The organism is Haloferax marinum, from assembly GCF_009674625.1.
Classification (GTDB): Archaea; Halobacteriota; Halobacteria; order Halobacteriales; family Haloferacaceae; genus Haloferax; species Haloferax marinum.
Map to the genome: position 1 here is coordinate 1,566,965 of NZ_WKJQ01000001.1, position 108,617 is coordinate 1,675,581.

The 108,617-nt window shown below is 63.0% G+C and carries 122 protein-coding genes (2 of these 122 running past the window's edge); 53 read left to right on the forward strand and 69 right to left on the reverse strand.

Annotated features, from left to right (window positions below):
• From GJR99_RS08010 to GJR99_RS08030, 5 genes are all read right to left on the reverse strand, one after another.
• Window positions 1-1,175 carry the start of a molybdopterin-dependent oxidoreductase gene (locus GJR99_RS08010; protein WP_151110971.1) on the reverse strand. It extends 1,315 nt beyond the left edge of the window, so only the first 1,175 of its 2,490 coding nucleotides appear in the window; its start codon is at window positions 1,173-1,175; its stop codon lies beyond the left edge, outside the window.
• Window position 1,176: 1 nt separating this feature from the next.
• Complete coding sequence (locus GJR99_RS08015; RefSeq protein WP_151110973.1) at window positions 1,177-1,410, reverse strand: 4Fe-4S ferredoxin N-terminal domain-containing protein; 234 nt, start codon at window positions 1,408-1,410, stop codon at window positions 1,177-1,179.
• 189 nt (window positions 1,411-1,599) lie between these two features.
• Complete coding sequence (locus tag GJR99_RS08020; protein WP_151110975.1) at window positions 1,600-2,235, reverse strand: helix-turn-helix domain-containing protein; 636 nt, start codon at window positions 2,233-2,235, stop codon at window positions 1,600-1,602.
• A gap of 246 nt (window positions 2,236-2,481) precedes the next feature.
• Window positions 2,482-4,074: a spermidine synthase gene (locus GJR99_RS08025; RefSeq protein WP_151110977.1), complete on the reverse strand. Its 1,593-nt coding sequence runs from the start codon at window positions 4,072-4,074 to the stop codon at window positions 2,482-2,484.
• Window positions 4,075-4,179: 105 nt separating this feature from the next.
• Window positions 4,180-5,364 carry an inorganic phosphate transporter gene (locus GJR99_RS08030; RefSeq protein ID WP_151110979.1) on the reverse strand — a complete coding sequence of 395 codons (1,185 nt, stop codon included), beginning with the start codon at window positions 5,362-5,364 and terminating at the stop codon, window positions 4,180-4,182.
• A gap of 272 nt (window positions 5,365-5,636) precedes the next feature.
• Between GJR99_RS08030 and GJR99_RS08035 the strand changes: the two genes are divergently transcribed.
• Entirely contained in the window at window positions 5,637-6,299 is a 663-nt protein-coding gene (locus GJR99_RS08035; protein WP_151110981.1) for a CRISPR-associated protein Cas4, read from the forward strand.
• Window positions 6,300-6,328: 29 nt separating this feature from the next.
• On the opposite strand, the gene GJR99_RS08040 is transcribed toward GJR99_RS08035, so the two are convergent.
• The 3 genes from GJR99_RS08040 to GJR99_RS08050 form a co-directional block, all read right to left on the reverse strand.
• Window positions 6,329-6,922 (reverse strand): L-threonylcarbamoyladenylate synthase, encoded by a 594-nt coding sequence (locus tag GJR99_RS08040; protein WP_151110983.1) that lies wholly within the window; start codon window positions 6,920-6,922, stop codon window positions 6,329-6,331.
• A 189-nt stretch (window positions 6,923-7,111) separates the two neighbouring features.
• On the reverse strand, window positions 7,112-7,618 hold the full coding sequence (locus GJR99_RS08045) for a redoxin domain-containing protein (RefSeq protein ID WP_151110985.1): 507 nt from the start codon (window positions 7,616-7,618) through the stop codon (window positions 7,112-7,114).
• Window positions 7,618-7,887, reverse strand: coding sequence for a glutathione S-transferase N-terminal domain-containing protein (locus GJR99_RS08050; RefSeq protein ID WP_151110987.1), 270 nt, complete (start codon window positions 7,885-7,887; stop codon window positions 7,618-7,620). The genes GJR99_RS08045 and GJR99_RS08050 overlap by 1 nt, the downstream gene beginning before the upstream one ends.
• Window positions 7,888-8,047: 160 nt before the next feature.
• Here GJR99_RS08050 and GJR99_RS08055 point away from each other — a divergent pair, with 160 nt between their 5' ends.
• The gene (locus GJR99_RS08055; RefSeq protein WP_151110989.1) at window positions 8,048-9,442 is read left to right on the forward strand and encodes a hemolysin family protein; all 1,395 of its coding nucleotides are present in this window, start codon (window positions 8,048-8,050) and stop codon (window positions 9,440-9,442) included.
• A 40-nt stretch (window positions 9,443-9,482) separates the two neighbouring features.
• On the opposite strand, the gene GJR99_RS08060 is transcribed toward GJR99_RS08055, so the two are convergent.
• The 3 genes from GJR99_RS08060 to GJR99_RS17425 are packed head-to-tail and all read right to left on the reverse strand — an operon-like array spanning window position 9,483 to window position 11,161.
• On the reverse strand, window positions 9,483-9,758 hold the full coding sequence (locus GJR99_RS08060; protein WP_151110991.1) for a hypothetical protein: 276 nt from the start codon (window positions 9,756-9,758) through the stop codon (window positions 9,483-9,485).
• Complete coding sequence (locus GJR99_RS08065) at window positions 9,755-10,951, reverse strand: inorganic phosphate transporter (RefSeq protein ID WP_151110993.1); 1,197 nt, start codon at window positions 10,949-10,951, stop codon at window positions 9,755-9,757. The genes GJR99_RS08060 and GJR99_RS08065 overlap by 4 nt, the downstream gene beginning before the upstream one ends.
• 42 nt (window positions 10,952-10,993) lie before the next feature.
• Window positions 10,994-11,161, reverse strand: coding sequence for a DUF7859 family protein (locus GJR99_RS17425; protein ID WP_191967091.1), 168 nt, complete (start codon window positions 11,159-11,161; stop codon window positions 10,994-10,996).
• 97 nt (window positions 11,162-11,258) lie between these two features.
• Between GJR99_RS17425 and GJR99_RS08070 the strand changes: the two genes are divergently transcribed.
• Complete coding sequence (locus GJR99_RS08070) at window positions 11,259-12,305, forward strand: helix-turn-helix domain-containing protein (protein WP_151110995.1); 1,047 nt, start codon at window positions 11,259-11,261, stop codon at window positions 12,303-12,305.
• Window positions 12,306-12,511: 206 nt separating this feature from the next.
• Here GJR99_RS08070 and GJR99_RS08075 read toward each other — a convergent pair whose 3' ends face one another.
• The gene (locus tag GJR99_RS08075; RefSeq protein WP_151110997.1) at window positions 12,512-13,033 is read right to left on the reverse strand and encodes a metallophosphoesterase; all 522 of its coding nucleotides are present in this window, start codon (window positions 13,031-13,033) and stop codon (window positions 12,512-12,514) included.
• 135 nt (window positions 13,034-13,168) lie between these two features.
• Between GJR99_RS08075 and GJR99_RS08080 the strand changes: the two genes are divergently transcribed.
• Entirely contained in the window at window positions 13,169-14,113 is a 945-nt protein-coding gene (locus tag GJR99_RS08080) for a cation diffusion facilitator family transporter (protein ID WP_151110999.1), read from the forward strand.
• 1 nt (window position 14,114) lies between these two features.
• Window positions 14,115-14,333 carry a hypothetical protein gene (locus tag GJR99_RS08085; RefSeq protein WP_151111001.1) on the forward strand — a complete coding sequence of 73 codons (219 nt, stop codon included), beginning with the start codon at window positions 14,115-14,117 and terminating at the stop codon, window positions 14,331-14,333.
• A gap of 13 nt (window positions 14,334-14,346) precedes the next feature.
• Here GJR99_RS08085 and GJR99_RS08090 read toward each other — a convergent pair whose 3' ends face one another.
• Window positions 14,347-15,372, reverse strand: coding sequence for a threonine aldolase family protein (locus tag GJR99_RS08090; RefSeq protein WP_151111003.1), 1,026 nt, complete (start codon window positions 15,370-15,372; stop codon window positions 14,347-14,349).
• 117 nt (window positions 15,373-15,489) lie between these two features.
• Between GJR99_RS08090 and GJR99_RS08095 the strand changes: the two genes are divergently transcribed.
• The 4 genes from GJR99_RS08095 to GJR99_RS08110 all read left to right on the forward strand — a co-directional run bounded on the left by GJR99_RS08095 (window position 15,490) and on the right by GJR99_RS08110 (window position 18,984).
• Window positions 15,490-16,575, forward strand: a complete 1,086-nt coding sequence (locus GJR99_RS08095; RefSeq protein WP_151111005.1) for an aminopeptidase — start codon at window positions 15,490-15,492, stop codon at window positions 16,573-16,575.
• A gap of 664 nt (window positions 16,576-17,239) precedes the next feature.
• Window positions 17,240-17,509: a type II toxin-antitoxin system HicB family antitoxin gene (locus tag GJR99_RS08100; protein WP_151111007.1), complete on the forward strand. Its 270-nt coding sequence runs from the start codon at window positions 17,240-17,242 to the stop codon at window positions 17,507-17,509.
• Window positions 17,510-17,512: 3 nt separating this feature from the next.
• Window positions 17,513-17,764, forward strand: a complete 252-nt coding sequence (locus tag GJR99_RS08105; protein WP_151111009.1) for a type II toxin-antitoxin system HicA family toxin — start codon at window positions 17,513-17,515, stop codon at window positions 17,762-17,764.
• Window positions 17,765-18,594: 830 nt separating this feature from the next.
• Entirely contained in the window at window positions 18,595-18,984 is a 390-nt protein-coding gene (locus GJR99_RS08110; RefSeq protein WP_151111011.1) for a VOC family protein, read from the forward strand.
• 556 nt (window positions 18,985-19,540) lie between these two features.
• Here GJR99_RS08110 and lrp read toward each other — a convergent pair.
• Window positions 19,541-19,999, reverse strand: coding sequence for an HTH-type transcriptional regulator Lrp (gene lrp, locus GJR99_RS08115; protein WP_151111013.1), 459 nt, complete (start codon window positions 19,997-19,999; stop codon window positions 19,541-19,543).
• Window positions 20,000-20,125: 126 nt separating this feature from the next.
• Between lrp and glnA the strand changes: the two genes are divergently transcribed.
• Window positions 20,126-21,496: a type I glutamate--ammonia ligase gene (glnA, locus tag GJR99_RS08120; RefSeq protein ID WP_151111015.1), complete on the forward strand. Its 1,371-nt coding sequence runs from the start codon at window positions 20,126-20,128 to the stop codon at window positions 21,494-21,496.
• Between the two features lie 118 nt (window positions 21,497-21,614).
• Entirely contained in the window at window positions 21,615-21,809 is a 195-nt protein-coding gene (locus GJR99_RS08125) for a hypothetical protein (protein ID WP_151111017.1), read from the forward strand.
• Between the two features lie 133 nt (window positions 21,810-21,942).
• Here GJR99_RS08125 and GJR99_RS08130 read toward each other — a convergent pair whose 3' ends face one another.
• From GJR99_RS08130 to GJR99_RS08140, 3 genes are all read right to left on the reverse strand, one after another.
• Entirely contained in the window at window positions 21,943-22,887 is a 945-nt protein-coding gene (locus GJR99_RS08130) for a phosphatase PAP2 family protein (RefSeq protein WP_151111019.1), read from the reverse strand.
• Between the two features lies 1 nt (window position 22,888).
• Window positions 22,889-24,232, reverse strand: a complete 1,344-nt coding sequence (locus GJR99_RS08135) for a YihY/virulence factor BrkB family protein (RefSeq protein WP_151111021.1) — start codon at window positions 24,230-24,232, stop codon at window positions 22,889-22,891.
• Between the two features lie 70 nt (window positions 24,233-24,302).
• Entirely contained in the window at window positions 24,303-25,433 is a 1,131-nt protein-coding gene (locus GJR99_RS08140) for a tRNA (guanine(26)-N(2))-dimethyltransferase (protein ID WP_151111023.1), read from the reverse strand.
• Window positions 25,434-25,597: 164 nt separating this feature from the next.
• On the opposite strand from GJR99_RS08140, the gene GJR99_RS08145 reads away from it, so the two are divergent.
• The 6 genes from GJR99_RS08145 (at window position 25,598) to GJR99_RS08170 (ending at window position 30,077) form a co-directional block, all read left to right on the forward strand.
• Window positions 25,598-25,942 carry a metal-binding protein gene (locus GJR99_RS08145; protein ID WP_151111025.1) on the forward strand — a complete coding sequence of 115 codons (345 nt, stop codon included), beginning with the start codon at window positions 25,598-25,600 and terminating at the stop codon, window positions 25,940-25,942.
• A gap of 126 nt (window positions 25,943-26,068) precedes the next feature.
• The gene (locus tag GJR99_RS08150) at window positions 26,069-27,256 is read left to right on the forward strand and encodes an MBL fold metallo-hydrolase (protein WP_151111026.1); all 1,188 of its coding nucleotides are present in this window, start codon (window positions 26,069-26,071) and stop codon (window positions 27,254-27,256) included.
• Window positions 27,257-27,382: 126 nt separating this feature from the next.
• On the forward strand, window positions 27,383-28,204 hold the full coding sequence (locus GJR99_RS08155; RefSeq protein WP_151111028.1) for an HVO_0234 family beta-propeller protein: 822 nt from the start codon (window positions 27,383-27,385) through the stop codon (window positions 28,202-28,204).
• 112 nt (window positions 28,205-28,316) lie between these two features.
• On the forward strand, window positions 28,317-29,168 hold the full coding sequence (locus GJR99_RS08160) for a ribose-phosphate diphosphokinase (protein WP_151111031.1): 852 nt from the start codon (window positions 28,317-28,319) through the stop codon (window positions 29,166-29,168).
• 54 nt (window positions 29,169-29,222) lie between these two features.
• A complete protein-coding gene (locus tag GJR99_RS08165) occupies window positions 29,223-29,453 on the forward strand; it encodes a DUF7860 family protein (RefSeq protein WP_151111033.1) in 231 nt (76 codons plus the stop codon).
• Window positions 29,454-30,077, forward strand: coding sequence for a uracil-DNA glycosylase (locus tag GJR99_RS08170; protein WP_151111034.1), 624 nt, complete (start codon window positions 29,454-29,456; stop codon window positions 30,075-30,077). It abuts the gene before it with no gap.
• Window positions 30,078-30,123: 46 nt separating this feature from the next.
• On the opposite strand, the gene GJR99_RS08175 is transcribed toward GJR99_RS08170, so the two are convergent.
• Complete coding sequence (locus GJR99_RS08175) at window positions 30,124-31,086, reverse strand: hypothetical protein (protein ID WP_151111036.1); 963 nt, start codon at window positions 31,084-31,086, stop codon at window positions 30,124-30,126.
• A gap of 147 nt (window positions 31,087-31,233) precedes the next feature.
• Here GJR99_RS08175 and GJR99_RS08180 point away from each other — a divergent pair, with 147 nt between their 5' ends.
• The gene (locus tag GJR99_RS08180) at window positions 31,234-31,950 is read left to right on the forward strand and encodes a hypothetical protein (protein WP_151111038.1); all 717 of its coding nucleotides are present in this window, start codon (window positions 31,234-31,236) and stop codon (window positions 31,948-31,950) included.
• 100 nt (window positions 31,951-32,050) lie between these two features.
• Here GJR99_RS08180 and GJR99_RS08185 read toward each other — a convergent pair whose 3' ends face one another.
• Window positions 32,051-32,404, reverse strand: coding sequence for a DUF6713 family protein (locus tag GJR99_RS08185; protein WP_151111040.1), 354 nt, complete (start codon window positions 32,402-32,404; stop codon window positions 32,051-32,053).
• Window positions 32,405-32,605: 201 nt separating this feature from the next.
• On the opposite strand from GJR99_RS08185, the gene GJR99_RS08190 reads away from it, so the two are divergent.
• Together GJR99_RS08190 and GJR99_RS08195 are read left to right on the forward strand one after the other, a co-directional pair.
• Window positions 32,606-33,025 (forward strand): HIT family protein, encoded by a 420-nt coding sequence (locus GJR99_RS08190; protein ID WP_151111042.1) that lies wholly within the window; start codon window positions 32,606-32,608, stop codon window positions 33,023-33,025.
• A 103-nt stretch (window positions 33,026-33,128) separates the two neighbouring features.
• Window positions 33,129-33,854 carry a P-loop NTPase family protein gene (locus tag GJR99_RS08195; RefSeq protein WP_151111044.1) on the forward strand — a complete coding sequence of 242 codons (726 nt, stop codon included), beginning with the start codon at window positions 33,129-33,131 and terminating at the stop codon, window positions 33,852-33,854.
• A gap of 100 nt (window positions 33,855-33,954) precedes the next feature.
• On the opposite strand, the gene GJR99_RS08200 is transcribed toward GJR99_RS08195, so the two are convergent.
• Window positions 33,955-34,476, reverse strand: a complete 522-nt coding sequence (locus tag GJR99_RS08200) for a DUF7858 family protein (RefSeq protein ID WP_151111046.1) — start codon at window positions 34,474-34,476, stop codon at window positions 33,955-33,957.
• 162 nt (window positions 34,477-34,638) lie between these two features.
• Here GJR99_RS08200 and GJR99_RS08205 point away from each other — a divergent pair, with 162 nt between their 5' ends.
• Window positions 34,639-35,505: a transcription initiation factor IIB gene (locus GJR99_RS08205; RefSeq protein ID WP_151111048.1), complete on the forward strand. Its 867-nt coding sequence runs from the start codon at window positions 34,639-34,641 to the stop codon at window positions 35,503-35,505.
• Between the two features lie 192 nt (window positions 35,506-35,697).
• Here the strand turns inward: GJR99_RS08205 and GJR99_RS08210 are convergent, their stop codons facing one another.
• From GJR99_RS08210 to GJR99_RS08245, 8 genes are all read right to left on the reverse strand, one after another.
• Window positions 35,698-36,360 (reverse strand): nucleotide-binding protein, encoded by a 663-nt coding sequence (locus GJR99_RS08210; RefSeq protein ID WP_151111050.1) that lies wholly within the window; start codon window positions 36,358-36,360, stop codon window positions 35,698-35,700.
• Window positions 36,357-37,304: a DUF7857 domain-containing protein gene (locus GJR99_RS08215; RefSeq protein ID WP_151111052.1), complete on the reverse strand. Its 948-nt coding sequence runs from the start codon at window positions 37,302-37,304 to the stop codon at window positions 36,357-36,359. The genes GJR99_RS08210 and GJR99_RS08215 overlap by 4 nt, the downstream gene beginning before the upstream one ends.
• 87 nt (window positions 37,305-37,391) lie before the next feature.
• Entirely contained in the window at window positions 37,392-38,228 is an 837-nt protein-coding gene (locus GJR99_RS08220; protein ID WP_151111054.1) for a DUF7856 family protein, read from the reverse strand.
• The gene (locus tag GJR99_RS08225; RefSeq protein WP_151111056.1) at window positions 38,225-38,563 is read right to left on the reverse strand and encodes a DUF7855 family protein; all 339 of its coding nucleotides are present in this window, start codon (window positions 38,561-38,563) and stop codon (window positions 38,225-38,227) included. The genes GJR99_RS08220 and GJR99_RS08225 overlap by 4 nt, the downstream gene beginning before the upstream one ends.
• A 54-nt stretch (window positions 38,564-38,617) precedes the next feature.
• Window positions 38,618-38,920: a DUF7854 family protein gene (locus tag GJR99_RS08230; RefSeq protein ID WP_151111058.1), complete on the reverse strand. Its 303-nt coding sequence runs from the start codon at window positions 38,918-38,920 to the stop codon at window positions 38,618-38,620.
• A gap of 95 nt (window positions 38,921-39,015) precedes the next feature.
• Window positions 39,016-40,137, reverse strand: a complete 1,122-nt coding sequence (locus tag GJR99_RS08235) for a hypothetical protein (protein ID WP_151111060.1) — start codon at window positions 40,135-40,137, stop codon at window positions 39,016-39,018.
• 91 nt (window positions 40,138-40,228) lie between these two features.
• Complete coding sequence (locus GJR99_RS08240; protein ID WP_151111062.1) at window positions 40,229-42,337, reverse strand: minichromosome maintenance protein MCM; 2,109 nt, start codon at window positions 42,335-42,337, stop codon at window positions 40,229-40,231.
• An 87-nt stretch (window positions 42,338-42,424) separates the two neighbouring features.
• Window positions 42,425-43,030, reverse strand: a complete 606-nt coding sequence (locus GJR99_RS08245) for a conditioned medium-induced protein 4 (protein ID WP_151111064.1) — start codon at window positions 43,028-43,030, stop codon at window positions 42,425-42,427.
• Between the two features lie 99 nt (window positions 43,031-43,129).
• Here GJR99_RS08245 and GJR99_RS08250 point away from each other — a divergent pair, with 99 nt between their 5' ends.
• The 4 genes from GJR99_RS08250 to GJR99_RS08265 all read left to right on the forward strand — a co-directional run bounded on the left by GJR99_RS08250 (window position 43,130) and on the right by GJR99_RS08265 (window position 47,369).
• Window positions 43,130-43,708: a biotin transporter BioY gene (locus GJR99_RS08250; RefSeq protein WP_151111066.1), complete on the forward strand. Its 579-nt coding sequence runs from the start codon at window positions 43,130-43,132 to the stop codon at window positions 43,706-43,708.
• Window positions 43,709-43,726: 18 nt separating this feature from the next.
• A complete protein-coding gene (locus GJR99_RS08255; protein ID WP_151111068.1) occupies window positions 43,727-44,434 on the forward strand; it encodes an energy-coupling factor ABC transporter ATP-binding protein in 708 nt (235 codons plus the stop codon).
• The gene (locus GJR99_RS08260) at window positions 44,428-45,132 is read left to right on the forward strand and encodes an energy-coupling factor transporter transmembrane component T family protein (RefSeq protein ID WP_151111070.1); all 705 of its coding nucleotides are present in this window, start codon (window positions 44,428-44,430) and stop codon (window positions 45,130-45,132) included. The genes GJR99_RS08255 and GJR99_RS08260 overlap by 7 nt, the downstream gene beginning before the upstream one ends.
• A gap of 125 nt (window positions 45,133-45,257) precedes the next feature.
• Window positions 45,258-47,369, forward strand: a complete 2,112-nt coding sequence (locus GJR99_RS08265; protein WP_151111072.1) for a (Fe-S)-binding protein — start codon at window positions 45,258-45,260, stop codon at window positions 47,367-47,369.
• Between the two features lie 139 nt (window positions 47,370-47,508).
• Here the strand turns inward: GJR99_RS08265 and GJR99_RS08270 are convergent, their stop codons facing one another.
• From GJR99_RS08270 to alaS, 9 genes are all read right to left on the reverse strand, one after another.
• The gene (locus GJR99_RS08270; RefSeq protein ID WP_151111074.1) at window positions 47,509-47,961 is read right to left on the reverse strand and encodes a ferritin-like domain-containing protein; all 453 of its coding nucleotides are present in this window, start codon (window positions 47,959-47,961) and stop codon (window positions 47,509-47,511) included.
• Between the two features lie 102 nt (window positions 47,962-48,063).
• Window positions 48,064-48,438, reverse strand: coding sequence for a VOC family protein (locus GJR99_RS08275; RefSeq protein ID WP_151111076.1), 375 nt, complete (start codon window positions 48,436-48,438; stop codon window positions 48,064-48,066).
• A 93-nt stretch (window positions 48,439-48,531) separates the two neighbouring features.
• Window positions 48,532-48,900, reverse strand: a complete 369-nt coding sequence (locus tag GJR99_RS08280) for a 4Fe-4S dicluster domain-containing protein (protein ID WP_151111078.1) — start codon at window positions 48,898-48,900, stop codon at window positions 48,532-48,534.
• A 180-nt stretch (window positions 48,901-49,080) separates the two neighbouring features.
• Window positions 49,081-49,371, reverse strand: a complete 291-nt coding sequence (locus tag GJR99_RS08285) for a DUF7853 family protein (RefSeq protein ID WP_151111080.1) — start codon at window positions 49,369-49,371, stop codon at window positions 49,081-49,083.
• Between the two features lie 107 nt (window positions 49,372-49,478).
• The gene (locus tag GJR99_RS08290) at window positions 49,479-50,642 is read right to left on the reverse strand and encodes an acyl-CoA dehydrogenase family protein (RefSeq protein ID WP_151111082.1); all 1,164 of its coding nucleotides are present in this window, start codon (window positions 50,640-50,642) and stop codon (window positions 49,479-49,481) included.
• 134 nt (window positions 50,643-50,776) lie between these two features.
• Entirely contained in the window at window positions 50,777-51,490 is a 714-nt protein-coding gene (locus GJR99_RS08295; RefSeq protein WP_151111084.1) for a type 1 glutamine amidotransferase, read from the reverse strand.
• 171 nt (window positions 51,491-51,661) lie between these two features.
• Entirely contained in the window at window positions 51,662-52,435 is a 774-nt protein-coding gene (locus tag GJR99_RS08300; RefSeq protein WP_151111086.1) for an alpha/beta fold hydrolase, read from the reverse strand.
• Window positions 52,436-52,504: 69 nt separating this feature from the next.
• Window positions 52,505-53,086: a DUF835 domain-containing protein gene (locus tag GJR99_RS08305; RefSeq protein WP_225317605.1), complete on the reverse strand. Its 582-nt coding sequence runs from the start codon at window positions 53,084-53,086 to the stop codon at window positions 52,505-52,507.
• Window positions 53,087-53,254: 168 nt separating this feature from the next.
• Window positions 53,255-56,023 carry an alanine--tRNA ligase gene (gene alaS, locus GJR99_RS08310; RefSeq protein WP_151111088.1) on the reverse strand — a complete coding sequence of 923 codons (2,769 nt, stop codon included), beginning with the start codon at window positions 56,021-56,023 and terminating at the stop codon, window positions 53,255-53,257.
• Window positions 56,024-56,145: 122 nt separating this feature from the next.
• Between alaS and GJR99_RS08315 the strand changes: the two genes are divergently transcribed.
• Complete coding sequence (locus GJR99_RS08315; protein ID WP_151111090.1) at window positions 56,146-56,631, forward strand: TspO/MBR family protein; 486 nt, start codon at window positions 56,146-56,148, stop codon at window positions 56,629-56,631.
• Between the two features lie 185 nt (window positions 56,632-56,816).
• Window positions 56,817-59,135: a GAF domain-containing protein gene (locus tag GJR99_RS08320; protein ID WP_151111092.1), complete on the forward strand. Its 2,319-nt coding sequence runs from the start codon at window positions 56,817-56,819 to the stop codon at window positions 59,133-59,135.
• Between the two features lie 30 nt (window positions 59,136-59,165).
• Here the strand turns inward: GJR99_RS08320 and GJR99_RS08325 are convergent, their stop codons facing one another.
• A complete protein-coding gene (locus tag GJR99_RS08325) occupies window positions 59,166-60,149 on the reverse strand; it encodes a replication factor C small subunit (protein ID WP_191967092.1) in 984 nt (327 codons plus the stop codon).
• Between the two features lie 109 nt (window positions 60,150-60,258).
• Between GJR99_RS08325 and samp2 the strand changes: the two genes are divergently transcribed.
• The 4 genes from samp2 to GJR99_RS08345 all read left to right on the forward strand — a co-directional run bounded on the left by samp2 (window position 60,259) and on the right by GJR99_RS08345 (window position 62,104).
• Window positions 60,259-60,465 carry a ubiquitin-like small modifier protein SAMP2 gene (gene samp2, locus GJR99_RS08330; protein ID WP_151111094.1) on the forward strand — a complete coding sequence of 69 codons (207 nt, stop codon included), beginning with the start codon at window positions 60,259-60,261 and terminating at the stop codon, window positions 60,463-60,465.
• Window positions 60,466-60,567: 102 nt separating this feature from the next.
• The gene (locus tag GJR99_RS08335) at window positions 60,568-61,059 is read left to right on the forward strand and encodes a peroxiredoxin family protein (RefSeq protein ID WP_151111096.1); all 492 of its coding nucleotides are present in this window, start codon (window positions 60,568-60,570) and stop codon (window positions 61,057-61,059) included.
• Window positions 61,060-61,267: 208 nt separating this feature from the next.
• The gene (locus GJR99_RS08340; RefSeq protein ID WP_151111098.1) at window positions 61,268-61,669 is read left to right on the forward strand and encodes a GNAT family N-acetyltransferase; all 402 of its coding nucleotides are present in this window, start codon (window positions 61,268-61,270) and stop codon (window positions 61,667-61,669) included.
• Window positions 61,670-61,720: 51 nt separating this feature from the next.
• Complete coding sequence (locus GJR99_RS08345) at window positions 61,721-62,104, forward strand: DUF7344 domain-containing protein (RefSeq protein WP_151111100.1); 384 nt, start codon at window positions 61,721-61,723, stop codon at window positions 62,102-62,104.
• Here the strand turns inward: GJR99_RS08345 and GJR99_RS08350 are convergent.
• The 4 genes from GJR99_RS08350 to larB all read right to left on the reverse strand — a co-directional run bounded on the left by GJR99_RS08350 (window position 62,101) and on the right by larB (window position 64,982).
• On the reverse strand, window positions 62,101-63,474 hold the full coding sequence (locus GJR99_RS08350; RefSeq protein WP_151111102.1) for a phosphoglucomutase/phosphomannomutase family protein: 1,374 nt from the start codon (window positions 63,472-63,474) through the stop codon (window positions 62,101-62,103). The two genes, GJR99_RS08345 and GJR99_RS08350, sit on opposite strands and share 4 nt — an antisense overlap.
• A gap of 77 nt (window positions 63,475-63,551) precedes the next feature.
• A complete protein-coding gene (locus tag GJR99_RS08355; RefSeq protein WP_151111104.1) occupies window positions 63,552-63,791 on the reverse strand; it encodes a GIY-YIG nuclease family protein in 240 nt (79 codons plus the stop codon).
• 94 nt (window positions 63,792-63,885) lie between these two features.
• Complete coding sequence (locus GJR99_RS17960) at window positions 63,886-64,035, reverse strand: DUF7563 family protein (RefSeq protein ID WP_449405216.1); 150 nt, start codon at window positions 64,033-64,035, stop codon at window positions 63,886-63,888.
• A gap of 188 nt (window positions 64,036-64,223) precedes the next feature.
• Window positions 64,224-64,982, reverse strand: coding sequence for a nickel pincer cofactor biosynthesis protein LarB (larB, locus tag GJR99_RS08360; RefSeq protein WP_151111106.1), 759 nt, complete (start codon window positions 64,980-64,982; stop codon window positions 64,224-64,226).
• Window positions 64,983-65,168: 186 nt separating this feature from the next.
• On the opposite strand from larB, the gene GJR99_RS08365 reads away from it, so the two are divergent.
• Window positions 65,169-65,336 (forward strand): DUF1931 family protein, encoded by a 168-nt coding sequence (locus GJR99_RS08365; protein WP_151111108.1) that lies wholly within the window; start codon window positions 65,169-65,171, stop codon window positions 65,334-65,336.
• A 117-nt stretch (window positions 65,337-65,453) separates the two neighbouring features.
• Here the strand turns inward: GJR99_RS08365 and rpiA are convergent, their stop codons facing one another.
• Entirely contained in the window at window positions 65,454-66,140 is a 687-nt protein-coding gene (gene rpiA, locus GJR99_RS08370) for a ribose-5-phosphate isomerase RpiA (RefSeq protein ID WP_151111110.1), read from the reverse strand.
• A 70-nt stretch (window positions 66,141-66,210) separates the two neighbouring features.
• Window positions 66,211-67,335 (reverse strand): ORC1-type DNA replication protein, encoded by a 1,125-nt coding sequence (locus GJR99_RS08375; RefSeq protein WP_151111112.1) that lies wholly within the window; start codon window positions 67,333-67,335, stop codon window positions 66,211-66,213.
• 120 nt (window positions 67,336-67,455) lie between these two features.
• On the opposite strand from GJR99_RS08375, the gene GJR99_RS08380 reads away from it, so the two are divergent.
• On the forward strand, window positions 67,456-67,863 hold the full coding sequence (locus GJR99_RS08380) for a hypothetical protein (protein ID WP_151111114.1): 408 nt from the start codon (window positions 67,456-67,458) through the stop codon (window positions 67,861-67,863).
• On the opposite strand, the gene GJR99_RS08385 is transcribed toward GJR99_RS08380, so the two are convergent.
• Entirely contained in the window at window positions 67,853-68,116 is a 264-nt protein-coding gene (locus tag GJR99_RS08385; RefSeq protein ID WP_151111116.1) for a hypothetical protein, read from the reverse strand. The two genes, GJR99_RS08380 and GJR99_RS08385, sit on opposite strands and share 11 nt — an antisense overlap.
• 407 nt (window positions 68,117-68,523) lie before the next feature.
• Between GJR99_RS08385 and GJR99_RS08390 the strand changes: the two genes are divergently transcribed.
• On the forward strand, window positions 68,524-69,747 hold the full coding sequence (locus tag GJR99_RS08390; RefSeq protein WP_151111117.1) for a hypothetical protein: 1,224 nt from the start codon (window positions 68,524-68,526) through the stop codon (window positions 69,745-69,747).
• 119 nt (window positions 69,748-69,866) lie between these two features.
• Here the strand turns inward: GJR99_RS08390 and GJR99_RS08395 are convergent, their stop codons facing one another.
• Entirely contained in the window at window positions 69,867-71,858 is a 1,992-nt protein-coding gene (locus tag GJR99_RS08395) for a MutS-related protein (RefSeq protein ID WP_151111119.1), read from the reverse strand.
• A gap of 133 nt (window positions 71,859-71,991) precedes the next feature.
• Here GJR99_RS08395 and larE point away from each other — a divergent pair, with 133 nt between their 5' ends.
• Window positions 71,992-72,873 carry an ATP-dependent sacrificial sulfur transferase LarE gene (gene larE / locus GJR99_RS08400; RefSeq protein WP_151111121.1) on the forward strand — a complete coding sequence of 294 codons (882 nt, stop codon included), beginning with the start codon at window positions 71,992-71,994 and terminating at the stop codon, window positions 72,871-72,873.
• 102 nt (window positions 72,874-72,975) lie between these two features.
• Here the strand turns inward: larE and GJR99_RS08405 are convergent, their stop codons facing one another.
• A complete protein-coding gene (locus GJR99_RS08405) occupies window positions 72,976-73,614 on the reverse strand; it encodes a histidine phosphatase family protein (RefSeq protein ID WP_151111123.1) in 639 nt (212 codons plus the stop codon).
• Between the two features lie 88 nt (window positions 73,615-73,702).
• Here GJR99_RS08405 and GJR99_RS08410 point away from each other — a divergent pair, with 88 nt between their 5' ends.
• Window positions 73,703-74,173, forward strand: coding sequence for an SRPBCC domain-containing protein (locus GJR99_RS08410; protein WP_151111125.1), 471 nt, complete (start codon window positions 73,703-73,705; stop codon window positions 74,171-74,173).
• A gap of 98 nt (window positions 74,174-74,271) precedes the next feature.
• Here GJR99_RS08410 and GJR99_RS08415 read toward each other — a convergent pair whose 3' ends face one another.
• Complete coding sequence (locus tag GJR99_RS08415) at window positions 74,272-75,699, reverse strand: twin-arginine translocase subunit TatC (protein WP_151111127.1); 1,428 nt, start codon at window positions 75,697-75,699, stop codon at window positions 74,272-74,274.
• A 130-nt stretch (window positions 75,700-75,829) separates the two neighbouring features.
• Between GJR99_RS08415 and GJR99_RS08420 the strand changes: the two genes are divergently transcribed.
• From GJR99_RS08420 to GJR99_RS17430, 4 genes are all read left to right on the forward strand, one after another.
• Window positions 75,830-77,980, forward strand: a complete 2,151-nt coding sequence (locus tag GJR99_RS08420) for a twin-arginine translocase subunit TatC (protein WP_151111129.1) — start codon at window positions 75,830-75,832, stop codon at window positions 77,978-77,980.
• A 114-nt stretch (window positions 77,981-78,094) separates the two neighbouring features.
• Window positions 78,095-78,271: a ribbon-helix-helix domain-containing protein gene (locus tag GJR99_RS08425; protein WP_151111131.1), complete on the forward strand. Its 177-nt coding sequence runs from the start codon at window positions 78,095-78,097 to the stop codon at window positions 78,269-78,271.
• A complete protein-coding gene (locus GJR99_RS08430; RefSeq protein ID WP_151111133.1) occupies window positions 78,264-78,983 on the forward strand; it encodes a queuosine precursor transporter in 720 nt (239 codons plus the stop codon). Before GJR99_RS08425 ends, GJR99_RS08430 begins: the two co-directional genes overlap by 8 nt.
• A 52-nt stretch (window positions 78,984-79,035) precedes the next feature.
• Window positions 79,036-79,212: a hypothetical protein gene (locus GJR99_RS17430; protein WP_191967093.1), complete on the forward strand. Its 177-nt coding sequence runs from the start codon at window positions 79,036-79,038 to the stop codon at window positions 79,210-79,212.
• Window positions 79,213-79,320: 108 nt separating this feature from the next.
• On the opposite strand, the gene GJR99_RS08435 is transcribed toward GJR99_RS17430, so the two are convergent.
• A complete protein-coding gene (locus GJR99_RS08435; RefSeq protein ID WP_151111135.1) occupies window positions 79,321-80,094 on the reverse strand; it encodes a 23S rRNA (uridine(2552)-2'-O)-methyltransferase in 774 nt (257 codons plus the stop codon).
• 95 nt (window positions 80,095-80,189) lie between these two features.
• Entirely contained in the window at window positions 80,190-80,621 is a 432-nt protein-coding gene (locus tag GJR99_RS08440; RefSeq protein WP_151111136.1) for an arsenate-mycothiol transferase ArsC, read from the reverse strand.
• Window positions 80,622-80,880: 259 nt separating this feature from the next.
• Here GJR99_RS08440 and GJR99_RS08445 point away from each other — a divergent pair, with 259 nt between their 5' ends.
• Window positions 80,881-81,624 (forward strand): DNA polymerase sliding clamp, encoded by a 744-nt coding sequence (locus GJR99_RS08445; protein ID WP_151111138.1) that lies wholly within the window; start codon window positions 80,881-80,883, stop codon window positions 81,622-81,624.
• Between the two features lie 132 nt (window positions 81,625-81,756).
• Here the strand turns inward: GJR99_RS08445 and GJR99_RS08450 are convergent, their stop codons facing one another.
• From GJR99_RS08450 to GJR99_RS08460, 3 genes are all read right to left on the reverse strand, one after another.
• On the reverse strand, window positions 81,757-83,445 hold the full coding sequence (locus GJR99_RS08450; protein ID WP_225317606.1) for a sensor histidine kinase: 1,689 nt from the start codon (window positions 83,443-83,445) through the stop codon (window positions 81,757-81,759).
• Between the two features lie 55 nt (window positions 83,446-83,500).
• The gene (locus GJR99_RS08455) at window positions 83,501-84,865 is read right to left on the reverse strand and encodes an MFS transporter (RefSeq protein ID WP_151111142.1); all 1,365 of its coding nucleotides are present in this window, start codon (window positions 84,863-84,865) and stop codon (window positions 83,501-83,503) included.
• Window positions 84,866-85,011: 146 nt separating this feature from the next.
• Window positions 85,012-85,605 (reverse strand): DUF7474 family protein, encoded by a 594-nt coding sequence (locus tag GJR99_RS08460; RefSeq protein ID WP_151111144.1) that lies wholly within the window; start codon window positions 85,603-85,605, stop codon window positions 85,012-85,014.
• Window positions 85,606-85,736: 131 nt separating this feature from the next.
• Here GJR99_RS08460 and GJR99_RS08465 point away from each other — a divergent pair, with 131 nt between their 5' ends.
• Window positions 85,737-86,834, forward strand: coding sequence for a DNA primase large subunit PriL (locus GJR99_RS08465; protein WP_151113914.1), 1,098 nt, complete (start codon window positions 85,737-85,739; stop codon window positions 86,832-86,834).
• Between the two features lie 85 nt (window positions 86,835-86,919).
• Here the strand turns inward: GJR99_RS08465 and GJR99_RS08470 are convergent, their stop codons facing one another.
• Entirely contained in the window at window positions 86,920-87,123 is a 204-nt protein-coding gene (locus GJR99_RS08470; protein WP_151111146.1) for a DUF7472 family protein, read from the reverse strand.
• A gap of 217 nt (window positions 87,124-87,340) precedes the next feature.
• On the opposite strand from GJR99_RS08470, the gene GJR99_RS08475 reads away from it, so the two are divergent.
• Window positions 87,341-87,988: an SWIM zinc finger family protein gene (locus GJR99_RS08475; RefSeq protein ID WP_151113915.1), complete on the forward strand. Its 648-nt coding sequence runs from the start codon at window positions 87,341-87,343 to the stop codon at window positions 87,986-87,988.
• Between the two features lie 29 nt (window positions 87,989-88,017).
• On the opposite strand, the gene hjc is transcribed toward GJR99_RS08475, so the two are convergent.
• The gene (hjc, locus tag GJR99_RS08480; protein ID WP_151111148.1) at window positions 88,018-88,446 is read right to left on the reverse strand and encodes a Holliday junction resolvase Hjc; all 429 of its coding nucleotides are present in this window, start codon (window positions 88,444-88,446) and stop codon (window positions 88,018-88,020) included.
• A 122-nt stretch (window positions 88,447-88,568) separates the two neighbouring features.
• On the opposite strand from hjc, the gene GJR99_RS08485 reads away from it, so the two are divergent.
• Window positions 88,569-90,104 carry an ATP-binding protein gene (locus tag GJR99_RS08485; protein ID WP_151111150.1) on the forward strand — a complete coding sequence of 512 codons (1,536 nt, stop codon included), beginning with the start codon at window positions 88,569-88,571 and terminating at the stop codon, window positions 90,102-90,104.
• Window positions 90,105-90,152: 48 nt separating this feature from the next.
• Window positions 90,153-90,872 (forward strand): hypothetical protein, encoded by a 720-nt coding sequence (locus GJR99_RS08490; protein WP_151111152.1) that lies wholly within the window; start codon window positions 90,153-90,155, stop codon window positions 90,870-90,872.
• 39 nt (window positions 90,873-90,911) lie between these two features.
• Here the strand turns inward: GJR99_RS08490 and GJR99_RS08495 are convergent, their stop codons facing one another.
• The gene (locus tag GJR99_RS08495) at window positions 90,912-92,198 is read right to left on the reverse strand and encodes an adenosylhomocysteinase (protein ID WP_151111155.1); all 1,287 of its coding nucleotides are present in this window, start codon (window positions 92,196-92,198) and stop codon (window positions 90,912-90,914) included.
• Window positions 92,199-92,302: 104 nt separating this feature from the next.
• Here GJR99_RS08495 and GJR99_RS08500 point away from each other — a divergent pair, with 104 nt between their 5' ends.
• A complete protein-coding gene (locus GJR99_RS08500; RefSeq protein WP_151111157.1) occupies window positions 92,303-92,644 on the forward strand; it encodes a helix-turn-helix domain-containing protein in 342 nt (113 codons plus the stop codon).
• On the opposite strand, the gene GJR99_RS08505 is transcribed toward GJR99_RS08500, so the two are convergent.
• Window positions 92,641-93,933 carry an amidohydrolase gene (locus GJR99_RS08505; protein WP_151111159.1) on the reverse strand — a complete coding sequence of 431 codons (1,293 nt, stop codon included), beginning with the start codon at window positions 93,931-93,933 and terminating at the stop codon, window positions 92,641-92,643. The two genes, GJR99_RS08500 and GJR99_RS08505, sit on opposite strands and share 4 nt — an antisense overlap.
• Before the next feature lie 127 nt (window positions 93,934-94,060).
• Here GJR99_RS08505 and GJR99_RS08510 point away from each other — a divergent pair, with 127 nt between their 5' ends.
• The 3 genes from GJR99_RS08510 (at window position 94,061) to hisG (ending at window position 95,835) form a co-directional block, all read left to right on the forward strand.
• Window positions 94,061-94,411, forward strand: a complete 351-nt coding sequence (locus GJR99_RS08510; protein WP_151111161.1) for a DUF7471 family protein — start codon at window positions 94,061-94,063, stop codon at window positions 94,409-94,411.
• Window positions 94,408-94,920, forward strand: a complete 513-nt coding sequence (locus tag GJR99_RS08515) for a winged helix-turn-helix transcriptional regulator (RefSeq protein ID WP_151111163.1) — start codon at window positions 94,408-94,410, stop codon at window positions 94,918-94,920. The genes GJR99_RS08510 and GJR99_RS08515 overlap by 4 nt, the downstream gene beginning before the upstream one ends.
• 69 nt (window positions 94,921-94,989) lie before the next feature.
• A complete protein-coding gene (gene hisG, locus GJR99_RS08520; RefSeq protein ID WP_151111165.1) occupies window positions 94,990-95,835 on the forward strand; it encodes an ATP phosphoribosyltransferase in 846 nt (281 codons plus the stop codon).
• Between the two features lie 73 nt (window positions 95,836-95,908).
• Here the strand turns inward: hisG and GJR99_RS08525 are convergent, their stop codons facing one another.
• From GJR99_RS08525 to GJR99_RS08540, 4 genes are read right to left on the reverse strand one after another with little or no spacing between them, the layout of a single operon-like run.
• The gene (locus GJR99_RS08525; protein WP_151111167.1) at window positions 95,909-96,850 is read right to left on the reverse strand and encodes a CPBP family intramembrane glutamic endopeptidase; all 942 of its coding nucleotides are present in this window, start codon (window positions 96,848-96,850) and stop codon (window positions 95,909-95,911) included.
• 57 nt (window positions 96,851-96,907) lie between these two features.
• A complete protein-coding gene (locus tag GJR99_RS08530) occupies window positions 96,908-97,288 on the reverse strand; it encodes a DUF7473 family protein (RefSeq protein WP_151111169.1) in 381 nt (126 codons plus the stop codon).
• A gap of 49 nt (window positions 97,289-97,337) precedes the next feature.
• The gene (locus GJR99_RS08535; RefSeq protein WP_151111171.1) at window positions 97,338-97,907 is read right to left on the reverse strand and encodes a TATA-box-binding protein; all 570 of its coding nucleotides are present in this window, start codon (window positions 97,905-97,907) and stop codon (window positions 97,338-97,340) included.
• Between the two features lie 58 nt (window positions 97,908-97,965).
• Complete coding sequence (locus GJR99_RS08540) at window positions 97,966-98,277, reverse strand: DUF5658 family protein (RefSeq protein ID WP_151111173.1); 312 nt, start codon at window positions 98,275-98,277, stop codon at window positions 97,966-97,968.
• Between the two features lie 165 nt (window positions 98,278-98,442).
• On the opposite strand from GJR99_RS08540, the gene GJR99_RS08545 reads away from it, so the two are divergent.
• Complete coding sequence (locus tag GJR99_RS08545) at window positions 98,443-99,399, forward strand: TIGR01177 family methyltransferase (RefSeq protein WP_151113916.1); 957 nt, start codon at window positions 98,443-98,445, stop codon at window positions 99,397-99,399.
• 20 nt (window positions 99,400-99,419) lie between these two features.
• Here the strand turns inward: GJR99_RS08545 and GJR99_RS08550 are convergent, their stop codons facing one another.
• The 5 genes from GJR99_RS08550 to GJR99_RS08570 all read right to left on the reverse strand — a co-directional run bounded on the left by GJR99_RS08550 (window position 99,420) and on the right by GJR99_RS08570 (window position 102,920).
• Window positions 99,420-99,818, reverse strand: coding sequence for a hypothetical protein (locus GJR99_RS08550; protein WP_151111175.1), 399 nt, complete (start codon window positions 99,816-99,818; stop codon window positions 99,420-99,422).
• A 463-nt stretch (window positions 99,819-100,281) separates the two neighbouring features.
• Entirely contained in the window at window positions 100,282-100,551 is a 270-nt protein-coding gene (locus tag GJR99_RS08555; RefSeq protein WP_151111177.1) for a DUF7571 family protein, read from the reverse strand.
• A 177-nt stretch (window positions 100,552-100,728) separates the two neighbouring features.
• Window positions 100,729-101,217 (reverse strand): GNAT family N-acetyltransferase, encoded by a 489-nt coding sequence (locus GJR99_RS08560; RefSeq protein WP_151111179.1) that lies wholly within the window; start codon window positions 101,215-101,217, stop codon window positions 100,729-100,731.
• Between the two features lie 74 nt (window positions 101,218-101,291).
• The gene (locus GJR99_RS08565) at window positions 101,292-101,894 is read right to left on the reverse strand and encodes a protein sorting system archaetidylserine decarboxylase (RefSeq protein WP_151111181.1); all 603 of its coding nucleotides are present in this window, start codon (window positions 101,892-101,894) and stop codon (window positions 101,292-101,294) included.
• The gene (locus GJR99_RS08570) at window positions 101,895-102,920 is read right to left on the reverse strand and encodes an AAA family ATPase (RefSeq protein ID WP_151111183.1); all 1,026 of its coding nucleotides are present in this window, start codon (window positions 102,918-102,920) and stop codon (window positions 101,895-101,897) included. It lies immediately after the preceding gene.
• Between the two features lie 107 nt (window positions 102,921-103,027).
• Here GJR99_RS08570 and rnz point away from each other — a divergent pair, with 107 nt between their 5' ends.
• Complete coding sequence (rnz, locus tag GJR99_RS08575; protein ID WP_151111185.1) at window positions 103,028-103,960, forward strand: ribonuclease Z; 933 nt, start codon at window positions 103,028-103,030, stop codon at window positions 103,958-103,960.
• An 87-nt stretch (window positions 103,961-104,047) separates the two neighbouring features.
• Complete coding sequence (locus GJR99_RS08580) at window positions 104,048-104,953, forward strand: PhzF family phenazine biosynthesis protein (RefSeq protein ID WP_151111187.1); 906 nt, start codon at window positions 104,048-104,050, stop codon at window positions 104,951-104,953.
• Window positions 104,954-104,993: 40 nt separating this feature from the next.
• Here GJR99_RS08580 and GJR99_RS08585 read toward each other — a convergent pair whose 3' ends face one another.
• Complete coding sequence (locus GJR99_RS08585) at window positions 104,994-105,338, reverse strand: hypothetical protein (RefSeq protein WP_151111189.1); 345 nt, start codon at window positions 105,336-105,338, stop codon at window positions 104,994-104,996.
• Window positions 105,338-106,297, reverse strand: coding sequence for a prohibitin family protein (locus GJR99_RS08590; RefSeq protein ID WP_151111191.1), 960 nt, complete (start codon window positions 106,295-106,297; stop codon window positions 105,338-105,340). Before GJR99_RS08590 ends, GJR99_RS08585 begins: the two co-directional genes overlap by 1 nt.
• 140 nt (window positions 106,298-106,437) lie before the next feature.
• Between GJR99_RS08590 and GJR99_RS08595 the strand changes: the two genes are divergently transcribed.
• The gene (locus GJR99_RS08595; protein WP_151111193.1) at window positions 106,438-108,438 is read left to right on the forward strand and encodes a DUF460 domain-containing protein; all 2,001 of its coding nucleotides are present in this window, start codon (window positions 106,438-106,440) and stop codon (window positions 108,436-108,438) included.
• Between the two features lie 9 nt (window positions 108,439-108,447).
• Here GJR99_RS08595 and GJR99_RS08600 read toward each other — a convergent pair whose 3' ends face one another.
• Window positions 108,448-108,617, reverse strand: the 3' portion of a protein-coding gene (locus GJR99_RS08600) for an ATPase (RefSeq protein ID WP_151111195.1). The gene runs 142 nt beyond the window's last position; 170 of the gene's 312 nt are visible here — the last part of the coding sequence; its start codon lies off the right edge, out of view; the stop codon is at window positions 108,448-108,450.

Here is a 108,617-nt window from a genome sequence, read left to right on the forward strand (position 1 = left end):
TTCTCGGGTGCGTACTTCGCTGCGTGCTCTCTGAGCGTCGTCAGCGCGGTCACGTACTCGACACCGTCGATGGTGTACTCGCCGAAGAGGGCGTACGCACCGCCCGTCTCGGGTTCGAGTGCGACCGGTTCTTCGGTCCCCTGCTCGATGGCGACGACCTGGTCTTCGCTGCCGTCTTCGAAGACCTGGTTCGCGCGGAGCACCTCGCCGGTGTCTTTGTTAATCAGTGCGGGCGCAGTCGTCCGGCTCCGGACGAAGTCGGTGTCGTAGGTCCCTTCTTCGAAGACCGTGTGCATCATCGCGAGCGCGAGATACACGTCTTTGCCAGGCTTGACGGGAAGCCACAGGTCGGCTTTCGCCGCCGTCGTCGTGTACACCGGGTCGACGACGACGAGTTTCGCCCCGTTTTCGACCGCGTCGAGAATCTTCGAGGCGTCCATCTGGAACTGGCTGGAGAAGATGTCGGACCCCCAGACGATGATGGTGTTCGCGTTCTCCCAGTCTTCGGCCTCGTTGGTCGGCGGGAGGAAGAAGCCGACGCCAGTGACCCGGTTGAACCCACGGCCGACGTTCGCGTCGATACCCCATCCCGACTGGGTCGCACCGAACAGCGAGGCCAGTCGGTTGAACGACTTGCCCGTCTGTCCGTAGTTACCCGACCCCTCGTGGAAGAGGACGCTCTCTGCGCCGTGTTCCGATTTCAGCGACTGCATCTTGCCGGCGACGAGGTCCAGTGCCTCGTCCCACTCGATGCGTTCGAACTCGGCGTCCGGACCCCGTCCGGCCCCGTTGGGGTCGTCCGGCGACCAGTCCGTCCGTTTCATCGGATACTTCAGCCGCGTCGGGTCGTAGACGCGCTGGGTGTGCGACAGTCCGAGGACACACGCACGTTTGTACCGTTCGTCTTCTGGCGGGTGTGGTTCGATTTTCTTTACTTGACCGTCACGAACGTGGACGTCGATGGGACATTTCCCACGACAGTTGGGCGAACAGACGGTCTGAATCACTTCGTTCTGGCCGACGAAACTGTCGACGCCTGGGTTCTGCTTCGACGCCGGGTCGTCACCAGTCTCGACGAGTGTCTTGCCGAAGCCGCTGCCACCAAGCCCGAGCGCAGCAGCAGCACCGCCGGCTTTCAACACGTCACGTCGATGCACGCCGTCTCCGTTACTCATCTTAGAATCCCTCTGGTTCAGTTGGTCGCTTGTCTTCGCCAAACTCCGCGACTACCTCGTCGTGGTATTTCTCGTGAAATTCGGCGTCAGTCATCTCGCCGTTCGAGACGCGAATCGCGTCGCGAGCCATCCGCATTCCCAAATCAGCGTCGTAGTCGACGCCATCGAGAATCTCGGCTGCCTCTTCTTCCCACTCTGGAAGTGGCGTCAATCTCGGCTCTTGTGGGTCGCTCATGGCTACAACTAGTCTCTAGAAGCCGAACTCGGTAGGCCGTCCGCCGGATAATCCGGTCTTTTATAATGGGGTCGCAAAATGCCGAGACAACCACTCACAGTCGGAAATTCGACATATGAGTGTCATCGACACGCGGTTGGAAGACGTCGGAGCGGACCAGATTAGGGGTCGAACGCTTCCAGAACCAGATTAGGGGTCGAACGCTGCGGTCGCAAGCTTCGATTCGACGATGCTCAGCCGCTCTGAAAACGCCGACTTCGAAATACCGAGTGTGTTCGAAAGCTCGTCGAGCGTCGTCTGTCGGGGTGTCTCGTAGTAGCCCTCGCTCACGGCGAGCGTCGCGGCTTCTCGCTGTTTCGCTGTGAGTCGCGAGAGGTCTATCGTCGTCGGGTCGGATTTTACGGAATCGGACGGTTTTCGACTGGTGAGTCGTCGCAAGCTCACGCTCTCGGCGACGGCGTTGATTCGGTCCACCAACTCACTGATCACAGACCGGTCCGAAAGATACGTCTCGACGAGGAGAACGTCGTCGGAGACACCCTTGATTCGTGGCACACACCCGACGTCGTTGAACGCGAGGCAGAGACACGCTTCTCCGACACGGTTCGTCGCGTGGACCACCTGGCCGTTGCCGTCGCCTTGGATGGTCACCTCGGCGTGACAGACTCCATCGCAGATTTGGCTGTGGACGTTCTCGATTCTCTCGTCCGAGTTCGAAAGGGGACAGGAACAGTTCGCGAGTTCCACCTCGAATACTACCTCGAGGGTTCGCGCTCCCGAAGACGTGTCCAACGGCTCCACGTTGTCACCCCTGGAGCTTTCCATACGAGGGAGGTTTCCCGTTCACTCGAATATAGGTTTTGTCGATTCTCAGACATCATTTGTCGGTAGTCGTCATATTTCCTGGATTTTTTCGTCAGCACGGTGGAACAATGGTAACAAATATCCCACATACACTACTGGATGTCAACATATCTCACCGGGGTGCCCAGTCGGTGTCTCGGACGGATTATGTGTCGACCGGACGGCCAAAACTTCACGAAAACACGTGGTGTGCTCGTGTTCCGGTCGCTACGACACCGCCGCAATCGACGCTGTCTCGGTGGTCGTCTCGTTTTCTTCGCTCTCGTTCGCTTTCTGAACGACGTAGCGTTGGCCCACCATCGGGTCCAGCAGACTGTCGACTGGCGCGCGGTCGTCTCGCAAGAGCGGGACGTCGTCGGTGGGTTCGGTGTTCCGGTAGGACGATATCTCCGCTGCGAGGTCGATGCCGACGTCACGCTGTTGGTTTCGCGCCTGTAAGTCGTCGCGTGTCACGAGCGTCGCGTCTTTCGTCGCCACCACCTCGATATTCTGGACGACCACGCTCCCGGCGGTGGGGAAACTGTACACCTGCGGATACACCGCCTGCATCGTCTTGTACTCTGCGCGGTAGAACTGCGAGGCGGGACCCGACGGCGCGGAGATGACGTTCGCAAAGAGGATGCCGTCTTCGTCGAGGCGGTCCGAGGTGAGTCGCATGAACTCGACCGTCGTCAACTGGAACGGGACCTTGTCTTTCCGATAGGCGTCGAGGACGATGAGGTCGTACGTCTGATTCGTCTCTCGGAGGTACTGCCGGCCGTCCATCGTGTAGATGTTGAGGCGGTCGGACTCTTCGACCCGGAAGTACTCCTTTGCGACCGAGACCACTTCGGGGTCGATTTCGACGACGTCGACGGTCACGTCGGGGTATTTCTCCAGAAACACCCGTGGGCCGGTGAAGCCGCCACCACCGACGAACAACACCCGGTCGATGTCGTCCGAGAGGAGAAACGGGACGTGAAAGTACGACGTGTAGTCGAAGACGTGCCGCGTCGGGTCGTCCAAATCCATCGCGCTGTGGGGTTGGCGGTCGAGATAGAGCGTCCGGGTGTCGCCGGCGTCGACGACGCGGAGTTCTTGATACGCGGTCTGTGTGTGGTAGACGGTCCTTCCAGCGCTATCCAGGCCGATGCCACCGCTCACGGTGGCGGCGACGAGCAGGATGCTGACGCCGACGCTCCAGTACACTTCCCGTCGAGTGATGTTCGGACGAGCGAGGACGACAGCGGTTCCGACCGAGATGACACCCATGACGAGTCCGATTTGCGGCACGCTCAGCGACGGGATGAGGACGAACGTGGTCGCGAACGCGCCGACGATGCTTCCAATGGTCCCCACCGCGTAGACGTGTCCCGACGCCGCCCCGATTTCAGAGCGTCCCGAGAGCTCTGCCGCGTACGGACTGATGTAGCCGAGGAGGTAGGTCGGTGGGCCGAAAAGCAGCGTAATCGCGGGGAGTGACGCGAACCGACTCGGGATGGGAAGTCCCGCCGTCGACTGTAAGAGGATGTCGCCGAAGAGGATGACACCGGCGATGTACGTGGCCGTGGCGATGAAGACACGGACGAGACTGTCGTTCGACGCCGACGCTGCTCGCTGGCCGCCACGGTGATAGCCGAGACTCAGTGCCGCGAGGAAGACGCCGATGATGCTCCCCCACGTGTAGATGCTGCTTCCGAACTCGGGGGCAATCATCCGACCCGCGAGAATCTCTAACCCCATGCTCGTCACGCCGGAGACGAACACTGCCAGTTCTGGGCGCGTCATCCGGAGCGGAGAGAGGGAGGGGGTCGAAGCCATAGGGAACACGTAGGAGGAGGCGCGTATTAAACCACTCAGCTGACACCAGAACCGACTCGTCGGAGGAGTCGACTCGTCGAAGCGGCGTCGCAGTCGAAGCACCTGCTACGAGGCCATCGAGACGACGGTGAAGAGGAGATAGCCGGTGGAGAACGAGAGGACGAACGACCCGACCCACGCACCGAGCGTCTTGAGAATCTTCGCGCGACTGATTCCCGCCCCACCGGTGATAGCCGCACCACTCCCGATGATAGCCGAGACGACGATTTCGTTGAACGAGACAGGGACACCGAGGAAGACGGCGACCTGCGCGATGAGGAACGACGGAATCAACGCGGAGATTGCCCGGCGTGGCCCGAGCGACGAGTAATCCTGCGAGAGCGACTTTATCATCCGCGGTGCGCCCATCCACGCGCCGACCAGAATCCCGACTCCACCGCCGAAGAGGACCGCAAAGAGCGGAATCGCCATGGTATCGAAGAGCGGAAGCAACGGGCCGACGGCGAGGCCGACTTGCGACCCACCGGCGGAGAAGGCGACGAGCGACCCCAGTGCGAGCAGGAATCGGTTCATCGCCCGGTGCTCGTCTCGGTGGATATCGAGACGCACGAGCGTAGCGGCGACCACCGCAAACGAGAGTGTCACGACGAGTGACCCGTGAGCAGTGGCCGGCGCGAGTGACGCCCCGAGCGCACGAGCGAGTGACTGGCCGCCGGTCTCCCCACCGAGCATGGCGAACTCGATGTTGGCGACGACTGCGCTGACACTCGCGGCCAACGCCGGGATACAGATAGACTCGGGTGCCCACTCGCGAGAGAGCAACCGCGCGAGTCCGTAGGCGAGTCCACCGCCGACGAACGGGGTGAGTACCCACACCGACGCGATTTCCTGATATTTCGCCCACGCAGGTGTGCCGCCGAGGGCGACGCCGATACCGATGACCGCACCGGTGACGGTGAACGCTGTTGCGATGGGTATCCCGGTGACGATGCCGGCGGCCATGAGTCCACCCGCGAGGAGCAACACGACGACTGCCGCCACCGGCGACAACGAGACGCCGTCGATGAGACCGGTTCCGATAGCCGACGAGACGCTCTCACCCTGAACGAGCGCACCCAAAAACGCGATGACGCCGACGACGAGACCCGCCCGCATTATCGAGATGGCGTTCGCGCCAACCGCTGGTGCGAAGGGCGTCGCACCCGCCGACCCGGCCCCGATTATCCACGCCATGAACAGACTGACGGAACTGGCGACGACGACGAGGACGAGCGAGAGCAGTTCAACCATCGGAAGAGCGGAGAGAGACCATCGTTCGAGTTCGTGTGTGGCGAAACGACCAGGCTGTTGTCGACAGTTCTCAGGTGTGTCCAATTAAGTCTTAAGATAGTATTCCCATCAGCGCGCAATACTAACGTCGCCCAAAAACCACTATTTCGTCTGACAACGCCAATTACCATCTCTCACAGCTTCATTCGTGAACCACCTAGTTACGAAAGACCCAATCCTCTACAACAGTCCGTCGGCGAAGGTTCATATACGAAACCGAGGCCAGACCCGTCGTGCCGAATCGAATCGCCGTGTCTGACCTCGCTCGCGCCGCGTACTGTCCGCGCCAACTCCACTACGCCCGCCGCGACGAGGACCGCGAACCACCGCCCGCAGTCCGTGAAATCCGCGCCCTCGCGTTCGAGTATCCGACGCTCCTCACGGCCAGCGACGACGAACTTTCGACCCGTCCGCTGGCGGCGACGCCCACGACGTATCGCCAGAATCTCCGACGCCTCAGTGAGCGTGACGAGTGGGACGTACTGACGGAGCCACTCGACCGGGAGGTTCTACTCACGGGGAAAGACTGTCGGGGCGTCGCACACAAACTCGTCGGCGACCCGGTGGTACCGTCTGTCGTCTCACCGGGCATGCCACCCGAGCGAGGCGTCTGGGAACCGCAACGAGTCCGGGCCGTCGCGCTAGCGAAGGCGCTCGCGTGGGAACGCGAGCGCGAGGTCCCGACCGCCTACGTCGAATACCCTGCCCACGGCGTCGTCCGAACCGTCCGCCTCACGACGAGAAACAAAGCAGCGTATCGGCGGGCACTTCGAATCGCTCGGGAACTCGACTTCGTCCCGCCGCGACTCCGCGACTCCGCGAAGTGCGACGAGTGCGCCTATCGAGAACAGTGTGGGGTGAAAACGCGGACGTTACGGTCACTGTTTCGCCGGTGACCACACTCGGTCGCTTTCGCTGCGCTCGGTCAGTCGTTGGCTTCGAGCCACGCCTCGATTTCGTCTGCCATCGCACCGCGTCGGTGGACGACGCCGCGTCCGGGGTCTACGACGGTGCTCTCGGTTCCCGGTGTGGTCCCACCGTCGAGGACGACAGCGACGGCGTCGCGAATCTCGTCGGAGAGTTGCGACGGATGGGTGATACTGCCGGTCCCCGACCGGTTGGCACTGGTCGCCGTCACGGGGGTCTCGGCCGCGCGGAACAGGTCGCGGGCGAGTTCGTGGTCGGGGACGCGCACACCGACTCGTCTCCGCCCATCGACGAGCACGTCCGAGAGCGTGTCGCGGCGTTCGACGACGACGGTGACGGGTCCGGGGAGGAACCGGCGCATGAACGCTTCTTCCGTCTCGTCCGCGACGACGTATTCGAGTGCGGCGTCGACGTCTGGGAATCCCGCCGAGAGCGGTTTGTCCCTGGAACGGCCCTTGATTTCGAAGACGTGTTCGATGGCGTCGGGGTTGGTCGCGTCCGCGCCCATCCCGTAGACAGTCTCGGTCGGATAGACCACGGCCTCACCACGGCGGATGGCCGCGGCCGCCTCCGTCAGGTCGTCGTCGCTCATAGCCGAGGGGATGCGAGACGAGCGAAAAAGCGTGACGAAACGGGGTGACGGCGGTCGGTGAGACGGGATTGAACGAAGTAGAGGCGGTCGATGAAACGGAATGGAACGAAGTAGAGGCGGTCGATGAAACGGAATGGAACGAAGTAGAGGCGGTCGATGAAACGAGACGAGGTGGCCGACGAAACGGGATTAGGCGTCGGAGACGGCGGCGACGATTTCGTCGTAGTCCGGGAAGTCCGGCCACTGCGCTGCGACCCATCGGTACTGAACTTCGCGGTCCTCGTCGAGGAGGAAGACGGCGGGGCGGTGTTCGGTGATACCCGTCATGTCGTCGAGGTCGTTTTCGATACCGTAGTCGGTCGCGACGTCGGCCGCGGGGTCCGAGAAGAGTCGTGCGTCCACACCGCGCTCTGCGAGGAACGTCTTGTGCTCGTACGGCGAGGAGATAGAGACCCCGACGGTCTGGACTTCTTCGGGGACACCGCGGTCACGCAGATTGTTCCAGATGTACGTCGAGGGGAACGCGCCGTCCATCGTGTGGAACACGAGCAAGACGGGACCTTCGTCGGTCAGGTCCGAGAGCGACGCGTCCTCCCAGTACTCCTCGTCGACGAGTGGGCGGGTGAAATCGGGGGCGGTGTCGCCGACGTCCGGTGCGTCGTGTGGCGGGAGTTCGACCACGTCGAAGTCGACCATTATGCCACCTCCCCGTTGCCGTAGGTGCGTTCGAGGTAGTCGACGATGTTGGCGGACTCGGACATCGTGACACCCGTGTTCTCGTCGACGAGGGCAGGGACAGTTCGCTTCCCGGAGACGCGCTTGACGACGTTTCGGTCGGAGTGCATCGGTTCGACGAAGCGCGAGCGGTAGTCGAGTCCGTGTTCGTCGAGGACGCGAACGACGCGCTCGCAGTACGGACACGCCTGCAACCGATACAGCGTAATCGCCGGCTGGTCGTCTGACATGGGGGCACATTGGGAAGACCCCCGCCTAAGCCCTTCGCTCGCGGGCATCCCCGCCGCAATGGCGCACAGTGTCCGAGCGTTCTCCTGGACCTCGCTACGGTCTGGCGGTGACGCCGAGGGCAACTCTTAATTCCGGTCCCACGCAAGACTGTATAGTTACATGGGTTTGCCGCCGCTACTACCACTTCCAGCCACGTTCCTCACGGCCGCACAGGTCTCGAACGTCCCGCTGGACGACACGACAATCACGGTCCTCGGTGGGGCTGCGATTCTCGTCCTCATCGCACTCTCGGCGTTCTTCTCTTCCTCCGAGATCGCGATGTTCTCGCTCGCGAAACACCGCGTCGACTCGCTCGTCGAAGACGGGGTCCCCGGAGCGACGCGCGTCAAAGCGCTCAAAGACGACCCACACCGACTCTTGGTCACGATTCTCGTCGGCAACAACATCGTCAACATCGCCATGTCGGCGCTGGCGACGGGACTCCTCGCCGTTCTCAACTTCGGACCCGGTGAGTCGGTGCTCATCTCCACGTTGGGTATCACCACGCTCGTCTTGCTGTTCGGCGAGAGCGCACCGAAGTCCTACGCGGTCGAGAACACGGAGTCGTGGGCACTCAGAATCGCCCGTCCGCTGAAGTACGCCGAACTGCTGTTGCTCCCGTTGGTCGTCTTCTTCGACTACCTGACGCGGATCATCAACAGCATCACCGGCGGCCAGACCGCCATCGAGACGACGTACGTCACGCGTGACGAGATTCAGAACCTCATCGAGACGGGCGAACGCGAGGGCGTCATCGAAGAAGAAGAACGCGAGATGCTCGACCGCATCTTCCGGTTCAACTCGACCATCGCGAAAGAGGTCATGACGCCGCGTCTCGACATGACCGCCGTTCCGAAGGACGCCACCATCGACGAAGCCATCGAGACCTGTGTGCAGGCAGACCACGAACGCGTCCCCGTCTACGACGGGAACCTCGACAACGTCATCGGCATCGTCAACATCCGGAACCTCGTCCGCGAGAAGTACTACGGTGAACGCGGCGTCGGCCTCGCAGACATCGTCTCGCCGACCCTCCACGTCCCCGAGTCGAAGAACGTGGACGAACTGATGGCCGAGATGCAAGACACCCGGATGCAGATGGTCATCGTCATCGACGAGTTCGGGACCACCGAGGGACTCATCACGCTCGAAGACATGGTCGAAGAAATCGTCGGAGACATCCTCGAAGGCGACGAGGAAGAACCGTTCGAGGAAGTCGACGAGGACACCTTCCTCGTCCGCGGCGAGGTCAACATCGACGAAGTCAACGAGATGCTCGACATCGAACTCCCGGAGGGTGAGGAGTTCGAGACGCTCGCCGGTTTCATCTTCAACCGCGCTGGCCGCCTCGTCGAAGAAGGTGAGGAGATAACGTACGGCGACATCGTCATCCGCATCGAACAGGTGGACAACACGCGCATCATGAAAGCGCGCATCCGAACCAACGTCGGCGTCGACGACGACGAAGACGAAGACGAAGACGACGAAGAAGCAGAAGTCGAACCGGACGCCTGATAACTGCAGTCCAGTCCGACACCGATTCGACCGGCCTGTTTTAGCCGAGAAGCGTAAACGAAAGCAAGACGAGCACGAGCGAGACGAGCGTGAGCACGACCAATCCACGCGAGGTTGCGGTGCCGTCGCTGAGGTGGGCCGAACGCGTACGGAAGCGAATCGCCAGGAAGAACCCGCCGAGACCGACCGCACCGAACGTGAATCCACGGAGAGAGAGTCCGGTGACGATAGCCATCGCGACGTGATAGACACCGAATCCCGCCCAGAGGGCGGCGACGAGATTGGCGAGGGCTACCCGGAGAGCGCGAACGTTCACACAGATAGTACGCTTGACACGAGCGTAAAGACGCCGTAGCTGAGGCCGAACGCGAGAACCAACGACCCGACCCACGCGAGGACGGTGTAGACCATCTTCTGTTTCGAGACACCGGACCCACCAGCGGCGAATCCAGACCCGATGATGGCGCTGACGATGATCTCGTTGAACGAGACGGGAACGCCGAGGGCGACGGCCGTCTGTGCGATAGCGAACGATGGAATCATCGCCGCAATCGAGCGCCGTGGACCGAGCGAGGAGTAGTCCTGTGCGAGTGCTTTAATCATCCGTGGGGCACCCGTCCACGACCCGGCGAGGAGGCCGACCCCACCACCGACGAGCAGCGCCACCAACGGGACGGTGACGGCGTCGAGCAAGGGAACTAACGGACCGATTGCGAGTCCGACCTGACTCCCGCCAGCAGAGAAGGCGACCAACCCGCCGAGGACGAGCAAGAATCGGCGCTGACCACGAGTCGGGTCGGTGCGCATCCAGCGACCGACGATGGCCGCTGCGACGACGCCAGCGAACAGGACGCTCGCGACGAACCACACCGACTCTCCGAATCCAGTGCCAGCGAGTCCGACGGCCGACGCGCGGGCCAGCGACGCAGACGACCCGTCCGTGCCCAGGCCAGCGAACTCCATGTTGGCGACGAGGACACCGACGATTCCGGCGAGAACCGGAACCGTCGCCGTCTCGGAGAACCGCTCTGAGCGAAGCGCTCGAGCAGTGGCGTACGACGCACCACCCCCGACGAACGGGACGAGCACCCACAGCGTCACGATTTGCTGGTATTTCGCCCACGCGGGGTCGCCACCCATCGCGAGTCCGACGCCGACGACCGCACCGGTGACGGTGAAGGCAGTCGCGATTGGGTAGCCGGCGAAGACGCCGAGTGCGACGAGTATCGCCGCGGTGAGCAGTGCTACGACTGCGGCCGTAACCGTGAGTGTGACGCCGCCGATGAGTTCGGTGCCGACCGCGTTGGTGACGTTGGCACCCTGAAGAATCGCGCCGGCAAAGCCGAGCAAGCCAACGACGAACCCAGCGCGCATCACCGAGATAGCGTTCGCACCGACCGCAGGCGCGAAGGGCGTCGAACCGGACGACCCGGCCCCGATTGCCCACGCCATAAAGAGACTCGCGAGTGCGGCGACGACGAGCGTCGCGAGCGTTCCGACTGCTACCACAGACTCGCACCTCGCGTTCTGTTCCGGGCAGTCGACGACATCCTACCGGCGTCTTGCGTCATCGTAGCCTTCGCGCAGTCCGAGCAGCGTTCGCCGCACGAGAAGATATGCGAAGAAGACGAAGAGCAACATCACGATGAGCAACCCAGTGAACACTGGGTCTCCAACGAGGAAGTCGACGACGCCGTCTACGACCAGAGGGTCGGGCATGTGCGAGGATTCCGAGTGCCCTGGGTATAGCAATTTCGGCGTCGGGACGTAACAAGATACTAATATTTTTTAGGTGGACCGGGAGTAACGCGGATAGATGGCCGACCTGATACCCTCCAACTCCAGTGACCTCGACGACGAGCGGGAAGGCCGAGACCCGCGAGTCATCGGTCTCGACAGCGACGAGGCCGACGAACTCCTCGCTGCCATCTCGTCTTCGACCGCTCGGTCGGTTCTCGCATCACTCCACGAGGCCCCCGCAACCTCCTCGGAACTTGCGGCAGACGTGGACACCTCACTCCAGAACGTCCAGTACCACCTCGGAAATCTCTCTGACGCGGGTCTCATCGAAGTCGTCGACACCCGCTACTCCGAGAAAGGCCGCGAGATGAAGGTGTACACGCCCTCCGACCGCGCACTCGTCGTCGTCGCCGGCCGCGAAGACGAGACGCGTGGCCTCAAAGGCGCACTCTCCCGCCTCATCGGCGGTATCGGCGTCCTCGGTGTCGGCGGTGTCGTGGTGAACCGACTCGCTCGGACGGGGAGCGTCTTCCCGTTCGCTGCGACGGGCGGGGCCGACGGTGGGAGTGCAGAGAGTACCGAAGCGAGTGACAGTGGTGGTGCTGGCGGGAGTGGAGGCGCGGCGAACGAATCGACGAGTTCGGACGTCGCGGTTAGCTACGAAGGGGAAGATATCGGAGTGAACTCGAGAGGCGGGGGCGAGACGACTGCTGCAGACGCGACGACGACCGCCGAAGGCGACGGCGGGTACAGTATCGCGGAGTCGACGACGACCGAATCAGCAGACCAAGCCCAGACTGTCACCGAAGAAGCGACTCGGACTGTCGCCGAGGAGACGACTCAGACCGTCGCCGAGGAGGCGACTCGAACCGTCACGGAGACGGCGGCCTCGACGCCGACACCAGCCCCGACTGACGAACCAGCGACGGCAGCAGAATCCGTGACGACAACAGAATCCGTGACGACAGCAGTCCAGACGGCCACGGAAACGGCCGCGCAGTTCACGAGCGGGTCTCCCGGCGTCACCGACACGATTGGCGTCCCCTCGCCGGGAGCGATGTTCTTCCTCGGCGGACTGACCGTCCTGCTCGTGTGGGTCGCAGTCGGCGTACTTCGTGACTAAAACGGCCGTTTTAGCTTACGGTGCGTATTTGACCTGCTCTCCCGTAGGACTGTGTACGAGGCCGCGTTCGGGGTGACGGCGACGGACCCACTGCCCCCCAACCGGTGCCCCTGCCCACCGTCGTCGTCTTCCGACGTGCCTCGGAACGCCGAGCCCGTGCCCTCCACCCTGTTCCCGCTGGTTCTTCGGCCCCACCAACACCTTCGTCAGTTCCCGCCGGGCACGACACGGAACGTGTCGAACACCTCACCATCGACAGTGACGAGTCTTCCCCGCAACCCACCGCCGGGGAGCGGTTCGAGTTCCGCGTGTGCCTTTCGGTGCCCTCGCGGTTGGGCGTGACTCCCCGGATTGAGGAGTGGAATCGCCCCCGTGCCGTCGAACGTCGGTCGGTGGCTATGGCCGAAGATGACTGCGTCAGCACCGCGCTCCCGGCCGAAGAGTGAGAGCGCCGTCCCACCGCCGCGGCGAGTGTGTGTCATCGCGAACTCCACGCCGCCGTAGGTGAAGTTTCGTGCCTCGGGAATTCGGTCGCGAATCTCGGAGGCGTCGTTGTTGCCGTAGACCGCCAGAAACTGCTCGGACTCGTCGATAAACGCGTCGAGGACCGATTCGCGCATGAAGTCACCCGCGTGGACGACGAGGTCTGCTTCTCTGACCGCGTCGAGCGTTCGACTCGCGAGACGGTGGCCGTCTGTGCTGTGTGTGTCGGAGACGACGACGAGCATACCGACACTATGGGTCGAAGGTAGTGAACCCTATCGTCTTCGAGTCGGGCGAACAGGGGGCGTGTTTGGTGGGGACGCCGACGGACATGTGTCCGTGGCGAAACGTCTATCCGGGCGGGGGGAGTGCCCCACGACATGGCAGGCAGTACGTCCGTCGTCGTCGCCGCCCTCTTCGCGAACGGGGCCATCGCCATCCTCAAATTTCTCGGGTTTCTCGCGACTGGGAGTCCCTCCATGCTCTCGGAGACGTACCACTCCATCTCCGACACCGGGAATCAGGTGTTTCTCCTCATCGGCATTCGGTACAGCAAACGTGAGGAGACGCAGATGCACCCCTTCGGGTTCGGGAAAGCACAGTTCTTCTACTCGTTTCTCGTCTCCGTGATGCTGTTCGGCATCGCGGGGTGGGAGTCGGCGAAACACGGTTACGACGCCCTGATGCACCCCGGACACGGTGGCGGCGCAGAGAGTATCTTACTCTTCGGGATGGAGATTCGACCCATCTGGGTCAACGTCGCCATCCTCCTCGGTGCCATCGCCTTCGAGAGTTACGCCTTCGTGAAAGCCAACGCCGAACTCCGCCGCCAAATCAACGAGTACGAGTGGGATGGCCTCGTGCAAGCGTTCCGGGAGACGAGCGACGTGACGACGCTGACGGCCTTTACCGAAGACACCGTCGCGCTCGTCGGTGCGATGCTCGCACTCGTCGGTATCGGTCTCACCGAACTCACGGGGAATCAGGTGTACGACGCGGCGACGGCGCTCCTCATCGGTATCCTCCTCATGGGGTTCGCCATCGCACTCGCGTGGGAGAACAAGCGACTGCTCATCGGTGAGAGCGTCCCGACACGCGACGAACAGGAGCTCAAGAAAATCGTCCGAAACGACCCCCACGTCACCCACGTGGACAAGTTCCGCGCATCCTACGTCGGCCCCGAGAAACTCCTGCTCGCGCTCGACGTGAGTTTCGACCCCGAACTCGACACCGAAGAGATAGACGACCACATCACCGCCATCGAAGAGACACTCAAGGCGGCGGACGACCGAGTCCACTTCGTCTACATCGAACCCGAACTGTGAGATGAATCTCGTCGAACTCGCCCCCTCGGTCGTGTTCGTCGCGGCGGGCGGCTACATGTACAGTCGGCCGATGTCGGTCCGGAGTTTCGTTTCTCCGCGGAAGTGGAAGGAGTCGCCGGAGGAAGCAGCGCAACTCCAGCGCGTGTTGGCGAAGGCGGTTGGTTTTGCGCTCGTCGGCGGCGGCGTACTGTGGTTCGTCATCGCGCTTGCATTCGGCTGAGTCTGCCGAGTGTCTACTGCGACTGGACCGCTTCGGCGACGCGTTCGACTGCTTCCTCCACGTCTGCGCGGGAGACGTCGAGGTTCGTCGTAAACCGGGTGTGATACTCCCCGAACGGTCCACCGAGAACGTCGACACCCTCACACAGGTCGACGAACTCTTCTGCCGTGAGTCCGGCGTCTTCGGAATCGACGACGACGATGTTGGTGTCGGGCGTCGGAACCGAGAGTCCGTCGACGGCGTCGAGGCCCTCCGCGAGGACGCGGGCGTTCTCGTGGTCGTCGGCGAGTCGGTCGACGTTGTCGAGGGCGACGAGACCGGGCGCGGCGATGATACCGGCCTGTCGCATCCCGCCCCCGAACTGCTTGCGGACGCGAGTCGCTTCTTCGATGAACTCCTCGGGGCCGGCGAGCATCGACCCGACGGGTGCACCGAGTCCCTTCGAGAGACAGAACATCACGGTATCGACGTTCTCGACCATCGCGTTCGGGTCTTCGTCGAGTGCGACGCAGGCGTTGAACACGCGTGCGCCGTCGAGGTGGACCGGGATGCCGAGTTCGTGTGCCGCCTCGGCCGCCGCGTCGATATCGGCTTTCGGGATGGCGACGCCGCCGCGGGCGTTGTGCGTGTTTTCGAGACAGACGACACCGGTTCCGGCGACGTGGAGTGACTCTTCGCGTGCGTGCTCGCGAATCTGGTCGGGCGTCGGGACGGCGCTCTCACCGGCGTCGAAGGCCCGAACCTGCAGGCCGGACAACTGGGCGAATCCGCCGACTTCCCACTTGTAGACGTGCGCCTGGACGTCGACGAGCGCCTCTTGACCGGGTTCGGTGTGGACACGGGCCGCGATTTGGTTCCCCATCGTCCCCGACGGGACGTACAGGGCGGCCTCCATTCCGACCAGTTCGGCGGCGCGTGCTTCGAGTTCGTTCACTGTCGGGTCGTCGCCGTACACGTCGTCACCGACCGCGGCGTCGCGGGCGGCCTCACGCATCTCGTCGGATGGGAGGGTGACCGTGTCGCTTCGGAGGTCTATCATCGGCCAAAGAGACCGCACCGACCGAGAAATAGCCCGGTGGTCCGTTCGGGTTCCGTCCCGCGATGGCAACATTTGCGCTTCGAAACATGTTTGCCCAGGGGAGACACACGCCACGGTATGGACCCACGTATCCGCGAACACGCCCAGACCATCGTGGACCACTCGACACGCGTAGAGGAAGGCGACAACGTCGTCGTCTCCGCGCCTGCAGTGGCCGACGACCTCGTGACCGCCGTCTGCGAACTCATCGGTGAGCGCGGCGGGTACGTCGTCACCACCAGTTCCGACCCACGATTCATGCGTGCGTACCTTCGAGCGGCCGACCGCGAAGAGTTCGAGACGCCGTCGCACCAACTCGCACTGTTCGAAGAAGCGGACGTGCTCATCAACATCCGCGCCGAGGTGAACGCCAGCGAGCAGAGCGACGTCGACCCGGCGACCAACGCCGCGTGGAGACGCGCCTACAAGCCAGTTCAGGTGGAAGCGCTCTCGAAGCGCTGGTGTCTCACGCAGTATCCCGCGAAGGGGAGCGCCCAACTCGCCGGCATGAGCACCGAAGCGTACGAGAACTTCGTCTACGACGCCGTCAGTCTCGACTGGGAGAAGCAGGCCGAACACCAGCAACAGATGGTCGAACTCCTCGACGACGCCGACGAAGTCCGCATCAAGTCGGGCGACGAGACGGACGTGACGATGAGCGTCGCCGGCAACACCACCATCAACGACAAGGGTGAACACAACCTCCCCGGCGGCGAGGTGTTCACCGCACCCGTCAAAGACTCCGTGGAGGGTGAGGTGTACTTCGACCTGCCCCTCTACCGGCAGGGTCGCGAAGTCTCCGGCGTCCGCGTCCGATTCGAAGACGGCAAAGTCGTCGACTACTCCGCAGAACGCAACGAGGAGGTCCTCGACGGCGTGTTCGACACCGACGACGGTGCTCGCTACCTCGGTGAACTCGGTATCGGAATGAACCGCAACATCGACCAGTTCACCTACAACATGCTCTTCGACGAGAAGATGGGCGACACCGTCCACATGGCCGTCGGCACCGCCTACCCCGAGACGGTCGGTGAAGAAAACGAGGTCAACGAGAGCGCCGAACACGTGGATATGATCGTGGACATGTCCGAAGATTCGGTCATCGAACTCGACGGGGAAGTCGTCCAGCGCAACGGCACGTTCGTGTTCGAAGACGAGTTCTGAGGAACTCTGCGGTCTTTTTCCCTCCACCGTGAGACGCGTCGCGTCTCACGAGCCTTCGTTCGCGTTGCTCACGAAGACAGGGTTTGCGGACGTGAGCGCAGCGAACGCCCGGAAAAAGGTGGAACTGGCACGTTCGTGTTCGAAGACGGGTTCTGAGGAACTCTGCGGTCTTTTTCCCTCCAGGTTTTTGCGGACGTGAGCGCAGCGAACGCCCGGAAAAAGGTGGAACTGGCACGTTCGTGTTCGAAGACGAGTTCTGAGGAACTCTGCGGTCTTTTTCCCTCCAGGTTTTTGCGGACGTGAGCGCAGCGAACGCCCGGAAAAAGGTGGAACTGGCACGTTCGTGTTCGAAGACGAGTTCTGAGGAACTCTGCGGTCTTTTTCCCTCCACCGTGAGACGCGTCGCGTCTCACGAGCCTTCGTTCGCGTTGCTCAGCGAAGACAGGGTTTTGCCCGAGCGAGCGGAGCGAGGGGAAACAGTGGATTGGCTCTGTTGAACCCCTCAGTCGCTGATAGTTTGTTGCGGCCGTGCTGAATAGAGGGCGCAAGTCGGTCATCAAGTTCGTTCGAGATGAGCATCTGCTTGGAGAAACCACATGCTCGTCATCGTGACGAGGGCAGTTTGCCGAATACTTATAGAGTTAATCCGGCAACTAGGAGTAAGATGGCCAGTTCGACTCGGAACGGCGACGCCAACGATGGCGAGATTCGTCTCTGGCAAGAGGACGGCTGGTGGATCGCGAAAGACGTCGATACGGGCGTGACCACGCAGGGAGAGTCCAGAGAAGAAGCGCTGGATAACCTCGACGATGCTGTCGCAGTCCACACCGGGAAGCGTGGACGTGAACCGACGGACGAAGAACTTCGTGCGCTGGGAATCGACCCCGCGAACAACACCACTGGTGACCAAGAACCGCCGGACGCCCTCGATTAATCGATGGGTCGGCGAACGTTCTCCGGAATGGAGGACGTGAAGGTTCTCGTCAACGTCGGTGGGTTCGAGTGGCGACGAACGACTGGGGACCACGCTCAACTGTACTACGAACACCCGACGAACGAAACTGACCGTCGACAGGTGACCGTCCCGCTGCATAGTGAGTTACGTACTGGGACGCTCCGAAACATCGCAGAAAGTGCCGGAGCACACGATTTCGATGCCTTCTGTGAGTGGATAGACGAAAACGCCTAATCCCGCACCGAAGAGACGGGTCTACTCGCTATTGTCGAATCGTGAGCCCGATTTCTTGTTCGTGCTGACTACAGCGCGCGAATCGGTCACTGACTATTTGGATTCTGACGAGTGATTTAACGGACGGTGCTAACAGATAGAATAGGTTGATTGGAGTGTCCCATCCGACTCGTAGAAGAAGTAAATATCACCGAGACAATCGGAAATGGAAACCTCAGAGTGAGTTTGTCCCTCTGAGATAGTGGCGGATACAGTTACTGACCGAGAGTCTTCTGGCAACGATTCTTCAGTGATACCTGCAACAACTTCGGTCGTCTGTGCATCGACAGTGAACGTATCTTGATATACATTCGTTCCACCACGCTCAACACCGATAGTCAGCGTCACACCACGGTTTAGCGAATTTTCAATACGGATTTTATGTGGATACTCCCCATCGCCAGACTCAATGAATGATGCATTATCGATTGGGGTTGGTGTTGGTGTCGTAGATGAAGGCTGATTCTGACTAAGACAGCCACTCAACGCAAAACCCCCACTAATCGTCGTTACGAGGAATGTTCTCCTCTTCATGATGTCAACGAATCCACGGCTCTCCAAAGGCCTTCTGTTGATTTGAAATCTGGCGAGCAATATTCATACCCACCCACCCGTTGGCTCGGAAACTGTCTCTGCTGAACTCACCCTCTGTGTCACGTCACACCTATCAAAATCTGAGGATTTCAACAGAGCCAATGGGTCGAAATCTCCCGACTAGTCTGTCGTTCACCAACCCCGACAGAGAATAGCTACTTCTCTCCTGTTCGCGTCTAGAGACGTGGTGGAACACAGTGGCGAGAGTGGTACATTTCGACATCGACGCGGACGACCCTGAACGAGCAATCGCATTTTACAGTGAGGTGTTTGGATGGGAGTTCGAGAAGTGGGACGGTCCGATGGACTACTGGTTGGTAACGACAGGCGACCCGGACACGCCCGGTATCGATGGCGGACTCGCAGTCCGTTCGGGACCAGCACCTGACGACGACACACCTGCGTCAGCGTACACCTGTACAATCGACGTCGACGACGTGGACAGCGTCGTCCAGTCCGTGGCGGAACACGGCGGGCGCGTCGTAGACGACGTGCAGACGATTCCGGGAGTGGGCCGACTCGCCTCCTGCGTCGATACGGAAGGCAATCGGTTTGGCGTAATGGAGAGCGACGAAACGACCGCCTGAGACACGCCGTTCTCCGACGGTCGATTACACTGGGACTGGGAGTGAGGTGAGTGGATTCACCGAGTTCGAGTGGAACTCGGCCGTGGTCGAACACGACTGCAAACGCGACAGATACGACGGGGAAAGCTGGATGAAACGCACGGATTCGACCGTAAGAGCAACCTTTCACCTCTAGGTTTCACATCGTCGAAGGCGGTTGTGTCGTCGGGTCTCCAGTCGAAACACTACCCTTTGGATTTCCGGCAGTGCGTCCAGTCCCGAATCCGTCAGACACACGTCGCACAAGTCGTGAAAAACTGGAATCTCCAATCGAAACGATGCCCTTCGGTTCCTCGACAGGATTGTGACAAATCTTCACATGGGCCACCAGCTTTAACCGAAGAACAGCGAGAGGTTTCACCAATGCCAGCGGTTCAGTGTAGAGCATGTGGTCGCGACGTGGCCGTCCACGAGATCGAGACGAGGACGCGAACGAGTACGCAGGGGTTCGACACGAGATATCGGTGTCCCTACTGCAGCGAGGAGATGCGTGACGTAAAAACGCGAATCGTCTGACTTACTCGTCGATATCGAGTTCGAACTGTTCGTTTTCGGTGACGGCGTTGAGGACGACGGAGGTGTTGGATTCGCGGATATCCACGTCGGTGAGCAACTTCTTGATCTGTGTGTTCATGCCGTCTGTGTCGCGGAACTTGCCGATGGCGATGATGTCGTAGTCACCGGTGACCTCGTACACCGAAATCATCTGTTTCTCCTGTTGGAGTCGCTCGGTCACGTCGACGAGTGCCGTCCCTTCGACTTTCAGTTGGATGACGGCGGTCACGTCGTAGCCGAGTGCGTCGTAGTTCACGCGCGGGGTGTACCCCTCGATGACGCCTTCGTCTTCGAGATCGCGCAGGTGATTCGAGACAGTCGTCACCGACACGTCGAGTTCTTCGGCGAGGCTACGCAGGCTCGCTCGACCATCGCCAAGTAGTGCGTTGATGAGCTTCGCGTCGAGGTTTTCGTACGTCATTACATTGAAACACCCTCCGGGGGCATTAGAATTTTACGAATATCCAATTCTATAGCAAAGAGGGGGGAATTGCATTAAGCGGAAAGGTCTTTATAGTTCGGGTGTTCGGAACGTGTGTCCAGGAAAATGACGGAAGAAAACGTACGCACCGACGGCGGCCTGAGCGCGGAAGCACAGGCAGTCGTCGACGAAATCGAAGAGAAGAATGTCGACTTCCTCCGCCTGCAGTTCACCGACATTCTCGGCACCGTGAAGAACGTCTCTATCCCGGCCTCGCAGGCCGAAAAGGCGTTCGAAGAGGGAATCTACTTCGACGGTTCCTCCATCGACGGCTTCGTCCGCATCCAGGAGTCGGACATGCGCCTCGAACCCGACCCGTCTACCTTCGCTATCCTCCCGTGGAGACAGAAAGAAAACAGCGCGGCCGCCCGACTCATCTGTGACGTGTTCAACACGTCCACTGGTGAGCCGTTCGAGGGCGACCCGCGTGGTGTCCTCAAGCGTGCCATCGCTCGTGCCGAGGAGATGGGCTACGACATCAACGCCGCACCCGAACCGGAGTTCTTCCTGTTCGAGGAAGACGAGAACGGCCGTGCGACCACCGTCACGAACGACGCCGGTGGCTACTTCGACCTCGCCCCGAAGGACCTCGCGTCCGACGTGCGTCGTGACATCATCTATGGCCTCGAAAGCATGGGCTTCGACATCGAAGCCTCTCACCACGAAGTCGCCGAAGGTCAGCACGAGATCAACTTCACGTACGACGACGCCCTCTCGACGGCCGACAACGTCGCAACCTTCCGGTCTGTCGTCCGCGCCATCGCGGCCGAACACGACCTGCACGCGACGTTCATGCCCAAGCCAATCGCCCGCATCAACGGGTCCGGCATGCACACGCACATCTCGCTGTTCCAGGACGGCGAGAACGCGTTCCACGACGGCGACGACGAGTTCGACCTGAGCGAGACGGCGAAGCAGTTCACCGCCGGGATCCTCGAACACGCACCCGCCGTGACGGCCGTGTGTGACCCGACGGTCAACTCTTACAAGCGTCTCGTCCCCGGATACGAAGCACCGGTCTACATCGCGTGGTCCGACCGCAACCGCTCGGCGCTCATCCGTAAGCCGGCCGCCCGCACGCCGGCCGCCTCGCGTATCGAGGCCCGCTTCCCCGACCCGTCCTGTAACCCGTACCTCGCCTTCGCGGCACTCATCCACGCTGGCCTCGACGGCATCGAGCGTGGCCTCGAATGCCCCGACCCGGTCCGCGAGAACATCTACGAGTTCGACGAGGCAAAGCGCGAAGAGTACGGCATCGAGACGCTCCCGAAGGACCTCGGCGCAGCAGTCGACGCCCTCGAAGAAGACGAAGTCATCCAGGACGCCCTCGGTGACCACGTCTACGATAAGTTCGTCGAAGCCAAGCGCGCGGAGTTCAAGGACTACCTCGTCTCCGTCTCCGAGTGGGAACTCGACCGCTACCTCGAGACGTTCTAAGCGCGACACACACCGACTATTCTTTTGGAACCTACCCTGCTGAGCCACGAGGCTGTCTGACGCTCGAATCGAGTATCCAGGGGCGCGTTTATCACTCGTCGGTGAGACGTCACACCCGATGACGGTCCCCACCGACGTCGGCTTCGTCGTCTTTGGGGTGGTGCTGTTTTACTTCGCAGAGGACATGCTGTTCGCCCGACGGTTCGGACCGATTACCGACGGCGCTCGGTCGTCCGAAACCGGTGGCTACGCCTTTCGGTTTCTCGGACTCGTCTTCGTCGCCGTCGGTATCGCAAAACTACTCGGGATGTGAGGTGTGGCCCGGTTCCTGTCGCCCGGTTCTTGTCGCCCAATTCCTGTCACCCAGTTCCTGTCACCCAGTTCCTGTCACCCAATTCCTGTCACCCGGTTCCTGTCACCCGATTCCTGTCGCCCAGTTCTTGTCGTCAGTCGGCGCTCTGTGCGGGAGCGTCGCCAGTGAGTCGCAGGTGCAACTGCGGTGCGACGAGGATGAACAGAACGACGGCCCCGGTCGCGAGGACCGTCAGTGGAATCGGCGCGTCGAGCGCGTCGGTGACGGCCCAGAGGCCGCCCGCGCCGAGGAACGAGACGAGTGCGACCGGTGGCGAGAGCGTCGGGAGCGACTCGTGGGCGCTGAGTCGAGACCACCCGACGTAGCCGCCGAGGGAGCCACCGAGCGCAGCAGCAGCGTTTTCGGCGTGGTGCGGTGCACCCGTGGCGAGCACCATCGCGAGCGCTACCGCGGCGATGATGGCACCGAGTCCGAACAGACGACTCGGGTCGAGGTGGCCGGGAGCGTCGTCAGCCGCGGCGACCGTGAAGACGCCCTTCAGAAGGACGACGCCGAGGACGACACCGACGACGACGTCCACACCGTAGTGGACGCCGATGACGACGCGGGAGAGCGCGACCGAGCCGATGAGTACCGCCGCAGCGACGACGCGACGGCGGCGGTCCCACACGTCGAGGACGACCGCGGCCGCACCGTAGACCATCGTCGTTCCGAGTGCGTGACCGCTCGGGAAGCCGTAGCCATCGTCGGTCGTGAACGCGACGTACAGGTCGGAAAGCGGGGTGGGCCAATCGGGGGCCGAAGCGATAGCGGCGGTCGGTGGCCGCGGGAGGGCGAACCCAGCTTTCAGCGCGGTGATGAGCCCGAGCGAGAGCATCGCGAGCGCGACGAACGAAGCAGCAGTCCGGCGTGGGCGGTCAGAGACGTGCGGCCAGCACAGCCAGTAGAGCGAGGTGAACGCGACGAAGAAGAACCACTGACCGCCGAGTTGGGTGACGAGACCGAACAGGAAGACGACGACGTCCGGCAGCTCTGTGAGGACAGTTTCACCGACGCCGCGTGTCTGTAACGTGAGCATCTTAGTTTCGACGTTCGCGAACTGCGTCCACGGCGCGTCCGGGAACTCCCAGCACGTTCAGTCCGATGCCGAACATGACGAACAGGACGTAGAGCCCCAGCGTCGACAGGAAGATGATGAGCATCGCGACGACCGCGATGAGGTCTGACTGGAGGTAGTAAAACGCGCCGAGCGTGAGGACGACGCCGTAGAGGAGGACGAGATACGGCCCCCAGCCACGCGCTTTTCCGCGACGCATCTGGCGACGGACGTACCGCTTCAACTCGGACTCGAGTTCGGGTTTCTCGACCGTCCGGTCGGTTACGTCGGCCTCGAAGGCGTCGAGGTCCGCACGGAGTTCTTCGACCTGCGATTCCAACTCCGCGATGTCGGGAGCGCCGCGCGGGGAGACGGACGAGTCTGCGCGTGCGTCGTCACTGGCGTCAGCGCCCGTCTGCGAGCCATCTGTGTCACCTCGGTCGTCGCTCATATCCGTATGACCGTCATGTCGGCCTCCCGTATGTTGTACCTGCCGGTCCATTCCGCCGAGGCCCCTCACTCGGTCACCCGGTTCTGTCGGCCCGCCACCGTCGATTATCCCGGCGTAGACGGCGTTGATGACGGCACCAGAGAGGAGGGTGACCCCCGAGAAGTAGAACCACGTCACGAGGAGCAAGATAGACCCCAGTGCTCCCGCCACCGACGACCCGGCGATTTGCGCGTAGATACCGAATCCGATGCCGAGAATCGTCCACGCGACAGCGGCAAAAATCGTCCCCGGAAGGACCTGTCGTGGCGTGAGACCGGCGTCTGGAAAGACGTAGTAGAGTGGGAAGAACGCCACACAGAGCGTGAGGAGGAGGAGAAGTGGGGAGAAAAGTTCGATGTAGGGGACGTTGAGGATGCCCAACACGAGGGTCAAGACGGCGACGCCGATGGTCCCCAGACCGATGCTGACGAGTGAGACGATCCCATCGCGGAGTTGGTCGACGATGCCGCCCGCCTCAGACCCGTAGATACGAGAGAAGGCGATGTCGAGACCACGGAAGAGTTTCAGCGCACCCCAGATAGTGAGACCGAGGCTCAGGACTCCGACGCTCCCCTGACCGGTCTGGTCCGAGAGCGCTTCGTTGACCAAGTCCTGTCCCGTCGGGACGAGATACTGTTCGACGAGTGCCTGCAGTTGCATCTCCAGTTCCTCACCACCGACGGCGGTGGCGACGATGACGCCGAGGACGAGAAGCGGGATGAGCGAGACGAGCGTGTAGTACGAGATACTCGCTGCGAGAAAGGTAATCTCCTTTTCGCGTATCGTCTCGACGACCGTTCGTGCGACGGAAACGAGATTCCGAATCTGTGCGCTCACGTATCAACCACACGACACGGGTGCAGAAGAAACTACCTCGAAAATCGACCGCCTGAACGCGGGTCGTGAGTTACGCCTCGGGGTCGAGTTCGGCAGTCGCGTCGCGAATCTCGTCGACTGTCGCGTTCGTCTTGAACGCAGTACCGTGGTAGTGCGCAGGCGTCGCGTCGAATCCAGCGTCGCGGAGGGTGTCGAGGAACTCCTCCATCTTCGACGCGGACCGACCCCACAGTTTGCACAGTCGGTGCTGGTCGAAGTGCGTCGGCGTGTCGAGTTCGACAGCGAGCGTGTCGAGCATCCCACGGGCGCGTTTCGCAGACCCGAAGTCGTCGGTCACTTCGTCGCGGACGGAGTCGACGAAATCGGCGTCTGAGATTGGCCCGAGCCAAATCGGTCCCGCTTCGAGGATGCGCGTCGACCCACAGTTCGAACACGCTTCGGGCGGGTGCGCGACGAGCGAGTGTTCGGCCTCGCGGTGGAGGCAGTCTTCACAGTGGTAGACGAACCCCGTCGATTCGAGGAGTTCGTCGGCTTTCGTCGCGCGTTCGTCGAGTTCGAGATACGTCCGCGCGTAGTGGCGCGTCGCGTGCGAGAGGATTGGAACGGCCGCTTTGTCGTACTTGGCGGCGGTTCTGACCATCGCGCCGACGAGGACGCGAAGTCCCATCTCGGGGTGGTAGTCGGTGTTCTGCGGGACACACCCGTACTTGCGGATGCCGCTCTTCTGGTGGGCACCACAGAGGGGTGCGGTGTCGGTTGCGGTGACGCAGACGAGGTCACGCGTGTTGGCGAACGCCGGGTCCGCAAAGGGCATCGGCGTGCCGAACGGGTCGAGGTCCACGACGTCGAAGACAGAGTCATAAAGGAGTGCGTTCGCGTTGCGGTGGACTGCCGACCCTCCGTTGCCGGCGGCGTCGAGGTTCGACTGGGCGAGTTCGACGGCGTCGGCGTCGAGGTCGGCGCAGGTCACGTCGTAGCCTTCGGCGGCGGCGCGGACGCCCCGAATCCCGGAGGCGGCCATCGCGTCGAGATACGATTCGGCACGGGGTTCTCGCTGCTTGAAGGCACGCAGGACGGCCACCGTGACGTCTCGGTTCAACTCCTGCGTAGGGTTGTAGAAGACGTCGTCTCCGGTCCCCTGGGACGCCCCGTCGCGGGCATCGGGCACCTCGATTTCGACGCCTCCCTCGCTCACGTGCATATCCGTGTTCGCCCACGTGGGGGGAAACCGATTGCGATGCGGCGTCAGCGATTGTGATTCGGCGTCGGAGGTGCGGTTGCGACGCAGTGCGGGGGTGTTCGATGTCCGCGACTGTCCACTCGCGCACCGAATGCGTTTTGTCCGACACCTGCGAACTCGACGACGTGGACACGGTCGACGACTGGCGGGAGGCCCTCTCCGAGGCAGGGAAACTCTCGCCACCAATCGTGCAGGCCATCGTCGATGCCCACGGCGACAGGGGCGTCAAGGCCATCGAGGCCGTCTCAGAGCGACGCGTGAAGCGCTACCGCGACTTCGACGTTGTCGTCGGCTACGACGACGAGTACGTGGTCGAAGGTCGCGGGTGTACGTGTAAAGACTCCATCTACAATCTCGACCCCGAAGAGGGCGAACGCTGCTGGCACGTCATCGCCGTCGACGTGGCCGACGCGCTCGACGAAGTCGATTATCACGACATGTGGTACTCCGAGGTTCGAGAGTTTTTGTGACCGTATCTCGCTGGCGAGTGAGTTCTGTCGAACCCCTCGTCTGGTGAGTTCTGTCGAATCTCGCTCAGTCAGGAAGACACTGCGCGGACTGGCGAGTATTTGCTCGTCGGAGTCCTTCTAGAGGTGATGGACATCGAGAGTCTGACCGGGCCTGACGACGTTGCTTCGATTGGTCCCGAGGCGCTGCAGGACCGGATTGCCCGTGGAGACAGGGTTCCTGTCCTCGACGTGCGTACGGAGAGAGAGTACGACAAGTGGCGCATCGAGAGTGAGCGCCTCGACGACCGAAACGTGCCGTACTACGAGTTCTTCGAGGGTGTCGACGACGAGTTGCTCGCCCGACTCCCACCCGGTGACGACGAACTGGTCGTCGTCTGTGTGAAAGGCGGTGCAAGCGCGTACGTGGTGGGACTCCTCGAAGCAGAAGGAATCGCGGCGGTGAACCTCGACGGCGGACTGAACAAGTGGGCTCAGGTGTACGACGCCGTCGAAGTCTCGGGCTACGAGGGCGCCGGCACACTCGTCCAGTACCAACGCCCGTCCAGTGGCTGTCTTTCATACATGCTCGTGACCGAGCGCGAGGCGGCAGTCGTCGACCCATTACGAGCGTTCACCGACCGATATCTCGAAGACGCCCAGGCCTGGGGCGTAGAGGTGGTCTATGCCATCGACACGCACGTCCACGCCGACCACGTGAGTGGCGTGCGCGCCCTCGCCGCCCAAGGTGTCGAGGCAGTCATCCCCGAACCGTCGGTTGCTCGCGGTGTCGACTACGACATCGACTACACCACGGTTGCAGACGGCGACGTGCTATCGGTCGGTGGAGTCTCGATTCGAGCGATACACACACCGGGACACACCTCGGGGATGACCTCGTATCTCGTGGACGACCGGGTCGTCCTGACGGGAGACAGCCTGTTCATCGAGAGCGTTGGCACCCCCGACCCCGAGGGCGACGAAGGTGGTGCCGCCGCAGTGGGGTTGCTGTACGATGCGCTCCAACAGCAGCTTCTGTGCTTACCAGACGACGTGCTCGTCGCACCCGGACACTTCAGTGACGCCGCAGAACCCACCACCGACGGAACCTACACCGCGACGCTCGGTGAACTCCGCGACCGGATGCCAGCCCTCGGTATGACTCGCGAGGCGTTCGTCGATTCGTTCCTCTCGGACGCACCCCCCCGGCCGAGTAACTTCGAAGAGATTATCGCCATCAACCTCGGCCGAGCGTCGGCCGACGACGACGAGGCGTTCGAACTCGAACTCGGGCCGAACAACTGCGCGGTCAGCGAACACCCACTGACGGGTGACTGACCGTCTGTTTTGGTCCGAAAGCGAGCAGAAGCAGCGTACGGGAGATGTACTCGGCGGACGCACCCACCCGACCGGTGAGAACGACCACAACGCTTTCTGAACCCCATCTCCAACCCCGACCAACGGATGGCTGATTTCGACCTCTCGATAGACGAAAAGCGCGTGTACGCGGACAAATCTGGCAAGCAGACGGTGTACGTCGCCGCCGAGATGGGCGTCGTGAGCGTGGACGTCTCCGACGACCTCGTGGGCGGGTTCCGTATCGACCACCGCTGTACCCCGAGAGACATCGCCGGGTCGCCAGGCGAAGTCGCCGTCGCCACCGACGAAGACGTGCTGTTGGTTCAAAACGAGGCGTACCACGAACTCGACTTCGGCCCCGCGACAGCAGTTGGGTTCCACCGCAACCGCGTCGTCGCCGGCGACGAGTCGGGGCGTATCGCCCGATTCGACGAAGACGGATGGGAAGAAGTCGGGACCGTCGAGGAGGTTCGCGCCCTCGACGGCAACCTCGTCGCGGCGGCAGATGGCGTCTATCGGCTCTCCGACGACGGCCTGACCAACGTCGGTCTCGACGACGTACACGACGTCTCCGACCCAGCGGGTCGCCTCGGCGGTGCCGAAGGGACGCCCCTCGCTGCGGCCGAATCCGGGCTCTACGCGCTCGGAAACGGCTGGATGGACGCACTCGACGGGAACACCTCGGTCGTCGAATCGATGCCCGACGGCCGCGCCCACGCCGTCGGACCAGACGGACTCGTCTCGCTCGAAGACGGCGAGTGGGTGGCCGACCCGATTCCGATGGACGAGACAGTCGTCGGTGTCGCCCACGACGCCAGAGCCGCCTACGCTGTGACCGACGCGGGGACGTTCTGTGTGCGGACGACCGAGTCCGACTGGCGGACGCAGGTGCTCGGGTTGGACGCGGTGGGTGTGGCGGTTCGCTAAGGCGCAGCGAGCGTACGTGCGTCGAGGTGATTCGTCCCGAGACGTACGCTGACACGCCCCCCGGCCGAACGCAACGAAAAGCGGTTTTACCCCGGACGAGAGACGGATGTGTATGCTCGTACCCGGCGCATCTTCACAGGCACTCGCGGCCGCCCTCGCCTCTGAGCTCGGTGAGTCACTCGCGGCCGTCGAGTACGACACCTTCCCGGACGGGGAGACACTCGCAGCGGTACCCGGTTTCGACGCGGACACCGCCACTATCGTCGCCAGCACCGCCAGCAACGACGCCTACATCGAACTGCTCCAACTCCAGGACGCCGTCCGTGAGGCAGGCGCACGAGAGGTGACGACGGTCATCCCGTACATGGGCTACGCGCGTCAGGACAAGGCGTTCGAAGTGGGCCACCCCATCTCGGCCCGCGCCGTCGCCCGCGCCGTGAGTACCACCACCGACCGCGTCGTGCTCGTCAACCCCCACGAAGACGCCATCGCGGACTTTTTCGACGTCCCCGTGGAGATCGTCGATGCCGCCGGACGACTCGCAGAACCGCTTCCCGAACTCCACGACCCGCTGTTCCTCTCGCCCGACTCGGGAGCCATCGACATCGCGAACACCGTCCGCGACGCCTACGGCGACGGCGAGACGGACTACTTCGAGAAGGTGCGGAAGTCGGGAACCGAAGTCGAGATTACGCCGAGCGAGACCGATTTCGATGGTCGTGACGTGGTCATCACCGACGACATCATCGCCACTGGGTCGACGATGAGCGAAGCAGTTGCCGTCCTCACCGAGGGCGGTGCGAACCGCGTCTTCTGTGCGACGGTCCACCCGCTTCTCGCCCGCAACGCCCGAACGAAACTCTGTCGTGCCGGTATCGAGCGCGTCGTCGGCACCGACACCATCGAACGGGAAGTGAGCGCCGTCTCCGTCGCCCCCGCCGTCGCCGACGTTCTCGAACGATAGCGTACCACACACTCTCTCGCAACGATTTTCTACTCTCCCCTATCTCGGAGTGATATGGGACGTTACGGAAATCTCGATTACCCACGGCTCGCAAAAGGCGGACTTGGCCTCGGCCTCGCACTCTTCTTGTTCGGCGCTATCGGCGCGAAAGTCGCACTCGCGATGAGCGGCGGCCAACTGCCGGGATGGGAGCGAACGCTCTTTTTCGACGCAGAGTGGATCGGCATCGCGCTCATCCTCTTTTCGCCCATCGTCTTCGGCATCGTCCTGCCGCTGACGGAGTAGATGGCCGACCCACAGTTTCCTGACGCCGCCGACGTACTCGTCACAGAGCGTGACTGCACCCGGTGTCCCGCGCTCGTCGAGTGCCGAAACCGTATCTCGTGGGGTGTCGGCCCCGCCGACGCGACGGTGATGGTCGTCGGCGAAGCACCCGGAGCAGGCAATCCCGACGCCGAGCGCTGGCAGGGTGGCAACTGGACCGGGATGTCGTATACGGCCCAGCACTCCGGGCGACGAATCCGCGAGACGATGGCTCTCGTCGGCTACCCGGACGACGTGTTCTACACGAACGCCGTCAAGTGCTTCCCCTCCGACGGCGAGGGGTCGAACCGGGCCCCGACGGCCGACGAGAAAGCGAACTGTCTCGACCACCTCGTCACCGAACTCGAGACGATTCAGCCAGACGTAGTGATTCCGACCGGTCGCCACGCCACCGAGAGCGTCCTCTCGCTCGACGACATCTCGCTCGATGGATTTCTGGATACGGTCCTCGACCCCGTCGAGAGCGAGCGATTCGGCTATACGGTCGTTCCGTTGTTGCATCCGGCGTATCGCGACGTGTGGCTCTCGCGGCTGGGGTACGAGTTGGACGCCTACTACGAGGACTTGGCAGCGTTGTTACCGTAAGCGAGTTGTGGCTATTGCCGTAAACGCGGGTCGCAATCGCACCCGGTTACTCCGGCGTGTCTCGACCCACCGATTGTGTATCTCGACCCGCCGATTGCGAGTTCACAGGCGCGTACGCACTTCCGGCGAGCGCAGCGAGAGTGACGACGACGAACACAGCGGCGAGGTCGACGACGAGACGCCACACTATCGACGGGAGGAGTGCAGAGACGAGTCGTTCCTCGGACACGAGTGCGTACGTGTAGGTGAACACGGAGCCGAGAGCCGTCCCCATGGCCGTCGAGGAAACCAGCCACTCGACGTGGTAGTGAGTGACCGGTGGCGACGCGACGAGGGCGGCCGCACCGACGGCCACGAGTGGGGTCGCGACCGCCGCGAGAAATCCGTAGTGGACACCGCCGAGAATCGGCAGTCTCGACGCGAACAACCACCCGAACTGGTGCATGACGACGGCGAAAGCTCCGAGGAATCCACACAGCCACCCGACTGCGACGAGTCGTCTCCACGACCCTGTCTCTGAACAGTCCCACGAGTCAGCACCCGGTCCACCGTCTGTCCGTGACGAGTCGGCACTCGGTCCACTGTCTGTCCGTGACGAATCACCTACGCACACCCGGACGACGAGACCGCCAATCACACCGACTGCCGTGGCGATTGCGACGGGAGGCATCAACAGCGGTTCGGTCAGCACCGACACGGTGGCCTGGGGAGTGAATAGCTGGGCCAGTCCACGTGTGCCACCGAACACTGCACCCCGACTGACGGCCCACCCGACGAGCGTCCCGAGTGTGGCACCGACGAGGGCGCCTCCGACCACGCGGACCGTGAGCCGCTGCACTGAGCGGTCGGCCACTCCACTCCAGCGAAACCCGTAGTACCCGGTGAGAGCCGGTCCGGCGACGAGTCTGAGCACGTCCCCGTACAGTATCTGCTCGAGGGGACCGAGCGCGCCGGCGGCGAATGCGATGACCGCGGTGACGAACCCGACTCGGTCGGAGAGAGCCCGCATACGGCAAATGTCAGTGTGGCTATGGATGAATCTGCCGGCATCTCGCCGATATGCCTATGCCAGACGCGTGGGATTCCATCGATACCACGCTTCGACCCACTCGTCACAAATGGGGAGCTAATACACGTGACGGCGAAACAGCCACCGATGGACAGGCTCAGAGAGCTATTCGTGGAGGAACGGCCGCAGTTCCGACTATTTGGGAGTCTGTCGCTCGTGATTCTGGGCTGTGTCGGGGTACTGACCATCGTGAGGCCACAGGTGTTTCGTCCGTACTTCGGAGGACTCGACCCGATAGCAACGCTTCTCGGTATCGTGTTCCTCGGGACGTCGCTCGTGACGCTCGTTCTCGCACGTGATTGGTTCGTCGTGTACGAACCGGGGCCGATTCGACAGCGTATTCCACTCGCCATACTCCTCCCGACACTCCTCGCCGTCGGGATGGCGCTCGTGGACTTCGTCGCCGTGCTCCCAGCGGATATCAACGTCAGCGTCCCGTACTCGTTGCTGTTCTACCCGACCATGGGGTTCGTCGTGGAGGTGCTCTTTCATCTCCTTCCTCTCGCAGTTGCCTTCCTCGCAGTACCCTCGCTGGCAAAAGAGCCCGACCGGTCGCTCCGACTGTGGGTCGTTCTCGTCGTAATCGCCCTGCTCGAACCACTCTTCCAACTCCAGGCCGGGTTCTCGGGAGGCGTTCCACGCTGGGCGACGATGTACGTCGGAGCGAACGTGTTCGCCATCAATCTGGCCCAACTGTATCTCTTCAGACGATACGATTTCGTGACGATGTTCGCGTTCCGCCTCGTCTACTACGCCCACTGGCACGTCGTCTGGGGAACTATCAGATTGCAGGTACTGTTTTGATAGCTGAGAGAGGAGGACGCACGACACTCCACAGAGGACGCCCCGTGATTCGGGGACGTGGAGACCATCTGCCGGTATCTTCGAACGTGTATTCGAAGAGTCACAGCACGACGGCGAGATGGAGTGCCCCGAGTACCGACGCGCCGAAAATCCAGAATCTGGAGAACCAACTCTCGAACTGTATCAGAGGGTGGTTCCGGAGACCAAGATGCAAGAGGCCGTGGACGATTGCAAACGAGTCGAAGGCCAGCTGAAACGCCGCCGACTCGAGAAACAAGAGTACCACGACGAACAACGGCGCGTGGAGCGCAGTAAATAACTCGAACGCTGTCTCGTCACGGACCGAAAACGGGGCGAAGAAAAACCGCCATTCACGCTGGCGAATCGCGTCGAGTTCGTGGACGAAGAGAAACGAGACCACGCTGAAAAACAGCATCGACGATTCCATCACCATGGTGTCAACTCACAGACCAGAGACTAATAGATAGGTGAGCGAACGCGGCGTGTCTACGACCATTCCAGACGGCCCCTCTTCCCCTGCAGACGGCCCCTCCGGTAGAGTCTGTCAGACTCGCCCGCGTCCGACAGCCCGAGAGAGCCCAGCCACAGAACATCCGTCCGAACTTTCTTTTCCTCACCAATCGACAACACATCTATGTCCGATTGCATCTTCTGCGCCATCGCATCGCGTGACATCCACGGCCGAATCGTCCACGAGACGGAACACTCGCTGGCGTTCCTCGACGTGAACCCACTCGCACCGGGCCACACACTGGTCGTCCCGAAAGACCACTACGCACGCCTCGACGACATGCCGGACGAGATATCGGCAGACCTCTTCGGTGCCGTCGACGAACTCGTCCCGCGGGTCGAAGACGCAGTCGACGCCGACGCGTCGAACGTCGGCATCAACAACGGCCCCGCCGCCGGCCAAGAAGTCGAGCACGTCCACGTCCACATCGTCCCTCGATTCGAAGACGACGGCGGCAGTCCCATCCACGCCGTCGCTGGCGACGTGCCAGACCTCTCTGACGACGAGCTGGACGACATCGAAGCGGCGATTTCACAGGCGTAATCGACTCGGCTATCTGACTTTTCCCCCACTCGTCGGCCGCGCTCACTCTCAAAATCGATAGACTGACCGAAGGTATTAATCGGAGAACGGGGCCAGTCGCCGTATGTCAGTTCCCACTACTGCGGCACTCGTCGGAACGACCGGCGGTGCAGGTACGACGCGACTCACAGTCGAACTCGCGACAGCACTCGCGGCAGACGGTCACGACGTGGCTATTCTCGACGCCGCGTTCGCTACGCAAGGCCTCTCTGATTACGTGTCGGGGGCGCTCGACCCTGACGTGACGGCACTCCTCACCGACGCGGCAGACGAGTCGCTCGCCGCAGGACTCGTCGAGTTCGAGGTGCCGGGTGACGGACGAGTGGCAGTCTGTCCTGCTGCCGCGCCGTTCGAGCGACTCGCGCGAGCGATGTCCGTAGACGCCGCACAGGCCTTCGAAGGCCGTATCGCAGAGGCCGCCAGCGAGTTCGACGTCGTCCTCGTCGATGCACCACTGCTCGCGTCGAACGCCGCTGTCGCCGCCGCGACGACGTGCGACCGAGTTGCGCTCGTCGCTCCCGCAACCGACCGCGGTGCAGACGCACTCGGCCGGTTCACCGCCCGTGCCGCCGACGTTGGAGCAACTATCGACACCACCGTCTCGACGTTCGGGTCGCTCCCCGACGCCGACGTCGCCGTCCCCGAGAGCGAATCGGGTACCGTCGCCGACGCGCCGGCCTGCCAAGACGACCCCGAACTCGCCGCAGGTGTCGCTGCCGTCGCCGAGGCCCTCCTCGATATCGAACCGACAGCGCTCACCGAGTCCGGCAGCGTCTTCTCTCGCCGGTAACTGAAACGCGGACCACACCGTCTCCTCTACACATCGAAGCGAGAGACTGGCGTCTCGGCAAACGGTGAAAAACGGGACGGTGGGGAGGCGGTGTCCCGCGTTAGAACTGCAAGTCTGTGACCGAACTCATGGTTTCGGCCAGCGAGTCACGCTTTGCGACGGCCGCGTCGGTGCGGTCCGTCAGCGCCCCCTCGACTGCTTCGACGAGGGGTTCGATGGGGTCGTGTGTCTCGATATACGTCGCGAGGGCGAACTCCGACGCCGTTGCCTGCGTCAGTGTGAGGGCGTCAGTGCGCGAGAGTTGTCCGTCGAGCCAATCGCGGACGATTCGTCGCGCTTCGGGGGTGAGGGGGTTGACGCCCGCTTCACCACAACAGTGCAAGACTTTCGCCGCCGTCACCGGGGCGACACCTGCCTCGCGTGCGCTCGTACCGACCGACGTCCCCGACCCGTGTGTCTCGACAACCCGCTCCGCGTCCGCAGGCGCACAGGGAAGCGCGTCTGCGTGCGTCTCGAAACGCTCGCGGAGTGAAACACCGGTGTCGTCGACGGTCGATACACGACGCGGGCGCTGTTCGGTGGTCGTGGTCTCCAGTTCGGCGGCGATATCCGAAAGCCCCATCGCTCCCATCTCTCGGGGTTTCGACCAAAAGTGTTGCTGACGAATATCAGATTTGATACTGTAGCCTACCGATTACCGGTAGGTTGTAACTGGCGTTTCGAGGGTTGAACCACCGTTTTGTCCCGTGTTTAAATACCCGTTCGAGCCCGATTTTCAATTGTGATGAGCAAGGCACGTTCCACTCAAGGTTGCCCAGAATGCGACGGACACCTCGGCGTCGAAGCAGGCGAGACCATCTGTTCGGACTGCGGATTGGTCGTCTCGGAGTACCGCATCGACCACGGGCCGGAGTGGCGGTCGTTCGCCGACGACGACCGCAACCCTGCTCGGACGGGTGCACCGCTGACTCGCTCGCGTCACGACCGCGGCCTCTCGACCGAAATCGGTCGCTCGACGCGTATCAAAGGCCGCAAGCGCCGACAGTTCGCACGGCTTCGCCGCCAGCACAACCGCGCCCGCATCTCGACCAAGCGTGAGCGGAATCAGGTGTACGCGTTCACCGAGATTCGTCGCCTGACGAGTGCGCTCTCGCTTCCGAACCACATCCGCGACCAGGCGTGTGCACTGTTCGAATCGGCACAGAACGAAGACCTGCTCCGTGGTCGTTCGCTCGAAGGGTTCGCCGCCGCGTGTACTTACGCCGCCTGCCGGGTCGCCGGAATCTCTCGAAGCGTCGACGAAGTCTGTGCGGTGGCGAAGGCGACCGAATCCGAACATCAGGCCGCCTACGGCGCGCTCAACCGTGACCTCGGCCTCCCCGTCGCACCTGCCGACCCGACCGAGTACCTCCCGCGCTTCGCTACGAAACTCGGTCTCGATGGGAGCGTCGAGCGCCGTGCGCGCGAGTACGTCGGCGAAGCACAGGACGACAATCTCGTCGCCGGAAAGAACCCATGCGGCGTCGCGGCGGCGTGTCTCTACACGGCGGCCCGCGACCAGGGTGCCGACTGCACCCAATCAGAAGCGGCGGACGTGGCCGACGTGACGCCCGTGACGCTCCGCAAGACCTACGTCGCGCTCCGCGAGTGAGCCAGTCGATTCGAGACGCCGCCCCCCGACAGACGTGACGTAATCGAAGAGACGAGTTCGAAACCGACGATTGATTCTCCGTTCGTCTCCCGGTGTGAGCCTGCGTTCTATCGATGAGAGCCTGCAGTCTACCGACGAAAGTCTACGGTCTACCGACGACAAACCTGCAATCTACCGATGGGAATCTACGGTCTACCGACGACAAACCCGAACTGCCGAGGCGAGTTCCCGTAGCCGCGTACTGACCAGTCGATTCGGCGACTCAGAGACGACCGGTTCGAACCGCTCGAGAGCAGTCCTGAGACGCGAGTCTGCAGGAATCGACGTCGCCGGTGCACCCAACACGTCTGCGAAGGCGTCGAGCGGCGGGTCGTCGACGGCGCGGTTGACCGCGACAGCGACGAGTCCGCAGTCGAGTTCGCGAGCGAGTTCACGAGTCCGAACTGCGTCCGCCAGTGCGTACTGCTTCGGCGACGCGACGACGAGACAGGCGTCGGCCACGGCGAGGGGGACGCCGGCGTCCGCGCGCATCCCGGCCGGACAGTCGACGACGACGTCGCCGTAGGTGGCCTCGACGGCACGAAGCGTCTCGGCGAGACGGCGAACGTCGGCGGCGCGGGCACCGGCCAGGGTCCGACCACACGGCAGAATCGTGACCGGGCCGCCCTCGCGGACTGCCTCGGTCGGGTCGGCACGACCGGCGAGAACGTCGTGTAGGTCCGGCCCCGGTGCGTACGGCAGGTTCGCCATCCCGAGGTCGGCATCGACGACCACCGCACCGAGTTCGGCCCCGAGTTCGAACGAGATGGTCGATTTCCCGACGCCACCTTTGCCCGAGACGACGGCGAGAATCATGCGACCCTCCGTAGGGAATCGACGTCCGGGTCGGCGTCTGCCGCCCGGTCCGCGAGTTTCGTCGCGTGTGCCGCGAGTCGTCGGAGTCGAGCGCGGTCGGCGTCGAGTGAGGCGACCGAATCGACGGATACGTCCGACGTTTCGAAGGCGTCTGCCGCCTCCCGGACCGACGCCCCATCGAGTCGTTCTGCGAGTTCGATACGACGCTCGACTGCGACGAGAAACGACGAGTAATCGGAAGTCTGAGCCGTGGAAGTAGTGGCCGCAGAGGTCGTGGCCGCAGAGGTCGCGGCCGGTGCAGACACCGACTCCTCGGTCGAGTTCGAAGCCGCAGACACCGCCACCGCGACGTCTTCGTCGGTCGGTTCAGGTGGGAGGGTAGCCGATTCGGACGAAGAGTCGACCAATTCGGACGAAGAGTCGACCGATTCGGACGGAGAGTCGGCCGGTTCGGACGGAGAGGTGGGCGATTCGAGTGACACCGTTTCGTCGGCCGTGTGCTCGTCGGGTTCTTCCGAACAGTCCCCACGCGCCAGTGCAATGTCGAGCGGTTCGGCCGCCGGGACTGCGTCAGCAGGCGGCCGCGACGGGCCGAGTCGTCGAATCGCGTCGGTCGAAGACACAGCAGCCGTGTCGGTGTCGGGGTTCCGCCCGAGAACGTCGATGTCGACGACCGACTCGGGGTCGGTGTCTGACGACGGGGTGGAATCACCGTCTATCGGCGACGCATAGCCGAGCGCGACGGTGGATTCGGCAGGGACGGCGCCTTCGAATCCGTCGTCGTCCCATCCGGGTTCGGGAACGCCCGCACGGCGCGGCGGGAGAACTGGTCCATCGAGTCGGTTTCGGAGGCGGACGCGCTGGGCGACCGAGTCGGTGTTCTCGAACGTGACCGTGACCAACACCACGTCCGCTACGACGGTGACGCCGACGTCAGAGTGCATGGCGGGGGTGGCCGCCTATTCGTATATAAAACAACGCCCGCATGGCGTCGGATACCTCATTTCAGTCGTCGAAGTCAGATCGCTGGCTCACAGCCTGATGACGGGGCAATCGAGGTGGTGGGCAGCAGTCTCGGCGTCGGCGAAGAATCGACACGTCGAGACGACCGGTGCCCGGAAGTCGGCCAGTCGGACGGCGGCGAGAGCAGTGAGTGTGTCTGTGTCAGTCGTCTCGGAAGACAGCGCAGAGAGTGCGTCGCGGGCCTCGTCGAACTCGGCAGCGAGTGTGTCCGCAAAGTACGTCCGTGCCTCGCGTCGTCGGTTCGCGACCGCGTCGGTGAGTCGCAGCCGTTCGTCTCGACTGTCGCGGGCGCGTTTCGCCTCGCGTTCGAGCGCCTCGAGTCGCTGTTCTGCTGCGATGCGCTCGGTTTCGACTTCGGAGAGCTGTGTCGCGACGTCGACGAGTTCGGCTCGCGTGGCTTCGATAGCGTCGTCGTCGCCGGCCTCTCGATGAGCGGCCAACCGGCCCCGGAGTGACGCCGTGCGTTCCCGGAGCCCTGCTTCGTCGTCACCCGCCTCGGCGAGTCGGCGACGTGCCGCTCGAAGGGGAGTCGAATAGTCGTCGTCAGTGTCGGCGTACTCAGCGAGTCGTGACGTGAGTCGGTCCAGTTCTTCGTCCACTGGAGACGACCGCCCGCGTGAGCGCGCCACTGCAGTCGAGAGACGCTTCGTGGTAATCGTCGATATCGGGACGCGGGCAAGCACGTCGTGTCCCGAGTCAGGTTCGGGACAGTCGATTCGGAGTGCGTCCGCAGGCGACCCAGGGTCTCGAACCGCCGCGACGACTGTCTCGGGGGCGAAAGCGGTATCCGAGAGGTCGATACCTCGACCCTCGCGAACGGCCCCGTCTGGGAGGTAGACCTTCATAACTCGCGGTCACGCATCTCTGCGGCGGATGGGTGGTCAGTTCCCGTCGCAAACTTGCTGTACGGCGTCGCAGGCGACTCACGGGCCTCGTACGCTTCGGCCGCCTCGCGGACCGAGTCGGGGACGGCCGCGAACTCGTTGAACGGCGTCGTCTGTTCGATTTGGACGTCGCCGTCGTGTTTCTCGCGGAGGCGAAGTGCGAGGAACGCGGCCAACTCCGTCTCTTCGAACAACGCGGCACGTCCGAGGCGGCGAACGACGGCCTCCTCGTGGGTCCGGCAGATGTTTCGGAGTGTCGTCCGCGCCGCCTGCGAGTATGTCACGACCAACAGCACGGGAACTCCGTCACGGAGTCGAGAGAAAAATGGTTCGACAGCGGTCCGTCGGTGTCAGACGCGTTCGACCGAGAACGTCACGTCGTCTGCACTCGCCTCGGCGTCACCGAGCAGGTCTTCGACGCGCGTCCGTGCCTCGGCTTCGGTCGCCGCGAGGACGACGATACCCTCTGCTCTGTCGTCACCGACGGCTTTCCACGCGACGAGCGTCTCGTCGCCGGTGTCCGTCTCGAACTCGGTCGCGAACGTCCGGAGGACAGTCACGACACGTCGTTCCGTACTCGCGAGGTCGGAGTCCCCCGACTCGAAGTCACGAATCGCGTCTTCGATGTTCCGGAGGGCGGAGATTCGGTCCATTCGGTTGTCTACCTCGTCGGCGGACCGTCACCTTAGTTTCTCGGTTCAGGAGCGAACTCGTTCGTCGGATGTGGGAGACCGCGGAACCGACCAACTCAGCGTTCTTCGGGGAGTTCCTCGAAGAACGTCGAAACGAAAGTGAGTCGCTCGTCTATCAACTCGCACGTCGCGAACGCCGCTTCCGCTTCGGCTTCTAACTCCGGTTGCTTTTCGGGGATGTCGTTGTCGCCCGCCGTCGCTGCCTCGTCCAACCCGTCGCTCCCCTTCGCCATCGCGTCGGCGAGACAGACGAAGTCCTCGACGTAGGTTTCGAGCGCCACGACCGGTTCGAGTTCGGAGAGTTCGTCGCGAACGTCTTCGAACTCGAGCGACGCCCGGAAGAACGACCCAGATGCGTCCTCGTAGGAGCCACCGAGATACTCGTCGAATCCACGTTGTAAGCGGTTGACTGCGTCCCGAACCGAGACGAGGAGGTTCAAGAACTGTTCGAACTGGACGATTTCAGCGTCGAGCGCGTCGACCTTCCGCGAGTAATCGTCAGGCGTGAGTGCGTCGAACGCGTCGGGGTCGTTCGGGTCCGACTCGTCGAGAAGTCTGTCGAACGTTCCTTTCGCGGGGTCGAGCGCCTCGATTCCCTGTTCGACCTGTGAATCGATTCGGTAGAACTCCTCGGTGTAGAATCGAGCGACCGCGTTGTCTACGCGAACGCGAGCGAGACGGAGATTTTCGTGTGTCTTCCCGGTCCACCAGAGGAACCAGTGGACACCCCAGAGCGAATTGAGTCGCGCCCGCTGTTCCTGCGTCGTCTCGAGCTGGTCGAGCGTCTCGAGGTGTCCGCGTGCGAGCGTGAGAGGTTCTGAAACGGAGGTGAACGAGAAGTTCGTGGTCGCGTTTATGTCGTGGAACCCTCCGTCGGGACCGGCCGCGTCGTCGAACGCCGTAACCGCGTCGGTGAGGTCTTCGACCGCGAGATTGAAAATCCGCTCAGTTCTGTCGAGTTCTTCGGTCGTCGTCGGTTCTTCTGTGGTCGTTGGCTCTTCCGTCGTCGTCGGTTCGTCCGTCTCCGTCTCCGTCGCGGTTTCGGTCGTCGTCGGAGCGGCCGTCTCGGTCGTGGACTGTACTTCCGTCGTACTCGTCGTCGTCTCGGTCGTGTCCGTGGTCGAACACCCAGCGAACAAGACGAGACCTGCGGCCGAGAGATATGCTCGACGATTCATGTGATATTATTGACGTTCAGAGGGCATAGCGTTGCTGGCGGTGAGAGAGTCGCCAGCGACAGAAAGCGTGCTTCGAGGCCCCGAGAACGCCCTACGTCGCGCGGTAGACGTCGGCGCGGGGTTCGTAGATTTCGCCTTTCATCTTGAGTTTGTCCAGTTGGTCGGCGACCTTCTTCTCTTCCATACTGAATTCGGCGTTTGCACGTTCGATAACTTCGTCGTGCGGCGCACCGTCTTCGTACTCGTCTTGCAGCGTGCGGATGACGTCGAGGACGTCTCTGATACGGTCGCGTTGCGTCTTCGACCGACCGGTCTCGACGATGTCGGCGTCGAACTCGCCCGTCTCGGGGTCCATCCCGATGTCGCGCAGACAGGACTCGACGATGTTGGTGACGCGTTCGGCGTCTTCCTGTGTCACCTTGTCCGAGAGTCGGACTCGCGCGGACGCCTCGGAGAGACGGACGAGGGCTTCGAGTTTCCGGGCCGTCACGGGAACAGGTGCGTCTTCGTCGGCACCGCGGGCGCGGAAGTCGACGTAGAAGTCGCGGATGACGTTCTTGGCCTCCTCGGTCATCGTCGGATAGCAGGTCCGCTTCGCGTAGGCGATGTACTTGCGCAGGAGTTCCGCGTCGATGTCGGGGGCGACTTCGTCGGTCACCGCGTTCACTTGTGCTTCGGTGAACTCGGAGTTGGCCACGTTGGTTCGCTGGGTGTTCAACTCGCCGGCGTAGTTCGTCTTGAGGATGTGTTCTGCGAGTTCGGAGTCGGAGTCGGGGTCCGGGTTGTCCGTGACGGTGAAGATGAGGTCGAAGCGGGAGATGAGCGCGGGTTCGAGGTCGATCTGCTCACCGATGGGTTCGTACTGGTCGAAGCGGCCATATTTGGGGTTGGCCGCACCGAGGAGCGAACACCGCGACTTGAGCGTCGCGTTGATACCCGCTTTGGAGACCGAAATCTGCTGTTGTTCGAGGCCCTCGTGCATCGCAGAGCGGTCTTCCGGGCGCATCTTGTCGAGTTCGTCCACTGCGGCGATACCCTTGTCCGCGAGGACGAGCGCACCCGCTTCGAGCGTCCACTGCTGGCCGTCTCCGAAGTCGTCGCGAACGGCGGCGGCGGTCAAACCGGCAGAGGAAGAACCCTTACCGGAGGTGTAGACCGACCGCGGCGCGATGTTGCGGATGTACTGGAGCATCTGCGACTTACCCGTACCGGGGTCACCGATGAGGAGCATGTGCAGGTCACCGCGGATGCGAGACCCGTCGGGGAGGTGTTTCGTGACGCCCGAGAACAACTGGAGAATCATCGCGAGTTTCTCCTGGTCGTAGCCGTAGATTGCGGGTGCCACGGAGTCTATCATCCGCTCGTAGATGTTCGGCGAGTTCGAGAGTTCGATGATTTCGGCGACGTCGTCGTCGCTGATGTCCATATCTTCGAACTCTTCGTCCTCGATGGCGAGGGAGATGCCCTCCATGTAGTAGTCGAAGATGGGCGTCTTCTCGTTGCCCGACGACTGTTGTTCGATGTGGAGGATGCCGACGGCGGTGACGTGGTCGCCGGCGGTGACTTTGCCGGTCACGTCGTCCGAGAGGTTGATGTCGATACTCTGTGGCGTCTCGCCCCCGCGCAGGCCTTCGGGGGACTCTTGGACGCGTAGTTTCTGCGAGTCGACGAAGTTCGACTGGTCGAAGTCGATGTGGAACGGCCCCTGACGCTCACATCCCTGACACTCGTGTGGTTCTTGGAATCCACCGTCGCCCTGCGGGATGTAACTCATCGTCCCACAGCGCTGACACTCGAACGCCGCCTCGGTAATCTTCGGGCGCACGTCCGTCGCCTTCCGGACGATTCCCTGCACGCCGATGAGGGTGCCGATGTGGTCGTCGTTGACCCGGATGTTTCGGATATCGACCGACTCCGGGAGGTTCTGCATCCGGACGTGTGCCTGCCCGAGTTTGACGTCGGCGGGCAGGTCGAACAGGCGCAGTGCTTCTTCGGCGTACTCCTGATACTGGCCAGGTTTCGTGATGTAGTCGTCCGCGAGTTCGGCGTCGAACGTGTACAGGTCGTCGTAATCGATGTACAGCGACCGTTTTTCCTTCGGGTACTTTTGGGCCAGTTCACCGATTGCCTCTCGGTAGTAGTTACGGTAGAACTGGATGAACCGCTCCGTGAGTTCCTGGTTCTGGGGGGCCTGCGCCATCGCACAGAGGTATGACCCCTATCGGTTAAGAACCTTCGTCGTTCGGACGGGTCAGTCTCGTTTCACGTCCGTCTGAGACCAACCTGGTTACAGTGACACGTCCGTCTCGATATCTTCTGTGGCCTCACGGAGGCCGTCGTTTCGGGCGTCTTCGGCCATCCGCTGAGAGAGGTCGTCGTCGGTGAGGAGTTCCGCGAAGTCGTCGCGGAAGCGGTAGTTCACCCGCGACGACCGGATGTCAGCCTCGGCGACGGGGCGGAACTGTGCGACGATTTCGAGGGGTTCGTCGAGTCTCTCGGCGATGGCGTCGTCGTCCGCGCCTTCGACGAGAAGTTTGTCGAGGCGGTCCATATCGAACGGTGCCTCGCGGTCGGCGTCGCGGACGAGATGGAGGTCGAGTCGAGCGGTTCGGACCGTCTCGGGAGGGACGTCGAGTTCGAGGGCGAGTTCCTCGTCGCTCTCGCCGTCGAAGTAACCGACGACGAGATTCACGAGGTCGTCGTCGGCGCAGTCGGTCTCGAACTCGTAGCGGTCTCGCATCGTCGTCACGAGGTCCAACACGCGAGCGCGAACTTCCTCGGGGTCGTCGACGTCGGCGAGCGACCCGCGCGACTCGGTTTGCCGTTCGGTCACGGTCTCCGACCCAGTCGTCTCGATGAAGATATCGCGGAGTTCGGCGGTCTTCTCGTCCATACCGGAAGTGGCACTGCCAGCGTCTTTAATGATGCTGAGGCGAACCTGCGCGACTCGTAAACCGATATCTTCAATGAGGTTTACGAGACAGCGACGTGCATGGCAACGGAACACGAGTCGGTCGAACTCGTCGGCGACGAACTCGTCGGCAACGTGGCACGTGCGGCCCTCTTTGCGGCGCTCATGGGTGCCAGCGCGTACGTCTCGTTCCCCAACCCACTCTCACCGATTCCGGTGACGGTCCAGGTGCTCGTCGTCTTCCTCGCAGGCATCTTCCTCGGCCCCATCTGGGGCGGCGCGTCGATGCTCCTCTACCTCGTCGCTGGCGCAGTCGGCGCGCCCGTCTTCGCCGGCGGGTCCGCCGGGTTCGGAGCGCTCGTCGGCCCGACTGCAGGCTATCTCTGGTCGTACCCCATCGCCGCCGCAGTCGTCGGTACAGTCGTCCACGGCGGCCTGGAACTCGGTGACTACCGCGTCGGCACCGTCCGTCTCGTCGGCGCGATGGTCGTCGGCACCGCCGTCATCTACGCCCTCGGTGTAGTTGGCTTCGCGTACGTCCAGAACGTCGGCCTCGTCGCCGCCTTCTGGACCGCCGCCGCAGCGTTCATCCCCGCGGAGGCGTTCAAGATTGCCGCCGCCGTCGGAATCGTCCGTTCGGACGCCATCGCGGCCGAGTAAGCGAGACGCTCCCAACCCATGATTCAGGTCGACGAACTCGTCCACCGATACGGAGACACCGTCGCAGTCGATGGCGTCGACCTCACCATCGACGACGGCGAGTGTGTCGTCATCGCGGGTGCGAACGGGTCCGGCAAGACGACGCTCGTCCGCCACTTCGACGGCCTCCTCGAACCCGACGACGGGTCGGTGTCGGTCGACGGAATCGACGTGAGTGAGAACCTCGTCGCCGCACGAACCGCCGTGGCGATGGTGTTCCAACACCCGGAAGACCAACTCGTCGCGGCCACTGTCGGTGCAGACGTGGCGTTCGGCCCGGAGAACCTCGGCCTCTCGCACGAGGAGATAGACACTCGCGTCCGCGAGTCGCTCGCCGCCGTCGACCTCGATGGCCGCGAAGACGACCGCGTCGATTCGCTCTCCGGTGGCGAAGTCGAACGCCTCGCCATCGCGGGCGCACTGGCGATGCACCCAGCCCACCTCGTCTTGGACGAACCCTTCACCGGCCTCGACGAACCGTCTCGACAGTCGGTCCTCGCTCGACTGCGCGACCTCCGCGCGTCGGGGACGAGTCTCGTCGTCGTCACCCACGACCTCCGGGACGTGGCGGAACTCGCAGACCGAGTGGTCGTCCTCTCGGAGGGGCAAATCGCCCTCGACGACACCCCCGAATCGGCCGCAGACCGTCTCTCAGACCTCGGCATCCGACCGCCTCCATCGTGTTGACCTACGAACCCGGCGACTCGTTCGCCCACCGACTCGACCCGCGGGCGAAACTCGCCGTCCAGATTGGATTCGCGACCGCAGGCCTCGCACACACGACCCCACTCGGACTGACGCTCCTCGGCGTCGTCGCGGCGGTCAGTCTGCGCGTTTCGGAGACATCGCTGCTGTCGTCGCTCTACTCGCTTCGATTTGCGGTGCCGTTTCTCGTCCTCGCGCCCGTCGTGGAAGCAGTCAGCCTCGGTGCGCCGTGGGTCGACCCCACGGCCGCCGTCGACCCGGCCCTCGCGAGCATTCGCATCCTGCTCGTCTTCCTCGTCGCCGCCGCGTACGTCAGAACCACGCCCGTGCGCGACTCACGGGCGGCGATTCAGCGACTCGTCCCCGGACGTCTCGGCGTCGCCCTCGGGATGGGCGTCGCGCTCGTCTTCCGGTTCCTTCCACTGCTTCGACGTGACCTCCTTCGCGTCAGGGAAGCACAGGCCGCCCGTCTCGGCACCGAGCGACGACTCGACGAGCGCCTCGCACTCGTCGCGGCCGGCGGACTCCGTCGCGCGTTCGCGAGAGCAGATTCTCTCGCACTCGCTCTCCGTGCACGGTGTTTCGCGTGGAACCCGACACTTCCCGACCTCCAGTTCTCCCGGCGTGACGTGCCTGTACTCGTCGTCGCCTGTGTGCTGGTCGTCAGTGTCGCCGTGTGAGAACCAGACGGCAGTCCGTCGACGGCGACCAACTCGACGTCATACGGATGTGACGTGACGAATCGAGAATGTGAAAACTAGACGACAGTGGTAAGATTTAACACCTGGTTCTCCGGTGATTGATTATGGTATTTGCGGCGCAGGCGGAGGTCACTCGGGAGACCTTCTGGACTATTAGCCCGGTGGGTGAGGCCCTCTTTTACGGCCTCGCCGCTATCGCGTCCCTCGTCTTTCTGTACGGGGTGTACGACCGCTTCGTGCGCTATGCACACGGCGGAGCCGACCCGTTCGACCGACTATCCGACCTCCCGAACCGGATAGTTCGCGCGACGAAGGTCGTCTTCACCAACGAGAACCAGTTCAAGCGCGACCGGTACGCCGGCGTGATGCACGGACTCATCATGTGGGGCTTCCTGACGCTCCTCATCGGGACGACCATCCTCGCCATCGACATGGACATCTGGACGAAACTCCTCTCGCAGGAGTCGTTCTTCGTCGGCGACTTCTACCTCTCGTACTCCTTCGTGATGGACTTCATGGGCCTCGCGTTCGTCGTCGGCGTCGGCATGGCGCTGTGGCGACGCTACGGCGTCCGTCACCCACGTCTGTGGGGCAAACACACTGGCTTCGAAGACGCCGCGTTCGTCTGGACGCTCTTCTTACTCGGCGTCGGTGGCTACGTCCTCGAAGGCGTCCGCATCGTCGGCACCGAGTTCCCCCCGTTCGAGACGGTAAGCTTCGTCGGCTACTTCGTGGCCGTCGTCTTCGACACCGCCGGAATGGGACAGGGCCTCGCCGAGACGCTCTACTGGTTCGGTTGGTGGTCCCACGCCCTCCTCGCGCTGGCGTTCGTCGCCGCCGTTCCGTACGCCAAACCGCTCCACATGCTCACCTCGTTCGCCAACATCGTCACCGCCGACGAGAAGGCCGGCAAGCGCCTCCCGAAGGTGCCCGCCGACGCGTCTCCCGACGAGATTGGCTACGTCTCCGAAGACGACTTCTCGTGGAAGGCGATGCTCGACTTCGACGCCTGTACGAAGTGTGGCCGCTGTTCCGACGCCTGTCCGGCGAAGGCATCCGGTCGCAACCTCGACCCGCGTGACGTCATCTTAGACCTGAAGACCTACCGCGATTCGATTGCCGACGGCGGCGAGTCTATCGACATCGTCGCCGACGGCGGCACCTCGGTCATCGCCAGCGAGTCGATGGAGTCGTGTATGGCCTGTATGGCCTGCATGGACGCCTGCCCGGTCGAAATCGAGCACCTGACGCACTTCACCCACATGAACCGCCGCCTCACCGAGACGGGCCAGCAGCAAGAACCCGTCCAGGAGGCCATGATGAACATCTTCTCGAACGGGAACGCCTTCGGCGACCCACAGCGCAAGCGACCCGACTGGACCGACGACCTCGACTTCGAGGTGCCGGACGCCCGCGACGAGTCCGTCGAGTATCTCTGGTACGTCGGCGACTACCCATCCTACGACGAGCGCAACCGCGCCGTCGCTCGTGCGATGGCCCGCATCTTCGAGGAAGCGGGCGTCTCCTACGGCATCCTCTACGAAGACGAACAGCACGACGGCAACGACGTGCGCCGCGTCGGCGAAGAGGGCCTCTTCGAGATGCTCGTCGAGGACAACGTGGCCGCGATGGCCGACTGCGACTTCGAGAAAATCGTCTGTACGGACCCCCACTCGTACAACACGTTCAAAAACGAGTATCCGGAGATGGACGACTCGTTCGACTACCCCGTCTTCCACTACACGCAACTCGTGGAGGAACTCGTCGACGGCGGCCGACTCGGACTCTCGGGGACTGAACTCTCCGCACAGACGGTCACCTACCACGACCCGTGCCATCTCGGCCGGTACAACGGTGAGTACGAAGCACCCCGCGAAGTCATCCGCGCAACTGGCGTCTCGCTAGCCGAAATGCCACGCAACCGCGACGAGTCCTTCTGTTGCGGTGGCGGCGGCGGTGGTCTCTGGTTAGACCAAGAAGAAGAGTCGAAGCCATCCGAAGAACGCCTGCGTGAGGCGCTCGAAGACACCACCGGCGGAGTCGAACGGTTCGTCGTCGCCTGTCCGATGTGTGCGACGATGTACGAAGACGGCCGCAAGACCGGCGACTACGAAGACGACATCGACGTCGTCGATATCTCGGAACTCATCGTCGAAGCGCTCGACGAGAAGGCGGGCGCAGTTGGGTCGGAGACGACGCCTGCGTCGGCCGACTGAACAGTCTTCGTTTTTCCGTTCGAACTCTCAATCTCCCGCAGCGGTCGCTCTCGGCAGTGCGGCGTGAGTCGTCGGCAGGGAAAAATACAGTTCAGGGCGGGACAGGGTCGAGTCGTCACCGAACCCGTCCAGCGGAGTGTTATTCGCGCTCGTACTCTTTCTTGAAGCCACGGAACTCGGTTCGGTGGGCTTCCTCGTCGGCGAGGAGCGTCACGGCGAGGTCCTCGGTGACGGGGTCGTTCGCTTCTTCGGCGGCGTCGATGAGCGCGCGATAGGTCTCGATTGCGCCCTCTTCGGCCGCGAGGACACCGTTGATGACCGACAGCACGTCCGTGCTATCTTCGGGTGGTTGCAGGTCGTGCTGGCGCGCTTCGAACGTCGCAGAGCCTGGTGGTTTCTCGTCGAGTTGCTTCAGTCGGTCACCGAGTTGTTGTGCGTGGGTGAGTTCCTCCTGGATGTCCGCTTTGAGCGACTCCTTTATCTCCTCGGCCCGGACGCCGTCGAGGACGATGGAGTTAGTCATGTAGTTCATTACCGTCTCGATTTCGTCCTGATAGGCGCGCTTCAACAGCGCGGTTACGTCCTCAGACATAGCGGCCCAATATTGACGCTCGGACAACAAATAGCTGTTCGCCGGCGGGAGTTCGTCCGGTAACACGAGACAGACCCCCAGCCAGCCCCACCGAACTGCAGTTCAGTCGTCGAATTCGACGAGTTCGACGACGTATCCGTCGGGGTCTTTGACGAACGCGGCGGTGGCGCTCGCCTCCTCGATGTACTGCGGCGGTTTCACCACGTCGGGGTGTTCGGCTTCGAGGAGTTCCTCGAAGACGCGGTCGACGTCGCTGACTTCGATAGCGACGTGGTCGATTCCCGACGGGTCGACCCGGTCGGCCGAGGTGGGGTCGTACTTCAGTTGCAGTTCCATGTCGGTGTCGTCGCTGCCGATGTAGACGTTCCGAACCCCACCGAGTTCGAACTCGTTGGTCTTCTCGAGGCCGAGTTCGGCGTAGAAGTCGAGTGTCGAGTCGAGGTCCGAGACGACGAGTGCGGTGTGGATGAGACCCATACTCGTCGCACGCGGCCGGGAGGGATAAAATCGGACCTCCGTGCCAGAATCGGTGCTACCGACGCAGGCCTGACGGGAAGCGTGAAAAGCGACTCAGGCCTGTCGGGAGGCGTCGACGTCGATGGCGTCGACCGGGCAGATATCCACACAGAGCATACAGTCGATACACTGGTCTTCGTTCGTCGGTTCGACCTTCACCTCACTTTCGGGGTGGCCGGGTGTATCGACCCACGTGAACACGTCGACGGGGCAGTTTTCGAGACACGCGCCGTCGGCGAGACAGATGTCGTAATCGACGGCGACGTGCGTGCCGTGGATACCGAGTTTCTTCGGCGGGTCGACGGGGCCCCAGACGGCGACGCCGTCACCAAACGCAGTTTGGTTTGCCGACGAACGAAGTTCGTCCAGCTTTTCTTCGCCTACCTTCTCGCGGTTCGTATCGAAGTTCGGGTCGATAGCCATTTGCAGTGGTCTTCGCCGGGTGTCGTACTAAAACGTCCGCATCGGAGGTGGGAAAGTCGCGGACGGAAACGGGTTCGACGAGAGTGTCTCGGTGAGTGAGTGAGTGAGTGCACGCTGGACAGGAAGCCTTCGTCTCAGACGTGTAGCAAACCGGAAAATCGAACTGACGACGGCCGCTCTCTACACTCGTGCGGCCTCGATGTGGTCGAGGACGTGCGAGATGTGGTGTTGGTCTCGGGTCGGCGCGATACCTCGATACGCACGGAGAGAGTCTACGAGATAGTCGAGTTCAGCGCTGTCGAAGTCTTCGTCAGCCGCTTCGACCCGCGCGAGCAGGTCGGGGGCCGGGGTTGGGTCGTCGTCTGCGTCGACTGCCCGCTCGATGGCTTCGAGTAAGGCAGCGTGGACGACCCACGATTCTTCCCGTGAGAGGTCGAGCGCCGCTGGCCGGTCCTGTGCCGATGTCGTCATTGTCTGTCTCTACCCTACTCTACGGCCGTGGAACTATAAATGTATGCGTACTGTTGTCACGGGCCACGCACGACTCCAAAAGCAGTGAGGTCGCTCGGTCTCGGGCGTTACTCGAACGCTTCGATTCCCGTCAGGTCGGCCCCCAAGACGAGCGTGTGGATGTCGTCGGTCCCCTCGTAGGTGTAGACAGTCTCGATGTTCTCCATGTGGCGCATCGGCGAGTAGTCGGTGGTGATACCGTTCCCACCGAGCACTTCGCGGGCGGTTCGCGTCACGTCGCGGGCGACGCGAACGTTGTGGCGCTTGGCCATCGAGACGTGCTGGTGGCGCAAGTCACCGCGTTCTTTGAGTTCCGCGAGGCGGTGGGCTTGCAGTTGCGCGTTCGTTATCTGGGTCGCCATCTCTGCGAACTTGCCCTGTTGGAGTTGGAACCGTGCGATTGGTCCGCCGAACTGCTCGCGGTCTTTGGCGTACTGGAGTGCGTCCTCGAACGCGTCGCGTGCCGCGCCGACGACACCCCACGAGATACCGAATCGGGCCTGTGTGAGACACGACAGCGGCCCTTTCATTCCCGTGACACCGGGAAGTACGTCGTCCTCGGGGACCCACACGTCGTCGAGGGCGATTTCGCCCGTCACCGACGCCCGCATCGAGAGTTTGTCCTCGATTTTGTTCGTCGTCACACCGTCGCGGTCCGTCTCGACGAGGAATCCCCGAACTGGCGACCCCTCAGCAGACCGATTGCGCGCCCAGACGACGGCCACGTCCGCGATGGGAGAGTTCGTAATCCACGTCTTCGACCCGTTGAGCACGTAGCCATCGGCGTCCTTCTCCGCGTACGTCTCCATCCCGGCAGGATTCGACCCGTGTTGTGGTTCGGTCAGTCCGAAACACCCGACTGCCTCACCGCTTCCGAGCGCCGGAAGCCAACGCTCTTTCTGCTCGTCTGAGCCGTAGGCGTGAATCGGGTAGATGACGAGCGACCCCTGTACACTCGCCATCGACCGAAGTCCAGAGTCACCTGCTTCGAGTTCCTGCATCAACAGGCCGTAGGCACGCTCACCGAGTCCGGGGAGGCCGTACCCGTCGAGATTGGGTGCGTAGAAGCCGAGTTCGCCCATCTCGGAGATGAGTTCCGTCGGGAACGTCCCCTGCTCGAAATGGTCGCCGATGTCGGGCTTGACCTTCTCTTCGACGAACCGCCGGGCCTCGTCGCGAACGAGTTTCTCTTCGCCGGTCAGGTCCGCCTCCAGTCCTAGATAATCGAGCATGATAGTTCGTCGGTCTGGCGCGGTGAAAAACGATTCGCCAGCACTGGAAAACGGCCAAGAACGCTATCATCGCGCCGACGAACGACGGAGTCCCTCGATGGGCGAGACGCCGACAGACCCGTGGTGAGGCGGCGTTACGCCGCTCGTTCGACCGACTGCACGTGGGCGCGATTCACGTAGGCGACGAAGTTGTCGAACAGGCGTTTGGCTTCGCAGGCGGCGTCGTAGTTTTCGGGAGTGATGCCGTCGAGGACGTGCTGAATCTGCTCGTCGGGGAGGAACTCTTTCGAGCGCGCGATGGCTTCGGCCGTCGTCGTGTCGTACTCGGGGTGGAACTGAACGCCGAAGGCGTGAGTGCGACGGAACGCGTGGACGCCGTACTCGTTCTCTGCGAGGAGTTCCGCACCCGGTGGGAGGTCGGACACGACGTCGCCGTGAGACGTGAACACCGTGAACGTCCCGCCGACGCCAGCGAGCAAGTCGTCGGTGTCGTCGTCGGTGGTCCGCTGGATTTCGCTGTAGCCCAACTCGAAGTCGCCCATGTCTTCGACGGTACCGCCGAGCGCCTCGGCGACCACCTGATGGCCGAAACAGACGCCGAGCAGCGGAATCTCTCGCTCGTCGGCCTCGGCGACGTACGAGACGAGGCTCTGTATCCACTCGTCGTCCCAGTAGACGGACGACGACGACCCCGTGACGACGATACCGTCGTAGTCGAAGTGGTCGGGCAGGGCTCCTTCGGTCACGTCGAACTCGACGAGGTCGGCGTCCAGTTCGCGTCTGAAGTTACGGCGCGTGTTCTCGTCACCGTGTGAGGCGTCCAAAAAGGCGAGTCGCGGTCGGCTCATTGGAGTGAGACAGTAGGTACAACAGGAAAGAAGTTGCGCCCGAGACGGCATCTGCCGCGGTTCGTGACAGGGGAGGAATGCCGCGGTTCGTGACAGGGGAGGAATGCCGCGGTTCGTGACAGGGGAGAAGACCCACCGAGATGTGCCAGAGACGAGGCGAGACGGGGACGGTCAGTCGTCGTCTGACTCCAACAACTCGACGAGCGCGTCGTTGACGAGACGCGACCGTTCGACGGTGACGAGATGTCGTGCGCCGGCGAACGACTCGAACCGCCCTCGCGGGAGGTCGTCGGCGAGTGCGCGACCGGCCTCCACCGGCCAGATCGGGTCGTCGTCACCGTGGACGACGAGCGTCGGCACCGTCACCTCGTAGAGCGGGCCAGCGTCGTAGTCCTCGATAGCGGCGATTTGTGCCGCCCAGGCGTCGGGTGTGGCGTCTTCCATCCCTCGCCACTCGACGATTTGCTCGACGACGTCCGGTTGTTCCGTGCGGAACTCCGCCGAGAGTGCCGGCGTGAGCGACTCGCGGAGTTCGTCGGGGTTCGTCGGCGCGCCGTACAGCGGGTCAGGGTCGATAGCCGCACCCGACGCCGCAGTGCCGACGAGCGCGAGACTCCGAACGCGCGACGTCGTCCGGGCGGCCTCCAACCCGACCATCCCACCGAGCCCCAGGCCGACGACGTGTGCTTTTCGCACGCCTGCGTCCGAGAGGATGGCCTCCAAATCGGCGACGAGCGTCTCGACCGAGTACGGGCCGGGCGGTGCGTCGGAGCGTCCAGTTCCGCGGAGGTCGGTGACGAGCGTTTCGAACGGCCCCGTGACTGCGGCGTACTGCCATCCCCACTGCCACCCGCCGTATCCCGCGTCACCGACGAAGACCACCGTCTCGCCGTCGCCGTCAGTCTCGTAGTAGAGTTCGACACCGTCTCTCGTCACCGTGGACATAGTCGCAGGTCGGCAGGCGACGAACTTAGGCGTGGCCGTCTGGCCGGGCGAACCGGTATCGGCGACCGCTCATCTGGTGAGGACGTCCCACTCGTCACCCTGACGCCGCGCGATCGCGTCGAACACCGACGAGAGCGTGTGTACTGTCTTGTCGTCTTGCGTCAGTGGGTCGAGAAAGAACACCCCGTAGCCGTCTACGTTGGCGACCCGTGTCGTCAACGTGTGGACGAACTTGAAGATCGGCCGTAATCCGGCGTACTGGAACAAGATAGTTAGTGAGTCGAAGACGACGATCGGTGTCGTCGGTTCGTCGTGCGGTTCGCCTTCGCTCTCCCACCGTGAGAGGTGCTTCGTCGCCTTCATCCCGAGTCCGGTCAAGTCAGCGGGCGACGTGACCTGGTCGACTTCGTCGGCACTCACCGCGTCGGAGTCGCGCGTTTCGGTCGTGATGACGGCGAGTTCGGCCGGTCGGACGCCGAGGCGGTTCTCCCAGTAGACGCGGTCACCGGTGCTTCGAGGTGTGAAATCGACCGCGAGGAGTCGTGGGTTCTGGACGCCCGAGAGACCGAACGGAGGTGAGTCGATATCACTGCAGAGAACCAGAACCGACCGGGCCGGCTCGTTTTCGGTCGCCATCACCTCCGAGTTCATACCTCTACGTTCGGTCGGTTTGACGCTTAGTTGTACGCATTGGTGTGATTCCGTGCTAAATCGCCTCGAAAATGCGTTTATCACCGTTTTAGTCGTCTTCGGACGAGTTCGTCACTCGGTCGAAGTTGTCTGTAAAAATCAGCTGTGAGAACTAGACTGTGCGGTGAGTCAGGCGTTCAGGACGTTCTCGAGAACGTCGGACGCCTCGTCGAGGACGTCGTCGAGGACGTCGACGTTCGGACCGCCGCCCTGTGCGAAGTCGGCCGGGCCGCCGCCACCGCCGCCAACCTTCTGGGCGAGTTGACCGACGACCTGTCCGGCGTTGATACCGACGCCGTCCGGGACGCCGACGACGAACTGAGCACTGCCACCGGCGGCAGAGCCGAGGACGGCGACCTTGCCTTCTTCGACGAGGGCGTTGGCCGTCGCGCGGAGTTCGTCCGCGTCACCGTCGAGTCGCTGGATGACGGCAGGTGTGCCGTCGATGTCGATTTCGTCGGCACCCGCGGCGGCACGCACCTCTGCGAGTTCCGTCTTGAGGCGGTCGATGGTCTTGCCTCGTTCTTTCCACTCGGTGAAGAAGCGCTCGGCCGTCTCGGGCACGTCTTCGGGGTTCACGTCGAGGACGTCGCCGGCCTCGTAGAGCGCGTCTTCGGTGCGCTGGGTCGCTTCGATGGCCGCGTCGCCAGCGGCGAACACGACGCGTTCGACGCCGTCTTGGACGGGTTCGGTGTTCAGCACCTTGATAGCGCCAATGTCGCCAGTCCGCTTGACGTGCGTCCCACCACAGGCCTGCACGTCGCTGCCGACGTGGATGAGTCGAATCTTCTCACCCGGCGGGATGCCGCCCTGGTAGAGGTCGAAGCCGTACTTGCTCTCGGCGTCGTTCCGGTCGGGCCACTCCTGTTTGACCGGGATGTTTCGCATCACGATTTCGTTGGCGACGCGCTCGATTTGCTTGACCTCCTCGCGGGTGATGCGCTCGTAGTGCGACACGTCGAGGCGCGAGCGGTCGACGCCTTTCGAGGCACCGGCCTGCCGGATGTGGTCACCGAGGACCGTCCGGATGGCGTGCCCGATGACGTGTGTCGCCGTGTGGTGTCGCATGAGGCGGCGACGGCGCTCGACGTCGAGTTGACCGCGGACGAACTCGCCCTTGCCGGGGTCGTCGTCGGTGCGGTGGAGCACGACGTCGCCTTCCATCTGGACGTCGGACACTTCGACCGTCGCGTCGTCCGTCGAGAGCGTCCCGTGGTCGGCGGGTTGGCCACCGCCTTCGGGGTAGAACATCGTCTGGTCTAAGACCACGTCGTAGCCCTCCTCGCGTTCGAATACGTCGAGGACGACGGCTTCGAACTCCGTGCGCTCTTGGTCGTCGTAGTAGAGTTTGTCCGTCGCGGGGAGGTCACCGAGGCGGTCGTCCTGTTCGGCAGTGACCGTCTCGGCGTCGACCTGTTCGTGTCGGTCCGCGACGAGCGAGTAGAAGTCGTCGGGGATGTCGACCGTCGCGCCGCGTTCCTCGGCAATCTCCTGTACCATGTCGGGTTGGATGCCGTGGGAGTCGTACAGTTCGATGAGTTCGTCTACCGGGATGGGGTCGCCTCTCTCGGCGTAGTCGTCGGCGAGTTGCTGGACCCGGCGAGAGCCACGTTCGAGCGTCTTGCGGTACTTGCGCTCTTCGCTGCGGACGATGTCGCGGATGGTGTCGCGGTTCTGGTAGTCCAGTCGCTCGGCCTGCATGTCCACGAGTTCGTCGAGCGGCGCGTCCACGCCGAGATTGTCGACGAGGCGCTTGGTGCGGCGAAGCACCATGCGGGCGAGATAGCCCGTCCCGACGTTCGAGGGGACGATACCGTCACCGAACATGTACGCGAGCGTGCGACAGTGGTCGGCGATGGCGTAGATGTCCTCGAGCGGTCGAAGCAGGGCAGTGAGTTCGTCTTTGTCGACGTCGAGTTCGCCGGCGACGTCGGCGCGGGCGGTCGCGAGGTCGTCGATTTCGTCGATGTCGAGGTGGCCCGAGAGCATCGCCGCGCGGTGGATGAGTGCTTCTTCCTCGTCGGAGTGCTCGATACCAGCGTTCTCCTTGAGGAAGTCTATCATATCGGGGTAGACGGCCTCGTACACCGTCGGCGTCCCCTGCGAGACCCACGTCCATCGTTCGAGGCCGTAGCCCGTGTCCACGATGTACGTGTCCATCGGCGAGTAGTTGTTGCCGTCTTTGAGGTGGTACTCGCCGTCGGGGTCCTGCTTCATCGACATGAAGACGAGGGTGGCGAGTTCGGCACCACGGTAGAGCACCTCGAACGCGGGTCCGGCGTTGCCGCCACCGACCCACGGGTCTTCGATGTAGGTGATTTCGGAGATGTCGGCACCGAGCGATTCGAAGAACTCGTCGCAGAGACGGACGGTGTCGTCCTTCCAGTAGACTTCGCCCGAGTAGGCGTACTCGTCGCCAACTTCTTCGCGCGCGTTGAACGCGTGGTGGGCCATCATCTCGAACGCCATCGTGTGGCGGCCGGTCTTCCCGACGTTGTCGATGTCCTGCATGCGGATACAGGGCTGAGAGATGGTCAGTGGGTTCGCCGGTGGCGGCGTCTCACCGGACGTGACGAGCGGTTGGAAGTCGTAGATAGACGCCTGCGTCAAGAGAACGTCGTCACGCCAGCGGTTCGCGGCGACCGGATACGGGTCGATGCGCTCGTGGCCCTGTTCTTCGAAGAACGAGAGGAACTTCTCTCGCATCTCTTCGAGAGTGTACTCCTCGTCGAATCCAGGGTTGTCGATGAACGTGTAGTCGTCCGCAGGGGGTTCGCCACACGTCTCTCGGTCGGGGTCTCGTGTCCAGAAGTGCACGCCCGTTACGGGACACTGCTTCCGGTAGAAGCCCTCCTCCTCGAAATATTCGAGGCGGTACTCCTCTTCGAGTTCACTCATTGCCAAAGTCTGGTCTACCGTCGGGTAAAACAGTTCCGGGAGATAGCCGCAGACGCCCGATTCTGGGCAATACCACCGACGCCGGCCGTGTCGTTCATTTCCGTGCGTGCCGAGAGAGTAGTATGGAACTCGCGTCTGTCCGTCGCCGACCTGCCGTCGAACTTCTCGCATGGGTCGTTCTCGCCCAACTCGCCGGGGCCGTCGGGAGTGTGTTCACCGTCACCGCCCTCGACTCGTGGTACGCGACACTCGTCCGACCGTGGTTCGCACCCCCGAACTGGGTGTTCGGACCGGTCTGGATTACACTCTTTACGCTGATGGGCGTCGCTGCCTTCCTCGTCTCACGGAGTGGCCACCCCCGCAGTCGCCGTGCACTCGCCGTCTTCGGTGGCCACCTCGTCGTCAACGTCGCGTGGTCGTTCGCGTTCTTCGGCCTCCAGTCGCCGTCTGCAGGACTCGTCGTCATCGTCGTCCTCCTCGCGGCAATCCTCGCGACGATGCGCGAGTTCGCCATCGTCGACCGACGCGCCGCCGCACTCCTCGTCCCGTATCTCCTGTGGGTGTCGTTCGCGACGGTGCTCAACTACGGGTTCTGGAGTCTCAACTGACCGGCAGCGAAACCACGACCACGTCGCTCTCGTGAGTGGCCGATTACGGCGCACACGAACAGAGACGAACGACCATCGAACACGGACGGCCACGGTGCAGGTGGCTGGATTTTTCAGACCCTTGTCAGTCGAGAACATGCCGCAACGGTTATATTTCCCGTATCCGTCGGGAGCGATAGAAACTCGTGTACGCGGCGGACCATACCGTTGTTGTCGATGCGGACTTCGACTGCGACATCGACCTCGGACCAGAGGTTGCAATCGTATCGAGGAGCGACGGTTCGGTATCGAGGCCCCACGCTTGTGCCGTCGTCACCAACTCGAACAGCGCAGTTTCGGACCACGCACCGACGATTCTGTACACCGACGAAGCCCCGGAAGACGTCGCTTCTCCGGAGCGGTTCGACGCCTACGTCGAGCGTGGTGACAGCGACGCCCTAGAGACACAGATTCGATGGATTCTCTCCCGCCGTTCCGACGATAGTGACGGCGCTGGCACAGAGCGTGAGCGACTCAAGCGACTCTACGAAGGGACGACGACGCTCATCACCGCAGCGACGGTCGACGAACTGTACGACCGCGCCATCGGACTGGCAGAACACATCCTCGAGTTCGACAACACCTCGTTCGTCGTCCACGAAGACGACGGGTTCTACGTCCGTGCGAACAACGAGGACCTGACCGGGTTCGGGCCGATTCCAACCGACAGGGGCATTCTCGGTCAGACGTACCACTCACAGGAGTCGTACCTCGTCGACGACGTCCTGAACCACCCGGACGCGGCACCGGACGACCCAGCCTACCGGTCTGCGGTGAGCGTCCCGATGGGCGAGACGGGCGTCTTTCAGGCCATCTCGAACGAGAAAGACGCGTACGACGAGACGGACCTCCGACTGGCCGAACTCCTCGTTTCGTACGTTTCGGGGACGCGAGCACGTATCGAATCCGAAGCGGCGATGCGGCACAGTCGGGAGCAAATCGAGCGACTTCACCGGGGGGCGACCGAGTTGGCCGCGACGACGAGCCTCACCGAACTGTTCGAGCGAACCGTCGAGATTACCGACGATATCCTCGATTTCAATCTGAGTTACATCGGCGTCGTCGAGCACAGCTCGACGGGCAGTCAGGACTCACAGAGTTCTGCGAACTCTGACGATGTCGTCGTCGAAAGTGGTGAAATCGTCCCGACGGCTATCTCTTCTGACGCTCCCGAAGACGGTGCAGAACGCGTCTCCATGGAAGACGGCGGCATCGCCGCGAAAACCTACCGGACGGGCGAGACGCACCTCGTCTCGGATATCGCCAGCGACGCGGATGCCAAACCGGTCAAGCGGACGTATCGCTCCGGGTTGAGCGTCCCAATCGACGACATCGCCGTCTTTCAGGCGGCGTCGTACGTCCCGAACGCGTTCGACGAGAACGACGCCGAGTTGACCGAACTGCTCATGGCGCACGTCGCCGTCACCGCCGAGCGAATTCAGGCCGAGACGAACCTCCGAGACGAGCGTGACCGGTCGAGCGCCCTCTTCGAACACGTCTCCGACGCAGCAGTCGCCTACGACGTCGAAGACGGCGTCGTCACCGTCACCGACGTGAACCAGGCGTTCGAGGAGACGTTCGGCTACGATGCCGCAGACGTCGTCGGAACCGACCTCCTCGGCCGGGTGGGTCCCCCCGAAAGTGACGACAGCGACGCGGACGACGCGGACGACGACGCCCCCGAACTGCTCGTCGCGGCGGGCGAGAGTTACCGCGGTGAGGTCCGCCGTCGAACCGTCGACGAGGTTCGAGAGTTCATCTTGAACGTCGTCCCACTCTCGCCGGGCGAAGAACGCGGGTCCGGATACGCCATCTACACGGACATCACCCAACGCAAGGCGCGCGAAGAGGAGTTAGAACGCCAGAACGAGCGTCTCGAAGAGTTCGCAAACATCGTGAGCCACGACCTGCGAAATCCGCTCGGCGTCGCCCGTGGCAACCTCCAACTCGCCCGTGAGGTCGGTGGTGAAGAGCGCTTCGACACGGTCGAGAACGCACTCGACCAGATGGAGTCGCTCATCGACGACCTGCTCTCGCTCGCCCGACGCGGACAACTCGTCGACGAGACGGCGCCCGTAGACCTCGGACTGGTCGCCAAACAGGCGTGGATGAACACCGAGACGGTCGACGCGACGTTGAACACGCCGGAGAACGTCGTCCTCGACGCGGACGAAGACAGACTCGGCGAGTTGCTCGCGAACCTGTTCCGCAATTCTATCGAACACGGTGGCGAAAGCGCCCACATCACTGTCGGCGGTATCGACGGCGGGTTCTACGTCGAAGACGACGGCCCCGGCATCGAACCGGAGCGCCGCGACGCAGTGTTCGACCCCGGTGAGACGACTGGTGACGACGGCATCGGCTACGGACTCGCAATCGTGGAGTCTATCGCCGACGCACACGGGTGGTCGGTCCTGGTGACGTCGGGGTCGGCCGGCGGGGCGCGGTTCGAGTTCCGGGGCTGACGGCGTCGGGAAGTGAAAAGAGCAGTCGAGTTAGTTCTGCGAGAGTGCGAGCGACGCGAGGAGCGCTTCGAGTTGGACCTGTTCGTTCGCTCCTTCGGAGATACGGTAGTCGGCCTCACCGATGCGCTCCATCAGGCGGACGGCCGTGCGCTCGTCCAAGTCGAAGTCCCAGACCGAGCGGTGGAGTTGGTCGATGATGTCGCCGCCGGCCATCCCGGTATCGACGATGAGCGTCTCTAACTTCTTGCGAGCGGTCGTGAACTCGCCGTCGATGGCCGCTCGAACCATCTCCTCGATATCCTCGGGGCGGGCAGTCGAGGTAATCATGTACACTGCCTCTTCGTCGACGACTTCGCCCGTCGTCGCGGCGGCCTGCAGAGAGTTGATGGCGCGGCGCATGTCGCCACCTGCGGCGTAGACGAGTGCGTCGAGGCCGTCTTCGGTGAGTTCGATACCCTCTGCGTCGGCGATGTCTCGCGTCTGGTCGGCGATTGCGGCGTCACCGAGCGGCGAGAAACGGAAGACTGCACAGCGAGACTGAATCGGGTCGATAATCTTCGAGGAGTAGTTACACGAGAGGATAAAGCGCGTGTTGTCCGAGAACTGCTCCATGGTTCGGCGGAGGGCCGACTGCGCGTCGTTGGTCAGCGAGTCAGCCTCGTCTAAGAAGATGATACGGTAGTCGTGGCCGCCGAACGACGACCGCGCGAAGTTCTTGATTCGGTCTCGAACCACGTCGATACCGCGTTGGTCCGACGCGTTGAGTTCGAGGAAGTTCCCGCGCCAGTCGTCGCCGTAGATGGCACGTGCGATGGCCGTCGCGGAGGTGGTCTTCCCGACGCCCGCCGGTCCAGCGAACAACAGGTGCGGCAGGTCGTCGCGCTCGATGTAACTCCGCAGTCGCTCGACGATTTCTTCCTGCCCGTAGACGTCGTCGAGGGTCTGCGGTCGGTACTTCTCGATCCAGATTTCGCGACCCGTCGGGGTGTCGCCCGACTCCGCGGCCTCGCTCATATCCATGTCACAGATGGCCGCGCACATAAAGCGTCCGAGACGGGAGCGTCGAAGCGTCCGAGACGGCCGAAGCCGACGGACTGAAATCCACCGCCACCCACGCCCGAACATGGACGTAACCGTCGAAGTCGTCGGCGAGGAGACCCACGAGGTCACCGTCGGAGACGATGGCACCTACGCGGACCTCGTGAAGGCAGTCGACCTCAGTCCGCACGAAGTCTCCGTCCTCGTCGATGGCACCCCCGTCCCCGAAGACCAACCGGTCGAGGTAGACCGGGTGAAGGTGCTCCGTCTCATCAAGGGCGGCCGAAGCTGACGGCCTGATGTCGAGAGACGGGTGCGTGCCGTCTTTCGGTGTTGGGTGACGAAGTCGCACTGCCGGGGGACGGTTATACCCGACGTTCCCGACTTCCAGAACGTGCCTGCCACAGCTCACTCCCTCGACTTCGAACTGCCCAACGTCGCCGCCGGCCCCGAGACGGTCTCACCGGCGTCCCTCGACGCCGACTTCTTGCTACTGTTGCTCCAGCGCGACTACTACTGTAAGGTCTGTCGCCGACAGGTACAGTCGGTGAAACGCCGCTACGACGAGTTCGAAGCACGAGACACGACGGTCGTCTCTGTCCTTCCCGACCCGCCGGAACGCGCCCAAAAGTGGCAACAGAGCTACGACCTTCCGTTTCCGCTCCTCGCCGACCCCGGTGCCGAAGTTGGCGACGAGTTCGACCAACCGACGCGCTTCGGTGCCCTCGGTAAACTCCACGACATGGTCGGTCGGATGCCCGAAGCAGTCCTGGTCGACCTCCGAGACGACGACCCAGACGTGGTCTACACCCACCGCGGGTCGAGTCCAGGAGACCGCCCCGAACTCGACGACCTGCTGAAGCGCATCGACAAACTCGCCGCCTGAGCAGGCGATTCGCGTCCTCACGACGACTCACCGAGCGCCAGCGGACAGCTATCACTCCTTCTGACAACCATCACTCCTTCTGACAACCACCGCTCCGCTGGACGACCACCGCTCCGCTGGACGACCACCGCTCCGCTGGACGACCACCGCTCCGCTGGACGACCACCGCTCCGCCGGACCTTTCTCCTCTCGCCACCGACCGCCGACGATGAGTGACGTCGCCGTCCGCAACGGAGGCCCAGACGAGTTAGTCGCAGTCATGCGCGTCCTCGACGCTGGACTCCTCGAGATGGCGGCCAGCGAGGTCCGAGACCGACTCGAAACGGGCGACTGTCTCGTCGCCGACGCGTCCGGTCGAGTGGTCGGCGTCCTCGTCCTCGACGGCGACTACGTCGAAGCAGTGGCCGTCTCACAGAGTCGGCGGGGTCGCGGCATCGGAACCACCCTCGTCGAGACGGCACTCGACCGGCAGGGACGCCTCGTCGCCGAGTTCGACGCCGGTGTCCGCCCGTTCTACGAATCACTCGGGTTCGCTATCGAACCCGCCGACGATGGACGGCCCGACGGTCGACTCCGTGGTATCCTCGACCGGAGCCATGATCCAAGTTAACAACCGACATCCGTATATCGTCCGAGCGGGTATGATAAGAGGGCCGAAGCCATGGCAAACCGAGAACGAAGTGAGCGAATACTCACGGATTGGAATCGCGTGTTCGACGCGCTCGCGGACCCGTCACGCCGCTACGTCCTCGAATATCTTCACGACAGAAGCGACCCGGTGCCGGTGTGGGACCTGGCTATCGCACTCGCAGTTCGGACGACCGACCGAGCGCCGAACCAGATTGATATCCAGGTGGTCGAACAAGCAGAGGCCGGAATCGTCCACGTCCACATTCCGAAACTCGAAGCGGCCAACCTCGTCGAGTCGAACGGCGGGGAACTCTCACTGACCGACCACGCACAGACGCTGCCACTGTTTACACCTGCGTATCGCGGAATCGTCCCGCCTGCGGCGAGTGAAGAGTTCGACGACTGGGAGCCTTAGACGAGGGGTTCGACGAGTTCGCGTCCCGCCTCGAGGAGTGCAGAGACCGCGTCTTCGCTCCCTGCTTCGGCGTAGACACGCATCTTCGGTTCCGTCCCCGACGGACGGACGAGAAGCCACGACCCGTCGTCCAAGAGTAGTTTGAACCCGTCGAGCGTGACGACTTTGGCGATGTCACGGCCGGCGACCGTCTCCGGCAGTTCGTCGTCGAGTTCGTCGATGACGCGCGCTTTTTCCGCGTCCGGGCAGTCGATGCTTATCTTGTCGGCGACGATTTCGCCGTACTCGTCTTCGATACGGTCGAGGCGAGAGTCGAAGTCTTCCTCTGCGGCGGCGGCCGCCGCGAGCAGACCCATCAGCACGCCGTCTTTCTCGCGGACGTGGCCGCGGATGGAGAATCCACCAGACTCCTCGCCACCCATGAGCGCTTCGTGTTCGCGCATCGCGTCTGCGACCCACTTGAACCCGACCGCCGTCTCGTAGACTTCCTCACCGTGTGCCTCGGCGATTCGGTCGATGAGGAACGTCGTCGAGACGGTTCGGATGGCCGGCCCGGAGTCCGATTCGAGCAGGTAGTCGTAGACGGCGGCGAAAAAGAGGTTCTCGTCGAGGACGCCTCGCTCGGGCGTGGCGATTGCGAGTCGGTCGGCGTCGCCGTCGTTCGCGACACCGAGGTCGGCACCGATATCGATGAGTGCCTCGGCGAGTTCTTCGAGGTTCTCGGGAGAGGGTTCCGGTGGGTTGCCGCCGAAGTCGGGGTCGCGGTTACAGCGGAGTCGGACGACGTCCGCGCCGGCGGACTCTAAGAGGGCGTCGGTGACGCCGCGTCCACTCCCGTGCATCGCGTCGTACGCGACTGTCAGGCCCGAGAGGTCGCCACCGACGAGTTCGAGGGCGTGGTCTGCGTGGGGCGAGACGACGTCGACGCGTTCGACAGTCCCGTGTTCGGACTCCGGGAGGAGGTCGGGTTCGGCGAGGTACGTGGCGACGGCGTCGGTCACTTCCGGGAGTGCAGGCGCACCGTCGGAGGGGATGAACTTCACGCCGTTATACTCCGGCGGATTGTGCGACGCAGTGACCATGAGCGCACCCGAGAGGCCGCGGTCCGCGATAGCGTATGCGACGAGTGGCGTCGGGCAGTCACGTTCCGGCAGGAGGACGTCGAATCCGTTGCCCGCAACGACTTCCGCGAGCGACTCGGCGAATCCGGGCGACGTTTCGCGGGCGTCGTAGCCGACGAAGACGGGGTCGGTGTAGCCCTCTTCGCGGAGATAGTCGGCGACTGCCTGTCCGACGATTCGAACACGCTCGTCGGTGAACGTGTCCAGGGTGGCGCGCCACCCGTCGGTCCCAAAGGAGATTTCGTCCATACGCGCACGTCGGCACGATGCGCCAAAAAACTACGTTACGACCCGACATATACCGTCATCACAGTCGGCCAGCGGCGTCACAACTCGACCAGTGACAGTTTCTGCTCTCGTCTGAGCTGTTTGATTTCGTACTCGCGAGACATCGCTTTCGACTTCGAGTCGTACTCCTCGACGTGGACGAGTTCGACGGGCGTCCGCCCGCGCGTATACTTTGCGCCGTCGCCAGCGTTGTGTTCTGCGACACGTCGCTCGACGTCGGTCGTGTATCCAGTGTACAGCGACCCGTCGGTACACTGGAGGACGTAGACGAAGTGCACGAGAGAATGGTTCAGGGGCGAGGGTATGAACCCTGCGCCCGGCCCCGTGCACGTGGTGTTGGCTTCGCGTGGTGGTCTTTGTTCGCTTCAGTGGTCATACAGTGCGGGCACGCTGTCGAGCGACCTCCGCGATTCCCGCGTTTGCCGAGCAGTTCGGACAAGCGAGAACTTGGCCGTGTTTGTCGGCAAAGACGCGCGCGAAGCGCTCTGAGACGTGTGACCCGCAGTGGTCACATACTGGCATCGTTAGTGTATCCGGCAGCCACCAAGCCGGTACGTGGTACACCGTACCGTACACATATGAGGGCTTCGCGCGTGTGCGCGTGAGCGCTCTTTCGTGCACTTCCGTAGCGAGAAGGTGGCCGTTCGTCGACTAACTCAGAGAGTCGAACGCGGGTGTGTGCGAAACGAACGGCAGAATCGGACGAGTAACTACGATTCGTTGCGGGCGTCGGACACTGCACGGGCGACCAACCCGGCCTGTGCCCCGGCGATGTAGCCAGCGTCGATGTTCACCACCGAGAGGACGGTACACGACTGAACCATCCCGAGAAGTGCCGCCTCGCCGTCGCCGCCGTGGCCGTATCCGGTAGAGACGGGTAATCCAATCACGGGCGTATCGACCAGTCCGGCGACGACGGTGGGCAACGCACCCTCTCGGCCGGCGGCGACGACGAGTACGTCTACCTCGCGGAGCAGGTCGAGATGGTCGAGGACGCGCCCGAGGTGGGCGACGCCGACGTCTTCGACTCGTTCGACTGTCACGCCCATCTCGCGGAGGACGACGGCCGCTTCGCCAGCGGCCTCGGCGTCTGAGGTCCCGCCAGTGACGATACCAACGGTCGCGTCGATATCCGGACGCTCGAACGACGAGTCGAACGCGACGACGGTCTTCGCTCGGGCGTCACGGTCGATGGTACAGTCTGGGAGTGCATGGGAGACTGCTTCGGCGTGGGCGGCGCTGGCACGTGTGACGAGCGCCCGGCCGCTGGTTTCGACTGCTGCAACAGCGATTGTCGCAGTCTCCTCGGGAGTCTTTCCCTCCGCGAGGATGGCTTCCGGGACGCCACGCCGCGTCTCTCGGGCGGCGTCGAACCGTCCAGCACCGGTTGTCGCGTATCCCGCGAGTTGTGCTTCGGCCTCCGCGGGCGAGAGCGACCCGTCCGCGACGGCTTCCAGGATGTCGCGCATATGGCCGCACGTACGCCTGAGGCGTACTCATACCCGTCGTTCTCCCCTCGCGGGGAGAAAACATATATAAGGGGAGATTCTTCCTCCCAAATTCGTCGTTAGAGAAGCGCCAAAACCCCCAAATACGGCGTTATTAACGTCCCATATAGGAACATTTATGTAGGGAGAATCGGTAGGATATTTTGTATGGCAGACCTCATTGTCAAGGCAGCCGTCAAAGAAGCGCTCAAGGACAAAAACGTAGCCTCGGACTTCTACGACGCTCTCGACGAGGAAGTCTACGAGATCCTCGAAGACGCTGCACGCCGTGCGGAAGAGAACGACCGGAAGACGGTCCAGCCCCGCGACCTGTAAATCGGTCTAGAACTACTTTCTTTTATTGCAGACCGCAGAGCGGAAGCGCTCGGCAGCGGTGACGTGATACCCAGAAAAACGACGTCCGAGAGCGACGCGTCGGGGGACAGACGGCGGTCAGCAGTCGAGGACGTCCACGCCGTCTTCGGTGCCGACGTAGACAACATCCGCGAGACCGACGAAGATGCCGTGTTCGACGACACCAGGGAGTGCCGACAGCGACGCTGCCAGTGCGGCGGGGTCGTCGATGGGTCCGAAGTCGCAGTCGAGGACGAGATTTCCGTTGTCGGTGACGACAGGGCCGTCTTTTCGCTCGGCACGGCGAAGTTCCGGGTCGCCGCCGAGGTCTGAGACGGCGGCCGCGACGGTCGTTCGAGCGGCGGGGAGCACTTCGACCGGAACTGGGTGTGAGAGCACGTCTGCCACCTTCGACGGGTCTGCGACGACGAGGAACCGGTCTGCGAAGGCGTCGACGACTTTCTCGCGGGCGTGGGCCGCGCCGCCACCTTTCACGAGTGCGTCGCCGGCGACCTGGTCGGCACCGTCGATAGCGAGGTCTACGGCGTCGATTTCGTCGAGGTCGGCGAGCGGGATACCGCACTCACGGGCGAGTTCGCGCGACGCGAACGAGGTTGGGACGCCGCGAACGTCCATCCCGTCGGCGACGAGGTCGCCGATAGCCCGGATGGCGAACGCCGTCGTACTCCCGGTTCCGAGGCCGACGACCATCCCGTCTTCGACCGCTTCGACCGCCGTCTCCGCGGCACGACGCTTCTGTTCGTCGGTTCCGCCGGTAGTCTTCATGTCTGTGGCGACTCGGCCAGCGAGTAAAAATTGACCTGAAACGAGGCGGTGGGCGCGCTGTGAGTCCCGCTCAGAGACGGTCCAAGACGGCGTCGGCGTCGTAGGCCAGCGAGATGGCACGCGTTCGGCCGCGGCCTTCGATTTCGGTGTAGCGCGCCTCGATGACGCCGAGTTGGTCGAGTTTGTTCACGAGTTCGGAGTAGCGAGTGTAGCCCAGTCCGGTCTCTTCGTTGAACGCCTCGAACACCGCGCCAGCGCGTTCGCCGTCGAACTCGGCGACGACCCGGACGAGTTCGCGTTCTGGGTCCGACAGGCCGCGGAGACACCGCGAGAGGTGGACGTACTTCGACTTGTCGTACGAGGCTTCGACGTCCTCCATATCGACGGTTCGCGAGGCACGCATCTCGGCGTGGAGTCCGGCACGACGGAGGAGGTCGATACCGACCCGTAGGTCCCCGCTGTCGGCGGTGAGTTCCGCCACCCGGTCGAGTTCCGGGTCACCGACGACGTTGTCGTGGAACCCGCGTTTGCTCCGCCCGCGAAGGATGTCGACGATTTCGTTCACGTCGTAGCGGGGGAAGAACACCTCCTCGGGACGGAAGACGCTCTGGACGCGGCTATCGAGTTCGTCGATGACGTCGAGCGAGAGGTCCGACGAGATGATGATGACGCCGATTCGCGCCCCGGTGTGCGCCTCGTGGGCGCGGAGGAGCGAGTAGAGCGTGTCGGACGCCTCGTTCTCGTAGAACAGGTAGTTGACGTCGTCGAGTGCGACGACGAGCACTTCGTCGTCTTCGACGAGGCGGTCGGTTATCTGTCCAAAGAGTTTCTTGAACGAGATGCCCGACGACGGGGGTTCGTACTCGAAGATGTGTTCGAAGACGCGCGAGAACACTGCGTAGCGGGTCGAATCGACCTGACAGTTTACGCGGACGGTCCGAACGCCCGACTGCGTGCCCAACTCGCCGAAGAGTTTCTGGACGGCAGTCGTCTTGCCCGTGCCGGGTGGACCACGAACCATGGTGTTCAGGGGGCGAGAGCCGCGAACTGCCGGGCGAAGCGCGTACTTCAGACTCCGGAGTTGACTCTCACGGTGGTCGAACGTCTCCGGGACGTGGTCAATCTCGAAGACGTGTTCGTCGCGGAACACCGTCTCGTCCCACGACAGCATCCCCTCTTCGGGGTCCTCCCTCATCGAATAGAGTACCACGCGCGGGGGACTTAATCGTTTACCGGCTATCGTCCGACGTGAGTCGGACTGGACAAGGTCCACTCACCGACCACAAAGTTAAAAAAACTACACGAAAGGAGTCGTATGGCAACTCGACTACAACTCGTCGCGCTCCTCGTCTCACTCGCCCTCGTCGGCGGCGGTATCCTGAGTTTCGGATTCGTCGCTGACCGCGACTACACTTACCGATTCGACGGCGAGGTGACAGAGACACCGGAGTCGGTGCCGCCGCTGTACAGCGAGTTGTCCGAGTCCGAGCGAGGATACGTGGACCGCGCGCTCGCAGGCGAAGTCCTCCGGTTCGAAGAGAGTCCTGGACGCCTTCCGCAACTCGTCGAACGCGACGGTTCGTACTACGCGTTCGACTACGCGGCGCACAACGACTACACTGACCCCGCGACGCTGGTGCCGCTGGGTTCGATTCTCGTCGGACTGGTCGCCCTCGTCGCCACGATTCGGTGGGAGGTGACGAGTCGGTACGTCACCTACTGAGTTGGTAAATCTGGTACCCCGCGATGAGTGCGACGAGGAAACCAACTCCCCCGACGCCGAGGGCGAGCGGGTTGGTCCCGCCGGACGCGAGTTCCCCCAGCGCGGGGAAGACGAACCCGAGGAGCGTGATTCCGAGGGCGAAGATGAGAAACAACAGATACACCGCCGTCCCCAACACGTCCCAGATTGCGTTCTTCGTGGCTCGGTACGTGAGTTCGTACTGTTCTTCGGAAGAGAGCGAGTCGGAGGGCATGGGACGAAATTGTCGGCGAGATATTATAAATGAAGGTACAAAATAGCGATCGGGTCCCACAACTGAAGCCGCGGTTCGTCCGTGAACAGCCGGACCGAAGCCCAGTATCCAGTCCGAACAGACAATCAACCCTTCTGTAGCGATAATCTCTGCTTAATTGGACGGTCGAACGAGTAACTTTTCGTCAGTCCATCGATAGGACACCATATTCCTCTCGAGACGAGACGCGCTTCACGAGACGCCGCACAGGAACGTCAACACCGGGGGACACGACCCAGACGCGACATCTCAGAAGGTGAGCGTGATGCCTCGCAGAGAAGAACCAGGAGTTCATCGAAGATGACCAACGCAGTACACGCTCACCATGCAGTCGCCCAGCCACAGAGTCTGAACGATGGGGTCTGCCGATGACGCTCGTCATCTCGATAGTGGTCGTCGTGACGCTCCTCGCACTGTCCGCGATACTGTATTCGAGCAGGGTCCAGAAATCAGAAGTCTATCAGGCGACTGTCGTCCCACTCGCCAACATCATGGACATCGGGTTCGTCGCGATGACGCCGATTATCGTGTTCATCATCGGACTCGAGTCGCCCCTCATCATGCTCGGGCTCTGTGCGCTCGGGTACACGATGGGGTGGGTCATGCGGTACAACATCCGGAAGTACGAACCGATAGCCGGCGGAAAGGGCGCGCTACACAACGTCGCGCGCCTCGGGCAGGCTTCCCTACTCGTCGCGTCGCTCGTGAACGTCGCCTACTACTTGCAGCTAATGGGTGCAGTCATCATCATACTCATCGCGGTGCCGCTGGGCGTGAACCTCGACCCCGGCGTCTCACGAGGGTCAGGACTCGCGGTTCTCTCACTCGTCGCCCTCGGGTTGATCGGTTTCTCCAGAGGGCTGGACCAACTCAACAAACTGGGCGAAAAGACGACTGCGTTCAACCTCGCGGCCATCACGGCAATCATCGTCGGATTCCTCGCGTACAACATCGACGCTGTGCTGGCAGGGGCCTGGGCACTCCCCAATTACGACCCACCAGTGGGCTCAGAAGAGCTCCGGAAGATTCTCGGCCTCTTCGCCATCGTCCAGGGGTTCGAAGCGTCTCGGTACATCGGTTCGCAGTACAGTGCTGACCTCCGTATCAGGACGATGCGAATCGCACAAATCATCGCCACGATTGCCTTCGTCCTCTTCCCATTCGCCGCCCTCCTCCTCTTTGCGGATTACCGCCCAGATTCGGCCGACCCAATCTCGGTCGTCCTCATCGCGACAGTGGCGAGCCCTATCCTTCCGTGGCTCATCTTGCTCTTAGCGGTCGGGAGTCAAGCGTCGGCGGCAGTCAACGCAATCTCCTCACGCTCTGCGGTCCTGCTCGAACTCACCGAAGGAGGTGTCGAGCAGCGCTTCACGTATCCCATCCTCGCTATCGGAGCCATCGCCGTCGTTCTCGTCACCGACGTGCTCTCGGCCGTCGCGATTGCCTCGCGGGTGTTCGCGGCGTTCTTTGCCATTCAGTGTGTCATCGCGCTCGTCATGGCCTCGCGCAACAACCAGTGGACGCGGTTCGTGGGCATCGGGCTGGTCGGTCTGGCGATGCTGACCATCGCTCTCTTCGGGATACCGAGCTGAGCTGAACCCCGAGTCGAACCGCGAGCGAGGCCAACGGCCGAGGCTCGCGGGTATTTTTTCCTCCAGGTTTTTGTGGTGAGCGGGTCGCCAGAGGCGACCCCGAACCACAAAAAGTGGGTTTAGAACTTCTCCAGCAACCGTCTGTAGAAACTCGTCTCGTTCTCGCCGGCCAACTTCTCCACAATCAACTCCGGTGTCGAACGCGCCAGGTGGTCCTTCACGGGTGACCGATTGACGACGAGTTCGCCGTCTTCGAGGCCGACCGCTTCGATACCGTCGACGGCGACGGAGACCGCTGCGGCCTCACGAATCCCACCCGCCAGGTGTGAGACGAACACCGCCGCCGCACCCTGGTCTGCGAGTTCTTCGAGGATGCCGGCGATGATTTTGGCCGACGCACCCGGTTCGGTGATGCTCTCTAACTCGTCGACGAGGACGAGTCGGTCGGCGGCCCCGTCGGTGAGTGCGGCGAAATCGCGGAGTGTGCTCTCGAACGCTCCGGCATCGAGGGTACCCTGTGACTTGGCGTAGTAGTGGAGTTCGGAAAAGCGCGAGAGACGGAGTGATTCGGCCGGGACAGGCAGACCCATGTGTGCGAGGACGACGACGAGTGCCACGAGGTCCAGCGTCGACGTCTTCCCACCGCTGTTCACACCCGAGAGGAGCGTGACGCCCGAGACTTCGTAATCGACGGGGTCTACGTCTTCGAACTCCACGTCGAGGAGCGGCGACCGGCCCCCCTCGATTGCGAACGACCCCGTGCCGTCGTCGCCGGCAGCACCAGTGAACTCGGGGAAGACGCAGTCGAAGTCGCGAGCGAACCGCGAGATTGCGAGGCGAACGTCCAGTTCGAGGGCGTCGCGGACGAGCGTCTCGACTGGGTCGCGAAGGTCACCGAGGTCAGCTGCGAGGTCGGCTTTGAGTTTCGCGGCGCGGCGGTCGCGAGCGACTTTCAGTTCGGTTCGTAATCGCCCGACTGCGTCTTCGTCGTGGGCGAGCGGGAACGACGGGTTGTCGGGGAAGATGCGTTCTGTGAGGTCCGCTTCGCCAGGGTGGAGCGAGAGAGAGTCGACGAAGTGGTCGCGGGCGGCCGCGAGTGCCTCGTCGAACTCGTCTTCGAGTTCCCGCGAGAGCAGCGAATCGACGCGCGCACCCTGTTCGACCAGCGAGAGGAAGTCGGTCCCCTCGATAGTGACGTCGCGTTCGCGAATGACGTCCCGAAGGTGGTCGTTTGCGACCGATTCGGCCGTCGAGACGGCCGTGTCGATGTCGTCGACGGCGGCGGTGAGTCGCGTGAGTTCGTCGTCACCGACGACGGTTCCGTCGTCGTCCAGTCGCGAGAGTGCGTCTCGGAGCGCAGAGACGTCGCACGGTGGGTCGATACCCGCCACCTCGTGGACGTCGGCGGCAGCCAACAGCGCCTCACGGTTCTCAGCGAAGAACGCGAGCAGGCGCTCGGGGACGACCTCGTCCGTCCGCTCTGCGGCGTCAGGAAGCACTCGAACGTCGCCGTCGACGTCGATACCGGCGAACGACTCGTCGAGGACGACGACAGTCGAGTAGGAACGAGCGAGTTCGCCGATGCCGCGCGCGTCTTCGACGACTTCGATAGAGAGTTCGGGGAACGCCTCTTTGGCCGCCGCGTAGCGCTCGGCGTCGGTGGTGGCGATACAGCGCTCGCGGACGCGACGCGGCTTGGGGTCGGACAACGGTTCGACACCGGAGAGCGCCGCAAGCACGTCCGGGTCGGGGTCGAGGTCCGTCGCGTCGGCGGCGAACTCGTGGACCTCCTCGATTCGAGACGCCGACCCGGTGGGAAAGAGCGTCTCCATGCGCTTTTCGGCGTACGTCGTGACGGTTCGTGCCTGCAAGAGGCCGAGCGCGTCGCGGTAAATCTCCGAGGCGCGGTCCGTAGCGAGGAACCCGCCGGTGTCGTCGTGGTCGCGTCGAATTGCCCCACGAGCGATTGCCGCGGCCCGCCCTTCCGTGAGACCCGGCGCTCGTGCGAGTGCTGCCACGTCACCCTCTCTGAGCGCTCGCTCGGCGTCGTCGAGTTCTGCGAGTGCGGCCGCCGTCTTCGCGCCGACACCGGGGATGGTCTCGAACTCCATTCGGGCGCACATATCGCGGCATAGGACAAAAAGTCGCGGGTGCCAAACCCGCTGCCGACAGGCACATTTCCTCGTTCGCGGTCGTTCACGCCGGGGACGAGGGGCTTTTGACCGTCCACCGGGAAGGGAGGCCATGAGCGAGCGAGACGCCGCGTCGAAGGCACGAGCGGCACGCGAGGCACTCGCAGAGCGCGAGAGTGTCCTCGTCGCCTTCTCCGGCGGCGTAGACTCCAGTGTGGTCGCTGCACTCGCCTCCGACGCCCTCGGAGACGACGCGGTCGCCTGCACGGCAAAGAGCGAGACGCTCCCCGAAGCGGAGCTAGAAGACGCCAGACGCGTGGCCGAAGAAATCGGAATCCGACACATCGTCGTCGAGTTCTCCGAACTCGACAATCCGGACTTCGTGGTGAACGGCGACGACCGGTGTTACCACTGCCGGACGATGCGACTCGGCCGGATGTACGATGCTGCCCGCGAGCGCGGTATCGAGACGGTCTGTGACGGGACGAACGCCTCTGACCCCGGCGAGGGTCACCGCCCCGGCCTCCGCGCAGTCGAGGAGTTAGAGGTCATCTCACCGCTTCTCGCACACGACATCACGAAAGACGAAGTGCGCGAAATCGCAGACGAGTACGGTCTCTCGGTCGCCGACAAACCGTCGATGGCGTGTCTCTCCTCGCGGATTCCGACGGGCCTCGAAGTCACAGAAGAACGACTCTCTCGCGTCGAGCAAGCCGAGACCATCCTCCGGACGTGGGGCTTCGAACAGTTCCGCGTCCGCGACCACGACGGCCTCGCTCGCATCGAAGTCGCACCCGACGAGTTAGAGCGCGCACTCGACCCTGATTTCGTCCGTGCTGCTCGTGACCACCTGAAAGACGTCGGCTTCGACCACGTCACACTCGACTTACATGGCTACCGAACCGGGAGCGTCAGTCCTGCTGCTGACGACGACACGGACGACGAGATGCTCGTCGACGACGTGTTCGCACAGGACTACCCGATGCGAAAATAGCCGGGTCGCGTTCTTCCGAGTCGACTCTCGTCTCTCTTTTTGTCTCTCCTGGGACGGAGCAGTCGCTCCGTGCGGTCGATACCGACGACGGAGTACGCAGAACTACGCCGTGAGGAACTCCGTCACGTTCTCTGTGACGATGTGGACGAGCGGGTCGTCGGCGTCGTCGCTCAACTCGACTTCGAGTTCGCAGAGACTTCCGTATTCGAGCGGTTGTGAGAGCATCGTCTCGATGATGTCGAGGCCTTTCAACTCACCGAGGACGAGTCGAATCGGTGTTCCGTGGGTGACGACCAAGACAGTCTCGTCTGGGGCCATCGAGGCCACGAGGCCTTCTTCCGCCGTGAAGACGCGTCGCCGCACTTCGACGAGGCTCTCGCCACTCGGTGGTCGCTCGCGCGCTGCCGGCGTGCCGACCGACGAGAGGAAATACTGTGGGTACTGGTCGGAGAGCGCGTCGAATTTGAACCCTTGGAGTGACCCGACGTCGCGTTCACGCCACGAGGGGTCGAGGACCGATTCGAGGTCGAGTTCGCGTGCAATCGGGCGGGCCGTCTCTTGGGCGCGTTCGATATCCGATGTCACGATGCGGTCGACATCGTACGATTGTTCGACGTAGTGTGCAAGCGCCGCTGCTTGCTTTCGGCCACGGTCATCGAGCGAAACAGGTGCCCAGCCCTGCACACGCCCTTCGTGGCTCCACGTCGTCTCGCCGTGACGGGCGAGAAGGAGGGTTGCCATACGCCTGGTTTATTCTCACCAGCAATGAACGTTCCGCGAGGGAGCACCGCGCGCGAGGTTCACGGTTACTCGTCGCCAACCAGTACGTATGACACGTGAACTGACGACGAGTATCGAAATCGACGCGCCACCGGAGCGAGTGTGGGACGTACTCGTCGATTTCGACCACTACGACGACTGGAACCCCTTCATGCGAATCGTCGGGCGGGCGAACGAAGGTGCGACACTCGTCGTTCGTCTCATGCCACCCGGTACGAGAGAGTCCGTCTTCGAACCGGACGTGACGCGGTGTGAGAGATATCGGGAGTTCGGGTGGCTCGGACACCTCGTCGTTCCGGGACTGTTCGACGGCGAACATCGGTTCCGCCTCGAACCGCTCGACGGCGGGACGCGAACTCGGTTCGAACACAGAGAGACGTTTTCGGGTATTCTCGCGGGCATCACCCTGCGGTTCATCGGTGACCAGACGAAGGCAGGGTTCGAAGCGATGAACGAGGCGTTGAAGGGTCGCGTCGAGAGCCTCGTCGCAGCGGAGCGGCGAGAATCTGCGGAGTTGTAACAGAGCGTCTCGTCACCAACCGCGTTCAGTGACACACCAGTTGGTGGGGTGAGGCGATTCCGGCGAAAACCAACCGTCGATAGCTGTGAGACTGTGTCTCAGTTCCCAGTCCACCGCAACACGGCGAGGGTCCCCTCGAAGAGGACGATCATCGTCGCCGCGATGATGATGGGTGCCATCCCCGTCGGGTCGGGACTGACGAGGAACGCCAGACCGAGGAACGCGCCCCAAAAGAGCAGGCGTCGGTCCTCGAGCCACACCCGTGTGACGAGTTTCATCATGATGGCCAACTCGACGAACAGTGGAATCTGGAAGACGATGGCCATGTAACCCATCAGGATGAGGATGAGGTTGAACGTCTCTTTGAGGCCGAACGCGATGACTGCCGTCCCTTCGGTGTAGGACGTGAAGTACGCGAAGATGGCCGGCAAGACCACGAAGTGCGCGAAGATGACGCCGATGACCGCGAGGACGAGACTCGTCGGCACCGCCGCGAGGTAGTACTTGCGCTCTTTCGGGTAGAGGCCGGGTCGCATGAACAGGTACGTCTGGTAGACGAACACCGGCAGACCGATGACCGTCCCTGCGAGACCTGCGACTTTGAGTTTCGTCAGGATGAGTTCGAGCGGGCCGTAGAGACGCGGCCGGCGGTCTGCCATCGAATCGGCCGCCGGAATGTGGGTGTTCCAGAGGAAGTTGATGACGTCGGTTGCGCTGGGGAGCCCCGTGTCAACGTACGCGTTGAGGATGTCGGCACCGGGGAAGAGGACGAGTGTGACGAGTCCGGCGACACCGAGGACGATTGCCAACCGACGAATCATCTCCTCGATGTGGTCGGTCAGCGGCATCTCCTGGTCGGTTTCGGGAGCGCTGCCGGCGATACCGCTGCCGAGAATGCCGTCGTCATCGTCGTCCACAGCGGTACTGGTGTCGTAGGGGTCAGGCGGACCGCTTAGGACGTCGTCGGATTCGTCGTCGGTGGCTTTGTCGGATTCGTCGTCTTCGTCGTCTGCAGTTTCGTCTTCGTCGGCGGCGTCCGCGTCGGCGGCTTCGTCGTCACCGTCGTCGGATTCAGTCTCGTCTTCTCCCTCGTCGTCGAGTTCTGAATCGACTGGGAAGAGACCGTCACCGGGTTCGCCGACGACGAGGGTATCGGACTCGTCGTCGTCAGCGGCGTCCGCGTCGGCGTCTGGTTCGTCGCTCGCAGACTCGTCAGTGATGTCGTCGTCCTCCTCTGAGTCGTCTGACTCGTCAGTGACTGACTCCTCGGGCGGCGTCACGCGGCCGTAAACGGGTTCGAACTCGTCCGGTTGGTCGTCGCTGTCGTCGGAGTCGTCTGCGGCCGTACCGGCGTCGTCGCCGGATTCGTCCGTCGACTCGTCGCCGCCGTCGGAGTCGTTTGCGGCCGAATCGACGTCGTCACCGGATTCGTCACCGCGCGAGACCGAGTCGGTGTCAACCACGTCGTCAGAGACGTTCGTCTCTTCGTCTGTTGATGACTCCGTGTCGCGCTCCTCGTCCGCCATTCAGATGACTTACGCTTCCGGCCAGTTATAGGTCTTTTCGCATCGTCTCGCGAGCCCCCCGTACCCTCCCCGAAAATACAGAAGCGGTGAAAAAGATTGATAACCGCCAGACTGCTTTCCCAGCATACGTATGTCCAGCGCCCTCGACGAGGACACTCAACAGACACTCGCTGCCGGCCGCGAAACCGCCGGTGCGATGCTCCGAGCGGCGCAGAAAGACCTCCAGAAGGTCTTCATCGTCTTCCTCATCGGGTTCTTGGGGACCTTTTACGCCCTCAGACTCTACGTCTGGGACTTCTTCAAAGGTATCACGAGAGCCCAGATGGACGCCGCCACGGAGGGCGTCCTCGAAATCATCGCACAGACACCGTTCGACGTCATCCTCCTGCAGGCGAAAATCGGGCTCGTCGTGGGTATCCTCATGGCGCTCCCGCCGTTCATCTACTTCGCGAGAGACGCGCTGAAAGAGCGCAACGCGTGGCCACAGTCACCTGTCGCCCCGTGGAAACTCCTCCTCATCGGACTCACGATGGTCGTGTTGTTCGTGCTCGGCGTCGCCTACGGCTACTTCGTGTTCTTCCCGTTTACCTTCGCGTTCCTCGCGAAGAACGCCTTCTCTGCGGGCTTTACGCCGACCTACTCCATCGTGAAGTGGGCGCAGTTCATCTTCCTGCTCACGCTCTCGTTCGGTCTCGCGAGTCAACTCCCGCTCGCGATGACCGGCCTGTCGTACGCTGAAATCGTCCCGTACGAACTCTTCCGCGACAAGTGGCGCCACGCCGTCGTCGGCATCTTCGCGTTCGGTGCGCTCTTCACGCCGCCGGACCCGTTCACGCAGATTATGTGGGCGGTGCCGGTCATCTCGCTGTACGCGTTCAGCCTCTATCTCGCCAAAGTGGTCGTCACGGCCAAGCGGGGGAGCGAGAAGATGGACGTCAAGTCCACCGCGACGGCCCACTGGAACGTTCTCGCAGGTATCGGCGTCGTCGGTGGTCTCCTCGTCTACGCCTTCTACGAGTACAGCGGTATCCAACTCGCAAACGCCGGTCTCGGCGCCATCGGGAGCGACTACGCGTTCCTCGCTCCGGAGTCGCAGCTCGTTCTCGGTGCGTTCGTCGTCTCGGGTGCCCTCGTTGGCCTGCTCGGCGGCGTCGCGTACTTCGTCTACCGCGACATCGAACGCCTCGAACGCACAGAAGTCGGCGTCGGAGAACCCTCGAAACTCGACATTGGGGCGCTCAGCGCAAGCGGTGTCCGCGCTGCCCCACCGGAAGCGTTCGCTGAACTCGACGAAGACCAGGCGATGGGCCTCGCGTCCGCCGCCATCGACGACGGAGACACCGAGAAGGCACAGGCAATTCTCGACCGTTTCGACGAAGCACAGGGAGGGGAGGCCGCGGAAGAGGCGGCCGACGCACCGTCCGAAATCGAAGACAGGACGACCCGTGCCGGCGGCGTGTTCTTCGACGAACTCACAGGCGGAGAGACGGACGAAGACGACATCGGCGGCTACTACAAGGATATCGCGTTCATCGTGGACTCGCTCACCTCGCGGGCGTTCTGGCTCGTTGGCTGGTTCATGTTCGTCCTCGCGACGACCTTCGGCTGGCTCTACACCGGCGGTATCCGCGACGTCTACGAGGACTTCCTCCGTCGCCTGCCCGACGTGGTGACGCCCGAAGAAGTGCTGAACGTCGTCGCCCTCCACCCGATGGAGGCGCTCATCTTCGAGGTGAAGTTCTCGACCATCCTGGCCGTCCTCGCGACGCTCCCACTCCTCGCGTTCTTCGCGTGGCCCGCGCTCCGCGACCGAAGCATCGTCCGACAGCGTCGTCGGACCGTCTTCCTGTGGACTGGCGCGCTCGCCGGTGGACTCCTCGGTGGGTTCGCACTCGGATACAGTTACGTCGCACCTGGCGTCATCACCTTCCTCGTCGAGGACGCCATCGCGGCGGAGATGATTATCGCCTACCGCATCACCAACTTCTTCTGGCTCATCTTCTTCACGACGGCCGGAATCGGCCTCCTCGCGGACGTGCCCATCCTGATGGTGCTTCTCAACACGGCGGGTGTCACCTACGACACGATGCGGGGTCGCTGGCGCGAAGTGACGGTACTCATCCTCGCCCTCTCGGCTATCTTCACGCCCGCGAGCATCACGACGATGTTCATGGTGACGATTCCGCTGATGGCCGCCTACGGCGTCGGCCTCGGTATCCTGTTCGTGATAACGTTCGGTGGCCGGCGGAACCTCGCCCCCGCGCGCGGAACTGCCGAGTGACCACGTACCGAGGGAGTAACCACGTACTGAGACCACGTTTCCGGACTCACCGTCGACGTTTCGCTTCAACAGACTGTTGAAAAGGCGTAAGTATTCTCGTGATAATCGCCGAGTATGGCTAAAATTAGCGTCGAGATTCCCGACGAACTGCTCGCCGACCTGGACGAGCACGTCGGTGACGACAAGAAATTCGTGAACCGGAGCGACGCTGTCCGGTCTTCTATCCGGAAGACACTGGACATCCTCGACGAAATCGACAAACGGCACAACCGACTGGACGACGATGAGTGAGGGGCCATCGAACGTCGGCCAAGTCGCCCTCGTCGGGCTATTCGTCACGGCACTGACGACGGCGCAGTTGACTGCCTCGAAACTGCTGGCGATTCCGCTCCCGTCTGCCATCGGTGAACTCCCACTCGTCGGTGCGACGATTATCCTCCCTGGCGCGGCGCTGGCGTACGCACTCACCTTCTTCGCGTCCGACTGTTACTCAGAACTCTACGGCCGACGGCCGGCACAGGTGATGGTCAACGTCGGGTTCGCGATGAACTTCGTCCTCCTCGGGCTGGTCTGGAGCACCATCGCAGCACCTGCGGCAAACCCCGAATTCGCCGGAGAGTTCGCAAACGTCCTCGCCTCGGGGACGAACATCGTCGCCGGCAGTCTGCTCGCGTATCTCGTGAGTCAAAACTGGGACGTCATCGTCTTCCACGGCATCCGCGACCTGACCGACGGCGCGTTCCTCTGGCTTCGAAACATCGTCTCGACGGCGACGAGTCAGGCCATCGACACGGTCATCTTCGTCGGCGTCGCGTTCTACGTCGCGCCGACCGTTCTCGGCATCGGACAGGCGCTCCCACGAAACGTCCTCGTCGGACTCATCGTCGGGCAGTATCTGCTGAAACTCCTCATCGCGATCGTCGACACGCCGTTCGTCTACGCCGTCGTCGCACTCCTCGGCGACGAGTCCACCTCGTCGGACGATGGGTGGGTCGCCGACTGAGCGCCCGATTCGTCGCTCGCCTTATCTCTTTCGGTAACATATCACACAGTGTATGCTCGACGAGCGCCGCGTCCGCCTCACCGAACGGGACGCGATGGAGATGGGAATACGGTGTCCGAACTGTGCCACGTACACGTCGTTCGGTGACATCCTCGCGACGGGGCAGTGTCGTGGCGGGTGGAAAGGATGTCACACCGAACTGAGCCTCGACCTCGTGATAGGAGACTAACCGCAGGTCACGTCCGGTCGGCTATGGATGGACAACAGCGAGCGAAGCGACCGGTGAACCTGTCTTACTGTCGCGACCGTGCCCCGCGAGAACGGAAGAAAAACGTGCTCAGTCGTCGAGCGGTTCGGCGAACGCGAACCGCGGCTTCACGTCGGTGATGCGAACGCGCGGCGTGTCTCCTTCTTCCACACCGGAGACGAAGACGGTGAAGTCCTCTACTTTGGCGATACCGTCGCCTTCACTGCCGACGTCGATGATTTCGACGTCGAGTTCGTCGCCCTTGCGGACCGGTGCAGTGAGGAAGTGCTTGCCGACGAGATACTGCTCGGACGAACTGTCACGGGAGGCCTGTGGCCGAATCGACCGGACGTACTGGAACTCTGTTTCCATGTCGGCGCGGAAGTCCGCGAGGTCCTGCCCGTCGAACACCTTCACCGCGAAGTCGCCGCCAGTCGCGAGGAGTTCCTGTGCGACTTCGAACGCCTGTCGAGCGAGGTAGACCGAGCGAGCGTGGTCCAGCGAGTACTCGCCGGTCATGTTCGGTGCCATGTCGGAGACGACGGCGTCGGCACCGCGTTCGCCGACGATGGCTTTCAGTTCGTCTTTCGTCTCGTCTTCGGTCATGTCGCCGCGGATGGTCTCGACGTTGTGCAGGTCGAGGCCACGGATTCGCTGGAGGTCCACACCGACGACTTTGCCGTTGGCTTTGACCCGTTCGGAGGCGACCTGTAGCCACCCGCCGGGGGCGGCACCGAGGTCGACGACCGTGTTACCGGGGCCGAACAACCCGACTTCCTCGTCGAGTTGTTTGAGTTTGTAGGCCGAGCGGGCGCGATAGCCCTCCTGTTTGGCCTTGTTGTAGTAGTGGTCTTTTCGTGCCATGGTTCGTTGCGGGTCAGTAGCGTATCAGGCCGTATACCGCCTTCGGCTTTGGTTTCCGGCCGTGCGAACGGTGAGTACACACGGTCAGCAGGCGCTCACGCCTCACCGACGAGTTCGTCGAACAGCGCGGCGACGCGGCCTTCGATATCGTCTCGAATCGCCCGAACCTCGTCGAGTGGCCGTCCGTCGGGGTCGTCGAGGTCCCAGTCGCGGGCGTCACCGCGCCACGTCATGGGGCAGATACCCTCCGCCGAACAACCCATCGTGACGACGATATCCACGTCCATAATCTCGTCGTGGCCGATTGCGCGGGGCGTCTCGTCTGCGAGGGCGAACCCCTTCTCACCCATCACCTCGACCACTTCGTCGTGGACGTGGTCGGCGGGGTCGGTGCCGCCGGTGACGACGTCGATTCGGTCGCTCACGTCGCGTTCGTCACGCTCGCGCCGAGCGAAGGCCGTCGCCATCTGACTCCGGCCGGCGTTCTGGACACAGACGAAGGCGACACGAGTCGGGTTTTTCGTCATGTATGAGTGGTTGACCAATCAGACATATGAGTGCGTCGAAGCCGGATACTGCTGTTTTCGGCAGTTTGGCTATTTTTCATGGGTTGCCAATGGTACTCGTGGTGAGACGTCAGGAGACGACAGACCGTTCGGGTGGTGTCGTGATTCTTCGGGTGGTGTCACGACTCACAGGCTACGCACGCGAGAGGGCGCGCGGGAACATCATATGGCTAGTCCAAATCAGGAGTATTTTTAAGACCGCTGTCGTACGAATGCGCATATGTTCAAGGCCATCGTGAGTGCCGCGACGCTCCGGGACGCCCTCGACTCAGTGAGCGTCCTTGTCGACGAGTGTAAGATTCGACTCAACGAGGAGGACCTCTCGATCCGCGCTGTCGACCCCGCGAACGTCGGCATGGTGGACCTCACGCTCGACGCTGCAGCGTTCGAATCCTACGAGGCAGACGGCGGTGTCATCGGTGTCAACCTCTCCCGACTCGAAGAAGTCGCCGGCATGGCAGGGGCAGGCGACCTCATCCACCTCACACTCGACGAGGAGACGCGCAAACTCAACATCCGCATCGACGGACTCTCGTACACGCTCGCGCTCATCGACCCTGACTCGATTCGCCAGGAACCGGACATTCCGGACCTCGACCTCCCGGCGAACATCGTCCTCGAAGGAACGCACCTCGACCGCGGTATCAAGGCGGCCGACATGGTTTCGGACCACATCCGTCTCCGCGTCGCCAGCGCCGAAGAGACGTTCCACATCGAAGCAGAAGGCGACACCGACGACGTGGACCTCTCGCTGCCCCCGTCTGACCTCATCAGCATCGAGGCCGGCGACGCAGACTCGCTGTTCTCGCTCGACTACCTCAAGGACATGAACAAGGCGATTCCGTCCGACGCCGAGGTCACCGTCGAACTCGGAGAGGAGTTCCCTGTCAAGCTTCACTACCAGATTGCAGAGGGCATGGGCACCATCACGTACATGCTCGCCCCGCGCATCCAGAGCGACTAACGAGACGTCCCAGCGGCGTCACACACTCCTTCGATTTCGAGACCTGCGAGCGGTTGCTCTCTGAGGGTTCGCTCGGTCTGAGTCGAAATCTCTCGTCACGTAATCGCCCGCAGAGCGGCGAGAATCCCCCGCTCAGTTCGCTCCTGGGTCCCCGTCCAACAGACACCAGTGCGGCAGTCGAATCGTCGCCGTCGTCCCATCGTCGACGTGGAACGTCAGTTGGCCGCCGAGTGCGTCCACGGTCCATCGGACCGCCCACAGTCCGAGCCCACTCCCGTGTTTGAGCGGTGACTCACCGCCCTCTTCGACGACTGTCCGTTCGTAATCGGGGACACCGGGGCCGTCGTCGCTGACGCTGACGAGCAGGTCTGTGTCTGCCTCGCGGACCGTGACGCGAACCGTCGTGTCGTCGTCACCGTGTTCGAAGGCGTTCTCGACGAGTTCGCGGACGAGGAGTTTGGCCGCCGGTTCGCTGCCAGCGACGACCAGTGAGTCGGGAGTATCGACGGTGACTGTTCCGGCGTCGAACTCGTCGGCGACGTTCTGAACGCACGTTCGAACCGTCTCAGAGACGTCGAACTGCCCGCCGGCGTCGATGCCGGCCATCACGCGTTCGACCGACCGTGCCTTCTCTCCGAGTGAGAGCAGGTCGTTCGACCGACTTCGGATGGTCTCTGTGATATCGCGGTCGTCCGCTGGGAGGCGGTCAGAGACCATGTCGGCGTAGCCGATGACCACGGTCATGTCGTTTCGGAGGTTGTGCCGAAGGACGCGGTTCAACACCTCTAACCGTTGGCGCCGCCGGACGCGACCGGTCACGTCCGACACACTCACCGTCCAACCGAGTCGGCGCTCGTGTTGGTCTGTGACCGGTGAAATCGTGATTTCGTACGTTCGGCGACGGCGGTCGACGGTCACGTCCACGAACTGACGTTCGTCGTCGATATCGACGCCCGGAAGGACCGTCGAGAGCGGGTCGAACAACACCGACCCGATGTCGAAGTCGAGAAGCGACCGCGCAGCGGCGTTGGCGTCGACGATGCGGTTCTCGCGGTCGATGACGAGGATACCGACTGCCACGTCGTCGATGGCGGCCCGCCTGCCCAGTCGCCCCGTCGCCGGCGAGAGGCCGAACAGTTGGAACCGATAGAGTGCGTAGCCGAACGTGACACCCGTCACCGAGAGGGCGATGGGCGTGAAGTTCACCATGGGAAGCGGGCCGAGTCCGAAGGTGTGTGTGACGTGGGCGACTGTCGGCGCAATCGACCCGATGGCGAGTGCGACGGCCTGCTCGCGGTAGCGAGAGAGGCGCTCCATGAGCATGCCGACGATGAGAACGATACCGGTGCCGATGATGACGTATCCGTAGACTGCGTGGACGTAGTACCAGAGATTCGGTTCGAACTGAACCGTCGCCGCACCGAAGACCGGAACGACCTGGTAGTTCGACCAGACGAGTCCGTGAACCGGGTTCGTCACGAGTGCGACGGCAGTGACTGCGGGAAACAAGAACAGTCCGACGACGAGGCGACGTGAGGCGAGTTCACCGCGCCCGGTGTACGCCAGCGAGAAGGCGAGCCACGCCGGTGCGATGATTCCCTGTGCGATTTCGATAGGGAGTTGATACCAGACTCGAAGACTCGGGTCGAACGTCACGAGCGCGGACGCGTACGACCCCGCCCACAACGTCGCAGCGAACAGCAGAACCGACAGCCACCTCGACCCCGGTTCGGTCCCCTCGTACCACGCCACGATTCCGATAGATCCGGAGACCGCGGCCGCAATGACGCAGAGGACGACGAGGGGTGAGACCGAAAGCACGGGTATGACTCTGCGTGTGCCGGCCTAACGTTTACGGGACTAGACGCTCAGATGGTCACTCGACGGCCGTCCGGGGTCGTCGCGCGAGCGACGCGAGGATGTAGACGACGGGGACGATGAGGATGGCCCCGACGACGAACGGCGACCAGTAGGTGAGGACGTAGAGTGCGGCCATCGAAGGCGGGCCAATCGTCCGCCCGAGACTCCCTGCCCCCTGCGTGACGCCGAACGCGTTCCCTTGCATGTCTGCGGACGCAGACGTGGAGACGAGGGTCGAAAGCGAGACGTTCAGCATCCCGTTTCCGAACGACAACAGCGCCCCGACCAACAGGAGTGCGAGGAGTTCGGGCGTGAACCACGCCGGCCCGCCGACGTCCGGGAGAAACTGCCCGATGTCGGGTGAGAAGGGCAAGAGAGCGAGCGAGAGCATGAGGCCGAACGCGCCCACGACGGCGAGTATCCGCTCGGAGTAGCGCCGCGCGAGCTGTCCGACGACGACGCCCTGATTCAGCGTTCCGAGGAGGCCGATGTACGTCAGAAACAGCGCCGTCTCCGTCTCGCCGTAGCCGTAGATGTCCGCCGCGAAGGGGATGAACATGACCTGTACCCCCGAGAACGCCACCGAGACGACGAAAAAGGAGACGACGAGGCCTCGGAGGTTGTCGTCGCCCAGCGCGTCGCGGAACTGCGTCACGAGTGACGTCGTAGACCCCCCGGCGGGTGCGCGTTGTCTGTCGGGTTCGCGGAGGAAGACGAACGCGAACAGGAGACTGACGAGACTCAGCGCGGCGGCGGTGAAACTCGGCAGCGAAAAACGCGTCGCTGGAACGAAGGCGGGGAACACGTCGCGGGCGGCGGTGACGACTGGGTCTGACGCCATGAGGCCGCCGATTGCCGGCCCGAAGATGAACCCGAGACTGAACGACGCACCGATGAGTCCGAGCGCACCGGCGCGGCGCTCCGGCGGCGTGATGTCTGCGATGTACGCCTGTGCAGTGGCGATGTTCCCGCCCATCGCACCCGCGAGCATTCGAGACGTAAACAGCGTCGCCACCGCGAGGGCAGTCCCGAACAGTACGTCGATTTCGCCCGCGAGGCCGAAGACGGTCCACGCGAGGACGCTCCCGACGAGCGAGAGCATGATGACGGGACGCCGGCCACGCTGGTCGGAGATTCGACCCAGAATCGGTGCGAAGAGGAACTGCATAATCGAGTACGACGCCGCCAGAAACCCGATGAACACGTCGCTGACGCCGAAACTCCGGACGTAGAACGGGAGAATCGGGATGACGACGCCGAACCCGAGCAGGTCGATGAAGACGATGGCGATGACGACTGCCAGCGCACGTCTGGCGCCACTGTCCGCCGAATCCGACGGTGGAGACGCCGCAGAAGCAGTGGCCGACTCGGGTGTACTCACGACTCACCAGACGTGCGACAAATCCGTAACCATTGCGCCCAGGGAGTGGTCGGACACCTCGCTGAGGAAGAAAAGCGACGTCGAACGAGGGCAGACAGGTGCGACGTCCGACGAAGGCAGGTAGGTGCGACGTCCGACGAAGGCAGTCAGGCCCGATAGCGGTCGATGATGCGCTTCGCCGAGGTGGCTTTCTCTTTCCACCCGTAGCCTGCCTCGTAGACGTGGCGTTTCTTCTCGACGAGTTCCGCCGGCGTCGCCTCTTCGAACCCGCCGCGGTCCCACGTTCCCGTCTCGCGAAGCCAGTTCACCACGTTCTCGCGGGTCTCGGGCCACGAGAGGCCGACCATCTCGTACCACGCAATCATGGCGAAGACGGCGTTGTCGTGACACCCAGGGACGCTGCCGTACGTAAACAGCGTCCGCATCGGTTCGTGTGTCGGTTCGGACACTTCTTCTCTGAACTCTTCTGCGGTGAGCAGGCGGAGGACGCCCGACTTGGCCTCCGAAATCCGGTCGTCGCGCTTGAGTCGAGAGAGCGCGGACTGCTGGAGTGCACCCCACTCGCCCGGTGCCTCACGGCGAAGCGTCTCTTCGTCACACGGCCCGCCAGTGAGGACGGAGACGATATCGACGTAGGCGCGTTCGACGTCGACCCACGGCGTTCCCTCGAACTGACAGTCGGCGTCGTGGAGACTCGTCGTCGCGCGACAATCCGGGCACGGATAGTCGAAATGCGGCACGTGAGAGGGTGAGGACGCGGTCGGTAATAGGTGGTGTGATGCGTCGCTGGAGCGCGACCGCAGCGACGGGTGGGGCCACCGGGGAATTCGTCGCGTTTATCGGGTATCACCCGGAACGTGGCGGTATGCGGATGCGCCCGCTCCACGCACGATACCCGTTCTTCGCCGCCGCGAGAGACGCGGTTGAATCGGCAGACGTGGCTATCGCGACGCTCGTCGCCGAGGACGCCCCAGCGGTCGAGCGTGGGGTCGAGCGCGTCGAACGCGCCCTCATGGAGGGCACCGTCGAAGCCGAGTCGCCCTACTCGTGGGACACCGAGTCCGAACTCCTGTCGTACCCCATCTCTCGCATCATCGTCTCGCTCGTCGAGACGCCTGCGGCAGTCGACAAGTACGCCCGCGCCGAGGCAGACACGGCCTACGAACGCATGCTCGCGGACTTCGACGCCGGCGACGACGACGTCAACAGCGACGCCCGCGCGACGCTCGACGACTTCCTCCGAGAGTTCGACCTCGTCGGCGAGGTTCGAGCAGAACCGGCCGACAACAGACGTCGCGGCCCGTCACATTACTGGGTCGACGTCGGCCCGTACCTCACCTACTCAGACCCCGACTGGGGCGACCACTGGCGACTCGTCAATCGCGCGCTCGTCGATGGCGCGGTTCGTGTCGCCCGTGAGGAACTCTACGAACTACTCAGAGAGGCGACCCGACGCCGTGTCGCCGACGGCCTGCCGTTTTCGGTCCGCGGAAGCGACGCTGGCGACCAACTCGCGTCGGCACTCCAACCGCACGTCGAGCGCCTCCGAAATCTGCTCTCGGACCGCGGCGCAGTCAACGTCGTCTACACCGACTCGGTCGACCCCGACCACTTCCCACCGTGTATCAGCGCTCTCTTGACGCAGGCACAGGCGGGCGAGGACCTGTCGACCGAGGCGGCGTTCACGCTCGCGGCGTTCCTCGTCGGCGTCGGCCTCGACCCCGAAGAAGTCGGTGGTGTCGTCGGAGAGACGCACGCAGAGGCACTGAAGACGCGCGCGACGATTCTCGCGGACTCCAGCGGGTCGCAGTACGCGCCGCCGACCTGCGAGACGATGCAGGCGTACGACCTCTGTGTGAACCGCGACGACCGATGCGACACGATTTCTCACCCGCTCATCTACTACGAGACGGCCACGAAGGACGCCGCCGCCAGCGACGCCGACGCGGCGACCGGCGAAGCCAACTGAGAGCGAGCGCTGTCGCTCTGTGGCGACTGGGTCGCGACGGCGCACGCCGGTGAAACCGTCACCGAGCGCGTCGCCGAGAAGTAGTTCAGGACGAACGAGAGAGCCAGACGCCGATTCCTGCCATCACGAGCACGAACGCCGTGATAGCACCCACGAGTGCGAGGCCGCCCGTAGCGGCCAGTCCACCTTGGTTGAAGGTCGCACCGATGCCGACGATGAGGGCGATAAACACCCCGACCGCGACCATGGAGACGACGATCTTCCGACGCATCTCCGCTTCGATAGCCATGCGACGACGTATCCGCGGCCATTCTAAAAGGTCTTCGATGGGTCGATGACCGACGAGAGCCACTCACACGGTCGATTTCCCCACAGAACGAGGGTTTAGGTCGCTTCGGCGCCTATTTTCACCGATGGAAGGCCCCCAGTCGCCGCACGGCGCGGGGGACATCCACCGCACCACCATGACGCACATCGCACACACACCCGCGTCGACTCGCCGCCCGGTGCGCCGCAAGACCACACTCCCCGCCGATGGGTTGACAGGCCGCGCACGTCGCGCTCGAGTCGAACCGATGGCCGTCCGTCCGCTTCGTGACGGTCGGTACGTCGTCGAGACGGAGGGCGGTACCTACGTCGTCGACGTCGAAGCCCGGAGCTGTACCTGCCCAGACAACGCCATCCGGCACGCTCGCTGCAAGCACCTCCGCCGCGTCGCGATCGAGATTACGACCGGCCTGGTTCCGCCGCCGGGTCGCCGACGCGCCACCTGCGCTGTCTGTGGGGACGACACGTTCGTCCCGATGGACGCTCGCGGCCCACAACTCTGCCGCGAACACGAACACCACCCTGGTGACCTCGTCCACGACAGAGAGTCCGGAAGCCTGCTCGTCGTCACGCGCGCACTCCACGCTCGCGCCGACGAGACACCGACGGAGACGGGGAAACTCGTCTCCGAGTACGAGAGCAATCTGGAGTACGGCGACCACGAACCGGTCTTCGAGGCCGTCTACCTCGGGTCGCTCCCGGTCGACGTCGGCCTCTCGGACCTCGGCGGGTTGCAGGCGTACCGCTTCCCGTCTTCACGTCTCAGTCGCGTCGAACAGGGGTTCGTCGGGCCGCGCTCGCTCGGTGAGCGTCTCGCTCGCGCCTGAGTCGAACGCGAAAACAGTCGTTCAGTCGTTCAGTCGTCCGCGTCGCCGAGTCGCGTCTGTTTCGGCCCGCCGACGAACGAGTCGAAATGTTCGCCCTCCGCCAGCGCCGTCTCTTTTTTCACGCGGTAGTTCCCGCCGTCGGTCACGTAGAGGTCGCCGGGGTGGAAGAAGTACCAGTCCTCGCGGTCGAATCGGACCGCAATACGCGCTTTCGCGCCGAAGTTCTGTGAGAAGTAGATGAGCGCTTCGACCTCTTCGCCGTCGAGATAGATTGGCCGCCCGCTGGACGCTTTGGCCTCGATGGCGTAGAACACCTCACCGTTGCCCGCAAGTACGTCTGGGAGTTCGCGCGTCGTCGCGCTTCCCGACGCAGGGGCACGCATCACCGCGAACCCGGCCTCGTCGAGGGCGTTGACGAGTTCGCGTTCGCGTCGGTCGCCCTTTCTGTTCGAAGACATGCTCGTGAGTCGGCCGTGGGCGTTCATAAATGGGACGACCACAGACGACGTGGTCGGTCTGGCGAGTGACCTAGCAGTCACCAAAAGGATAAGGGAGGTATCAAAACAACAGGAGGTTCGAGATGAATCGTCCGAGGGGGCACGAAATCAAGTACGGCGGGTTCGTGGTCGCAGCTATCGGCTTCGTCGCGACACGATACACGGTCTTAGAGTCGATAGACGCCACCACCACGCTCGGTGAGTTTCTCCTCGGACAGGCGACGTTCCTCGCGTTGGGCCTCGGGTTGACCGTCTTCGGTATCGGGTTGTCCGTGAGTTCCTACGACGAGTCGTTCGTCAACACCATCGCCACGTGGAGTCTCCTCGGTACCGTCTCGATGGTTCTCGTACTGGGGTTGACGTTCGTCGGTATCGGCGACGCCGCGATGGTCGGCACGGCCACGCAGTCGGTGCTCGTCGCCAACGTCCTCATCGGCGGGTCCATCGGCGGCGTGCTCACCGGCTTTCGCGCCGCGTTGAACAGCCAAAACCGCCGTGAACTGTCGAAACAAGCAGACCGGTTGACCGTCCTCAACCGTATCCTCCGACACGAAGTGCTGAACAAGGTGAACGTCATCCGGGGATACGCAGACCTCGGTGCCGAACAGACGGCCGCAGGGACGTCGAGTCTGCAGGTCATCCAGCGAAACGCCGACCGAATCGACGACTCCATCACCGAACTCCGTGCCATCGTCGGACCGGTCGGTGAACGTCCCGTCTCGACCGACGTGCTGTCGGCCCTGCGAGCAGCAGTCGACGACGTTTCGGCAGACTATCCCAGTGCGACGATTACACTCGATGTCGACGCCCCGGACGACGTTCGCGCGCTGGCCGACGCCCACGTCGACACCGCGCTCCGACATCTGTTGGACAACGCAGTCGTCCACGCCGAACGCGACGACCCGAGCGTCTCGGTGGCCGTCTCGACGACGCCAGACAGCGTCGAAATCGCTATCGAAGACGAAGGGCCAGGTATCCCCGACGACGTCGCGGCCGTCCTCGAAGAACGGAACCTCCCCGAGTACGACGACCCGACGAACGGATTCGGCCTCACACTCGTTCGCCTCCTCATCGTCGACAAATACGGCGGCGGTGTCGACGTCGAGACGACCGGCGAGGGGTCTGTCGTGGGTGTCGAACTCGCCCGACCGAACACCAACAGTCTCGCTGCCGCAAGTGAGTACGGCGTCCCGCCGTGGATTCTCGGCGTCACCGCCATCGCAGGCGTCGTCGCTGGCGTCGTGATGGGTCTCGTCTCGCAGGAACTCACAGGGTCACTGGCAATCATCGGTGCACTGTACGGCGTCATGAACGGCGGTGTCGGATGGATACTCCACCTGTTCCACAGTCTCGTCTTCGGCGTCCTCTTTGCCGTCGCCGTGACCCGTCGCAACCCGTGGAACGTCCTCCGTCGCCCACTCGCGATGACCGTGGTAGGCACGGGCTACGGCCTGTTCCTCTGGTTCTTCGCCAGTGGATTCGTCATGCCGCTTTGGCTTCGCGCGGTCGGTATCCCCGCCTCTGTTCCCTCGCTGTCGGCGCCGATTTTCGTCTCTCACGCGGTGTGGGGAATGGTGTTCGGGTCTGTGTTCGCCGTCTGCGTGAGTCGCCGCCGCTAAGACCTGTCTGCCAACAAACCTTTAGACTCCTCTCGAATGGTCGAACGTATGAACCGCCAGAACTGGCGAGGGTTCGTCTGCCTCGTCGTCGGGGTCGCACTTCTGGCGAACCCGCTGTACCTCTATCCCGACAACGTCTCCTCCGAGACAGCGGTGACGTTCGAGGGGAAGCAAATCGACGAGATACCTCACCACGGACAACTCGAACTAGACCTCCGCTACGGAAACCTCCAAACGGAGATTCGCTGGTGTCCGGGGAACGGCCGCGAGTGTGCGATTGCCGAGGCACTCGCCAGCGGACAGACGCTCCGATACGAGATTCCGTCACATCGCGAACCCGGAGACTACGACGAACCGTTCCCTGCGGACTACGACTACATCCGCCTCGGCGAAGGAGCGGGCGGATACTACCGCCCCACGCAAACGGTCGAAGACGAGTCGGTGGTCCTCTCACTCGAACAGGTCGACGAGGAGACGGTGATGCAGGCCGCCGCCGAGGAGTACCACAGCGACCGACCCCTCCACGCGGCCGTCGAAAACGGCACCACCACCGTCGTCGAAGACGAGGTGTACTGGGACGGAGCGATACTCGTCGAACGGAACGGGAACTACTACGTCGTTCGCGCAGTCGAAAAAGAGCGCTATCCGACAGGCTGGGGATGGAAAGCGCCACCATCAATCGCCATCGAAGCGATGCGACTCGCGGCGTGGATTGGCGGCGTCGCCCTCATTTGGCGCGCAGGCGAGTGGACCGAACGCGGTCGCTGACGGCGTGAAAAGAAGAAGCCGAGAGTCGCGGTGGGTCGATTACGTCCCGTGGGCCCAGCTGCCCATGTACTCGCGCTGTTCGTCGGTCAGCGAGTCGAACTCGATGCCTTCTGCTTCGAGTTTGATTTCGGCGACTTCGCGGTCGAGTTCGTCCGGCACCTCGTGGACGCCGGCGTCGTAGGCGTCGCCGTTCTCGACGATTTCGCGGACGACGACGGCCTGGACACCGAACGACTGGTCCATCACTTCGACCGGGTGGCCGAGTGCGATGGGCGACGCGAGGTTGACGAGGCGACCCTCTGCGAGGACGTTCAGACGGCGGCCGTCTTCCATCTCGTAGGCGTCGACACCGTCGCGGGCCTCGTACTCGTCGACGGCGAGGTCCGAGAGCGCGTCGAGGTCGATTTCGATGTCGAAGTGGCCGGCGTTGGCGAGGAGGACGCCGTCTTTCATGTTCTCGAAGTCTTCACGGGTGATGACGTCGCGGTTGCCGGTGGTCGTGATGAACACGTCGCCGACCTTCGCGGCCTCTTCCATCGGCATCACGTCGTAGCCTTCCATGTGGGCCTCGAGGGCACGACGCGGGTCGACTTCGGTGACGATGACGTCCGCGTTCTGGCCGGCGGCCTTCTTGGCGACACCCTTGCCACAGTAGCCGTAGCCACCGACGACGACGTTCTTACCGGCGTACGAGAGGTTGGTCGTCATCGCGATGGTCGCCAGCGACGACTCGCCCGTTCCGTGGACGTTGTCGAAGAGCGTCTTCATCGGCGTGTCGTTGACGGCGAAGACGGGGTAGTTCAGTTCGCCGTCGGCGTCCATCGCGCGCAGGCGGTGGACACCGGTCGTCGTCTCTTCTGCGCCGCCGAGGATGGTGTCGATGAGTTCGGGGTACTCCTCGTGGATGGTGAACACCATGTCCATGCCGTCGTCGACGGTGATGGTCGGTTCGTGGGCGACGACTGCGTCGATAGCCGCGTAGTAGTCGTCGTCACCGACGCCGCGGACGGCGTACGAGGTGATGTTGTCGTTCGCGTCGAGCGCGGCAGAGACGTCGTCGTGGGTCGAAAGCGGGTTACAGCCAGTGATGGCGACTTCCGCACCACCGAGGGCGAGCAGTTCGACGAGGTTCGCCGTCTTCGCCTCGACGTGCATGGCCATCCCGATGACCTCACCGTCGAACGGTTTGTCGGCTTCGAACTGGTCACGCAGTTCCTGCAGGATGGGCATGTGCTGGAGCGCCCAGTCCATCTTGCGGCGTCCCTCTTTTCGGGCCGCCTCGACGTCGTCGAGGTGCTCCGAAACGGGAGCGTAGTGTTCGCTCATGGACGCAGGTTCGCACAGGGGTCCGAAAACCTTACCGAAGAAGGATACAGCACGTTCGCCCGAATATACAAGTGTCAACGGACCGATTGACATGGAGAGGTGCGATGCTCGCGTTAGACAACGGCACCACGATAGCCGAACAAGAGCTGTTCGCCCTGATGAGCGCACCGGCAGTCCCCGACTTGTTGCGCGTAGCGGACGAACCGTTGACAGTGAAAGAGTTGAGCAGTCGTGCTGAAGTCCCGCTCTCGACCGCCTACCGAGAGGTCAAACGCCTCCACGAGGCAGCACTCCTAGAAAAGTCGATTATGGTCGACCACAGCGACGGCCGACACGTCGCCCAGTACCGACGGACGTTCGAGACGATGGCCGTCCACGTTACCGACGACGGGCTTCACATCGAACTTAGCGACACCACAGAGACGGGGGAGAGTCCGAGCGACTAGACGCGTTCGTAGAGTGCGGCGGCAGTCTCACGAGCGCGGTCCACGACGGCCGATTCGTCGAGCGTCAACACGTCGCGGTCACGCATCAGTATCTGACCATCACAGACAGTGTGTCGAACGTCGGACCCGCGCGCAGCGTAGACGAGGTGGCTCACGAGGTTGTTCGCCGGAGTGAGGTGGGGTGCGTCGAGGTCGACGACGGCGATGTCGGCGACGCCGCCGACTTCGAGCGCACCACCGGGGAGACCGATTGCGTCTGCGGACCCTGCAGTCGCCATCTGGACCACGTCCGGTGCAGCGACAGCGCTGGCGTCGTCGGACGCGAGTTTGCCGAGCATCGCCGCGTCGCGCATCTCGTCGAACATGTCGAGGTCGTTGTTCGAGGCGGCACCGTCCGTTCCCAGTCCGACGGTCACACCGGCGTCGAGCATCTGCTGGACCGGAGCCATGCCGGAGGCGAGTTTCATGTTCGACGCCGGGCAGTGGACGACGCCGGTCCCTGCGTCTGCGAGCAGTTCGATTTCCTCGTCGTCGACGTGGACGCCGTGCGCGAGGAAGTCGTCGGCAGTCAGCATACCGAGGTCCTGCGCGTAGGCGAGTGGTCGCTCGTCGCGTTCGTCGACGATGGGGTCGACCTCGTTCGTCGTCTCGTTGGCGTGGTAGTGAACCGGAATGTCGTCGGCGTGAGCCTCGGCGGTGACCTCTCGGAGGTACTCCTCGCCGACCGTCGTCAGGGAGTGCGGCATGACGGCAGTTCGGATTCGTCCGTCGACAGCACCGTCGAACTCGCGAGCGATAGCGAGACTCTCGTCGATATCGGCCCACGCGTCTTCGTCGTCTTTTCCGATGGTGACCGCACCGTGGCCGACACGAGCACGGAGTCCAGCCTCGTCGATGGCCTCGACGACGTCGGGGACGTGGAAGTACATGTCCGCGAAGGTCGTGGTCCCGGATTTGATCATCTCGACGAGACCGAGTTCGGCCCCGACGCGAACGTCTTCGGGCGTGAGCGCGGCCTCGGTCGGCCAGATGTCCTCACGGAGCCACGCGTCGAGTTGCTTGTCGTCGGCGTGGCCACGGAGGAGCGTCATCGAGACGTGACAGTGCGCGTTGACCAGTCCGGGCATGACGAGACAGCCCTCTGCGTCGAGCGTCTCGTCCGCGTCGGCGTCGATATCGGCGGCGATGTCGAGAATCGTCCCCTCGTCGCGGTCGACGAGGACGTCCGCCTCCTCGGTGGTTCCGTCGGGACGGAGCACCTGTCCGCCCGTGATTCGGAGCGTGTCCATGCCCAGGATTCAGTTCGGGGGTGTCGTGAATCCACCGTCTCGTACCGCACTGGGAGTCGAAGCGACCGATTCTCGAGATTCGAGAACCAGTGAGTCCCTTAGGTGTTGAAATCCGTTAGAGAGGCCCATGGAGCCCCTGTTACGACTCGCGCTCGTTCCGGGGCACGTCCAAGCGGCGAACGACCCGGTCGTCACCGCTATCGTCGCCCTCACGGGAATCACGTCGGTGGCGCTGGCCGCACTCGGTGTCGCGGTGTTCTACCGCCGTCAGACGCGGTCACATCTGCTCATCGCGCTGGCGCTCCTCGCGTTCGCGTCGCGAGCGGGTGTCGCCGCGCTGTCGTTCAGTGACCTGCTCTCGACGTTCGACCACCACGTCTTCGAGCACGTCTTAGACCTCGTGATGGCCGGTCTCGTCCTCTCGGCTATCTACTACGCCCGGACAATCGAGCGCGAGACAGGGGTAAACGAACCATGAGCGAGACACGAATCCGCGTCGCAGACCACATCAAGCACAATCCGGGAGTCCACTTCAACGAGCTCGTGCGCGCGCTCGACCTCGCACCCGGCCAAGTACAACACCACATCCGCAAACTCCTCTCTGAGGAGACGGTTCGCAGAACCGAGTTCTACGGGCGCACCCACTACTACCCCCCTGAGTTCGACGACTGGGAGCGCGGTGCGCTCGCGCTCGTCCGTCGTGAGACCTCCCGCGACATCTTAGGCTATCTGCTGGAACACGGCGAGGCCCGGCCCGACGACGTCGCCGACGCCATCGGCGTCGCCCGGAGTACGCTGGAGTGGCACCTCGACCACCTCACCGAACGCGACGTCGTCCGGAAAGAACGCGACCTGCACAACCGCGTCACGCTCGTGCTCACGCACCCGACCCGGACGGCGACACTTCTCAACGACGTCTCGCCATCGCTTCCCGACCGGTTCGTCGACCGGTTCGACCGCCTCATCGACACGCTCGTCGAAGGCTAACCGGGCCGTCGATTCTCGGTCGTGGCGACCGGGCGAAAGCCAATTAGCCCCTGAGTGTGAGATGCGGGTATGCGAATCGCCGTGCCCAACAAGGGCCGTCTGCACGAACCGACGATAGACCTCTTGGAACGTGCGGGTCTGCATCTCGACAACGGTGCCGAGCGGAAACTCTACGCCGGCACCGTCGACCCCGACGTAACTGTTCTGTTCGCTCGCGCCGCCGACATCCCCGAATACGTCCGCGACGGGGCCGCCGAAGTCGGCATCACCGGCCTCGACCAGGTCCGCGAGTCCGGTCACGAACTCGAAGACCTCCTCGACTTAGAGTACGGCAAGTGCCGACTCGTCCTCGCCGCACCCGAAGACGGCGACATCGACTCGGTCGAAGACGTCGCCGGAAAGGTCGTCGCCACCGAGTTCCCACACATCGCGCGAACCTACTTCGAGGAGCGAGATATCGACGCAGAAGTCGTCGAAGTCACCGGTGCGACGGAACTCACACCCCACGTCGAGATGGCCGACGCCATCATCGACATCACCTCCACGGGGACGACGCTCCGCGTCAACCGACTCGCCGTGGTCGACGAGGTGCTCTCGTCGTCGGTTCGGTTGTTCGCCCGACCCGACGTCGTCGACGACCCGAAGGTCCAACAACTGGTCATGGCGCTCGAATCCGTCCGCTCTGCAGAGGGCAAGCGCTACCTGATGATGAACGCCCCCCGCGAGAAACTCGACGAGGTACGAGAGGTCATCCCAGGTCTCGGCGGGCCAACCGTGATGGACGTCGCCGGCGACGACACCGTCGCAGTCCACGCCGTCGTCAACGAACGCGACGTGTTCGAAGTCGTCAGCGACCTCAAGAACGTCGGCGCGAGCGGTATCCTCGTCACCGAAATCGAGCGGTTAGTCGAATAACGGCCACGTCCGCTTCTGTCACCGTCTTCTCTCGCTTCTGTCACCGTCTTCTCTCGCTTCTGTCGCCGCTTTCTCACTGCCACCAGCGTAGCTCCGGGACCGTCACCTCGGGGTCGAAGCGGACTTCTCCGTACCGGAAGCGGACGTACAACGCGATACAGACCATCCCGAGAAGCATGGCACCGACGCCGAGCAGTCCCGCTTCCGGGCCGAACGGCCCCCCAGTGACCAGGTCTGGACCCTGTTCTGTCGTCTCGACCAGTGACGTGCCGAAGTCGAGACCACTCACGGCGAATCCGTAGACGCCGCCCTGAACGAAGTTCCACGAGATGTGGATGCCGACGGGGATGGCGAGGTCACCCGTGAGGACGTAGCCTAATCCGAGCATGACACCGGCGAGGGTGATGCTGAGCGTACTGGCGACGCTCGCGTTCGGATTCGTGAGGTGGGCGATACCGAAAATCGCCGACGAGAGCAGGAGGCCGACGACGATTGCCGTCGAGACGTCGAACCGCCATCGCATCCCCTCGGCGATGTCCGTGAGGACGACACCCCGCAAGAGGAGTTCTTCGGCGATACCGACCGAGACGAAGAACGAGAGCAACGCCGCCGCACCGACGAGCCGGTCGATACCGAACCCGACCGCGTCGATGGCAATCCAACCGACACTCACGCCGACGGCGAAGATAGCGGACATCAACGCACCACCGAGAACGAGTCCGAACACGAAGTCGACGCCCCACGCACGGTCGATGCCGAATCCGAGGTCGGCGACCGTCCTGCGGTCGACGTACCGTGCCGCGACGAACCCGCCGATTCCGGTCGCACCTGCCAGAACGACCGAGACGAAGAGATTGACGAGCGCACTCGACCCGAGTACGTCGCTGAAGGCGGTCCCGATTCCGACACCGATGACGAGCGAGACGGCGACGACGACGACGACTGTCGCGATGAGTCTAAACGGCGCACGAAGACGACGTTCGGCGTCGTTCCAGACGAGTCGGCGGAGAGACACGTCTGCCGGTTCGCCGTCATCGGTTAAGAAGGTACGCCGACACGCAGTCGGGTCGGGTCAGACCGGTGCGCTCGACAGGAGGACGAGCAACCCGAACACGATGGTGCCGAGGATGATGGTGACGACGAAGTGGATGAGCACGATGTACGCCGAGAGACGGGTCGCCTGTCCGTAGAGATATCTCACGAGGACGAAGTCGAGGACGACCGCGAGCAGCAGCGCGAGAAACGAGTTCCACCCGAACGTCGTGAAGACGACGGCGATTGCCGCCGGAACCGGGCCGACGGCGAACGCTTTCTTGACTTCGACGTCACCGAGCACGTTTCGAGCGGCGATGTGCGCGGTGAGAGAGAGAAACAGCGCGAACAACGCGAACGTTCCGGCGACGGCGGTGACCGGCGCGCCGGAAGCGGCCGTCTGCAAGGTGAGCGCGTCCATAGCGGCACGTCGAACGCGACTAACTTAGATTCGGTCGATTCGTCACGAGTCAGAGCGACCCTTGGAGGAGTCCGAGTTCAGAGAGACGCGTCATGATAACCTCGACGGCGGCCTCGGCGTCCGCCGGTTTCTTCCCGCCCGTGATGACGAGTTTGCCCGACCCGAAGAGGAGCGCCACCACACTCGGTTCGTCGAGACGGTAGACGAGACCTGGGAACTGCTCAGGTTCGTACTCGATGTTTTCGAGGCCGAGGCCGATGGCGATCGCGTTGAGGTTCAGGTTCTCGCCTAAGTCGGCACTCGTGACGATGTTCTGGACGGTAATCTCGGGGTCTTCGTCGACCGGAATCTGAAGTTCGCGAAGTTTGTCGAAGACGATGCCGAGACTCTCGTGGACGTCGTCGGTGGACTTTGCACCAGTACAGACGATCTTCCCCGAACGAAAGATGAGCGCCGCAGATTTCGGATTCTGTGTCCGATAGACGAGTCCCGGAAACTGTTCCGGGTCGTAGTCGGCGCCTTCGAGGTCCATGGCCACACTCTGGAGGTCGAGTTCTTGGCCGATTCCCGTGGAGGCGACGACGTTTTCGATGTTGATGGTGTCCTTGGGGTCGGTCATGCAACACTTTAAGGCACGTATTTAAGGTTTAAAAAGATTGGTACAATATATTGATAATTTACACACGCTGACGTATTATCTGGACATTTCGGGCCGTGACGACGGTTCCGAGGAGCGTTAGCGCAGTTGGGACGACGAGACGGGCGAACCCCGGTCTGAGCGACCAGTAGGCGGCGACGAAGAGCGCGACAGAGACGAGTTTCAAGACGGCGAACGACCCCGGCCCAGGGTCGCCACCGGAGAGGAACCGGACGATTGGGTTCCCCTCCTGGATGCCTGCCATCCGGAGTCCGACGATGGTGGTCACGTAGTCGCCGACACCGTACGCGAGTGCCGCCGAACTCCAGAGGATGGCGTCGAGAGGGGCCATAGGGGTGGATTCGGACCATCCATTATAAATCTCGTCGTCGGCCGACCGTCACGTTTAGGTGACGATTTATGGCACAGTCACTCCGTTCGACCCGTCGTCGCGGCGTCTTCGACCGGGGACCGACACCCTCATTTTTCCACCGCGTTAGGTCCGAGCGTGTACGGATTGGAACTCGCCGGCGAGGAAGACGCGTTCGCGGCCCGTGAGGCCGCCGCCGCGGCGACGGCAGTCGACGTCGTCGCCCCCGGACTCGCCACCGCCCGCGGCGTCGATACCGAGCGAGCGAGACAGCTCGCGTACACCCGTCGCGTCGTCGAACTCGTCGGAAGCTGTGACCCCGACGTCGAGGCCGCTCGCGCACTCGTCGAAGCGGCCAGCATCGACCGCGACGGGACCGTCGCCGTCCGCGCCCGCGACGTCCGCGCTCTGACGGGTATCAGTACGACCGACACCGAACGCCGTGTCGGGTCCGCACTGGTCGACCGCGGATTCGACGTGGACTTAGACGACCCGGACCACGAACTCCGCGTCTACTTCTCCGACGACACCTGTCTCGTCGGCTGGACTGTCGCCGAGAGCGTCCGCGACTTCTCGGAGCGCAAACCCACCGACCGCCCCTTCTTCCAACCGGGGAGCATGGCCCCCGTAGACGCCCGCGCCTTCGTCAACATGGCCGGCGCGGAACCCGGTGCGCGGATTCTGGACCCGATGTGCGGTACCGGCGGCGTGTTGCTCGAAGCCGGATTAGTCGGTGCCGACGTCGTCGGCGTCGACGCACAGGCGAAGATGGCCCGTGGTGCGAAGGTGAATTTAGACCACTACGTCGGCGACGGCCACGTGATTCGCGGCGACGCGACTGCGCTCCCGCTCAAAGACGACTCGATAGACGGCGTGGTGTTCGACGCGCCGTACGGTCGGCAGTCGAAGATTGCCCGACACTCGCTTGCCGACTTGGTCGGTGGGGCGCTCGCAGAGGTTCACCGCGTCGCACCCCAGTGTGTGATGGTCGCCGATAGGTCGTGGGTCGACGAGGCCGAAGACGCGGGGTGGGACGTCGAACAAGTGTTCGAGCGGCGGGTGCATCGGTCGCTGGTTCGGTACGTACATATTCTGCGTCGATGAACCCGGTGGGCCGATAGCAGTCAGAGACTCGGTGAACCGACACGTTTTCCGCGCCGATACAGGTAGTACGACAGCAACGGAACCGAGACGACGTAGAAGAGAGCAAACAGTGTCCCGGCGATGTGGACGAATCCAGCACCGACCCAGAACCACGTCGGTTGCCACGACGCAAACGATTCCCGTACGGTAAACACGTCGAGGGCGAGGAACACCACGACGAAGAGGCCAACGAGGAGGTTGATACCGTCGATGAGAAAGAGGACTGCGAAGAAACTGAGCACGGCCTCTCCAGACCCAGATTCGATGGCGGGCATGATTCCAGCGACGGCCGACACCGCGACGACGCTGAGGAATACCGGAATTGGGAACACGGCGACACCGTACCACCACGGGAATGGACGCTGTGGGGACCGAGACACTGAGTTCGAATCGGAAGACGTGGAGGACACGCTGTATCCGACGTACCTGTGGTGTTAAGTTGTTGTCATTGCGCTGAGAAGCATTCGATGCGCACCACTCCTCACAGGCCAACACCGTCTCGCCCGCCCGAGTCGGGTCATCCTTCTCGACGACCACAGTCTCCAAACTGGACCTCCCCGGTAGCAACTCGTCCGCACTCAGCAGTCACGGTGTCTCAGTCCCGGTATATCCGTCGCCGAGCGCAGTCGCTCAGCGTGTTAGAACGACGGGGTAGGTCAGCCAGCGGAACCCGTCGTGGAAACCACGAGGGTCGAAAGGGGCCGCCTGACCGTGCCGTCAATTGGTCTCTCTGCCGTCGCTATAAGAGACCTGCGGAACTGCAGTTTGACACGTGGTGAGTCCACTCGCGTCGCGACGGTCCAGTTCGGCACAGCAAAAACGAGGGTTCGGAAGGGACGTCAGTCAGGTCGATGCGGTGTCACAGGTCCACCCAGGGTCCCGACCGGTACGAGCGATGAGGTCGGAGCGACACGCCGGACAGTAGTCGGGGACGTCAGACTCGTTCTGTGGGACGTACACCCCGCCACCGCACTCCACACACGCATCAGCAACGATGGTCGCGCAGTCCGCACAGACGTTGAAGTCGTCGACTGTGAGGTCGCGCAGCACTTCGAGTTGTTTGTCCAAGATGTACTCGTCGATTAGCGACTGACAGCGTTGGCACGGCTTCATAGCGATACAGCATGGCCGATGATACCATGGCACATATAGTTATCCCTGTGAGATTCTCGGCGTCGTCGACGTGTGGCTGAACGGAGTTCGTCGTCTGTCGCAAGACCAGGTTCGAAACTGTCGCGTCGAGTTCGAACAGGTGGCGGCGTCGTCTCGGACGCGACTAGCGTCCCTCCCCTACTCCAGCACGTACCGGTTTTCCCGATAGGAGTCGCCACCGATGGTCGTCTGTGCCTCGTCGACGAACTCGAATCCGAACTGTTCGTAGAAGGTGATTCCCGGTTCGTTCTCGGCGAGAACCATCGCGTTGAGTCGTTCGACGCCGTCGCTGGAGAGGTCTGCACGGATTCGTTCGAGCAACTCGGACCCGACGCCCTGTCGTCGGTGGTCGGGGTGGACGTACAGACGGAGGATGTAGCCCTCGTGTTCGTCGCTGCTCCACGTCGCGTGGGCGAATCCGACGACCGAGTCGTCGTGGTCTGCGACGAGGAGGAGCGACCGGGCCGGGACGAGCGCATCCACAATCTGTTCGCGTGCATACCAGTCTTCGACACCCGCGTCGATGGTTTCACGTGTCAGAATCTCGGGGTAGTCAGTCTCCCACGACCGTTTTGCCACCAGTCGAATCGCGTCGATATCGTCCTCGGTGGCCGCGCGTATCGTCATGTCAACAAGTACCACGCGTGCACCGATATTCCTTCCCCTCGGTGACCGTCCCCTCGCCGGCCGGATTGGCCAGACTACCGCTTCGCCAACACCGTCTCGCCCGCCCGTACCGACTCGCCTTTCTCTACGATTACGTCCTCGGAACTGAACTCTTCGGGCAACAACACGTCCGCCCGAGAGCCAAAGTCGATGTGACCAATCTTGTCGCCGCGTTCGAGGTGGTCTCCAGTCGCAACGTAGGGGTGGATTCGCCGGGCGAACGCGCCCGCAATCTGGGACACTTCGTACTCACCGTCGTCAGATTCGACCACGATATCGACCCGCTCGTTGTTGTCCGAATCCTTCGAGAACGCCGGTTTGTGCGCGCCGGGTCGGTGGGTCACAGTTCGAACTCGGCCCGAGACGGGAGCGCGGTTGACGTGGACGTCGGTGACGTTCATGAACACGCCGACGCGGACGCGGCCGTCTTCGGCACGAATCACGGAGACGTGGCCGTCGGCGGGTGAGATGACGCCAGGTTCGTCGGGGGGAGCGCGTTCTGGGTCGCGGAAGAACCACAGGACGAACACGCCGAATCCGAGGAGGACGGCACCTATTGGGGGGAAGACGAACGCGGCGACTGCTGCGCCGAGGAATGCGGGGACGGCGAACCGTCGATAGCCGGGTGCGAACTTCATTCAGGCCTCGCCGCGGACTTCGGCACCCCAACTCGTCAGGAGGTGCGTGAGGTGCAGTCGGTCGTCGATACCGATCGAGATATCCAAATCGACCTCTCCGGCGAGTTCGTGGAGGCGCGCGAGTTCGCCGTCTGCGAACCGTTCGGGAGTGGCGTCGGCGACGCGGAGGATGTCACGAAGAAGTTCGTCGCCTTCGTACCCCTCGTCGTCGAGCAGGGTGGTCAGTGTCTTGCGCGCGTCTTTGATGTCGCCGTCGCGAGCGTTGATGAGGAGCGTCTTGAGTTCGTCGTCGAAGCCGACGTCGCCGAGGGCGGCGTGGACGGTCGACATCGTGACTTCGTCCGCCTCGGTCGCCGTCCGCTGGGCCGAGAGGATGGCCTTGCGGATGTTTCCGTTCGAGGCGTCCACGAGGAACTTGAGGCCACTCTGGTCGTATTCGACCGCCTCGGCGTCGAGGATGTTCGCGACGAGGACTTCGAGGTCGTCGTCCTCGGGCGCTGGCATCGGGACGGGGAAACACCGCGAGCGAATCGGTGGGATGAGCTTCGAGGGTTGTCGCGTGGTGATGACGAACTGCGTCGTTCGGTGGTGTTGTTCCATCACGCGACGGAGGGCTTGCTGGAAGTCCTCGCGAATCGCCTCGGCGTTGTCGAGGACGATGGTCTTGTACTCGCCCGACATCGGGGCGTAACTGGCCGACTCCTTGAGCACGCGATTTATCATGTCGCGTTTCGCCATCCGGCTCCGGCCGTCGAGGAACTGCTCGAAGCGCGGGTCCTGTCGAATCTGCTTTTTCGTCCGGTTGAAGAAGTCCGCGACGTTGAGTTCGATGAGGTCGTTCTCCGGGTCGGCGTGTGCTTCCGCTGCGAGGGCACGGACAGCAGCGGTCTTGCCGACGCCCGGCGGCCCCTGCACCACGAGGTTCATCGGTTCGTCCACGGCGCGGCGAAGGCGCTCGCGGACCTCCTGTTGCGGGAGGTCGTCGAGTGTCGGCGCGTGCGTTTCGGTCCACAGCGGCGCGTCCATTGGTCTGCGGTAGCAGACGGTCGGGTAAGAATCGGTCGGTCCGTCGGAACCGCGACAGACACCGACGATTCGACGCACGTTTAGCCCCGCCGCTATCAGTAGTAGCCATGTCCATGCGTGCGACCTTCCTCGGGACCGGCGGGGCCGTCCCCACCACGGCGCGAGCGCCGAGCGCGTTCCTCGTAAACCGTGATGGCGAGCGCCTGCTGTTCGATTGCGGGGAGGGAACCCAGCGACAGATGATGCGATTCGGCACCGGGTTCGGCATCAACCACCTGTTCGTCACGCACCTCCACGGCGACCACATCCTCGGCATCCCCGGCCTGATTCAGACGCTCGACTTCAACGAGCGCGAAGACCCACTCGCAATCCACGGGCCGCCGGGAAGCAAGCGACACCTTCGCCGACTCGTCCACGCCGGGGGCTACCAACCAGGGTTCCACGTCACGTTCCACGAAGTCGCTCCCGACACCGTCGCCTACAGTGCCGACGACTACGAGGTTCGAGCCTTCGAGACAGAACACCGAACCTCGTCTATCGGCTACGCACTCGTCGAAGACGACAGACCCGGCCGATTCGACCGCGAGAAAGCCGAAGAACTCGGTGTCCCCGTTGGGCCCGCGTTCGGCCGTCTCCACAACGGCGAAGATATCGAACTCGACGACGGAACGGTCGTCCGCTCCGAACAGGTCGTCGGCGACCCCCGTCCCGGTCGGAAAGTCGTCTACACCGGCGACACGCGCCCGCTCGATTCGACCGTCGAAATCGCCCAGGACGCCGACTTGCTCGTCCACGACGCGACGTTCACCGACGAGGAAGCAGACCGTGCGAAATCGACCGCTCACTCGACTGCTCGTGAGGCGGCACGCGTCGCCCGCGACGCCGACGTCCGGAAGTTCGCACTGACACACGTCTCGGCGCGCTACGCGACCAACCCGAATCCACTGCTCGAACAGGCACGCGAAGTGTTCCACGGCGACGTGTTCGTCGCAGAAGACGGCCAGAAAGTCGTGGTTCCGTTCACCGAGACAGCGGAGTAAGGTTCCACTGGCGGCCGGATGGAATCCGACGATAGAGAGAGTTCGCTGGCATACACGCTTTTTTCACCCCCATTCGAATCACTCGGCGTGCCAACCAACGCCTTCCACATCGTGGACGTGTTCGCGACGGCGAAGTACGCCGGCAATCAACTCGCCGTCTTCGAAGACGCCCATTCGCTCACAGACGACCAGATGGCCGCGCTCGCGAAGGAGATGAACTACTCCGAGACGACGTTCGTCGAAGGGGGAAATCCGGACGACGGCTTCGACGTTCGCATCTTCACACCTGGTGGAGAGATTCCGTTCGCCGGCCACCCCACGCTCGGAACCGCCGCCGTCCTTCGCGAGCACTTCGTCGCCGGCGACAACATCACGCTGAACCTCGGTGTGGGACCGATTCCAGTCGAAGTGCGCCACGACGGCGCCGAGGAGGACAGCGCCGGTGCAGAGAACGGTGGTGAGGAGTACTGGATGACGCAGAACGCACCCGAGTTCGGACCCGAACTCGCCCACGAGAGACTGGCCGAGGTACTCTCACTCGACGTGTCCGACCTCGACACCGACTGGCCGGTACAGGTCGTCTCGACTGGCCTCCCTGCGGTGATGATTCCGCTCCGTGACCGGGACGCACTCGGTCGATGCGAAGTCGACCCGAAAGCGTATCGGGCCTTCGTGGACGAGGTCGGCGTCGACAACCTCTTTCCGTTCTGTCCGGACCCCCGTGACGACACGAACGACCTCGCGGCGCGAATGTTCGCCCCCGGCCACGGCGTCCCCGAAGACCCGGCGACGGGGAGCGCAAACGGGAACTTCGCCGGCTATCTCGCTCGGCACCGCTACTTCGGAGACTCCGAAATCGACGTGACCGTCGAACAGGGCTACGAGATGGGTCGGCCCTCGCATCTCTTTCTCGAAGCCAGCGACGACGGCGACGAGGTTGCCATCCGCGTCGGCGGCCGGGTGGAGTTCGTCGCGGAAGGGAATCTCGTCTGAGTCAGAAGGGAATCTCGTCTAAATCAGAACCGGCGGAACCTCAGTTCCGGTGGTCGTCACAGACCGGGTTTCGGCCGTCGTCGAGAAGCACGACGGGAACCCCGACGACGACCCACTCGCGGACGTAGTGGCGGACCGTCGTCGCGGGTGCGGTGCATTCGACACAGGTCGCAGCACCGTCCGACGGCGACGATTCGAGTATCCGCGTTCGCGGTCCGATTGCCGTCCGTGGATACGCCGGTGTTTTGAGTAAGAGATAGCCGAGACTGGCGGCGACGCCGAGCGCGACGAGTGGGAGGACGAATCGCCCAGCACTCGTCCGTGCGAGTGCGCCGATGACGACCAGGAGAACGGCGACGACGACGAGTTCGCGACTGAGTCGCATCAGGTCGAACTGGTGGAGTTTTGGGAGTCACTCGACGACGAAGACGACGAAGACGACGAAGACGAACTCGACTCGTCGCTATCGAGCGAGCGCACGAACTGCGGATAGCCGTCTCCACCGACTGGGATGTACACCGTATCTGTCTCGTCTAGCTTCTCGATGTACTTCTGGGCGAGCACCTCGTCGGAGAGTGACTCCGAGACGATACGGTTTGCGTCTGCTTCACCCTGTGCTTCGATTCGCTTGCGCTCTGCTTCGAGTTCTTCGACGGCGAGTTCGTCTTGTTTCTGTTGCCGACGTTGCTCGGTAATCTCCTTCTGTTCGACTGCCTGTGCGTACTCGTTCGGAAGTTCGACGTTGCGAATCTGGACGGCTTCGAGGATGAGACCGGCCTCTGCGAACTCCGCGCCGAGTTCTCGCTCGGCGGCGGCCTTCAGCTGGGTCTGGCCTTCACCGGTGTAGATGACCGTGACGGGAAGGCGACCGGCCTCGGTCCGAAGGACAGAGCGAATCGAAGGCCGGATGAGACGTTCTTCGGCAGCGCCGACCGTCCGGTAGTTCTGGTAGAATTTGACTGCCTGCGCGGCATCGACGCGGTAGCGGACGGTCACGTCGATGTCGGTTCGGAGACCATCTTGTGTGAGGACAGTGATGGCGTCGTCACCCTGTCGTTGGCCCTCGCTCGACGCCGACGACATCGTGTACGACTGGGGGCGAACCGAGAGGGAGACGGTCGACTGCGAGACGGGGTTGATGAAGTGCGCACCGGGGTCGAACACCGTGCCGGTCGTCGCACCCCACTTCTTGACCACTTTCACGTTCCCTTCTTCGACGGGTTCCCACGCGAGGAGACCTGCGATGGGTGCAGCGACGAGGAGGAGAGCAATACCTGCAACGAGGACGATTCGCGTCAGTGACCGAGGGGTCACAGACGGTGGGTCGGGAATATCAGCGCTCACGACCAGAAGTCACACCATACTGATTTGTTTGTTGTGTGTCACGGTCGGTCACAACTCGTCGGGTGAGTCACACTCTGGACACCCGCGAACTGACACCCCTCGGCGTGGAGTATATATTCGGTGCGTCCCTAGTCGCCGGCGTGAACGACCGGACGAGCGCGCTCGACTCGGTCGTCTTCGGCGTCGACATCCAGAGCGGCGACGTGCGGGGCGACGCCCCGTCGTACGCACTGGTCGTCGTCGACACCCGAGACACCGCGTCAGACGAGGTCCGAATCGAACGAGACGTCGTCTCCTTCCGCAAGTTACGTCGCCTCATCGAGCGCGACGAACCTGCAATCGTCGCGACGGACAACATGTACGAACTCGCGACTGACAAAGACGACTTAGTTCGTTTCCTTCGATGGCTTCCCCACGGGACCCGACTGGTACAGGTCACGGGGGCCGAACGTCCCGAACCCCTCTCTCGAGTCGCGTCGCGACACGGCGTCCCCTACGGGAAAGACCCGATGAAAGAAGCGGAGGCGGCCGCCAGACTCGCCCTCGCGAACGTCGGCTACGAGGTCGTCGCCTTCGAGAACACGACCACGGTCAAAGTCTCTCGCGGGCGCTCGACTGGCAAAGGCGGATGGAGCCAAGACCGCTACACGCGGCGCATCCACGGCTCTGTGAAACAGCAGTCCCGCGAGGTCGAGTCTGCGCTCAAAGAGGCGAATCTCGAATTCGAGCGCGACGTGACCGAAAAGTACGGTGGCTACTCGCAGGCGCTGTTCACCGTCGAAGGCCGACCACAGGACATCCCCGTCTCGACCCACCGCTCGGGCGACACCCGCATCGAAATCGAGCGGGAGCGCCGCGATGGCGTCGAGTTCGAACCGCTCGTCAAGCGTCGCGACCGAGTCATCGTCGGCATCGACCCCGGAACGACCACCGCCGTCGCAGTCGTGGGACTGGACGGCCGCGTCCTCGATATCCACTCCACTCGAACCGCCGACACCCCGACGATTATCGAATGGCTCATCGAGCGCGGCCGACCGACGCTCGTCGCCGCCGACGTGAACCCCATGCCCGAGACCGTCGAGAAGTTCCGCCGGAGTTTCGACGCCGCCGGGTGGGCACCGCCGAGCGACATCCCGGTCGACGAAAAGCTCCACCGCACCCGCGACGTGAACTACGAGAACGACCACGAGCGCGACGCACTCGCCGCCGCGCTATTTGCGTTCGACGACCACGAAGACCAGTTCGAACGCATCTCGCGGAAAGTCCCCGCCGACGTGGACCGCGAGGAAGTCATCGCACGCGTCCTCACGAGCGAGGAGTCCGTGGAGGCCGTCCTCCGTGAGATGAACGACGACGACGCGAGCGGTGGCGACGACACCGAGCGTGAGCAACAGGAACAACCGGAACTCTCCCCCGAACAGCGACAGATTCGCAACCTGAAGTCACGCGTCGAGCGACTGGAATCTCACGTCGAAGACCTCAACGAGACGCTCGACGAGAAGAACGAGACCATCGAGGAGTACAAGAAAGAACTCTCTGACGCCCGTCGCGAAGAGCGTCGTGAGGCACGCGAGCGCCGGGAGGTCAACCGCCTCGAACGCGAAAACGGGCGATTAGAGCGGACGGTCGAGTCACTCGAAGCCGAGAAAGACGAACTCGCAGAGAAACTCGACCGCCTCAAGTCGCTGTGGAAACTCGACCACTCGAACTTCGACGACGTGAACACCGAGGGCAACCTCGCACCCGTGAAAATCGTCGAGCAGTTCACGAACGGTGCGCTCGACCACACCGTCGAAGAGTACGGCATCGCTGCCGGCGACGTGGTCTACCTCCGTGACGCGAGTGGGGCGGGGCGAACGACGGCAGAACGACTCGCCGCGTTCGACCCACGAGCAGTCATTCGGTCTGGCAATCTCTCGGAAGTCGCAGACGAAGTGCTCTTCGAGGCCGAAGTGCCGGTCGCACCCGCCGACGACGTGACCATCCAAGAGATAGACGAACTCGCCGTCGCCCGCAAAGATGAGATTGCTGCTGCAATCGATGCGTGGGAAGAACGCGCCGAAGAACGCCGCAAGGAGAAACAGAAGTCGATGGTCGACCAGATTATCTCGGAGCATCGGGCCGAGAACAGACGACAGTAGATTCCATTCTTAGCTCGCCACGTCGTCGCCACCCGTCAACCCACCGACGACGAAATAAATCGCCGCTCCAACGAGCGGGACGAAAAAGGCGAGCGCCGCCCAGAACGTCGCGTTCCGCCCTTTGAACGTCGCGTCCTTGTGAACTCGATAGGGCAGGTAGATGTGAAAGACGAGGAAGT

What these genes read in the sequence shown, in the direction of transcription:
- GJR99_RS08015 (WP_151110973.1), bottom strand. Translation starts at nt 1,410, where the DNA reads ATGAGCGACCCACAAGAGCCGAGATTGACGCCACTTCCAGAGTGGGAA.
- GJR99_RS08020 (WP_151110975.1), bottom strand. Translation starts at nt 2,235, where the DNA reads ATGGAAAGCTCCAGGGGTGACAACGTGGAGCCGTTGGACACGTCTTCG.
- GJR99_RS08025 (WP_151110977.1), bottom strand. Translation starts at nt 4,074, where the DNA reads ATGGCTTCGACCCCCTCCCTCTCTCCGCTCCGGATGACGCGCCCAGAA.
- GJR99_RS08030 (WP_151110979.1), bottom strand. Translation starts at nt 5,364, where the DNA reads ATGGTTGAACTGCTCTCGCTCGTCCTCGTCGTCGTCGCCAGTTCCGTC.
- GJR99_RS08040 (WP_151110983.1), bottom strand. Translation starts at nt 6,922, where the DNA reads ATGAGCGACGACGACCTGACGGAGGCGGCCGCGGCCATCCGCCGTGGT.
- GJR99_RS08045 (WP_151110985.1), bottom strand. Translation starts at nt 7,618, where the DNA reads ATGGTCGACTTCGACGTGGTCGAACTCCCGCCACACGACGCACCGGAC.
- GJR99_RS08050 (WP_151110987.1), bottom strand. Translation starts at nt 7,887, where the DNA reads ATGTCAGACGACCAGCCGGCGATTACGCTGTATCGGTTGCAGGCGTGT.
- GJR99_RS08055 (WP_151110989.1), top strand. Translation starts at nt 8,048, where the DNA reads ATGGGTTTGCCGCCGCTACTACCACTTCCAGCCACGTTCCTCACGGCC.
- GJR99_RS17425 (WP_191967091.1), bottom strand. Translation starts at nt 11,161, where the DNA reads ATGCCCGACCCTCTGGTCGTAGACGGCGTCGTCGACTTCCTCGTTGGA.
- GJR99_RS08070 (WP_151110995.1), top strand. Translation starts at nt 11,259, where the DNA reads ATGGCCGACCTGATACCCTCCAACTCCAGTGACCTCGACGACGAGCGG.
- GJR99_RS08075 (WP_151110997.1), bottom strand. Translation starts at nt 13,033, where the DNA reads ATGCTCGTCGTCGTCTCCGACACACACAGCACAGACGGCCACCGTCTC.
- GJR99_RS08080 (WP_151110999.1), top strand. Translation starts at nt 13,169, where the DNA reads ATGGCAGGCAGTACGTCCGTCGTCGTCGCCGCCCTCTTCGCGAACGGG.
- GJR99_RS08085 (WP_151111001.1), top strand. Translation starts at nt 14,115, where the DNA reads ATGAATCTCGTCGAACTCGCCCCCTCGGTCGTGTTCGTCGCGGCGGGC.
- GJR99_RS08090 (WP_151111003.1), bottom strand. Translation starts at nt 15,372, where the DNA reads ATGATAGACCTCCGAAGCGACACGGTCACCCTCCCATCCGACGAGATG.
- GJR99_RS08095 (WP_151111005.1), top strand. Translation starts at nt 15,490, where the DNA reads ATGGACCCACGTATCCGCGAACACGCCCAGACCATCGTGGACCACTCG.
- GJR99_RS08100 (WP_151111007.1), top strand. Translation starts at nt 17,240, where the DNA reads ATGGCCAGTTCGACTCGGAACGGCGACGCCAACGATGGCGAGATTCGT.
- GJR99_RS08105 (WP_151111009.1), top strand. Translation starts at nt 17,513, where the DNA reads ATGGGTCGGCGAACGTTCTCCGGAATGGAGGACGTGAAGGTTCTCGTC.
- lrp (WP_151111013.1), bottom strand. Translation starts at nt 19,999, where the DNA reads ATGACGTACGAAAACCTCGACGCGAAGCTCATCAACGCACTACTTGGC.
- glnA (WP_151111015.1), top strand. Translation starts at nt 20,126, where the DNA reads ATGACGGAAGAAAACGTACGCACCGACGGCGGCCTGAGCGCGGAAGCA.
- GJR99_RS08125 (WP_151111017.1), top strand. Translation starts at nt 21,615, where the DNA reads ATGACGGTCCCCACCGACGTCGGCTTCGTCGTCTTTGGGGTGGTGCTG.
- GJR99_RS08130 (WP_151111019.1), bottom strand. Translation starts at nt 22,887, where the DNA reads ATGCTCACGTTACAGACACGCGGCGTCGGTGAAACTGTCCTCACAGAG.
- GJR99_RS08140 (WP_151111023.1), bottom strand. Translation starts at nt 25,433, where the DNA reads ATGCACGTGAGCGAGGGAGGCGTCGAAATCGAGGTGCCCGATGCCCGC.
- GJR99_RS08150 (WP_151111026.1), top strand. Translation starts at nt 26,069, where the DNA reads ATGGACATCGAGAGTCTGACCGGGCCTGACGACGTTGCTTCGATTGGT.
- GJR99_RS08155 (WP_151111028.1), top strand. Translation starts at nt 27,383, where the DNA reads ATGGCTGATTTCGACCTCTCGATAGACGAAAAGCGCGTGTACGCGGAC.
- GJR99_RS08160 (WP_151111031.1), top strand. Translation starts at nt 28,317, where the DNA reads ATGCTCGTACCCGGCGCATCTTCACAGGCACTCGCGGCCGCCCTCGCC.
- GJR99_RS08165 (WP_151111033.1), top strand. Translation starts at nt 29,223, where the DNA reads ATGGGACGTTACGGAAATCTCGATTACCCACGGCTCGCAAAAGGCGGA.
- GJR99_RS08170 (WP_151111034.1), top strand. Translation starts at nt 29,454, where the DNA reads ATGGCCGACCCACAGTTTCCTGACGCCGCCGACGTACTCGTCACAGAG.
- GJR99_RS08175 (WP_151111036.1), bottom strand. Translation starts at nt 31,086, where the DNA reads ATGCGGGCTCTCTCCGACCGAGTCGGGTTCGTCACCGCGGTCATCGCA.
- GJR99_RS08180 (WP_151111038.1), top strand. Translation starts at nt 31,234, where the DNA reads ATGGACAGGCTCAGAGAGCTATTCGTGGAGGAACGGCCGCAGTTCCGA.
- GJR99_RS08185 (WP_151111040.1), bottom strand. Translation starts at nt 32,404, where the DNA reads ATGGTGATGGAATCGTCGATGCTGTTTTTCAGCGTGGTCTCGTTTCTC.
- GJR99_RS08190 (WP_151111042.1), top strand. Translation starts at nt 32,606, where the DNA reads ATGTCCGATTGCATCTTCTGCGCCATCGCATCGCGTGACATCCACGGC.
- GJR99_RS08195 (WP_151111044.1), top strand. Translation starts at nt 33,129, where the DNA reads ATGTCAGTTCCCACTACTGCGGCACTCGTCGGAACGACCGGCGGTGCA.
- GJR99_RS08200 (WP_151111046.1), bottom strand. Translation starts at nt 34,476, where the DNA reads ATGGGGCTTTCGGATATCGCCGCCGAACTGGAGACCACGACCACCGAA.
- GJR99_RS08205 (WP_151111048.1), top strand. Translation starts at nt 34,639, where the DNA reads ATGAGCAAGGCACGTTCCACTCAAGGTTGCCCAGAATGCGACGGACAC.
- GJR99_RS08210 (WP_151111050.1), bottom strand. Translation starts at nt 36,360, where the DNA reads ATGATTCTCGCCGTCGTCTCGGGCAAAGGTGGCGTCGGGAAATCGACC.
- GJR99_RS08215 (WP_151111052.1), bottom strand. Translation starts at nt 37,304, where the DNA reads ATGCACTCTGACGTCGGCGTCACCGTCGTAGCGGACGTGGTGTTGGTC.
- GJR99_RS08220 (WP_151111054.1), bottom strand. Translation starts at nt 38,228, where the DNA reads ATGAAGGTCTACCTCCCAGACGGGGCCGTTCGCGAGGGTCGAGGTATC.
- GJR99_RS08230 (WP_151111058.1), bottom strand. Translation starts at nt 38,920, where the DNA reads ATGGACCGAATCTCCGCCCTCCGGAACATCGAAGACGCGATTCGTGAC.
- GJR99_RS08235 (WP_151111060.1), bottom strand. Translation starts at nt 40,137, where the DNA reads ATGAATCGTCGAGCATATCTCTCGGCCGCAGGTCTCGTCTTGTTCGCT.
- GJR99_RS08240 (WP_151111062.1), bottom strand. Translation starts at nt 42,337, where the DNA reads ATGGCGCAGGCCCCCCAGAACCAGGAACTCACGGAGCGGTTCATCCAG.
- GJR99_RS08245 (WP_151111064.1), bottom strand. Translation starts at nt 43,030, where the DNA reads ATGGACGAGAAGACCGCCGAACTCCGCGATATCTTCATCGAGACGACT.
- GJR99_RS08250 (WP_151111066.1), top strand. Translation starts at nt 43,130, where the DNA reads ATGGCAACGGAACACGAGTCGGTCGAACTCGTCGGCGACGAACTCGTC.
- GJR99_RS08255 (WP_151111068.1), top strand. Translation starts at nt 43,727, where the DNA reads ATGATTCAGGTCGACGAACTCGTCCACCGATACGGAGACACCGTCGCA.
- GJR99_RS08265 (WP_151111072.1), top strand. Translation starts at nt 45,258, where the DNA reads ATGGTATTTGCGGCGCAGGCGGAGGTCACTCGGGAGACCTTCTGGACT.
- GJR99_RS08270 (WP_151111074.1), bottom strand. Translation starts at nt 47,961, where the DNA reads ATGTCTGAGGACGTAACCGCGCTGTTGAAGCGCGCCTATCAGGACGAA.
- GJR99_RS08275 (WP_151111076.1), bottom strand. Translation starts at nt 48,438, where the DNA reads ATGGGTCTCATCCACACCGCACTCGTCGTCTCGGACCTCGACTCGACA.
- GJR99_RS08280 (WP_151111078.1), bottom strand. Translation starts at nt 48,900, where the DNA reads ATGGCTATCGACCCGAACTTCGATACGAACCGCGAGAAGGTAGGCGAA.
- GJR99_RS08285 (WP_151111080.1), bottom strand. Translation starts at nt 49,371, where the DNA reads ATGACGACATCGGCACAGGACCGGCCAGCGGCGCTCGACCTCTCACGG.
- GJR99_RS08290 (WP_151111082.1), bottom strand. Translation starts at nt 50,642, where the DNA reads ATGCTCGATTATCTAGGACTGGAGGCGGACCTGACCGGCGAAGAGAAA.
- GJR99_RS08295 (WP_151111084.1), bottom strand. Translation starts at nt 51,490, where the DNA reads ATGAGCCGACCGCGACTCGCCTTTTTGGACGCCTCACACGGTGACGAG.
- GJR99_RS08300 (WP_151111086.1), bottom strand. Translation starts at nt 52,435, where the DNA reads ATGTCCACGGTGACGAGAGACGGTGTCGAACTCTACTACGAGACTGAC.
- GJR99_RS08305 (WP_225317605.1), bottom strand. Translation starts at nt 53,086, where the DNA reads ATGAACTCGGAGGTGATGGCGACCGAAAACGAGCCGGCCCGGTCGGTT.
- alaS (WP_151111088.1), bottom strand. Translation starts at nt 56,023, where the DNA reads ATGAGTGAACTCGAAGAGGAGTACCGCCTCGAATATTTCGAGGAGGAG.
- GJR99_RS08315 (WP_151111090.1), top strand. Translation starts at nt 56,146, where the DNA reads ATGGAACTCGCGTCTGTCCGTCGCCGACCTGCCGTCGAACTTCTCGCA.
- GJR99_RS08325 (WP_191967092.1), bottom strand. Translation starts at nt 60,149, where the DNA reads ATGAGCGAGGCCGCGGAGTCGGGCGACACCCCGACGGGTCGCGAAATC.
- samp2 (WP_151111094.1), top strand. Translation starts at nt 60,259, where the DNA reads ATGGACGTAACCGTCGAAGTCGTCGGCGAGGAGACCCACGAGGTCACC.
- GJR99_RS08340 (WP_151111098.1), top strand. Translation starts at nt 61,268, where the DNA reads ATGAGTGACGTCGCCGTCCGCAACGGAGGCCCAGACGAGTTAGTCGCA.
- GJR99_RS08345 (WP_151111100.1), top strand. Translation starts at nt 61,721, where the DNA reads ATGGCAAACCGAGAACGAAGTGAGCGAATACTCACGGATTGGAATCGC.
- GJR99_RS08350 (WP_151111102.1), bottom strand. Translation starts at nt 63,474, where the DNA reads ATGGACGAAATCTCCTTTGGGACCGACGGGTGGCGCGCCACCCTGGAC.
- GJR99_RS17960 (WP_449405216.1), bottom strand. Translation starts at nt 64,035, where the DNA reads ATGCCAGTATGTGACCACTGCGGGTCACACGTCTCAGAGCGCTTCGCG.
- larB (WP_151111106.1), bottom strand. Translation starts at nt 64,982, where the DNA reads ATGCGCGACATCCTGGAAGCCGTCGCGGACGGGTCGCTCTCGCCCGCG.
- GJR99_RS08365 (WP_151111108.1), top strand. Translation starts at nt 65,169, where the DNA reads ATGGCAGACCTCATTGTCAAGGCAGCCGTCAAAGAAGCGCTCAAGGAC.
- rpiA (WP_151111110.1), bottom strand. Translation starts at nt 66,140, where the DNA reads ATGAAGACTACCGGCGGAACCGACGAACAGAAGCGTCGTGCCGCGGAG.
- GJR99_RS08375 (WP_151111112.1), bottom strand. Translation starts at nt 67,335, where the DNA reads ATGAGGGAGGACCCCGAAGAGGGGATGCTGTCGTGGGACGAGACGGTG.
- GJR99_RS08380 (WP_151111114.1), top strand. Translation starts at nt 67,456, where the DNA reads ATGGCAACTCGACTACAACTCGTCGCGCTCCTCGTCTCACTCGCCCTC.
- GJR99_RS08385 (WP_151111116.1), bottom strand. Translation starts at nt 68,116, where the DNA reads ATGCCCTCCGACTCGCTCTCTTCCGAAGAACAGTACGAACTCACGTAC.
- GJR99_RS08390 (WP_151111117.1), top strand. Translation starts at nt 68,524, where the DNA reads ATGACGCTCGTCATCTCGATAGTGGTCGTCGTGACGCTCCTCGCACTG.
- GJR99_RS08395 (WP_151111119.1), bottom strand. Translation starts at nt 71,858, where the DNA reads ATGGAGTTCGAGACCATCCCCGGTGTCGGCGCGAAGACGGCGGCCGCA.
- larE (WP_151111121.1), top strand. Translation starts at nt 71,992, where the DNA reads ATGAGCGAGCGAGACGCCGCGTCGAAGGCACGAGCGGCACGCGAGGCA.
- GJR99_RS08405 (WP_151111123.1), bottom strand. Translation starts at nt 73,614, where the DNA reads ATGGCAACCCTCCTTCTCGCCCGTCACGGCGAGACGACGTGGAGCCAC.
- GJR99_RS08410 (WP_151111125.1), top strand. Translation starts at nt 73,703, where the DNA reads ATGACACGTGAACTGACGACGAGTATCGAAATCGACGCGCCACCGGAG.
- GJR99_RS08415 (WP_151111127.1), bottom strand. Translation starts at nt 75,699, where the DNA reads ATGGCGGACGAGGAGCGCGACACGGAGTCATCAACAGACGAAGAGACG.
- GJR99_RS08420 (WP_151111129.1), top strand. Translation starts at nt 75,830, where the DNA reads ATGTCCAGCGCCCTCGACGAGGACACTCAACAGACACTCGCTGCCGGC.
- GJR99_RS08425 (WP_151111131.1), top strand. Translation starts at nt 78,095, where the DNA reads ATGGCTAAAATTAGCGTCGAGATTCCCGACGAACTGCTCGCCGACCTG.
- GJR99_RS08430 (WP_151111133.1), top strand. Translation starts at nt 78,264, where the DNA reads ATGAGTGAGGGGCCATCGAACGTCGGCCAAGTCGCCCTCGTCGGGCTA.
- GJR99_RS17430 (WP_191967093.1), top strand. Translation starts at nt 79,036, where the DNA reads ATGCTCGACGAGCGCCGCGTCCGCCTCACCGAACGGGACGCGATGGAG.
- GJR99_RS08435 (WP_151111135.1), bottom strand. Translation starts at nt 80,094, where the DNA reads ATGGCACGAAAAGACCACTACTACAACAAGGCCAAACAGGAGGGCTAT.
- GJR99_RS08440 (WP_151111136.1), bottom strand. Translation starts at nt 80,621, where the DNA reads ATGACGAAAAACCCGACTCGTGTCGCCTTCGTCTGTGTCCAGAACGCC.
- GJR99_RS08445 (WP_151111138.1), top strand. Translation starts at nt 80,881, where the DNA reads ATGTTCAAGGCCATCGTGAGTGCCGCGACGCTCCGGGACGCCCTCGAC.
- GJR99_RS08465 (WP_151113914.1), top strand. Translation starts at nt 85,737, where the DNA reads ATGCGCCCGCTCCACGCACGATACCCGTTCTTCGCCGCCGCGAGAGAC.
- GJR99_RS08470 (WP_151111146.1), bottom strand. Translation starts at nt 87,123, where the DNA reads ATGGCTATCGAAGCGGAGATGCGTCGGAAGATCGTCGTCTCCATGGTC.
- hjc (WP_151111148.1), bottom strand. Translation starts at nt 88,446, where the DNA reads ATGTCTTCGAACAGAAAGGGCGACCGACGCGAACGCGAACTCGTCAAC.
- GJR99_RS08485 (WP_151111150.1), top strand. Translation starts at nt 88,569, where the DNA reads ATGAATCGTCCGAGGGGGCACGAAATCAAGTACGGCGGGTTCGTGGTC.
- GJR99_RS08490 (WP_151111152.1), top strand. Translation starts at nt 90,153, where the DNA reads ATGAACCGCCAGAACTGGCGAGGGTTCGTCTGCCTCGTCGTCGGGGTC.
- GJR99_RS08495 (WP_151111155.1), bottom strand. Translation starts at nt 92,198, where the DNA reads ATGAGCGAACACTACGCTCCCGTTTCGGAGCACCTCGACGACGTCGAG.
- GJR99_RS08500 (WP_151111157.1), top strand. Translation starts at nt 92,303, where the DNA reads ATGCTCGCGTTAGACAACGGCACCACGATAGCCGAACAAGAGCTGTTC.
- GJR99_RS08505 (WP_151111159.1), bottom strand. Translation starts at nt 93,933, where the DNA reads ATGGACACGCTCCGAATCACGGGCGGACAGGTGCTCCGTCCCGACGGA.
- GJR99_RS08510 (WP_151111161.1), top strand. Translation starts at nt 94,061, where the DNA reads ATGGAGCCCCTGTTACGACTCGCGCTCGTTCCGGGGCACGTCCAAGCG.
- GJR99_RS08515 (WP_151111163.1), top strand. Translation starts at nt 94,408, where the DNA reads ATGAGCGAGACACGAATCCGCGTCGCAGACCACATCAAGCACAATCCG.
- hisG (WP_151111165.1), top strand. Translation starts at nt 94,990, where the DNA reads ATGCGAATCGCCGTGCCCAACAAGGGCCGTCTGCACGAACCGACGATA.
- GJR99_RS08530 (WP_151111169.1), bottom strand. Translation starts at nt 97,288, where the DNA reads ATGGACGCGCTCACCTTGCAGACGGCCGCTTCCGGCGCGCCGGTCACC.
- GJR99_RS08535 (WP_151111171.1), bottom strand. Translation starts at nt 97,907, where the DNA reads ATGACCGACCCCAAGGACACCATCAACATCGAAAACGTCGTCGCCTCC.
- GJR99_RS08540 (WP_151111173.1), bottom strand. Translation starts at nt 98,277, where the DNA reads ATGGCCCCTCTCGACGCCATCCTCTGGAGTTCGGCGGCACTCGCGTAC.
- GJR99_RS08555 (WP_151111177.1), bottom strand. Translation starts at nt 100,551, where the DNA reads ATGAAGCCGTGCCAACGCTGTCAGTCGCTAATCGACGAGTACATCTTG.
- GJR99_RS08560 (WP_151111179.1), bottom strand. Translation starts at nt 101,217, where the DNA reads ATGACGATACGCGCGGCCACCGAGGACGATATCGACGCGATTCGACTG.
- GJR99_RS08565 (WP_151111181.1), bottom strand. Translation starts at nt 101,894, where the DNA reads ATGAAGTTCGCACCCGGCTATCGACGGTTCGCCGTCCCCGCATTCCTC.
- GJR99_RS08570 (WP_151111183.1), bottom strand. Translation starts at nt 102,920, where the DNA reads ATGGACGCGCCGCTGTGGACCGAAACGCACGCGCCGACACTCGACGAC.
- rnz (WP_151111185.1), top strand. Translation starts at nt 103,028, where the DNA reads ATGTCCATGCGTGCGACCTTCCTCGGGACCGGCGGGGCCGTCCCCACC.
- GJR99_RS08585 (WP_151111189.1), bottom strand. Translation starts at nt 105,338, where the DNA reads ATGCGACTCAGTCGCGAACTCGTCGTCGTCGCCGTTCTCCTGGTCGTC.